Genomic DNA, 114,587 nt, shown 5'->3' on the forward strand with positions numbered 1-114,587 from the left:
GCCTTCCTGACCGCCGGCAGCCGCGGTGCCGACACCGGCAGCAGCAACGCCTGCGGTGGAGACCGCAGCACCTGCGGTGGCACCGGCCACCTTTGCGCCGGCGCCCAGCACGCCACCGATGGCCGAGGTCAGCAGACCGGCAGTGAGCAGCGTGGCCACGGCCCAGGACACAAAGCCGTGCGCGGTATCGCGGAAGTAGGTTTCATCGCCGTGGATCTGCGTCCACTTGGTGCGCAGGCGGCCAGCCAGATAGCCGCCCAGACCGGAAGCGGCCAGCGCGGTGAAGGTGAGCCACGCGACGCTGGTCCAGCCGAAGGTTTCCTTGGAAACGCCCTCGAACGACCACGGCGATACCGAGGACAGACCAAGGCCTACACCCAAGATGAGCAGGATGAGGGACAGTGCAGCGGCGGCAACGGCGCCGGCGAAAATGGCGCCCCAGGACACCGCGCTTTCGCTTGGCGTTGGCACAACGGGAGTGGCCACCACGGTGGCGATGTCAGGACCGAGTGGATCGCGCTCGGGCAGGTCGAAACGGGTACTCATGGGTTGGATGCTCCGTATCAGTGCTGCAGGTGCAGCTAGCGTCCTGAGGCTGCGCGAGCGCTTGTGAAGCTGGTGAGACCCTTGAATCACGCGCTCTTGGCGCGGCGAACAGCGTGCCAACCAAGGTTGGCACCCACCAAAGGCGGGGTGCCATGGTAGATCCACGCCATGCGTGGATGGGAAAGCGTGCCAACCAAGGTTGGCACCTACCGAGGCAGGGCTGCAGTAGATCCACGCCATGCGTGGATGTTTTTTCGCGAGCGCCGAAAGCTTGCCAACCAAGGTTGGCATCTACCAGAAGCGAAAAAAAAACGCCCCGCAATCGCGGGGCGTCTCAGCACAACCTACGCGGGGCGATCAGCCCTGGTAGTCGCGCACGTCGTGGCCGGTGTAGACCTGGCGCGGACGGCCGATCTTCATTTCCGGGTCGACCTGCTGTTCCAGCCAATGCGAGACCCAGCCGGAAGTGCGGCCCAGGGCGAACATGACGGTGAACATCTCGGTCGGGATCTGCAGCGCCTTGTAGATGATGCCGCTGTAGAAATCGACGTTCGGGTACAGCTTGCGGGCGACGAAGTACTCGTCCTGCAGCGCGGCCTGTTCCAACTTCACGGCCACGTCCAGCAGCGGATCCTGCACGCCCAGCTGCTTGAGCACCTTGCCGGTCATCTCACCGATGACCTTCGCGCGCGGATCGAAGTTCTTGTACACGCGGTGGCCGAAGCCCATCAGGCGGAAGCCGGAGGTCTTGTCCTTGGCCTTGAGCACGGCCGATTCGACGTTGTCGGCGCTGCCGATCTCTTCCAGCATCTTCAGCACGGCTTCGTTGGCACCGCCGTGGGCCGGACCCCACAGCGCGGTGACGCCAGCGGCGACCGACGCGTACGGGTTGGCACCGGTCGAACCGACCAGACGCACGGTCGAGGTCGACGCGTTCTGCTCGTGGTCGGCGTGCAGGATGAACAGCAGGTCCAGCGCCTTGACCACGTCCTGGTTCAGTTCGTACTTGCCATCGGCCGACTCGAAGGTCTGCTTCAGGAAGCGGCTGACGTAGTCCAGCGAGGTGTCCGGCTTGTTGGCCGGCAGGCCCTTGCCGTGGCGGTAGATCAGCGCCGACAGGGTCGGCACCTTGGCGATCAGGCGCACGGCAGCCTGGCGGCGCTGTTCGGCGTCGGACAGGTCCAGCGAGGCGTGGTAGATGCCCGACAGCTGCGCGATGGCGGCGGTCAGGATGGCCATCGGATGGGCATCCTTGGCGAAGCTGCCGATCAGGGTGTTGATCGACTCATCGACGTTGGCTTCGGCCGCCAGCTCGTCGGTGAAGGCCTTCAGCTGCTCGGCGCTCGGGCGCTCGCCGTTGATCAGCAGGTAGGCCACTTCGACGTAGCTCGACTTCTCCGACAGCTGCTCGATCGGGTAGCCGCGATACAGCAGCACGCCCTTGTCGCCGTCGATGTAGGTGATGGCAGACTTGCAGCTGGCCGTCGCGGTGAAACCGGAATCGTAGGTGAAATACCCCGTTTCCTTGGTCAGCTTCGCGATGTCGACGCAGTCGTTGCCGAGGGTGGGTTTGATGACGGGCAGAACGACCGACGTATCGCCGGCGTTGAGCGTGACCTGATCAAGATCGGACACTGTGTGCGCTCCTTCATGGGAAGGCGCCTGCCCAAGCGCATTGGTCAGGCACGTGAATGACGTCCTCGGCCTGTGCCGGGGATCAGGTCATTATCGCACAGCAGCATTTGCCGGGCGCTAGACAGAAGTCGTAGACGACAGGCAGCCGACACCCTGCCAGCGAGCGGCCGGGATCGGCAAACGCGTTGTCACAAGGACGCAGTGTTCCGTCCATCCAAACGCCCGTTGGGCAGGCGTCGGACAAAAACAAACGGCCGCGCAGAGCGCGGCCGTCGGTTCGAACCGGGTACGACGTATCAGCGCGCGTAGCGCTTCTGGAACTTGTCGATACGGCCCGAGGTGTCGATGACCTTGTGCTTGCCCGTGTAGAACGGATGCGAAGCCGAGGAAATTTCAACCTTCACCAGCGGGTAGTCGTTGCCGTCTTCCCACTTGATGGTTTCCTTCGTCGCCATGGTCGAGCGGGTCAGGATCTTGAAATCGGAGGTGACGTCATGGAAGACGACGTCGCGGTAGTTCGGATGGATATCGGCCTTCATGGGCTCACACCGTAAATGGGCTGGTGGTCAAGAGCGGCATTATAAGCACTGGTTGCCGCCCGGGGCAACCAGTGCGGGGGGCGAATCTCAGTCCGCGCCCAGGGCCTGGCGTACCAGGGCCTCGAAACGCCCCTGGTCGTAGGCCATCAGCAGATCACAGTTGTCCGGCTGGCCGGTCTGGCGGTTCCAGTCGACGATGGTGGCGCCACGGCTGAACGTGCCGTTCAGTTCCACATTCAGCGGCCGCGACTCGACCTGCAGCTGCCCTTCCGGGTTCAACGCCCAGGCCATGGCCAGCGCATCGGCGGTGTACCAGCGCCCGCCCTTGCTGTCTTCGGACAGGCCACGGGTCTTGCGCGAGATCAGCTCGTAGAAGCGCGCGCGATCGGAATCGGCGCCCAGCCACTGTTCGGCTTCGGTCAGCGGCAGGCCGTGGGCAACGGTGGCTTCCCAGTCCGACACCAGCAGGTGCGGGAACGCGGTGAACACCACATGCGCCGCTTCCGGATCGAAGGCGATGTTGAATTCGGCGGCGGGGGTGATGTTGCCGTGGCAGGTGACTGCGCCCCCCATCACCACGATGCGCTTGATGCGCTGGGGCAGCGTCGGGTCGAGCTTCAGCGCCAGCGCCAGGTTGGTCAGCGGGCCGAGCATCACCAGCATCAGTTCGCCGGCATGTTCGTGCGACAAACGCAGGATCGCCAGCGCGGCGTGCTCGGCGTCGGCCTGGCGGCTCGGCGGCGGCAGGTCCACGTCGCCGTAGCCATCGCGGCCATGCACGTGGGCGGCGTCAACGGACGGATGCAGCAGCGGATCGGGGCTGCCGGCGAACACCGGCACGTCGGTGCGGCCGACGATGTCGCAGAGCTTGAGGGCGTTGCGGACGGTGTACTGCAGGCCTACGTTGCCGGCGGCGATGGTCAGGGCGACCACGTCATGCCGTTCATCGGCGAAGGCCATCAGCAGGGCCAGTGCGTCGTCGACACCGGGGTCGGTATCGATCAACAGCGGGATCTTCTTGGTCATCGTTGCCGTCTTCAGATCGGCAACGAAGTGTGGACCGGGATGATGACCGTTGCAAGTATGGGGGTTCGGCAGGGCTGCGCCCTGCACCCGCAGAGGCCGGAGCAACGGCAACGGCAACGGCAAAAGCTGGCATTCCGTGGGATGGCGGGGCGGGTCCGGTTGCGGGGGACGCCGTGAATACGTCCATGTAGGCTCGGTCGCGCCATCCATGGCGCTCACGCCCCCGCAACCGGACCCACCCCGCCTTCGACAGTTCTCCGCGATCTGTCGGAATGGCATGGCCTGCTGTTGGTGGGTGTCGACCCTGCAGCTGTTGGTAGGTGTCGACCCTGCAGCTGTTGGTAGGTGTCGACCTTGGTCGACACAGTGGATCCACGCCATGCGTGGATGGATGTCGGAGGGATCGGGAAAGATGACGTAATCGGCCTGCCCTGCAGGGCCACGATGCAATTGCAGCGTTTTCGACTTTTCCAATGATTCTCATTGAAGCGATGAGGGCTGTCGTGGACATCATGAGAGGCCATCGACAACGGATGGCACGGGCTTGCAATCCCGTTTGACTGCCTTGTTGTTTACGCTTGCCTGCCGGCGTTGCGCGCGTGTTCCTGCGTGGCGTCCGGCAGGCAATCCGTCCGTGCGTTCTATGGCGGGCGGTGCGTGGGGGCTTCGCGCCCGCCGGCGTTCTTGAGGTAGTCACCGGTATTGCAACCACTCACCGTCCGCCACCCTCACCTTCGCGTGGGTGGCCTCTTGCCTTGCGCACAAGGACTGCCGACATGACCGCATCCCGCTATCCCTTCCTGTTCGCCACGCTGGGCGATGCCGCCGCCAGCATCCCCGATGAGCTGGCGCAGGCGCTGGAAACCACCCTCGCCGCCCCCGCGACCGGACCTACGGACAACGGCTTCACCCTGCTGGGTTGCCTCAAGCGCATCCGCCAGGAAGAAGGTGCCGATGGTCAGCCGTGGCCGAGCCGCTGGCATACACCTGGCCAACGTGTGGCGCTGGCCCGCATCGACCGCGCCAATGCCGGGCTGATCCTGCTGCTGGAGATGCTGCACGCCAGTGAGCGCGTGCGCGTGGACGGCGAAGAAGTGCAGCAGATAGGCGATGACATCCGCGAAGGACTGCTGCTGGCCTGCCGTGGTTTGTCCGAATACATGGGTACGCAGTTGCCGGCCGTCTAGCAAATACCAGTAGATCCACGCCATGCGTGGATAGGCTGTTGTGGAGTCGAGCCATGCTCGACTCACGCGCGCAGCGCGAACAGCAGCCGAGCATGGGCTCGGCTCTACCAGTCCGCGGCGGACGTCCTGGTCCCTGCGGGGTCAGAGCCCTTTGCTCGGCAAAGGAATCCGACCCCAACCCGTCAGGCCGAGGCGTAACGCACGGCGGTGCCGATCCAGCGCTGCACCACGCGATCTGCAAGCGCCGGTTGCTGCGCCAGCAGGCGTTCGGCCAACTCATGCACACCCGGCAACAGGCCCGCATCGCGGGCCAGATCGGCGATGCGGAAACCGGCCAGGCCGGTCTGGCGGGTGCCCAGCAGTTCGCCCGGACCGCGCAGTTCCAGGTCCTTCTCGGCGATGACGAAACCGTCGTTGGTCTCGCGCATGGTCTGCAGGCGTTCGCGCGCCATCTGCGAAAGCGGTGCCTGATACAACAGCACGCAGCGCGACACCGCCGAACCACGGCCGACGCGGCCGCGCAGCTGGTGCAGCTGGGCCAGGCCCAGGCGCTCGGCATTCTCGATCACCATCAGCGAGGCGTTGGGCACGTCCACGCCAACTTCGATCACGGTGGTGGCTACCAGCAGGTCAATGTCACCGGCCTTGAACGCGACCATCGTCGCCAGCTTCTCGGCCGCTTTCAGCCGGCCATGCACCAGCCCCACGCGAACGCCAGGCAGCAACGCCTGCAGCGATTCGTAGGTGGCCTGCGCGGGCGTGGCATCCAGCTCTTCGCTTTCTTCGATGAGCGTGCATACCCAATAGACCTGCCGCCCTTCCTGGCATGCCAGGGCGATGCGCTCGATCAGCTCGGGGCGACGATCATTGTTCAGTGCCACGGTCTGCACCGGCGTGCGGCCCGGCGGCAGCTCGTCGATGGCCGATACATCCAGGTCGGCGTACTCGGACATCGCCAGCGTGCGCGGAATCGGCGTGGCGGTCATCACCAGCTGGTGCGGCACGTTGTTGCCGCCCTTGCCCTTGTCGCGCAGCGCAAGCCGCTGGTGCACGCCGAAGCGGTGCTGCTCGTCGACGATGGCCAGGGCCAGATCCTGGAACACCACCGCTTCCTGCATCAGCGCGTGGGTACCCACCACCACCTGCGCTTCGCCGTTGGCGACCTGTTCCATTACCTTCGCGCGCGCCTTGCCGGTGACCTTGCCGGCCAGCCAGGCAATGCGCACGCCCAACGGCTCCAGCCAGCCGCGCAGGTTGTTCAGATGTTGCTCGGCCAGCAGTTCGGTGGGGGCAGCCAGTGCGACCTGCTTGCCCTGCTCCACCGCCAGCATCGCCGCCAACGCGGCCACTACTGTCTTGCCCGAGCCGACGTCGCCCTGCACCAGCCGCAGCATCGGGCTGGGGCGCGCGAGGTCTTCGCGGATCTGCTTGAACACGCGCGCCTGCGCACCGGTCAACGCGAATGGCAGCTGCTTGAGCAGCGCCTTGGCCAGCTTGCCGGGGCCGGCCAGCGGTGGCGCGTGGTGCGCCTGCAGCGCAATGCGCTGGCGACGCAGGCTGAGGTGGTGCGCCAGCAGTTCTTCCATCGCCAGCCGACGCTGCGCTGGATGGGTGCCGGCAGCGAGTGCGGCCAGGTCTGCATCCGGCGGCGGCTGATGCACAGTCAGCAGCGCGCTGCGCAGCGATGGCAGGCCGAGACCATCGAGCCAGCCGGTGGGCAGCAGTTCCAGCGTGCTTTCTTCCGGCAGGCGATCAAGCGCCTGGCCGATCAGCTTGCGCATCGTCATCGGGCCGACGCCCTCGACGGTGGGGTACACCGGATCGAGGCGGTCGCCGAGATCGGGATCGTCATTGCGCCCCAGCACCTGGTAACTGGGATGGACGATCTCTAACCCCAGATGCCCGGGCTTGGGCGTGCCGAAGCAGCGCAGGCGATTGCCGACCGCGAACTGGCCGACCTGCTGCTGGCGGAAATGGAAGAAGCGCAGCACCAGGGTGCCCTGCCCTTCATCCTCCACCGCTACCTTCAGCATCGGCCGGTAGCGCATGCCGCGCTCGACGGCGACCACCCGCACTTCCACCTGCGCCGGAATGCCGTTGCGCAGGTCTTCGATGCGGGTCAGCCGGGTGCGGTCTTCATAGCGCAGCGGCAGGTGCAGCCACAGATCCTGCAGGGTGGCCAGGCCACGCGCCTGCAGCTTGGCGGCCACGGCCGGACCGACGCCGGCGAGCATCGCAAGCGATGCTTCACCGGACGGTGCCAGTGCCGGGGTGACCGCCGCCTTGCGTGCCACGTGGCGGTCAGTCGATGACCATCACCGCGTCGACCTCGAAGTTGGCGCCCTTCGGCAGGCCGGAGACTTCGATGGTGGAACGGGCCGGGAACGGGGCCTGGAAATAGTCCTGCATCACGGCGTTGACCTTGGCGAATTCGGCCAGGTCGGTCAGGTACAGGCCCAGGCGCACGACCTTGTCCAGCGAACCGCCCGCGGCTTCGGCCACGGCCTTGAGGTTGTCGAAGGCGCGACGGGCCTGTGCTTCGACGTCACCCACGCCGACGATCTCGCCGGTGGCCGGGTCGAGCGGAATCTGGCCGGAGAAATACACGGTGTTGCCGGCGCGCACGGCCTGCGAGTACGGGCCGATGGCGGCCGGGGCCTTTTCGGTGTTGATGATCTGGCGGGACATGGGTCGCTCCGGTGCGTTGGGGGAAAACAGAGCGGTGATTGTACCGGGTGGGGGTGCATCCACGCATGGCGTGGATCTACCCCGCATGAACCGCGCGGCGGGCCGGCACGGCCGGAATCATCCACGCCGGGCGTGGATCTACTGGCGGCGAACGGCCTGCACGACCGACAGGCGGCGCAGGCGACGCATCACTTCGGCCAGGTGGTTGCGGTCGCGTACCTGGATGTTGAACGCCAGCACTGCGGCGTTGAAATCGCGGTCCAGGTAATCCACGCGCTCGATGTTGGAATGGCTCTGCGCGATCGCCGCAGCCAGCTGCGCGAGCACGCCGGTACCGTTCTCCACTTCCACCACCAGCGAGGTGTCGTAGTCGCCAGACACCGTGGTATCCCAGCCGATCAGCACCCAACGCTCCGGCGACTTGCGCAGTTCGGCCAGATTCGGGCAATCCATGCGGTGCACCACAATGCCCTTGCCGGCGGTGTGGTAGCCCATGATGTCGTCGCCCGGAATCGGCTGGCAGCAGCCGGCGAAGGTGACCACGCCGCGCTCGCTGCCATTGATCAGGATCTTTTCCTGCGAGCTGTGACGCGAATGCGCGCCGCCGCGCAGCTCGGCGTACGCCATCAGCGCCTGTGCGGCCTGGGTCGGCATCCAGTTGCCCAGCGCGACTTCTGCCAGCAGGGCCTCCAGGCGCGGGAAACGATGTTCGGCCAGGAACGCATCCAGGCGGCCCTTCGGCAGGCGCTCCAGCGAGCTGTCCATCGCCTCCAGCGCGCGGTCGAGCATGCGGTGGCCCAGCTGCACGGCATCTTCGTGCTCCAGCTGCTTGAGCTGGTGGCGGATGGCGGTGCGTGCCTTGCTGGTGACCACGAACTCCAGCCACTGCGGCTTGGGCGTGGCCGAGCGCGCGGTGATGATCTCCACCGACTGCCCGGACACCAGCTTGGTGCGCAGCGGCACCAGTTTCTTGTCCACGCGCGAAGCCACGGCCATGTTGCCGACATCGGTATGCACGGCATAGGCGAAGTCGAGCGCGGTGGAATTGCGCGGCAGGGCCAGGATCTTGCCCTTCGGCGTGAACAGGTAGACCTCGTCCGGGAACAGGTCGACCTTGACGTTGTCGAGGAACTCCAGCGAGGAACCGGCGGCACGCTGCGAATCAATCAGCTCGACGATCCAGGCGTGCGCGCGACTCTGCGCGCTGTTGGGCGAGTCACCGCCGAACTTGTAGGTCCAGTGCGCCGCCACGCCGCGCTCGGCGATCAGGTCCATCTCTTCGGTGCGGATCTGCACTTCGATCGGCGAACCATACGGGCCGAACAGCACCGTGTGCAGCGACTGGTAACCGTTGGCCTTGGGGATCGCGATGAAATCGCGGAAGCGCCCGTCCAGCGGTTTGAACGCGGCATGCACTGCGCCCAGCGAGTGGTAGCACTGCGGCACGCCGCGCACGACCAGGCGGAAGCCGAACACGTCCATCACCTGGTCGAAGGACTTGTTCTCGTCGCGCATCTTGTTGTAGATGCTCCACGGGGTCTTGATGCGGCTGACCAGGCGGTGCTCGATGCCCTCCTTGGCCAGGCGCTGCGACAGCTGCACTTCCACCTGCGCCAGCGCCTCGCGGCGCACCACCGGCTGGCTGCGGATGTGCTTTTCCAGGATGGCATGGCGCCACGGGTACAGCGCCTTGAAGCCGAGGTTCTGCAGTTCGCTCTTGACCAGGCTCATGCCCAGCCGCTGCGCGATCGGGGCGTAGATCTCCAGCGTCTCGCGGGCGATGCGGCCGCGCGCTTCGCGGCTCTGCGCGCCCAGCGTGCGCATGTTGTGCAGGCGGTCGGCCAGCTTGATCATGATCACGCGCAGGTCGCGTGACATCGCCAGCAGCATCTTGCGGAAGCTCTCGGCAGCCGCTTCCTGGCGGTCGCGGAACTTCAGCTTGTCCAGCTTGGTGACACCGTCCACCAGCTCGGCCACCGCTTCACCGAACTCGGCCGACAGCGCCTCGCGGGTCAGCGGGGTGTCTTCGATGGTGTCGTGCAGGATCGCGGCGATCAGCGCTTCCACGTCCAGGCCGAGCTCGGCCAGCACCTGGGCCACGGCCACCGGATGGGTGATGTAGGGCTCGCCCGACTTGCGCGTCTGCCCAGCGTGCGCGGAGGCGCCGACTTCCCACGCACGGCGCAGCAGCGGCAGCTGCTCGGGCGGCAGATAGTGGGCGGCGCGTTCGAGCTGGAGGACGTAATCGGGTACGGCGGCAGCGGGGACTGCGGCGACCTTGGCAGTGGGGCCTGGGTTCATGGCCAAAGCCTATGCCAGCGCGACGTTTACGGCAAACCCTGAATGCGAAACAGCCCGCACGGGGCGGGCTGTTCGGCGTATCCAGCGATGACGTTGATCGATGCGATCAATCGTCGTTCTTGGACATGTCTTCGTCGGCGACCACTTCAGCGGCGGCCCACTCCAGCGCTTCGCGCTCGGCGCGCTCACGCTCGGCCTTCTCGACTTCGTCGATCAGCGCGTTGTCGATCTTGCGGGCAGCGATCTCGCGCAGCGCCAGCACGGTCGGCTTGTCCTCGGTCTCGCTGTTGTCCAGCGTGGCCTGCACGCCATTGGCGAGCTGACGGGCGCGCTTGGAGGCCATCATCACCAGCTCGAAACGGTTGTTAACGACTTCCAGGCAATCTTCTACGGTAATGCGGGCCATACGGGCTCCCGGCGACCGGTCGGCCGCTCAGTCGAATGAGGGAAAGGGGACGGAGTGTACTGGCAGGGGCTGGACAAAATCAAGCCAACCCCCACCGGACCCTTTAGGAATCAATCAGTTGAACTCGCATCCGGGGTCAACAGGGCCTGGATCAGGCCGGCATGGCGGACCTTCTGGGCGTCCCGGCGCAGGCGGCTGGCGGTGAAGATCGCGCACAGCTCGTCCACGGCGGTGTCGAACACTTCATTGACGATGACGTAGTCGAACTCGTTGAAGTGCAGCATTTCATCGCGGGCAGCACCCAGACGCTGGGCGATGACCGCCTCGCTGTCCTGGCCGCGCTTGCGCATGCGGTCCTGCAGGGCCTGCTTGGACGGCGGCAGGATGAACACCGTCACCGTGCCCGGCACCAGCTGGCGCACCTGCTGCGCGCCCTGCCAGTCGATCTCCAGCAGCACGTCCTGGCCGGCGTTCAGCTGTGGCTCCACCGACTGCCGGGCGGTGCCCTTCCAGTCGCCATGCACCCAGGCGTGTTCGAAGAAGTCGCCGGCGGCGATCATCTCCTCGAACTTCTCCGCGCTGACGAAGTGGTAGTGCTGGCCGTTCACTTCACCCGGGCGCATGGCCCGCGAGGTGAAGGAGATCGACAGCGCGATCTGCGGGTCGCGCGCCAGGGTGGCGTTGACGATGCTGCTCTTGCCGGCGCCGGAGGGCGCGGCAACGATGTACAGCGTGCCGCGTGCGATCGCGGCCGGGGGCGTGGAAATGCTCATTCGATGTTCTGCACCTGCTCGCGGATCTGGTCGATCAGCACCTTCAGCTCGACGGCGGCATTGGACGTGCGGCTGTCCACCGACTTCGAACCGAGCGTGTTGGCCTCGCGGTTGAACTCCTGCAGCAGGAAGTCCAGGCGGCGGCCGACCGGCTCGCGCTGCTTGAGCACACGGCGGATCTCGACGATGTGGCTGGACAGGCGGTCCAGCTCCTCGTCCACGTCCAGCTTCTGCAGCCACATCACCAGTTCCTGCTCGGCGCGGCCCGGATCCACCGGATGCGGCAGGTCGGCCAGGCGGGCGGCGAGCTTGGCGCGCTGGCCGTCGCGAATGGCTGGAATCAGCGTACGGACCTCGGCGGCGATGCGCTCGATGGCATCCACGCGCTCGGCGATGGCGGTGGCCAGCGTATTGCCTTCACGCTCGCGGGCGGCGACGAAGCCGTCCAGCACCTGGTCCAGCAGCGCCAATGCTTCAACCTGCAGGGCTGCGGCATCGGTGGCCTCGCCCTGGGTGACGCCGGGCAACTGCAGCAGGTCGGTGAAGCTGACCTGCAGGTTGGGGAAATCGGAGGTCAGCCGGTGTGCCAGCTGGCCCAGCTGGCCCAGCAGCACCTCGTTGATCTGCAGGCTGGCAGCCGATTCCGGCGCGCGCAGGCGCATCACCAGATCCAGCTTGCCACGGCTCAGCCGCGCGGAAATGCGCTCGCGCAGCTGCGGTTCCAATGCGCGCAGTTCCTCGGGCAGGCGGGTGCCCACTTCCAGGAAGCGGTGGTTGACCGAGCGCAGCTCGCAGCCCAGCGTGCCCCAGGTAGTGGAACGCTCGCCGCCGGCATAGGCCGTCATGCTTCGAATCATGGATGTATCCGGTGCTTGCAAAGGGGGAATGGTACCCTAGCGGTCTCTTTTGAGCCCCTTTCCCCGCCCCGTGAAGGCCGCGGGGATGGCGGCGTACTCCCTTTCCCAACGGAACCTGCCCCATGTCCGATTTCCGCCCCAGTGGCCGTCAGCCCGATCAGCTGCGCCCGGTCGTCATCCAGCGCGGTTTCACCCGCCACGCCGAAGGTTCGGTGCTGGTCTGCTTCGGTGAAACCCGCGTGCTGTGCACGGCCAGCATCGAGAACCGGGTGCCGGGCTTCCTGCGTGGCAAGGGCGAAGGCTGGGTGACCGCCGAGTACGGCATGCTGCCGCGCGCCACCCACACCCGCAGCGACCGCGAAGCCGCACGCGGCAAGCAGGGTGGACGCACGCTGGAGATCCAGCGCCTGATCGGCCGCAGCCTGCGTGCCTGCGTGGACCGCAACGCACTGGGCGAACGCACCATCACCCTCGACTGCGACGTGCTGCAGGCCGACGGCGGCACCCGCACTGCTGCCATCACCGGCGCCTACGTGGCCCTGGTCGATGCGGTGAACGTGCTGATGAAGCGCGGTGACATCAAGCGCAACCCGATCCTCGGCGCGGTGGCGGCGGTGTCGGTCGGCGTCTACCGCGGCACCCCGGTGCTGGACCTGGATTACGCCGAAGACAGCGACTGCGACACCGACATGAACGTGGTGATGAACGATGGCGGCGGTTTCATCGAACTGCAGGGCACCGCTGAAGGCCATGCCTTCCGCCGTGACGAACTGGATGCGCTGCTGGGCCTGGCCGAAAAGGGCGTGACCGAGCTGCTGGCCGCGCAGCAGGCAGCGCTGTCGGCATGAACCGGCGCATTGCCCTGACCACCCTGGTGGTGGCCGACTACGACGAAGCCATTGCCTGGTACACCGGCAAGCTCGGCTTCCAGCTGCTGGACGACATCGACCAGGGCAGCAAGCGCTGGGTAGTGGTCGGCCCGACCGATGGCAGCGCTGCCGCCCTGCTGCTGGCCCGCGCCAGCAACGACGACCAGCGCAGCCGCATCGGCAACCAGACCGGCGGCCGCGTCGGCTTCTTCCTCAACACCGATGACTTCCGCCGCGACCACGCGGCGATGCTGGCCGCCGGTGTCGAATTCCTGGAAGAGCCGCGCGAAGAACCCTACGCCACCGTCGCGGTGTTCCGCGACCTGTACGGCAACACCTGGGACCTGTTGGAGCCCCGCTGATGAAGAAGCTTGTCCTGGCCAGCCACAACGCTGGCAAGCTGGTGGAAATGCAGGAAATCCTCGCCGACCTGCCGCTGCAGATCACTTCGGCCGCCGAACTGGGCCTGGGCGATGTGGAAGAGACCGGCCTGACCTTCGTCGAGAACGCGCTGCTGAAGGCGCGCGCCGCCTGCGAAGCAACCGGCCTGCCGGCGCTGGCCGATGATTCGGGGCTGATCGTCGACGCCCTCGGCGGTGCGCCGGGTCTGTACAGCGCGCGCTATGCGGGCCATCCGACCAATGCAGCGGCCAACAACGCCAAGCTGCTGGAAGCGATGGCCGACATCGCCGATGGCCAGCGCAGCGCCCGCTTCTATGCGGTGATCGTGCTGCTGCGGCACGCCACCGACCCGCAGCCGCTGATCTGCGAAGGCCGCTGGGAAGGACAGATCATCCGCGAACTGCGCGGGAGCAACGGCTTCGGTTACAACCCGGTGTTCCTGGATACCGCCCATGGCCTGACCGCTGCGGAGATGGAACCGGCGTTGAAGAATGCCATCAGCCATCGTGCCATCGCCCTGCAGCAGCTCAAGCAGCAGCTCGCGGCCTGGCTCTGACACCCCACCCGATCAACACAGGGAAGCCGGCCCGCGGCCGGCACTACCGATGACTGCCATGCCGCACGACCACGACCACGATCACTGCAACCACCTGCCCGGCGAGTCCTGCGACCACGACACCCCGCCACGTCTGGTGCCGCCGCCGCTGGCGCTGTACGTGCATCTGCCGTGGTGCGTGCGCAAATGCCCGTACTGCGATTTCAACTCGCACCAGGCAAAGGGCGAACTGCCCTTCGATGCCTACATCGATGCGCTGGTGCGCGACCTCGACCAGGACCTGCCGCTGGTCTGGGGCCGGGTGGTCAGCAGCGTGTTCTTCGGTGGCGGCACGCCCAGCCTGTTCCCGCCGGAAGCCATCGACCGCTTCCTGCAGCAGGCCAGCGCGCGTCTGCGCTTCGCGCCCAATGCCGAGATCACCCTGGAAACCAACCCGGGCACCGCCGAGCACGGCCGCTTCGACCGCTACCGTGCGGCCGGGGTGAACCGCCTCAGCTTCGGCATCCAGAGTTTCGATGATGCGATGCTCAAGCGCCTGGGCCGCATCCACGACAGTGGCGAGGCCGAGCGCGCGGTGAAGATGGCGCAGGACGCGGGCTACGACAATTTCAACATCGACCTGATGTACGCCCTGCCGGAGCAGACCCTGGCCGGTGCCGAGGCCGACCTGGAACGCGCGTTCGCGTTGCAGCCGACCCACATCTCGCACTACCAGCTGACCCTGGAACCGAACACCGTGTTCTTCGCGCGGCCACCGCAGGGCATCCCCGATGAAGACAATGCCTGGGACATGCAGGAACACTGCCAGGCGCTGCTGGCGCAGGCCGGTTTCGGCCAGTACGAGGTGAGTGCCTACGCCCGCCCCGGCCGGCAGAGCGCGCACAACCTGAACTACTGGCGTTTCGGTGACTACCTCGGCATTGGCGCCGGCGCACACGGCAAGATCAGTTCCGGCGCCGAGGAGCACGTGCTGCGGCGCTGGAAGCACAAGCACCCGCAGACGTTCATGGATACCGCAGGCACGGCCGCATCGTTCGGTGGCGACGAGGTGATCGCCGCTGATCGCCTGCCGTTCGAGTACATGCTCAACCTGCTGCGCCTGCACGAAGGTTTCAGCCTGCGCGACTTCGAATCGCGGACCGGCCTGGCCCGCAGCATGCTGGACGTTCCATTGGCCGAAGCGGTGCAGCGCGGTTGGCTGCTGGTGGCGGACGGGTACGTGCAACCGACCGAGCTCGGCCGGCGCTTCACCAACGATGTGGTCAGCCTGTTCCTGGAAGATTGATCTGCCTGCCGCGCGGCCATGGAAGGCCGCGCTGAATGAATCTGCGGCTAAAGTAGCGCCGTCACCGGCCGACACGGTAGATTCCAAGTTCGATACGCGGGAATCCGGATCCCCTCGCCGATGTCTGCTGTCTTCTCTCTTTCCAGTGCCGACACTGCCCGACTGGCCGCGGCCGACCTGCCGCCGCGTGTACGCGAGCTGCTGGGCGCGTTGATCGGCCTGTGCCACCAGGCCCTGACGGCACCGCTGATCCTCACCGTGGAAGCGCTGGAGCAGACCCTGCTGCATGACGCCGACCATGCCCGCAACCCGCAACAGCAGGCTGACCTGCTGGGCCAACGCGGGCAGCTGCATGCGTTCGCCGGTCACTTCAGCGACCGCATGCTCGATGCACTGGCTGATGCGCTTGCGCGGCTGCGGGAACCGGTCACCCCGGTCGTGACCGCCGCCACCCCTCCGCCATTGCCCGGCATGCTCGGGTTGACCCTGGTAGCCGAGCATGAGGTCGACCGCGACCTGCTGCTGACCGAAATGGTGCGCCGGGAAACGCTGCGTTCGGCCAACGCCTTGAACCTGCTCGGCCAGCGTCTGGGTGTTGTTGCCGGCGCGCCGGCCTTTGAAGCCGATACCCTGCCGCTTGCACCGCAGGCCCTGTGCGCGATGGTGCGCAAGCTGGCCGAACAGGATGCCCTCAGCGCCGACGTCCAGATGGCGCTGTACCGCAGTTTCGAACGGCAGGTACTGGAACGGCTGGGCAATGTGCTGGACCGTGCCAATGCGCTGCTGGCGCAGCACGGCATCCTGCCAGGCCTGGTCTACACCCCGTACCTGGCGCGTTCTTCCAGCACCCGCCGGATCATCACCCAGTCGGTCGGCAGCGGCCGCAGTGGACGCCCGTCACCGCGCGTGCCCACGCCGATGACCGGCTGGGGTGGCTCGGCACCGGCCGGCTCGTGGTGGACATTGATGCAGGACGCCTTCGCCGATGCGGCTGCGCCCGGCGCCTCGACCGGGCTGACGGTACCGGCCAGCAGCGTGCTGCATGAAATGCTGCAACGGGCGCGGCCGACCCCGCAACCAGCGGCCGATCCCGCTGCCCTGCCCAGTGCAGCGGTTGATGCCGTGCTGGCGCGCCTGCAGGGCCAGGCCAGCGCCGCCAGCGCCATGACCGATCTGCAGGCCGCCGTGGTCGCCCAGCTGCGCAGCGAACATGGCGCGCAGGCCAGCCTTGGCAGCCACGATCGTGACAATCTTGATCTGCTGCGCCTGCTGCTGCAGCAGGTACAGCAGCAGCAACGTCCGGACCCGGTGCCGGCCGCGCTGCTCGCGCGCCTGCAGGTACCACTGGCGCGCGCAGCGATGGCCGATCCCGGGTTCTTCGTTCGCGACGAACACCCGGCACGCGAACTGCTCAACCATGTCGCTGAAGCCGGCGCCAGCTGGCTCGGCGATGACGATGTCGATCCGCAGCTGCTGCAACGGCTGGCGCAGAGCGTGCAGGGCCTGCTCGGCCAGGATGCGCGCACGCCCGAGGCCTTTGCCGCCGCCAACGAAGAGATACAGCAGCACCAGCGTGCCGCCGCGCACCGCGCCGAACTGGCCGAGCGCCGTCACGTGGAAGCCGCACGCGGCAAGGAACGGCTGGAACTGGCGCGACGCCAGGCCAATGCGCAGATCGACCAGTGCTGCGACACGCAGGAACCGCCACGCTTCGTGCAGACACTGCTGCGCCAGGCCTGGGCGGACGCGTTGACGCTGACCCGCCTGCGCCACGGTGATGATTCGCCGCAATGGCAGGAGCGCCTGCAGCAGACCGAACGCATCGCTGCGATCACTGCCGAGGCCGCCAGCGAAAGCAGCGTGACCGATGCTCCGCTGGCCGCCGAGGTTGAATCGGCCCTGCTGCAGGTCGGCTACCACGCAGAGGAAGCCGCAGCCGTCGCGCGCCGCCTGTCCACACCCGGTGGCGAGGATGAAAGCACCTCACGCACCGAACTCAGCGCGCGCCTGAAGGCGCATGCGCGTCTGGGCGAACACGCAGGCGCACAGCCCTTGGCAAGCGATTCCGCACCGCGCAGCGAGGCCGAGGAGGCCTGCTACCAGCAGTTGTGCGCGCTGCCCTTCGGCAGCTGGTTCGATATCGATGACGGCGAAGGCATTCTGCGTCGCCAGCGCCTGTCCTGGTACAGCCTGCTGACTGGCCATGTGCTGTTCGTCAACGCGCGTGGGCAGAAGATCGGCGAAACCACCCTGGATGCGTTGGCCCGGCAGATGAGCGCCGGACGCGCGCAGCTGGTCACCGAAGACAAAGGCCGTCTGGTCGACCGCGCCTGGCAGGCCAGCCTGAGCGCACTGCGCACGCTCGCCGGACGTCGCCCACAGGAGCCCAACGCATGAGTACGCAACCGCCCCTTGATACCCGCCGCGCGCCGCGACGGCAGGTCTCCGACCTGGTACCGGTGACCGACCAGATGCGCGACTGCGTGGTTGGACGCCTGGGCAACGTGTCCGAGACCGGCATGCTGATGCTGGCCAGCGCCGCGCTGCGCGACGATGCGCTGTATCAGTTGCGTTTCCCGTTGCCGTTGGCCGATGGTCGCAGCGAGGTGATCGATGTCGGCGTACACCTGCTGTGGAGCGAACCGGCGCATGCGCCCGGCCAGAGCTGGGCAGGCTTCCGCTTCCTGACCCTGTCACGCGAGCATCGGCAGCAACTACGCCTGTGGATCGGCGAAGACAGCGACGAGGCACCGGTTTCGACGGGCTGAGTGCCGGTTCCGGCACAGCGGAGTGCGTCGGTATCCGGCAGAATCTAGGGCCGTTTTCCGTGTCGAGCCACCGCAATGATCCAGCAAGACCCCGGCGCCCTGTATCCCGACCACCTGGCCGTGCTGTGCCGACGCGCCGAGCAGGCGCTGGCACGCGGCGGCTTCGACCACCTGGTGGTGCCCAGCGGCACCCTGCACTACCAGGTCTTCGACGACCGTGACTACCCGTACGCGGTCAACCCGCAGTTCAAGGCCTGGCTGCCGCTGACCCGGGTGCCCAACAGCTGGATCGTGTTCACCCCGGGCAAGCGTCCGGCGGTGATCTTCCACCAGCCGTTCGACTACTGGCATGTAGTGCCGGATGCACCGAGCGGCTGGTGGGTCGAGCACTTCGACATCCACATCATCCGCACGCCCGAGGAAGCGCTGGCACTGCTGCCGTCCGACCCGGCGCGCTGCGCGATCCTGGGTGAACCGCAGAGCGCGCTGGGCGCGTATGTGCCGAACAACCCGGCGCCGGTGGTGAACTACCTGGAATGGCATCGCGGCAGCAAGACGCCCTATGAAATCGCACTGATGCGCCAGGCGCAGGTGCTGGGCGTGCGCGGCCATCGCGCAGCCGAAGCGGCGTTCCGCAATGGCGCCGACGAGTTCAGCATCCACATGGCGTACTGCCAGGCCGTGGGCCAGGACGCCACTGAACTGCCGTACGGCAACATCGTGGCCCTGAACGAACATGCGGCAGTGCTGCATTACACCGAACTGGGCCGCAAGGCACCGCAGCCGCTGCGCAGCTTCCTGATCGACGCCGGCGCCAGCGCGCATGGTTATGCCAGCGACATCACCCGCACCTACGCCGCCGCCGGCCATGACGAGTTCGCGGCAATGATCGAAGCCGTCGATGCCGCGCAGCAGACGATGTGCGCAGCGGTGCGCCCGGGCTTCGACTACAAGCAGCTGCATGTTGATGCGCATCTGTCGCTGATGGGCGTGCTGAAGGACTTCGGCGTGATCAAGGTGTCGCCGCAGACTGCGCTGGAAACCGGCGTCAGCGCCGCGTTCTTCCCGCATGGCATCGGTCACCTGATCGGCCTGCAGGTGCACGACGTGGCGGGTTTCGCTGCCAGTGACGAAGGCGGACGCATCGAGCGCCCGGCGGGTCATCCATACCTGCGCCTGACCCGCGTACTGGAACCGGGCATGGTGGTGACGATCGAGCCGGGCCTGTACTTCATCGACATGCTGTTGAACGAAGTGAAGGCTGCCGGCCATGGCGATGCGATCAACTGGGATCGCGTGGACTTCTTCCGTCCGTACGGCGGCATCCGCATCGAAGACGAAGTGCTGTGCACTGATGGCGAGGCGGACAATCTGACGCGGCCGGTGTTTGCGGCGGCGAACGGCTGAGCCCCTCGTGGTTGGTCGCGAAACGCATCGAGACTACTGAGGCGTGGCCGGGCGGGTGAGCTGCGCAGGGGACGCCGTAAATGCGTCCCTGTAGGCTCGGGCGCGCCATCCATGGCGCTTACGCCCCTGCGCAGCCCACCCGCCCGGCCACGGACAGTTTCCGTGTGCGGCCAGCCACGGAAGAAAGAAAGAAAAGCAAAAGCGGGTCGCTCGCTGCGCTCGCTCTGTGTCGACCAAGGTCGACACCTACCAACGGCCGCGCGTCCCAACAACCGCGCGTCCCAACAATCGCCGTTACCAACAGCCGCAGGAATCTGTCAGAGGTGGGGCGGTGTGGGTGGGCAGGACCGTTGGCGCCATGGATGGCGCCATCGAGCCCCCATGGATGGGTTTACGGCGTGTCCTGACTACCCACACCGCCCCGCCATCCCACGCAATGCCGCTCTGGCTTTGGCTGTTGCCTCTGCAGGTGCAGGGCTGCAAGCCCTGCCGAAACCCCTTTTACCCCGCCATCAACGCTTCGATCTCGTCGGCGCTGCGTTCCAGGCCTTCGGTCAACACCCGATGCCCGTCGTCAGTAATCAGTACGTCATCTTCGGTACGGATGCCGATGCCGCGCCAGCGCGGTTCCACCGTCGTGTCGTCCACGCCGATGTACAGCCCCGGCTCGATGGTGAAGGCCATGCCCGGCTCCAGCAGGCGCGAATCGCCGGCCAGGCGGTAGTCGCCTACGTCGTGCACATCCAGCCCGATCCAGTGCCCGGTCTTGTGCCGGTAGAAACGCTGGTACAACCCTTCGGCAAGATTCTTTTCCAGCGTGCCCTTCAACAGGCCCAGTTGCAGCAACCCCTCGGTGAGGGTCTGCACCGCCGCCAGATGGCCCATTTCGTACGCTACGCCCGGTTTGGCCTGGGCCAGTGCCGCCGCCTGCGCCGCCCCCACCAGATCATGCAGCGCGCGCTGCTCGGCGCTGAAACGACCGTTGACCGGGAACGTGCGGGTGATGTCGCTGGCATAGCCGCGATACTCGGCACCGGCATCGATCAACACCAGTTCGCCGTCGCGCGAACGCGCGTTGTTGTCGCGGTAATGCAGGATGCAGGCGTTGCGGCCGGCACCGATGATGCTGCAGTACGCAGGCACCGCGTCGTTGGCGCGGAACACCCGCTCCAGTTCGGCCTGCAGTTCGTACTCGTGGATGCCGGCCTTCGCGGCCTGCATGGCGGCACGATGTGCCAGCACGCTGATGTCGGCCGCGCGCTGCATCAACGCCACCTCGGCACCGGACTTGAACAACCGCTGCTCGTGCAGCAGATGGCCCAGTTCCAGGAACTCATGCGGCGGCTGCGCACCGTGACGCACCTGCGAACGTACGCGGTTCACCCAGCCGATCAGCTTCAGGTCGAAATCCGCATCGCGGCCGAAGTGGTAGTACACCCGCGACCGCCCTTCCAGCAGGCCCGGCAGGATGTCGTCCAGATCGGTGATCGGGTACGCATCGTCCATCGCGTACTGCGCCACGGCGCCTTCCTGGCCGGCGCGACCGCCATCCCAGGCTTCGCGCTCGGGATCGCGCTCGCGGCAGAACAGGATGGCTTCGCCGTGGCGGCGACCGGGAATCAGCACCAGTACCGCTTCCGGCTCCGGGAAGCCGGTCAGGTACTGGAAATCCGAATCCTGCCGGTACGGATAGTGGGTATCGAGGCTGCGCACCTTCTCCGATGCCGCCGGCAGCACCAGGATTGCGTCTTCGCCCGCCATATCCATCAACTGGCGCCGGCGACGCTTGTACTCGCCGGCAGCGATGCCGGTGCGCTGCTTGATATCCATCAGTTCAGGCGCTGCCGATGGCGCGCGGCCAGCACCACGTCACCGTGCAGCAGCAGCACCGCCACCCGGATGAACTCTTCGATCTCCGACAGGGCTTCGTCGTCATCGTCACCGCCGGCTTCAAAGTCCTCGCTCGATGCACGGGCCAGGCTGGCCAGGTCGTTCAGCGCCTCCTCGCCTTCTTCGGACAGGGTCGGCCGGTGGCCGCCACTGCCCAGGCCGAAGCCGCCCAGGAAAGAACGGGTCCAGCTGAACATGGCGTCCGCCTGCGCGGCCACGTCGCTGCTGTCGGTCAACAGCAGCTCGAAGGCGAAGTCACGATCTTCCAGCTGCTTGATGGTGGCCTCCAGCAACTGCGCCAGCGCACTGTCGGCAGCTACCTGCGGCAGGTTGTCGTCGGCCAGCACGCGCGCCGGCCAGTCATTGCCGGGGGCACCGCCAGCGGCCAGCCAGCCGCACAGCCCGCCATGCAGCTCGGCAGCAGTGGCGCCCAGGCCCAGTTCCTGGCTGGCGCGGGTAACGTCGTCGACGGAGGGAAGTTCGGTCATCGTGCGGCTCGTTCGGAAGGGAAACTGCGGAGCGCGCACGCGCGCGCCCGTGAGCCGGGTAGTGTAGCAATCTGTCCGCCTGCTCTCCGTAGCCGCCGGGGCCTGCTGCGACAGTGCTTGACCGCCCTGACCCGGCTTGCCTATCGTGCGGGCATGGAACCCGCCGATCCCCTTGCCCAGCTGCAGGCCTTCGCCGCCCGTGTGGAGGCGTTGCTCGACCGCAACCAGCGGCTGGCCGAGGAGAACCGCAGCCTGCGCCACCAGCAGGAACAGCTGGTGGCCGAGCGCTCGACGCTGCTGGCCAAGAACGAGCAGGCGCGTTCGCGGGTGGAAGCGATGATCACCCGGCTCAAATCCCTGGAGCAGCACACATGAGTGCCGAACCGGTCAGCGTCCGCATCCTCGACCGTGAATACACGGTCGGCGTCGGTGGCGATGAACGCGACAGCCTGATGGCGGCCGCCCGCCTGCTGGATGCGCGCATGCGCGAGATCCGTGGCAGCAACCGGATGGCCGCCGTCGACCGCATCGCGGTGCTGGCAGCGCTCAACCTGGCGCACGAGCTGCAACTGCTGCGCGACGAGAACGCCCGCCAGGCGGTTGCCCTGCAACAGACCCTGGCCGACCTGAACCGGCGTCTGGACCGGGCAATCGACAGCAGCACGTGAGAAAGGCGCGGAATGCGCCTTCTCTTTTCTGAATTGGCACGCACTGTTGCCGACGAACGGCCTATCCAGATCACCCGCGGTAGCTATAATGGCCACGCGTTCTCTGCGGTACTCGACGGCATGTGCAAACATTCGCCTTGTCCCTTAAGAACGACACCGGGAGCGCGACAGCGCCGGGAGTGCAGGTCCGCCTTGCAGCGGGAAGCCCGATGGTTCTCCAGCGTTCCCACTTGAGCCCCCGGGTTCAAGGTCGTTTCGCATGCATCGACATTGCGGAGAATGCAATATTCCAGCAAGGGCGGCGTCTTCGGACGTCGCCCTTGTTCTTTCCGGCACAATGACGGCTGATCCTTGCCGCACGCTGCCATGACCGACCCGCGACAGGCCCTGCGCCACGACCTGCGGCAACGCCGCCGCGACCTTTCCGCCCCCGCCCGTATTGCCGCTGCCGAATCGCTGGCCGATGCACTGCTGACGTTGCCGTTCGCCCCGCACGAAGGCGCCGTGGCCGGCTACTGGGCGCTGGATGGCGAGATCGCCCTGCACCGCTGGCAGCTGCAGCTGCCCGGCACGCTGCGTTACTGCCTGCCGGTACTGCACGGCGACGTGTTGCGCTTCGCGCCTTGGCGCCCCGGCCAACCGCTGACCAGCAACCGTTACGGCATCCCCGAACCGGACATCGCCATCGAAGACACGCTGGAACCCGCGCAGATGGCCCTGGTGGTGACGCCGCTGGTGGGCTTCGACGCACAGTGCCGGCGGCTGGGAATGGGAGGCGGCTGGTATGATCGCAGCTTCGCCTTCCGCCATGATCGGCCGGCGCCACCCTGGCTGGTCGGCGCGGCATTCTCGGTGCAGCAGGTCGAGTCCTTGCCGGTAGCGTCCTGGGACGTGCCGGTGGATGCGATCTGCACTGAAGCCGGCACCCTGCTCCCTTCCGCTGCCCCCGTGAACGCATGACCGCCCGCAAGCGCTACTGGCTGATGAAGTCCGAACCGGACGCCTTTTCCATCGATGACCTGGCCAAGGTCAAGGTTGAACCCTGGAACGGCGTGCGCAACTACCAGGCGCGCAATTTCATGCGCGACGGCATGCAGGTCGGCGACGGCATCCTGTTCTACCACTCCAATACCAAGGTGCCCGGCATCGTCGGCCTGGCCACGGTGGCCAGCGCGGCCTATCCGGATGACACCCAGTTCGATCCGAAATCCGACTACCACGACCCCAAGAGCACGCGCGAGAACCCGCGCTGGATGCTGGTGGACGTGGCCTTCGACCGCAAGCTGAAGCAGGTGATCGCGCTGGACGAGATCAAGCTGCACGCCGAGGAACTCGGCGAAGGCTTCCCGCTGGTTGCCAAGGGCAACCGCCTGTCGGTGTTCCCGGTGACCGCCGCGCAGTGGAAGCTGCTGCTGTCGCTGGAAAAGAAATCCTGATTCCCTGCCTGAGAGCTCCCCGCAATGTCTGAAGCCAAGCGCCTGGCCGCCGAAAAGGCCATCGAGTACGTCGAAGACGGCATGATCGTCGGTGTCGGTACCGGTTCCACCGTCGCCTATTTCATCGATGCGCTGGCCCGCATCCAGCATCGCATCAAGGGTGCGGTGTCCAGTTCCGAGCAGAGCACCGCGCGCCTGAAGCAGCATGGCATCGAGGTGATCGAGCTGAACCACACCGGCACCCTGTCGCTGTACGTGGATGGCGCCGACGAGTGCGATGCCAACAAGTGCCTGATCAAGGGCGGTGGCGCTGCGCTGACCCGCGAGAAGATCATCGCCGAGGCCAGCGAGCGCTTCGTCTGCATTGTCGACCCGAGCAAGCAGGTACCGGTGCTCGGCAGGTTCCCGCTGCCGGTGGAAGTGATCCCGATGGCACGCAGCCTGGTCGCCCGCCAGATCCGCGACATGACCGGCGGCCAGCCGACCTGGCGCGAAGGCGTGGTGACCGACAACGGCAACCAGATCCTGGACATCCACAACCTGCAGATCACCGACCCGGAAAAGCTGGAGCGCGAGCTCAACCAGTTGCCGGGCGTGGTCTGTGTCGGCCTGTTCGCGCGCCGCCGTGCCGATGTGGTGATCGTCGGCGGTGAGCCGCCGATCGTGCTCTGATCCTTTCGAAGGACCCTACGATGTCGTTGCTGCGCTCCCTGTTGATGCTTCCGCTGCTGGCCCTGACCGGCTGCGCCACCGATGCCGCCCGCCACTGGGTGGAACTGGGCGGCGCACGCTATGACGTTGAACTGGCCACCAACGATGAAACCCGTGCGCGTGGGCTGATGTTCCGCGACCAGATGGCCGAGGACCACGGCATGCTGTTCGTGCATGACCGCGAGGAAATGCAGGCGTACTGGATGAAGAACACCAAGATCGCGCTGGACATCCTGTACTTCGACAGCGAGCGGCGGCTGGTGAGCCAGCAGCGCGACGTGCCGCCGTGCTCGGCCGGCGACATGTGCCCGCCCTACCCCAGCGGTGGCCCGGCACGCTTCGTGCTGGAGCTCAATGCCGGCCAGGCGGAGAAGCTCAAGCTGAAGGATGGGACCGAGCTGACCTTCGGCCCGGGCATCGAGAAATAAAGGTTCGGCCGGGCTGCGCCCGGCCCCCGCCGAATCGACATCAAATGCAACATCTGGGCGACCGAGGGATGGCGGGGCGATGTGGGCTTGCAGGACACGCCGTAAACCCATCCCTGGGGGCTCGTAGGCGCCATCCATGGCGCCTGCGGTCCTGCAAGCCCACACCGCCCCACCTCTGACAGTTTCCCGCTGCTGTTGGTGGGTGTCGACCTGGGTCGACACGGTAGATCCACGCCATGCGTGGATGGAAGGACGATGACGTGATGAATTCACGCCGCACTGCTTGAAACCGCCCACGATTGCCGCCAGTCTGTGGACATGCAGGACCGGATCACACTCCCCGACTGGGATGCACTGGCCGCCTTCGACGACGAGGCGCTGCCACTGCTGCCGACCGCGCTGCTGATCGCGCGCGATGAATATCCCGATCTGCAGCCGTCGACCTACGATGCGCTGGTGCAGAGCCACGTCGAGCACCTGCGCGCCGAGGTGGACAGCATCGAGCACAGCCCGCTGAAGATGGCCGCCATCAACCGGCATCTGTTCGATGAGCTGGGTTACAGCGGCGACCACCAGGAGTACTACGACCCGCGCAACAGCTACCTCAACCAGGTCTTCGAGCGCCGTCTGGGCAATCCGATCTCGCTGGCGCTGGTGCAGATGGAAGTGGCGCGACGGCTGGGCATTCCGCTGGACGGGGTGTCATTTCCCGGTCATTTCCTGGTGCGCCTGCCGGTCGACGATGGCGTGCTGGTGATGGACCCGTTCAATGGTGGCCGCCCGCTGGACGTGGACGAACTGCGCGAACGCGCCAAGTCGCACCTGGGCGGGCAGATGCCCGACGACCAGGTGCTGGCGCAGATCCTCGATCCTGCACCGAGCCGCGCGATCCTGATCCGCATGCTGCGCAACCTGCATGGGGTCTATGCCGAGGCCAGCGAGTGGGATCGTGCCGCGCGCAGTGCCGACCGCCTGCTCAAGCTCGCCCCCGAACAGGACGATGCCCTGCGTGATCGCGGCCTGGCCTATCTGCAGCTGGACTACCTGGCCGGGGCCCGCACCGACCTGGGCCTGTACCTGAAGCGCAACCCCGAGGCCAGCGACGCGCAATGGCTGCGCGAGAAGCTGATCGACCTGGGCGGGCCGGTACCGCGGCTGCATTGAGGTTGTCCGGTGTGCGGTCCAACGGCCCGCACCCACCGGTAGCGCCAGGCCATGCCCGGCGGCGACTGCGCTCAGTCGATCTCGACCATCTCGAAATCGTCCTTGGTCACGCCGCAATCCGGGCATGTCCAGGTCTCGGGGATGTCTTCCCAGCGCGTTCCCGGAGCGATGCCCTCTTCCGGCAGCCCATCCGCTTCGCGGTACAGGAATCCGCAGACCACGCACATCCAGGTACGCAGGGTGGTGGGGGTGGCTTCGCTCATCGGATAATCAGGGCTGGATTCACGGGCCGCCATTGTCCCATCGCGGTCCACTCACCGGTAGCCATCGATGACCTCTGCTTCCCCGACGCCCCGCGGCGTCTACCTGATCACCCCGGATGAACCCGATACCGCCCGCCTGCTGGCGCGCACCGCGCCGCTGCTGGCTGCCGGCGCCACCTGGCTGCAGTACCGCAACAAGACCGCCAGCGATGCCCTGCGGCGGGAACAGGCCACGGCCCTGCAGGCCTTGTGCGCAGCCCATGGCGTGCCGCTGATCGTCAACGACGACCCGGCGCTGGCCCAGGCCATCGGCGCGGCCGGCGTGCACCTGGGCGGCACCGACGGTGACATCGGCGCCGCGCGCAGCCTGCTCGGCCCCGACGCCATCATCGGCGCGTCCTGCTACGACCAGCTGGCCAATGCCGAGCGTGCCGTGGCCGAGGGTGCCAGCTACGTGGCCTTCGGCGCGTTCTTCCCCACCACCACCAAGGTCACCAGCAGCCGCGCCCATGTTGACCTGCTGCGGCAAAGCGCCGCACTGGGCGTGCCGCGGGTGGCGATTGGCGGCCTGAGCCCGGACAATGTCGGTCCCATCATCGATGCCGGCGCCGATCTGCTGGCCGTGGTCAGCGGCATCTACGCCGCGCAGGACCCGGTCGCGACCCAGCGCGCCTACCTCGCCCGTTTCGATACGCCGCAGTAATCCCCAGGAAACCCCATGAACCACGACCAGTCCCACGCCCTGTTCTCCCGCGCCCAGGAACTGCTGCCCGGCGGCGTCAACTCACCGGTGCGCGCGTTCAAGTCGGTCGGCGGTGAACCCTTCTTCGTCGAGCGCGCCGACGGCGCCTACCTGTACGACGTCGACGGCAACCGCTACATCGACTACGTGGGTTCGTGGGGCCCGATGATCGTCGGCCACAACCACACCGCCGTGCGCCAGGCAGTGAAGAAGGCGATCGACAACGGCCTGTCCTTCGGTGCGCCGTGCGCAGCGGAAGTGACCATGGCCGAGACCATCACCCGGCTGGTGCCGTCGTGCGAGATGGTGCGCATGGTGAACTCCGGTACCGAGGCTACCCTGTCGGCGATCCGCCTGGCGCGCGGTGCCACCGGCCGCAACTGCATCGTCAAGTTCGAAGGCTGCTACCACGGCCACGGCGACTCGTTCCTGGTCAAGGCCGGCAGCGGCATGCTGACCCTGGGCGTGCCGACCTCGCCCGGCGTACCGGCCGGCCTGAGCGAACTGACCCTGACCCTGCCCTACAACGACTTCGAAGCGGCCACCGCTCTGTTCGAGGCACGCGGCAGCGAGATCGCCGGCCTGATCATCGAACCGGTGGTGGGCAACGCCAACTGCATTCCGCCGCGCGAAGGCTACCTGCAGCACCTGCGTGCGCTGTGCACGCAGTACGGCGCCCTGCTGATCTTCGACGAAGTGATGACCGGTTTCCGCGTTGCCCTTGGCGGTGCGCAGGAGTACTACGGCATCACCCCGGACCTGACCACCTTCGGCAAGATCATCGGCGGCGGCATGCCGGTGGGCGCCTACGGCGGCCGTCGCGAACTGATGCAGCAGATCGCCCCGGCCGGCCCGATCTACCAGGCCGGTACGCTCAGCGGCAATCCGGTGGCGATGGCCGCCGGCCTGGCCATGCTGGAGCTGATCCAGCAGCCGGGTTTCCACGACGATCTGAGCGCGCGCGCCGCACACCTGTGTGCGGGCCTGGAAGCGGCCGCCGCCGATGCGGGCGTAGCGGTGACCACCACCCAGGTGGGCGCTATGTTCGGGCTGTTCTTCACCAGCGAAAAGGTGGAGACCTATGCCCAGGCCACGGCCTGCGACATCCCGGCATTCAACCGCTTCTTCCACGCGATGCTGGACCAGGGCGTGTTCCTGGCACCGTCGGCGTACGAGGCCGGCTTCCTGTCCAGCGCTCACGATGATGCGGTAATCGAGGCCACGCTGGCAGCGGCGCGCGTGGCGTTCAAGGCGGCCAAGGGCTGAGCCCCGCCGTGGTGGGTGCCGACCTTGGTCGGCACTTCCATCCACGCGTGGCGTGGATCTACTGATCACGGTGCTTCCATCCACGCATGGCGTGGATCTGCTACCAGAAGTAGAGCCACGCCATGCGTGGCTGCTGCGCACTCAACCGAAGACGAACTTGCCCTTCATCATCGCGAAGTGGCCGGGGAACGAGCAGAAGAAGGTGTAATCGCCGCCCTTCTGCATGCCCTTCGTGGAGAAACGCACGCGGGCGGTCTCGCCACCGCCGATCACCTTGGTGTGGGCCAGGACACGCTTGTCGGCCTTCGGCAGGTAGCTGTCGGCCAAGGTCATGCGCATGCCCGCGATCGCCACCGGCTGGTAGTCGGCGGTGCGGGTCAACACCCAGTTGTGGCCCATCGCGGTGGCGGCCAGCCTGCCGGTGTGGCGCAGGGTCAGGTCAACTTCGCTGCAATCGGCAGCCACTTTGATCTCGCGGCTGCTGAAACTCATCTGGTCGGTACTGTCGATGCTGACCGCACATACGCGCGCCATCGCCGACGGCGCCAGCATCAACGCGCCCAGTCCCACCGCTACCATCCAAGCCTTCATCATCACGTCTCCTGCAGGTTCGATGGCCATTCTAGGCAGCGGCCTGCCGGCCCGGCTGCGACCGTGTGTCGCAGTTATGGTCCAGGGTTTGCGCTGGGATGCGGCAATGGCATGCTCGCCCGATGCGGATCGACCTTCTCCTGCTCGATGTCGACGGCGTGCTGGTGCACTACCAGCGCGCACAGCGCGTGCTGCATCTGGCACAGGCGCTGGATGTGCCGACCGCGCACGTGCAGGCCGCACTGTATGACAGCGGGCTCGAAGCGGCGCACGACAGCGGCACGCTGGATGGCGGGCGCTATCTGGCCAAGCTTGGCGAACTGCTCGGTGTGCCCGTGGATGTGGGGGCCTGGATCGCTGCCCGGCATGCCGCCAGCCAGCCACAGCAAGCCGTGCTGGAGCGACTGCAGGCACTGCAGGTGCCGATCGCGGTGCTGACCAACAACGGTGCGTTGATGGCACAGGCGCTGCCGACGCTGCTGCCGCAGCTGTTTCCTGCATTGCAGGATCGCGTGTTCTGCAGCGCTGATTTCGGCCTGCGCAAACCTGCGCCGGAGGTGTTCCTGCGCACGCTCGCAGCCCTCCGCGTGGCACCGGGGCACACACTGTTCGTCGATGACCTGTTCGCCAACGTGCGCGGTGCGCGCGCGGCGGGCCTGCACGCGGAAACCGTGCACGACGGACGTGGACTGGGGAAGGTACTGAAGCGCTACCGGGTGCGGTAGCGCCGGGCCATGCCCGGCGAGCGCAGCGGAAAAGAGACGCCGGGCACGGCCCGGCGCTACCCTGGTGACAGATCAGCGTGCTGCGACGAACGCGGCAATCGCCGCGCGCAGGCGCTTCAGGCCTTCGGCCACTTCTTCGTCGGTGATGTTCAACGACGGCACGAAGCGCAGCACGTCCGGGCCCGCCTGCAGGGTCAACAAGCCCTGTTCGGCGGCGTGGTCGAGGATGGCGCCAGCCTGGCCAGCAAACTCCTTGCTCAGCACCGCACCCAGCATCAGGCCGCGACCGCGCACCTCGCTGAACACCTTGAACTCGTCATTGATGCGGGCGAAGCCATCGCGCAGTGCCTTCGACTGGCGACTGACATTGGCCGCGATCTCGGCCGAAGCCAGCTTGCGCAGCGCCACGCGGGCGACCGCCGCGGCCAACGGATTGCCGCCGAAGGTGGTGCCGTGGGCACCGAACTGCATGGTCTCGGCCACCTTCGGGCCGGCCAGCATCGCACCAATCGGGAAACCACCACCCAGCGCCTTGGCCAGGGTCACCATGTCCGGCACCACGTCGTCCTGCCAGTGCGCGAACAAGGTACCGGTACGGCCCATGCCGGCCTGGATCTCGTCCAGCACCAGCAGTGCGTTGTGCTGGTCACACAGCTCGCGCACGCGCTTGAGGAAACCGGACTTGGCCGGCATCACCCCGCCCTCGCCCTGGATCGGCTCCAGCATCACCGCCGCCACGTCGCCAGCCGCCATCGCCGTTTCCAGCTGCACCTCATCGTTGAAGTCGATGTAGCGGAAGCCACCGGGCAGCGGCTCGTAGCCCTCCTGGTATTTCGGCTGCGCGGTGGCGGTCACCGCGCCCATGGTGCGGCCATGGAAGCTGCCACGGAAGGTGATGATGACGCGCTTGTCGGCCGGACGGCCCTGGCTGGAGGCCCACTTGCGGACCATCTTGATCGCCACTTCATTGGCTTCGGCGCCGGAATTGCACAGGAACACACGCTCGGCGAAGCGGCTGGCCTTCACCAGTTCCTCGGCAAGGTGCAGCGGCGGCGCGCTGTAGAACACGTTGCTGGTGTGCCACAGCTTGCCGGCCTGTTCGACCAGTGCGGCAACCAGGTCCGGATCGTTGTGGCCCAGGCCGCACACGGCGATGCCGGCGGCCAGGTCGATGAACTCACGGCCCTGGCTGTCCCACACGCGGGCGCCCTGGCCTCGCTCCAGCACCACCTGGCGGGGCTTGTACACCGGCAGGTAGTAGTGCGACAGGGAGATCAGCGGATCGGTAGCGGCGGTCATGGCAGTCGGCAGGGTTCAGGAACGCCCATTCTCGCGCCGGAACCCGTGCGGCACAATGCACGCATGCGACCGTTTTCCGCCCCCCAGCTGAACCCCGCCACCGAGACCGGCTGGCGCCGCCGATGGTTCGACATCATCTATCGCCACGACAGCCGGCCCTCGCGCAATTTCGACCTGCTGCTGGTGTACGCGATCATCGCCAGCGTGCTGGTGGTGATGTTCGACAGCGTGCAGCGTTTCCACATCGCCCACGCCGACTGGCTGTACGTGCTGGAATGGGGCTTCACCATCCTGTTCACCGCCGAATACGTGCTGCGCCTGGCGGTAGTGAAGCGCCCGCTGCGCTATGCGGTGAGCATCTGGGGCATCATCGACCTGGCCTCGATCCTGCCGACCTATCTGTCGCTGTTCATTCCCGGTGCGCAGAGCCTGCTGGTGGTGCGCGCACTGCGCATCCTGCGTGTGTTCCGCATCCTCAAGCTGACCCGCTACATCGAAGAAAGCGGCGTGCTGATGCAGTCGCTGTGGCGCAGCCGGCGCAAGATCCTGCTGTTCCTGTTCACGGTGGTCACCATCACGATCATCGCCGGCACCCTGATGTACGTGATCGAGGGGCCGAACCATGGCTTCACCAGCATCCCCAGCAGCATGTACTGGGCGGTGGTGACGATGGCCACGGTCGGCTTCGGCGACATCGTGCCGCAGACCGTGCTCGGCCGCTTTGTCACCTCGGTGCTGATCCTGATCGGTTACAGCATCATCGCCGTGCCCACCGGCATCTACACCGCCGAGCTGGCCAGCACCATGCGCGATGCCGAACTGGCCGCGCGCCGTGATGCCCGTGGCTGCCCGCACTGCGGGCTGGAAGGCCACGAGCCCGATGCGCGGCACTGCCGCAAGTGTGGCGGACCGTTGCCGGATACGTTCAGCCACTGACGATGATGCCGGCCAGCGGCCGGCACTACCAATGCCTGCGACAGCAGACCCACGCCATGCGTGGATGCAACATCCTGCATCCACGCACGGAAAGACAATCCACCGGCTCAGTTCATACGGTTGCTGGTGGTCACCAGATCGTTGTAGGCCGCCACGACCTTTGACTGCGCTCCGTCCGGTGCAGTGAGCATGCTGCCCTTCGCCTCGAGATCATCCTGAAGCTCACGCGCAGTGAACGGCTTGCCCGATGCCAACCGGTCGATACGACGTCCGGCATCGCGCACCAGCACATCGGCCGATCGCTGCACATGCGCCCACATCGGGTTGTTCTTGCCTACGCCGGCACTCTGCATTTCGGCCAGCATTGCCTGGTAGGCGGCCAACTGCCGACGGGCCTCGGCCAGCTCCGGTTCGTCGCCCTGCAGGGCCATCACCAACTGCTTGCCGTCACCGATCATGCGCAGGTGGTAGTACGCCAGTGAACGACCTTCTTCCGCTTCGATCTGCTTGAGCTGCGCGGTACGGCGCTCTTGTTCATTCTTCTCCAGCGCCGCATCCAGCACTTCGCTGGCCTTGAAGAAATCGGCATACGCCTGCATCAGGGGGGCATGCTGGGTACGCATCCCTTCGCCGCTGTCGCGCCGATACTCCTCGCGGGTGAAATAGCCATCAGCGCCTTCAATCAACGCATACAAGGACTGGAACGCCTTCTGGTACTGCCGCATCGGCTCATCCAGCGGAGTGGCCGGCGTGCTGGCCAATGCATCGGTCAGCGCTTGGCCACAGTACTCGACACGATGCGACAGCACCTTGCCCGGCGAGCGCGGCTGCGCTTCCTTGCCCGTTGGGCCCGCTTCGGGATCCCTGATCCAGGCGGTGTAGGTCTGGAAGCCCTCGTGGATGGGTTGTTCGACGCCGTTGTAGCACTCGATGTAGGCGTTGATCTTCTGCAGACCGGGATCGGCCACCGACAGTCCTGTCGATCCGTTGCAGCCAGAGAGGGCGGCGGCAGTGCCAAGCACAAGCAGAGAAAGTACACGCGCGGAAGAATTCAAATCGGTTCCTTGCAGATATGAGACGCCGCATATTCTCGCGCGCAGCGGCACAGCCCGCATACACGGGTCCCCGCGCCATTGAGGCGACGGGGCACCCCATCCTTCATGTCGCAATCAGCCTGCTCGAATGCGACAGAAGCTGCGTGCAGCACGCCGGGTCATTGGCGATTGCTCTGGAACACCAGTGCGTTGTAGATGTGCAGAAGGCGGCCGGCCGAGCCGCTCGGGGCCATCGACGGCGACGCAAGCATCCTCTGCTCGAAGTCGGTGTAGGGAACCTTGCCGCTGACCCGCTGCAGGCGCTCCTTGCCTTCGCGGCGGAAGTTCTCGGCCTCGCGTTCGAAGCTGTTCCAGTCCAGCTTGCCCGGCTCCTGGTCGGCGACCTTGGCATGCGCTTCGTCGGAAATGCGGTTGAAGGCATCCAAGCGCTCCCGCGCCCTGGCCACGTCGAAGTCGTCCTCGCCCATCATGTCCATGATCGCTTTCGCTTCCAGCATCATCGCCAGGCGGTAGTACTCGCGTGTGCGTCCTTCAGCCTGCTCCAGCGTCTTGAGCTGTTCGCGCTGGGCAGCGTCGTTCTGGCGCTCCAGTTCGGCGTTGAATGTTTCACTGGCAACCACGAAATCCTTGAAGGCGGTCATCAACGGCGCGTGCAGCTGCTTGCCCTTGGCAAACCTGTCGTCTTCGTAGTCCTGACGCTCGTAGTAGTCGTGGGCTTCCTTGCTGATCGGCACCAGTGCCTTCATCGCCTGTTGGTACTGACCTGCAGCGGCGTCGAGATCGGCAAGCGCCGGCTTGGCGGCGATCGCTTCGGACACGGGGGCGTCGCATTGCTTCATGTCGTAATCGCTGATCTCGAACGGTCCGTACACGTTCGTCTCGCGACCGCTCGGGCCGGCGTCCACGTCCTTGATCCAGCGCGTATAGGACTGGATGCTGCCGTGCGTTTTCGAATCAAGCGCGTTGAAGCAGCCGATGTAGGCGTTGAGCTTCGCGGTCAACTGCTGCTGGGCGTCGGCCGGCGCCGCGCTGGCCTCCGGCTTTGCGGAAGAACCCGCGCCGCCGGCGGCTGTGGGCGTCTTGTCGCCGCAGGCGGCCAGGATCAACGACAACGAAGCGGCCAGCGCCGCAACCAGCGCCGCAATGGAAAGAGTGCGTGACATGGGCTCACATCCCTGTTGGAAACGATTACAGCCGCGCATTCTAGCGCAGCGGGCCGAGGCTGACAGCGACCGCCCCGCTCCCGCAAACCAAGATCAATCCAGGAACAGATCCGGCAGCAGCGGACGTGACGGATCCACCGCATATCCTGATAGATCGGTCACGCCGGCTTCGGCCAGCACTTCGTCATCGATCAGGAAACGACCGTGGAAACCGGCCGCCTCGCGCACCAGCACCGCATGTGCGGCATCGGCCATGATCTGCGGTGTACGGCAGCCGCCGACGTCCACGCCGGGAATCATGTTGATCGCATCGGTGGCAATGACCGTGCGCGGCCACAGCGCATTGACCGCCACGCCCTGCGGGCCGAACTCGGCGGCCAGGCCGAGGGTGACAAAGCTCATGCCCATTTTCGCCAGCGTGTAGCCGGTATGCGCGCCCCACCACTTGGGATCGAGGCTCGGCGGCGGTGCGAGGGTCAGGATGTGCGGGTTCGGCGCCTGCAGCAGGTACGGCAGGCAGGCCTGCGCGCACAGGAAACTGCCGCGCGAATTGACCTGCTGCATCAGGTCGAAGCGCTTCATCGGCGTGTCCAGGGTGCCGCGCAACCAGATGGCGCTGGCGTTGTTGATCAGGATGTCGATGCCACCGAAGGTGTCCACGGCGGCAGCAACGGCTGCCTGCACCTGGTCTTCTTCGCGGATGTCGCACTTCAGCGCCAGGCCCTGGCCACCGGCTGCGGTGACGGCCTCGGCGGCGCTGTGGATGGTGCCCGGCAGCTTCGGATTGGGCACCGACGACTTGGCGGCAATGGCGACGTTGGCGCCATCGCGCGCGGCGCGCAATGCGATCGCCAGGCCGATGCCACGCGAGGCACCGGTGATGAAAAGGGTTTTGCCCTGCAGACTGCCCACGTTCCACACTCCAGCGTATGCAATGAGCCGCTAGTATGCCGCGCCGACGCGGAGTTCACCGCACGTTGACGATACTGGCGGCCCGGTCACTGCACGAGGTCCATGCCATGCGCTGTTCCCGCCTGTTGTTGCCTGCCCTGGGCCTGGCCCTGCTCACTGCCTGCCAGGGCCGTTCGCCTGAACCCGGCAGCGCGCCGGCCAAGGATGACGCCGCCAGCGTCGACAAGGCGGCCGGTGATGGCAAGCTGCGCTGGAGCGAGGCCGTTGTCTGGGATGGTGACCTCAACGCCTGCCGCCAGGGCGACAGCGCGGCCACCCGTGATTGCCTTCGCGATGCGCTGCGCGCCGGCGGGGCGAGTGCCGATGCGGTCACCGCCGCCGAACAGCTTTCCACCGGTGGCGAACTGGCCTACGTGACCGCCTGGCATGAACATGACGGCCTGGGCGTGGCCACCGTCGAATACCCGTTCCGCGCCAACACCAATGAAGGCACGCGCCTGGTCGATGCCGGAGGCAAGCGTATCGACGTGGATGCAGTGCAGCTGGACGACACGCTGCGCGCCGATCCCGGCGTGCAGGAGGTGCTGAAGGCGAACCCGCAGGCCACGCCGTTCGCGCCGGCGCAGGCCGCAGGTACTGCAGCACTGGATGGAGGTGGCATCCGCCTGCTGTACCGCACGCCGCTGCGCGATTGCCATGCGTGCCCGGATGTGGGGCAGCTGCAGATCGGCTATGACTTCGACGGCAAGCGCAACTTCATCGGCCAGCAGGTGGTACCGGTGACGCCGTAGCAGTTCGCCGCGCCATTCGGTAAAGCGCATCCACGCATGGCGTCGATCTACCGATACCCGCGCACCTGCTTACTGAGCAGGTGCGGCGCGATCCAGCGATGTACCGGCGCGACCGGCAGCATGTACAGGCGACCGAACGCGTTGTGGGTGTGCACCACCGTCGCTATTTCCAGCGCGTCGCCATGCCACTGCAGCGCCAGCTGCACGCGCAGATGGCGGTCGTCGTCTTCCAGCACGATGGCATCTTCGCCCAGCGCCTGCAGGGTGAAGATGCCGAGCCGTTGCCCGGGCTGAGGATCGACCGTCTGCTGCACCGCGCGCAGTGAGCCGAGATCCTTCATGCGCAGCAGCCGCATGCCACAGTTGCGCAGGCCCATCAGCCCGTCGAACCAGCCCGGCACCGCCGCTGCCATATCGCGGTAGGCCTGCAGCGCCGAACGCCCGTTGCGCGGCGCCGCCTCTTGGCAGGCATGGACGAAATCGGCACCCGGCAGTTGCGAATGCAGCACGCTACCTTCGCTCAGCAGCGCGCTCATGGCTTAGGGCCCTGCCCTTCGTTGTCTTCCCAATGCAGGATGCGGCGGGTGACGAAGCGGTAGACCGGCTTGCCGGTGGCGAACCAGAGGTCGCGCACCCACGAGGTGCGCTTGAGCACGCGCTTCTCCACCGGCGTCAGCGACGCGCGGCAGTACATGCGCTTGTGCTTGAGCAGGTGGCGCAGGTCTTCGCGCGCCAGCAAGCGCATCCAGCGCGAGCGCGGGTCGCCGATCACCGCCAGCTGGAAGTCGATCAGCGCCGGACGACCGTCCTCGGTCACCAGCCAGTTGGCTTCCTTGGCCAGGTCGTTGTGGGCCACACCACGTCGATGCAGCTGCTGCAGCAGGCGGCGCGCGGCGCGGAACCAGGCCACATCACCGCGCGGCGGGCGCTGGTACATCGCATCGCCGGCCATGAAGCTGCGGTCCAGGTTGCGGCCATTCCAGTCCAGCAGTTGCGGCACGTCGGCCATGCCGTGGATGTGCTTCAGCGCGCGCGCTTCGCGCCGCGCCAGCCACCACGCAGGCAGCCGCAGCCACAGCGGCGTGGCCCCCAGATCGCGGCGCACGAAGGGGCCTTCCGGGCCCTGCACGAGGAGGATCCGGCCAAAGCTGTCGGCCTTCAGTGCATGCGTTGGCGCGTCGTTGGATACAGGCATGGCGACATTCTAGGCGATGGCGATGGTTGCAAACGGTCACCAAGCGGCTGGGAACCAGTCACCTTCACGCCTCTATAATCGGGAAATGGACTCTTCATGGATCGACGCCACCCTCGCGTGGATTGCCGCTCATCCCGTGTTGGCGGGTGCGGTCATCTTTCTGATCGCCTTCTGCGATGCGGTCATCATTCTTGGCGCCATCGTGCCAGCGCTGCCGTTGCTGTTCGCCGTCGGCGTGTTCATCGGCCTGGGCCAGATCTCCGGGCCGTATGCAGTTGCGGCTGCGGCGCTGGGTGCGTTCGCCGGTGATGGCATCAGCTACTGGATAGGCCGGCGCTGGGGCGATCGCCTGCGCGGCGTCTGGCCGTTCAGCCGCTACCCGCAGCTGCTCGACCGGGGCGAGAACCTGTTCCGCCGCAATGCATTCAAGAGCATCCTGATTGCCCGCTATGTCGGCGCGATCCGGCCATTCGTGCCCGCCATTGCCGGCATGATGAAGATGCCCGCCAGCCGTTACGTACAGGCCAGTGGCATCGCCAGTATTTCCTGGGCTGTGCTGTTCCTGGCCCCGGGCTGGATCCTCGGCGAAGCCTATGACGCCGTTGCTGCTGTTGCCGGGCGGCTGGTCGTGGTGGCGGGCCTGCTGGCGGTGATTCTCAGCCTGGTCTGGGCCATCGTGCTGTACGGGTATCGCTGGTCGGCCGCGCGCATGGACAACTGGCTGGCCCGACTGCTCGACTGGTCCAACCGGCACCCGACACTCGGTCGCTACACCGTCGGCGTGCTCGACCCGAAGCGCCGCGAGTCGGTACCGCTGGCGATGCTGGCGCTGATGCTGCTGCTGTTGGGCTGGGGCTGGTTCGCCCTGTTGACCGTGGTAGTCGCCCACGGCGAGCCCCTGGCGGTGGATCTGCTGGTGCACCAGGCGATGCTGGCGCTGCGCAATCCGCTGGCCGACTACCCGATGGCCGCCCTGGCCTCGTTGGGCGCATGGCAGGTGCTGCTGCCGGCAACCGCTGCGGCAATGGGCTACCTGGTCTGGCGCCGGCGCTGGATGGCGGCTGCACATTGGTTGGCCGCATTGGCCTTCGGCCTGGCCCTGACCAAACTGCTCGGCGCCACCGTCGATGTGGTGCGCCCGATCGATGCCAGCAGCGGCTTCGGCTTCCCGTCGGTGTCAGTGACCATGGCCACCATCACCTTCGGCTTCTTCGCGGTGCTGATCGCCCGCGAAATGCCCGGCCGCACCCGCGTCTGGCCGTACCTGGTATCGGGCATCGTGGTCAGCCTGATCGGCTTCTCGCGCTTGTACCTGGGCGCGCACTGGCTGAGTGACGTCATCGGCGGCATGTTGTTCGGCACGTTCTGGCTGCTGGTGCTGGGCATCGCCTACCGTCGCCGCTTCAACCGCTCGTTCTGGGTCAAGCCGGTGGCCTGGCTGTTCTACGGCGTCTTCGCGGTGGCGGCGATGTGGTACGCGCCGCGCAACATCGCCATAAAGCTGGAGCGCTTCGAGCCGACACTTCCGGCGCCGCTGGCGATGGACGCGCAGGCCTGGTGGCAGCACGACTGGGCGAAGCTGCCGGCACGCCGCAACGAATTCGACGATGACCAGCGCTGGCCGCTTGACGTGCAGGTGGCTGGCCCGTTGGCGCCGCTGCAGGCGCAGCTGGAAGCGCGCGGCTGGCAGGTGCAGGCCCAGGCCGGCTGGCAGGAAGCGCTGCTGATGCTGGACAAGAACACCGGCGCCGATGAACTGCCGGTGCTGCCGGCAACACTGGATACGCGCGTCGAAGCGCTGCTGATGGTGCGCCAGGGCGCGCAGGCCGATGAGCGCTACGTGCTGCGCCTGTGGCAGGCACCAGCGCAGCTGCAGCCGGGCGACACGCCGTTGTGGCTGGGCAGCGCGCAGACCCTGCGCTACGAGCGTCACTTCCAGTGGATCGGCATGTGGCACCCGGTGCGCGGGATCGATCCGGCGTTGAACGCGGTGAAGGAAGCGGTGCAGGCGCTGCCTCAGCAGGAAGCCGTGCACCCGGAGACCGGCCTGCCGGTACTGCGGTTCAAGACCACCGCGCCCTGATGGATCCGCCGGGCATGGCCCGGCGCTACCGCCTCCGTTCTGGTAGTCGCCAACCTTGGTTGGCGCTTTCGGGCAAAGGCTGCCAACCAAGGTTGGCATCTACCGGTTCCGGGTTGGTTGGCATCTACCGGTTCCGCTTTGGTTGGCGGCTGCCGGTCTCGGCGTTCCGTCGTTACGGCATCCAGCCCAGCAGCTGCTGCAGGCGCTGGTGCGGGTCGTCCAGCTGCAGCAGCTGCAGGCGCTGCTGCTCGCTCAGCGGCAGCAGCTCGGCCAGCCGCCAGCTGACCCAGCTGGCCTGGTCCATCAAGGCCGGCGTGGCCGGTGCGAATGCCGTGCCCGCCTGCTCGATGATGTGGTCCAGTACCGTCGCCAGCAGCGCATGCTGCGGACGCAGTTCGTCATCGGGATCCTCATCGCACCAGCGCACATCGGCCACCACCAACCCGTTGTCGCGCACGCGCGTGCGCTCGACATGGAAACGGCGGGTGCCGCGCAATCGCAGCTGCAGCACGCCATCGGCGCCGACGTCGAAATCCTCGATCTTCACCTGCACGCCGAAGGCGGCCGGCGTTGCCGGCGCTCCGACTTCGTGCCCTTCGAGGATCAGGCAGACACCAAACCCTTCGCCGCTGCGGCCGGTTTCGCGGACCAGATCCAGGTAGCGCGGCTCGAAGACGCGCAGGCCGATGGCCGCTCCCGGAAGCAGCGTCGTATGCAGCGGGAACAGCGGCAGCGAACCCTCGCCGCTCATCGTGCCTGCAGTCCTGCCAGGAAGCGGCGCGGTGCGCCGTCGAAGCCGCCGTTGGACATGAACACCACATGGTCGCCGCTGCGCACATCGGTCTGCAGCTGCGCCAACAGCGCGTCGGTATCGGCCACCGCGTGCGCCTCACCGCGCACCGCGGCGATCACTGCGGCCGCATCCCAGGCCAGCTCCGGGCGGTGCAGGAACACCACCTCATCGGCGAGTGCCAACGACGGTGCCAGCGCTTGTGCGTGGGCCCCGAGCCGCATCGAATTGCTGCGCGGCTCCATCGCCACCACGATGCGCGCATCACCGACCCTGGCACGCAGGCCTTCGAGGGTGGTCGCAATCGCGGTCGGGTGATGGGCGAAGTCGTCGTAGACGGTGATGCCATCGTGGTTGCCGATCACTTCCATGCGCCGCTTGACGCTGCGGAAGCGCGCCAGCGCCGGGATCACCTCGGCCGGCGCGACACCCACTGCATGTGCAGCGGCCAGTGCGGCCAGGCCATTGAGCACGTTGTGCCGGCCCAGCAGCGACCAGTGCACATCGCCCAGTGCCTGCCCGCGATGATGGACGCGGAACGCGCTGCCATCGGCGGCCAGCAGCTCGGCATGCCATTCCAGCGACGGATCGAAGCCGAAGCGTTCGACCGGGGTCCAGCAGCCCATCGCCAGCACTTCAGCCAGGTGCGCGTCTTCGCCGTTGACGATCAGGCGGCCGCGCGCCGGCACGGTACGCACCAGGTGGTGGAACTGGCGCTGGATCGCCGCCACGTCGGGGAAGATGTCGGCGTGGTCGTATTCGAGGTTGTTGAGGATCGCCACCAGCGGCCGGTAGTGCACGAACTTGCTGCGCTTGTCGAAGAACGCGGTGTCGTACTCGTCGGCTTCGACGACGAATTCGCGGCCCTGGCCCAACCGGGCAGACACGCCGAAGTCCTCGGCCACGCCGCCGATCAGGAAGCCGGGGGAGCGACCGGCATTCTCCAGCAGCCAGGTCAGGATGGTGGTGGTGGTGGTCTTGCCATGGGTGCCGGCCACGGCCAGGGTGTCGCGTCCCGGCAGGACCTGCTCGGACAGCCACTGGGCGCCGGAAATGTAGCGCTGGCCGGCATCCAGCACAGCTTCCACGGCCGGATTGCCGCGCGACAGCGCGTTGCCGATCACCACCTGCCCGGTGCCCTGCGGCACGCTGTCGGCGCGGTAGCCCTGATCCAGGGTGATGCCCAGCTGCTCGAGCTGGGTCGACATCGGCGGATAGATGGCCTGGTCGCTGCCACTGACCGTATGGCCCAGTTCCCGCGCCAGGGCGGCCACGCCACCCATGAAGGTGCCGGCGATTGCAAGGATATGTACGCTGCTCATGACCGGGGATTGTGACCGATCACGGCTGTATAGGGCCATTGTCGGCAACAGGGTAAGAGAACCCCTACAGTCACTGTGAGAAAACTCCAATCGCATGTCAGGGAATTCCCGATAGCGATGTTCTGTGAACCCGGACACAATTCAGGATGCCAGCCGCAGTACCCGAACCGGTCCTACTCCCCAAGAGGCCATCCCCAAGGGAGCTCATGCTGTGGGGGCCCTGAGCAAGCCCTTTGCTGGCACCTATGCAACGAAACAGGCCTGATCCTCGCGGATCAGGCCTGTTTTTTTTGCGCCAGCGGCGGCCGGCATCGACCGCCCGAACGGGTCAGCGCTTGATCGCCGCCAGGATGCGGGCTTCGATCTCGTCCAGTTCGCCGACGCCATCGACGCGCGCCAGGGTGCCACGGCCAGCGTAGAAGTCGACCACCGGAGCGGTCTGCTCGGTGTAGACCTGCAGGCGCTTGCGCACCGATTCCGGATTGTCGTCGGCGCGGCCCTGTTCCTGCGCACGGCCAGCGATACGCTCGACCAGCAGTTCGGTGGCCACATCCAGCTGCACCACGGCATCGAGCGGCTGGCCAATCTCGGCCAGCATGCCGTCCAGCGCGTTGGCCTGGGCCACATTGCGCGGATAGCCGTCAAGGATGAAGCCCTTGGCGACATCGGCCTGGGCCAGGCGCGACTTCAGCATGCCCAGCAGGATCTCATCGGACACCAGGTTGCCGGCATCCATCACCGACTTGGCCTGCTTGCCCAGCTCGGAGCCGGCGGCGATTTCCGCGCGCAGCATGTCGCCGGTGGAAATGTGGGCGATCTCGAGCTTTTCCTTCAGGCGCGTCGCCTGTGTCCCCTTGCCCGAACCGGGCGGTCCCAACAGAACCAATCGCATTGACCTGACTCCAACGTGTTGAAAATAAAGAAGGTTCGCGTCCCGGACGGTCCGGTATCGCTGCACCGCAATAGCGCCACTTTAGCGCATCCGGGTAATGTCCCTGCAATGTCCCCTCCCCCGAGCAGGTAGAAGCATGCGCAATGGCACCCTCCTTTACGCCCAGTCCGGCGGCGTCACCGCCGTCATCAACGCCACGGCCGCAGCGGTGATCGAACAGGCCCGCGCCAAGGGAATCAAGGTCCTGGCCGCGCGCAACGGCATCCTTGGCGCCCTGCGCGAGGAGCTGATCGACACCAGCAAGGAGAGTGCTGCGGCCATCCGTGCCCTTGCCCACACCCCCGGCGGCGCGTTCGGCTCGTGCCGGGTCAAGCTGAAATCACTGGAGGCCGACCGTGCCCGTTACGACCGCCTGCTGGAGGTCCTGCGCGCCCACGACGTGCGCTGGTTCCTCTACAACGGCGGCAACGACTCGGCGGACACCGCCCTGAAGGTATCGCAGCTGGCAAAAAGCTCCGGTTACGACCTGACCTGCATCGGCGTGCCCAAGACCATCGACAACGACCTGGCGGTGACCGACACCTGCCCCGGCTTCGGCTCGGCGGCCAAGTACACGGCCGTGTCCGTGCGCGAAGCGGCGTTGGACGTGGCGGCCATGGCCGAGACCTCCACCCGCGTCTTCATCTACGAGGCGATGGGCCGCCACGCCGGTTGGTTGGCTGCGGCCGCTGGCCTGGCCGGCACCGGTGAGGACGACGCCCCGCACATCATCCTGCTGCCCGAGCGCGCCTATGACGAGGCCGCGTTCCTGGCCAAGGTCAAGGCCGTGGTGGCGCGCGTGGGCTACTGCGTGGTGGTGGCGTCGGAAGGCATCGCCACCGCCGATGGCCGCTTCGTCGCCGACGCCGGCGGCGGCAAGGACTCCTTCGGCCATTCGCAGCTGGGCGGCGTGGCCGCGCATCTGGCCGGGCGGGTCAAGGACCAGCTGGGGCTGAAGGTGCACTGGGCCCTGCCCGACTACCTGCAGCGATCGGCCCGCCACCTGGCCAGCAAAACCGACTGGGAACAGGCCCAGGCGGTAGGCAAGGCCGCGGTGCAGCTGGCGCTGAAGGGCCAGAACGGGGTGATGCCGGTGATCGTGCGCAGCAGCGATGCGCCGTATCGCTGGAAGATCGAAGCCGCACCGCTGTCGAAGATCGCCAACCATGAAAAGAAGATGCCGGCCAGCTTCATCCGCCGCGATGGATTCGGCATCACGGCCAAGGCGCGCGCCTACCTGCAGCCGTTGATCAAGGGCGAAGCACCGTTGCCCTACGGTAGCGATGGCCTGCCGAAGTACGTGACGCTGAAGAACGTCGCGGTGAAGCAGAAGCTGCCAGCGTTCGAAGGCTGACCCATAAAGGGATTGATCAAGGGGTTGCCGGCCAGCGGCCGGCACTCCCCGGGTCTCCCCTCCCGTAGATCCACGTCATGCGTGGATGCAAGGCTTCAGTTGCAGGCCTTGCCTTCCATCTGCAGCTGCGCGGCGAACATCGTCACCTGCGGGATCTTGCCGGCGGCGGCCTGCTTCTTGGCTTCTTCCAGATAGATGCGCGACTGGCCCTGCCCATCCAGCGCCTGCGCGTTGTTCACCGGCAGACGCCACACGCGCACCACCGCCTGCTGCGCCGGGCAGGCCGCATTCGGAACCCGGATCACATCATTGAGCTTCCAGCCCTTGTCGGCGCTCGGTTGTGCCTTGGCGTAGTCGACAAAGCGGGCGCGCGGCTGGCACTGCTCGCTGGTGCGCACCGCCGAGAAACGATAGGGCTGCGCGGCCTGGCCGGTGAAAGCGCCTTCCAGGCGCGCACAGGCCTCGGGAATCTGCCGCAGCGTATGCACCGCGCCGACCGCCTGCGGTGCACCGACCGCGCGCTGCAGTTCGGGTGCTTCCGCCGCGAAGGCAGGCAGGGCCGGGGCCAGAACGGCAAGCATCAACAGGGACAGGCGCATGGGGATTCTCCGACAGGACTGCGCGCAGGCTTGCAGAGGTTGGCTTAACGGGGTGCAAAGGCGCATCCATCGAGCAGCCGCTGCGCTCGCCGGGCGCGGCTAGTCGAGCATGGCTCGACTCTACAACTAGCCGGACGCATACTGCGAACACCAGGGAATGCTGAACACCGCCATACGTCGGACGACCACCAAGGTCGGTACGGGTTGGTTCCAGGCTGCAGCCCGTCGTCCCCCTCGTGGTGCAGTTCATCGCCACTGGATGCTTGTCCATCCATTCTGCGGAGGGGTCTAATGCTGGAACGTCACGGGCTGTCATTGGCGCTGGGCTGCGCCATTCTCGCGATCCTGTACGGAATCGTCTCGGCGCGCTGGATCCTGCGCCAACCCACCGGCAATGAACGCATGGTCGCCATCGCCACGGCCATCCAGGAAGGCGCGCGCGCCTACCTCAACCGCCAGTACCTGACCATCGGCATCGCCGGCGTGGTGCTGTTCGTGCTGGTCGGCATCTTCCTGAGCTGGTACACCGCGATCGGCTTCGCGGTCGGTGCGGTGCTGTCCGGCGCAGCGGGCTACATCGGCATGAACGTGTCGGTGCGCGCCAACGTACGCACCGCAGAGGCCGCGCGCCATGGCATCAGTGCGGCGATGGACGTTGCGTTCCGCGGCGGTGCGATCACCGGCATGCTGGTGGTCGGCCTGGGCCTGCTTGGCGTGGCCGGCTACTACGCACTGCTGCTGCGGCTGGGCCTGCCGATGGACCAGGCACTGCATGCACTGGTCGGCTTGGCCTTCGGCTCATCGCTGATCTCGATCTTCGCGCGTCTGGGCGGCGGCATCTTCACCAAGGGGGCCGATGTCGGCGCCGACCTGGTCGGCAAGGTCGAAGCGGGCATTCCCGAGGACGACCCGCGCAACCCGGCGGTGATCGCCGACAACGTCGGTGACAACGTCGGCGACTGCGCCGGCATGGCCGCCGATCTGTTCGAGACCTACGCTGTCACCGTGATCGCCACCATGCTGCTGGGCAGCCTGATGCTGGCCGAAGCCGGTGCCAATGCGGTGCTGTATCCGCTGGTGCTGGGCGGTGTTTCGATCATCGCTTCGATCATCGGCGCGCTGTTCGTGAAGGTGAAGCCCGGTGGCTCGATCATGGGAGCGCTGTACAAGGGCGTGATCGTCTCCGGTGTGCTGGCAGCGATCGCGTTCTATCCGATCACCACAGGTCTCATGGCAGACAACGTGCATGGCCCTGTCGCGCTCTACGGCTGTGCATTGATCGGCCTGGTGTTGACCGGCCTGATCGTATGGATCACCGAGTACTACACGGGCACCCAGTACAAGCCGGTGCAGCACGTGGCGCAGGCTTCGACCACCGGCCACGGCACCAACATCATCGCCGGCCTCGGCATCTCGATGAAGTCCACGGCGCTGCCGGTGATCGCCGTCTGCGTGGCGATCTGGGGCGCGCACGCGCTGGCCGGGTTGTACGGCATCGCCATCGCCGCCACCGCGATGCTGTCGATGGCGGGCATGATCGTCGCACTCGATGCCTACGGGCCGATCACCGACAACGCCGGTGGCATCGCCGAGATGGCCGAACTGCCCTCGGAGATCCGCGACATCACCGATCCGCTCGATGCGGTGGGCAACACCACCAAGGCGGTCACCAAGGGCTATGCCATCGGCTCGGCAGCACTGGCCGCGCTGGTGTTGTTCGCCGACTACACGCACAACCTGCAGGCGGCCAATCCCGGTCAGGAGTTCCGCTTCGACCTCAGCGACCACACGGTGATCATCGGTCTGCTGATCGGCGGCCTGATTCCCTACCTGTTCGGCGCGATGGCGATGGAAGCGGTCGGTCGCGCGGCCGGCGCGGTGGTGGTGGAAGTGCGGCGGCAGTTCCGCGAGATTCCCGGCATCATGCAGGGCACCGCCAAGCCGCAGTACGACAGGGCGGTGGACATGCTGACCCGCTCGGCGATCCGCGAAATGATCGTGCCGTCGCTGCTGCCGGTCGCCGTGCCGGTGGTGGTCGGCCTGCTGCTGGGACCACGCGCGCTCGGCGGGCTGCTGATCGGCACGATCGTCACCGGGCTGTTCGTGGCCATTTCGATGACCACCGGCGGCGGTGCCTGGGACAACGCCAAGAAGTACATCGAGGATGGCCACTTCGGCGGCAAGGGCAGCGAGGCGCACAAGGCGGCAGTGACCGGCGACACCGTGGGTGATCCGTACAAGGACACCGCCGGCCCGGCGATCAACCCGCTGATCAAGATCATCAACATCGTGGCGCTGTTGCTGGTGCCGTTGCTGTAGATCCACGCCATGCGTGGATGGCCGCCCCCGCCGCCGATCACCGTCCGCGCAGATAGAACGCCACTGGCACCATCACTTCCACCGGGTCGCCGGCCACATCGGCCGGCGGCACCGGCACCGGGCTGGCCCGCTGCACGGTGTCCAGTGTCTCCTGATCGAGCAGTGCGAAGCCGCTGCTGCGCTCGATGCGCGGCGCCGACACGCGGCCGTCGCGGGCAACCGCAAAGCGCACATAGGCCACGCCCTGCTGGCGCAACCGTTCGGACTGGCGTGGATAACGCCGATGCTGTTGCAGGTGTCCCAGCAGCAACCCCTGCCAGGTGGCGTTGGCACTGCTGCGTTCGCCAGCGGTGGTGCGCGGTGCAGCGTAACGTGCTGCTGCCTGTGCAGGAACGTCCGGCGGCGCCAGCGTGCGATCGACGTTGGCGTCCGCAGCGTCCTCTGTCGGCTTCGCAGCTGGCTCGAGCGGGGCCGCGAGTTCCCCTTGTGGCAGCGCCGGCGCTTTGATCTGTTCGTGTTGCTTCGGCACGGTCACGCGCCGCTGCTGCTCCTGCTGCAACGGTCCGGCGGGCAGCGCGCGCGGCGGTACCGGCGGCGCCTGGGCGGCGGGAGCCAATTCCAGCATCAAGGCGGCAGGAGGTGCCACTGCTACGACCGGCGGCGTGCGCGACGTCCACCACCACAGCGTAACGATCAGCACCGCATGTGCCATCAGCACGATCGCCAGGCTGGCTGCCCAGCGCTGCAGCCCGCTCATCGAGCGCCCTGCTCCAACCCGACCAGGGCGACCTTCAGGTAACCGGCACTGCGCAGCGCATCCAGCGTCGCCATCAGGTCTCCATAGGAGACGCGCTGATCGGCACGCAGATAGAGACGCTGCGACGTATCGCCATGCGTTGCCGAGCGCAGCGCAGTGGCGAGGCCATCGCGCACCACCGGCGCCTCGCCCACCCGCAGCGACAGGTCGGCCTGCACGGTCACATACACCGGCGCATTTTCTGTCGGCGTCGCCTGTGCGCTGCTGGCGGGGAGCTGCACGGGCACCGACACCGTAGCCAACGGCGCGGCCACCATGAAGATGATCAACAGCACCAGCATCACGTCGATGAAGGGCGTGACATTGATCTCGTGGGCTTCTTCCGGGGTGTCATCGCGTCCGGATGCGGTCCTGATCGCCATGGCGTACCTCAGTTGACCGCGCGCAACGTGCCTGCCGGCGCACGGCGTGCAGCCCGATCCAGATCACGCGACACCAGCTGCTGCACAGCTGCGGACAGATCGCCCAGCAGGCCACGCAGGCCCGCCAGCACCCGGGTGAAGTGGTTGTAGACCAGTACCGCCGGGATCGCTGCGACCAGACCGAGCGCGGTAGCCAGCAGCGCCTCGGCAATGCCTGGCGCAACCACGGCCAGATTGGTGGTGTTGCTGTGGGCGATGCCAATGAAGCTGTTCATGATGCCCCACACGGTGCCGAACAGGCCCACGAAGGGCGCCACTGCGCCAATGCTGGCAAGCACGCCGATGCCACGACGCTGGTTGCGTGCGGACTCCAGTTCCAGACGCTCCAGTCGTGACGCCACCCGCTCCTTGATCCCCTCACGATGATCAAGTTCCTGCGACAGATGCAGCTCGGTGCGCGCAGCATCCAGCATGGCGACGGCGATGCTCTGCTGCAGTGCCGGCTCGCCGCCTGCGACCGGCAGGCTGGGTGCCGACAGCAGCAGGCTTCGCGCGAGGCGCAAGGCGCGCGCCTGCCGTGCCAGTTCCCAGCCCTTGGCCAGCAGCACGGTCCAGGTGGCCAGCGAGGCTACAGCCAGGGCAATCATCACGCCCTTCACCACCACATCGGCAGCCAGGTACATGCCCCAGGGGGTCAGTGCGGGGGCGGCCATGGGCGCCAGATCAGCAGGCAGCATCGTCAGAGGTTCCATTGGAATCGGAAGAGGAGGCGCGACGGCGGGCAGCGCGCGGATCGGCGGCATCGTCCACGCCCACCAGCGGCGAAAGATCGAAACGTGGCGCCGGTCGACTCAGGACATAGCCGGCACTGACCGCAAAGAACAGGCCAACGCCCAGCAGCAGGCGCCAGGACGGGTGTGCGCCCCAGCAGAACATCGCAAATCCCACCGCCATGCCCGCGCTGGCAAACGCCTTGCCCTTGCGCGATACCGCGCCCTGCTCACGCCACAGGCGCAGCGACGGGCCGTAGCGCGGATGGGAAAGCAGCCGCTGCTCGAACCTGGGTGAACTGCGCGCGAAGCAGCCCACCGCCAGGATCAGGAAGATGGTGGTCGGCATGACTGGCAGCAGCGCGCCGATCACCCCCAGCGCGACCATCAGCCAGCCGAGCGCGAACCAGAGCCAGCGCATCAATCGCGCGCCAGCGCGCAGTGCAGGGACATCAGGAAAACTCCACTTCGACATGGCCGTGTACGCTGCGGAACGCGGCATCGGCGGCATCGATCACTTCCTGCTCCTGCGCCGGCGACAGCACCACTGCATCCAGTGCAGCAGTGAACCCGCGCCAGTGCCGCGCGGCCCCATCAGGATGTGCCGCCAGGTGGCGCGCACCGAAATCACGATCCAGGCCAAGCGCAGCCGCCATCTTGTAGAGCACGGTGCCACCCAGGTTGGAGCCTTCAGCAACATACAACCAGCCCAACGCAGTCGGCAGCGGCAGGTCATTCCCGAGTGCGATGATGTCCTCGCCCGGCAGCGCCTGCTCCAGGTCCTGCAGGTCGCTGCGTACCTGCTGCAGGCGGCGACGTTCAGCCAGGTCCGGCAGCAATGCGTCCAGCGCAGGGCTGGCGTACAACGCGTCGATGCTGCGGTGGAAGCGGTACTGCACGCGCAGGAAGCGAGCGAAATTGCTGCGGTCGGCAAAGATGTCGCCGGCCATGATGCGCTTGTCGAGGGCGCCATGGCTGTCGCGGGTGGCGGCCTTCAGCCGCACGCTGCGGCTGTCTTCGAGGGATGTCTGAACGGTCATCGGGAGTGCCAGGGAAAGCGTCCCCCTGTAGACGATCCCGGCGAGGGTTCCCCCAACCCTGCTTGCGTCGATAATGCAGGTTCCTTTCCATTGCCAGGACCCCACCGATGATCACCACCGAACCGCGCATGACCAACCTGTTCCTGCAGCTGGGTCTGGATGCCAGTGCCGTGGGCATTGCCAGGTTCATCGCCGACCACCAGCTGGCCGCCGGTGTGGAAGTAGCCGATGCCCCTTACTGGAACGATGCCCAGCGCCAGTTCCTGGCCGAATCGCTGCAGGCTGATGCAGCCTGGACCACCGTGGTCGACGAACTGAACGAAGCGCTGCACGAAGCGGCGGTGAAGGCGGCGACCGGGCTGTAATCGCCGGGTGGTAGCGCCGGCATGAACCGGCGCTACCGTTGTGTTGCGGGTGATCCGCCGGGCATGGCCCGACGCTACCGGTGGATCCACGCCATGCGTGGATGGTTGATCAATACCGCCAGGTAAAGGCCAATCGCGCGGTCCGGCCCGGAGCCGGCATCACGCCCAGGGCCAACGGGTCCAGGTAGTAGCGGTCGGTCACGTTGTCCACGTTCGCTTCCACCGACAGCTGGTCGTTGAAACTCCAGCTCGCGAACAGATCCACCAGCGTGGTCGGCCGGTACAGCTGCTGGATCGCCGACAACCCGACGTTCCACTCCTTGTCCAGCTTGCTGATCGGGCCGGCGTTGTGGACCACGCGGGTGCCGAAGGTCAGCCGCTCGTCGAACAGGCGCGAGCCCAGGGTCAGGTTGACCATGTAGCGCGGCGGGTTCTGGGTGTTGCTGTAGGAGCCTTCGAAGCCACCGTCCACGCAGTCCGGCGTGCCGATCAGTTCCTCGATCCTGCGCTGGACGCCGTACGCACGGCGTTCGGCGGCGATGTCCGGCGCGCAGGTCTTGGCCTTGAAGTAGTAGTGCGCCGACAGATCGGCAAACACCTTGCCGCTGTCATAGCTGGACTGGAACTCCATGCCCGACACCTTGAAGCGGTCGACGTTGCGGATCAGACCGGCCGACAACGTGCGGTAGTCGCGGGTGATCAGGTCATCGATGCGGGTATCGAAGTACGCCAGCTTCAGCGCCAAGCGGTCACCGGCAGTGAACAGGTCGTGCTGGATGGTACTGGCGCCCAGTTCCCAGCTGTGCGCGCGCTCGGGCTTGAGTTCGTCCACCGGCTTGGCCGCAGTGAACAGGCCGAGCGTGGTCTCGAACAGGCTCGGCAGCTTGGTGCCTTCGGCGTACTTCAGGTAGACCATGCTGTCTTCGCTGAAACGGAAGGCCACGCTGGCGGTCGGCGAGAACGCGCTGTCACGGCGGCGGATCGGCTGCGACCAGGTCCAGCTCACCGGCACTTTCAGATCCTCTGCAGCATCGGCGTCATAGAAATTCCAGCCACCGATGTCGCCGACGGTGCCCTTCTTGTACGGCGAGGCCAGCAGCGACTCCTGGGTGAAGTTGCCGTTCGCGTCGGGATACCAGTTCAGCAGCGCGATGCGCTTGGCCCGCCACGACGGCAGCTTGGGATTGCCATTGAGCAGCTCGGTGTAGCGGTACTGGCCCTGCACTTCATATCCGTCCGGCGTGGCCAGGCGGTTGCGGTCATGCACGTCCACGCGGTTCCAGCGCCCGCCCAGCAGCATCTCCCAGTGTTCGTCCGGCGCCCACTTCAACGACGCCACCGCGCTGTATTCCTTGCGCTCGGCATTGCGCAGAAATCGGTTGTTGACCAGGTCGTCGTGCATGATCGGGCCGGAGCTGCCCGGGGCGATGTCTTCATCACTGTAGGACAGGCCGTAGTCGAGGGTGAAGCGGCCGGCACTGCTGTCGAACACCGAGGTATTGCTGGCGTCCAGACCGAAGCGCTTCTGCCGCAACGGGTTGCGGTAGGCATCCTTGTAGCCGGGGTTGCCGCTGAAGCTGGGCGCGTCGTACCACTCGGTACGGCGGTCGAAGTACCACGGGGTGATGCCGGTCAGGCTGTTGTACATCACGCTGTCGGCATCGGTGTACCACGCGTTGACGCGCAGGTCGATCAGCTCGCTGTCCGGGTTGAACCGGTAGCGCAGGCTGTAGCTGTCCATGTCGACATGGCCCGGGTCCCACTGCGGTACGCGGTCGCGGTCGACGCGGATGATCTGCGAGGCCATGATCTCGCCAGCGGTGCCTTCATAGCGCCGATAGCCCGCTTCCAGCGTCTGCGCGTCGTCGATGCGCCAGGTGCCCTTGAGCAGGGTCGATTTCGAACGCGAGGACGTGTTGAACACTTCGGTGCGCGGCGGGTTCAGCGGGGCCAGGGTGCGACGGGTCTGCGGGAAATCGTCGTAGCCCTTGCTGCCGGAGAAGTAATTGCCGTTGTCGCGGTACGCATAGGCGGCCACCAGGTCGAAGCGATCCCAGTGCCCGGCAGCGGCCACGTTGAAGAACTGGCTGCCGGTGGCGCTGCGATCGCTGCGCGGCGCGGCCTCGTAGCCGGGCAGGTTGTTGGCGCTGCCGTTGGCCAGTCCCCCGCGCACGCGTACGCCGACATCGCGCCCCTCGCGCAGCACGTCATCGACATTCAGCGTTTCCATTTCGACCACGCCACCGATACCGCCGGAGGCATTGGCCTGCAGGCTCGGGCCCTTGGTGATGGTCAGCCGCGAGATCAGGTCGGGGTCGAGGTAGGTGCGCTGCGACTGGCCGGCATAACCACGGTAGGTGTCCATGCTGGACTGGCCACCGTCGATGATGACCGGCACCCGGCTCTGGCCCTGGATGCCGCGGATGTTGACGTCGAAGCCATTGCCCACACGGGGATCGCCCGCAGTGACACCGGCCACGCCCTTGACGATGTCGCCGTTGGAGGTGCCGCGGAACCGCTCCAGTGCGACGCGGCCGATGCTGGTGGTCGAACCCACGCTGCGGTAGCTGTCGAGCAGGCGTGCTTCATCGCTGACCGCGCCGCCCTGCACCCGGTCTCCGGCCACGCTGAGGGTATCGGTGACGATCACACCGCCCGTCTGGCCCGCCGCAGCGACCTCCAGCGTCACCGCATCGGCGCTTACCCGGCGCACGCTCAGGCCGCTGCCGCGCAGCAGACGTGCGAGGGCCTCGTCGGCTGACAGCGTGCCGCTGACCGGTTGCGAGATCACGCCCTTGGCCAGCGTGCTCGGATAGACCACCTGCACACCGGACTGCCGCATGTAGGCGCGCAGTGCATCGTCCAGCGGTTGGTCGGGAATATCGAAGTGCTGTACCGCAGCCGGGCCAGCGGTGCTGGACTGCGCCATCACGGTGGGGGTGGCGGTTGCCAGGCCGGCGGCCAGCAGCGCGATGCACAGACGGGACGGGCGCGGTGAGCGGCCCGGGCGGCGGAATTCGTACATGGGGGAACCTGTCAGAGGAGCGTGGCCGCGGGCGCGGCATCATCCGCGCATGCGCGGACCCAACGACGTACGTGGCGGCGGCGGGTACGTTCGTGGATGAGACGCATGGCGGCGCGCGATCCCCAAGACGGATGCGCTGCAGCCGCTGCATCCGCGGATGGCGTGGCGTTACCGGTGGACGATTGCCACACCCAGTGGCAGGCGGGTGACCTGCAGGCCCGCGGTGGCCGCCAGCGCGTCCAGTGCCTGCTCCGGATGATCGACGCGCAGCGCCGCGCTGACGGCTGGAAGCGCTTGGAGATTGCCGCGCACGAACGTCGGCCCTGCGCGATAGCGACCGACCTCGTGCACGGCATCGATCACGCTGGCCTGCTCCAGCAGCAGCTCGCCCTGTCGCCAGGCACCGACGCTGTCTGCGGCAACGTCGGTCAGGCGCTGCACGCTTCGATGCTCGCCATAGCCCGCACGTTGCCCCACCTGCAGATAGGTCCAGCCGCCATCAACCGGACTGGCCACGCGTACGCGGCCCTGTCCGACTTCGGCCTCCACCCCGGCGGCAACGTGGGCGACCGTGAATGCGGTGGAGATGTCTTCCACCACACCGTTGCCAGCCGCGACGCTGAAGCGCCTCTGCGCATCAGGCGCCACGTAGAACCAGGCACGGCCACGCAGCAGTTCAATGCGACGACGCTGGTCATCGAAGTGCACGGCAATCGCACTGTCGGCATCGAGCACGGCACGGCTGCCATCGGGCAGATGCACATCCTGCACGCGGTGGTCGCTGCGATGATCCGCCTGCAGGCGCAGCCAGGTATCGGGCCAGACCACCAGCATTGCCAGCGCAGCGGCGGTGGCCATGGCCCAACGCAGCCGCCGCGGGCGACGCGCAGCCTGCCGGCGTTCGATGGCGACCGGACGCGGCCCCACACTGCGCCACAGCATGCGCTCATGCTCGAATGAACGCCGATTCGCAGGCTCGGCCAGCCAGCGCTCGAACGCATCCATGCGCGCGTCGCTGACGTCGCCGGACGCCAGGCACACGATCCAGTCCCTGGCCTGTTCGGCCACGGCATCATCGGCGGTGCTGCGGGGTGTCGGGGGCGGGCTCATCGGCTGGCGGGGGACACGATCAGAGGTGGGCGGAAGGACTAGACCGCATGGGCGGCCTGCGAATCAAGACGCACGGCGGGTGTGCGGCCCCAAGCCGGATCGTTCATCGACCGCTGCGTGCCCAGGCAAGCCGCTGCAGCGCAGTGCGTACGTGGTTCTCCACCGTGGTCACCGACACCCCGAGGCGTCGGGCGATGTCGGCCTGGGTCAGGCCCTGCAGGCGATTGAGATGGAAGATGGTACGCGTCGGCTCGGGCAGGTGGCCGGCGGCATCGAGCACGCGCTGCAACTCATCCTGCGCCATCACCTGCTCCTCCGTGGAGATCTGCTCGTCCTCCTGCCACAGGTAGTGCTCGGCCAGCAGGCGGTTGCGCCGCGTCGATTCGCGGCCATGGTCGGTGGCGAGGTTGATGGCCAGTCGATAGAGATAGGCGCGCGGATTGTCGATGCTCTGGCTGTTGTCGACACCGCGCGCCTTGAACCAGACCGCCTGGATCACGTCTTCCGCCCCGCTCTCGCCACCGAGAATGCGCTGCACGCGCCGCAGCAGTGCCGATCGTTCGCGGATCAGCAGTTCGGTCAGGGTGACGGCGTTGGAGGACATGCGCGGCGACGGGACAGACGGGGGCGGCGCGCATGCTACTCCGTTAATGCGAATAAATCACGTTTGCATTCGCGAGCCACTGCATCAGAGACAGTCTGTCAGGCCGTCATAGACGCTCGTGGTCGTGCCGGGCAACGGGGCATCAATCGCCTCATGCCCGGAAGCCTGCCAGACCTGGAGCAGCTCCTCCAGCCGGGTTGCAGGCGCCAGCGGCAGCGTGCAGGCGTAGGTGCCATGGTCGACATCGATCCGGCCGTCCTTCTGCACCCAGGTTTCGCTGCCAGCGAAGGTCCAGACGCAGCTGCCGACCACGCCTGTCGCGCGCTCCACCGAGCAGCGCAGGCGCATGGCCCACAGGTTGTAGTACTGCCCCTCGCAGAACGTGTCGCCACAGATATCATCGAACCCGCGCACCAGCATCCGCTCGGCAGCGAGGAAGCGCCCCCGGCCGGTCGCGGGATCGGGATAGTCACGGGCGTCCACGAACACCGGCGCCGCCTGCGCGGTTCCGGCCAGCAGCAGAGCACAGAGCAGCCATCGTCCCGGGAAAGCACGCATCAGGCGCCCCTCCTCTGCAGGCAATCAGGCAGCACCTCGAACAGACCATGATCGAGCCCGGGCAGCGGCGCCATCAGGCCGTCCGGCGCCTCCAGCGAGGCAAAGAAGGCTTCAACCGGCACCCCGGGCTGCATCTCCACCGGGCAGGTCCAGTGGCCGTTGTCGACCTGTACCTGCCCTGTATCGGGGTGCACCGCCAGTTCGCTGGCCGCCAGCACCCAGACGCAGCGCTGCACCGTTCCCCGGTGGGCCAGCACGGCGCAGCGGAACTCCAGCACCCGGTAGTTGCTGTAATCGCCTTCGCAGAAGGTATCGGCGCACAGACGGTCGAATGCCTGGGCAAGCGCGCCCTCCAGCGCGTAGGCCCTGTCCCAGAAGGCCTCCTGGGTCGGATGGTTGATCAGGTCAACATGTGTCCCGCGCGCCAGCGCGGTCAGCGGGACAAGCAGCAGCAGAACGCCGCAGCGCCAACGGTTCCAGTTCATTGCAGGTCTCCTCGGTTCGGGATTCCAGCCTGCTCCGGTCGCCGGCCCGTCCCCATCGGGATACCCCGTCCTGACCGGTCATCGGCCACCGCGACGGCCCGTCAGCGCCCTACCCTGCACAGCGACCGGCAAAGGCATAAAATGGAGAGCTATCCGTCTACATCCCCCACCTGGAGCACACCATGGGTCTGGAACTCGTCTCGCCCGGCAAGAACCCGCCGGAAGAAATCAACGTCATCATCGAAATCCCGAAGGATTCCGAGCCGGTGAAGTACGAAGTGGACAAGGAAACCGGCGCGATCTTCGTCGACCGCATCCTGTCGACCCCGATGCGCTACCCCTGCAACTACGGCTACGTGCCGAGCACCCTGTGCGGCGACGGCGATCCGGCCGACGTGCTGGTGGTGCTGCCGCTGCCGCTGGTCCCGGGTTCGGTGGTGCGTTGCCGTCCGGTCGGCGTGCTGAAGATGAGCGATGAGGCAGGCAGCGACGAGAAGATCCTGGCCGTGCCGGTCACCAAGGTGTTCGGCGGCTACGCGCACGTGGAAGACATCGAGCAGGTGTCCAGCCACTGGCTGGAGCGCATCGGCCACTTCTTCGAGCACTACAAGGACCTGGAGAAGGGCAAGTGGGTCAAGCTGGACGGTTGGGGCGGCGCGGCTGAGGCCAAGCAGATCCTGATCGAGGCGCACCAGCGCCACCTCGACAGCAAGGCCTGAGACTGAACAGCATTGCTCCGGCGCACGGCGTCGGAGCGATGCGGGTCACGTTTCATGACGGCGGCACATCACCTTTGCCGCCGTATTAGGTAAATTGCGTCACTTCACACGTCTTCGACATCGACCGTCGAGACAGCCAGGGGAATGTGTCGTGCGTATTCTGCTTGTTGGGGATACAGCCAGCCTGCCGGCTGAGCTGACCGAATTCATTGCCGATCTTGGGGAAGACTGGCAGCCGTTGACCGCCACCGATGGCCATACCGCGATGACCGCGGTCGCCACCCAGGGCGTGGACGCGGTGATCGTCTGCCCGCAGTTGCCAGATCTCAACGCGACCACGCTGCTGGGACAGATCCGCACCTTGCGCCCGGAGACCATCCGCATCGCACTTGTCGATGCACAGCATGGCAACCGGCCGCCGCCGGCGCGCCTGATCGGTGTCGCCCATCGCTTCCTGCCCTTGCCGTTGGCACCGGAAGTGCTGCTGGAAGCATTGACCAGCCTGGAAGAGCTGCGCGAAGTGCTGGACAGCCCGCGCCTGCGCGATGCCATCGGCCGCATCGAGAAGCTGCCCTCGCCGCCGCATCTGTACCTGAGCCTGACCCAGGCACTGGAACATGACGACGACGCCGACAGCGCCGATGTCGCCAAGCTGGTCGCCGCCGACCCTGCAATCGCAGCAAAGGTGCTGCAGCTTTCCAATTCGGCGTTCTTCAGCCAAGGTCGCACCATCGCCGACCTGCGCACAGCCGTGACCCGGCTGGGCCTGGCCACGCTGCGCGATCTGGTACTGGCCAGTGAAGTGTTCTCCGCGCCGACCTTGTCCGGCGCCGAACGCAACTCGCTGCAGCAGCGTGCCTTGATGGCCTCGCGATTGGCCGCACGCCTGCTGCCCGACTCCAGCGCCGAACTCGGTGCCACCGCCGCACTGCTGGCCGACATCGGCCTGCTGCTGCCGGGCGTGCGCAACGAACGCAGCGAACCCGAACTGGCGGACGACGACCGTCCCGGCCATGCCGAAGCCGGCGCCTATCTGCTGGGCCTGTGGGGCCTGCCGATGCCGATCATCGAGGCGGTGGCGTTCCATCTGCAGCCGCAGCGCGCCAACACCCGCAGCTTCTGGGTGACCGGTGCGGTGCACGTGGCACTGGCACTGGTCAACGGCGATCCGGTGGATGAGGAGTATCTGCAGCGCGCCGGTGTGCTGAACAAGCTGCCGCAGTGGCGCGAGCACGCCAACAGCCTGATGGGGCTGGTGCCCAGCGACGCCTGAGGCGTAGCGGCAGGCGGGTGCGCAGGGAATGAAAGGCAGGCCGGGTGGCCTGCCTTTTTTCGTGGTGCCGTTGTGCCGGAACGTTCATCCACGCATGGCGTGGATCTACCCAGTCGGTGCAGCGCTCAAACAAGAAGGGCGGACCTTGCGGCCCGCCCTCCTCTTTCTGCTGTCACGCTTCGATGGATCAGAAGCGCTGGGTGTACTTCATGTAGTAGTAACGACCGATGTCGAAGCCACCGTAGTACGAGAAGCTCGAGTTCGGCTGGCTGTACATGACCGGGCCTTCGTGGTTGAACACGTTGTTGGCACCGACCGAGACCGTAGCCTGCCACGGCAGGGTGTAACGCACCTGCACATCGTGGAAGGTGTTCGAACCAACCTTGCGGGTCGGCTGGCCCAGGGTGTAGGACGAGCTGAAGTCAGGCAGGTTGCACTCGGTGTCGTAGGAGCACGGCTCCTTCATGCTCGAGTAGTAACGCACCGCCCAGTTCACGCCCAGGTTGCCCAGGCTCCAATCGACATTCAGGTTCGAACGGACGCGGAAGTTCGCACCCCAGTCGCCGGTTGCCCAGCTGGTGTGCTGCTCGACCGGGGTCTCGGCTTCGTTGTCGCGCTTGTACTCGAGGTAATCGACGTAGGTGGTCTTCCAGTCAACCACGATCTTGCCGAAGGAGAACTCCGGCAGGCGGTACTTGATGCCCAGGTCGTAACCTGCGGTTTCCTGGTAACCACCGTTGATCAGGGTGCGGGTAACGTCGACCACCTGGTTGACGGTGCGGCCTTCGGTACCGCGGCTGAAGCGGTCACACGCCGACGCCACGCCCAGCACGTAGCACTGGTTGAGGATCGAGGTCACCGACTCGGCGGCGATCACGTTGTCGATGCGGATCTTCCACCAGTCCAGGCTGACGTCCAGGCCCTGCACGAAGTTCGGGCTGTAGACCAGGCCAGCAGTCCAGGTCTTGGAGGTTTCCGGCTGCAGTTCCGGGTTGGAACCCGACTCGAAGGCGCTGTAGGACTGGGTGCCCGGGCCGGTCGACTGTGCGCCGCCCGAGGTGATCTGGCGGAAGTTCGCCGGAACGCCACGTGCACCGCAGGCCGCGGCAACCGACGGGTTGCGCGAGGCCGAACCGAAGCTGCTGTCGCACGGATCGGTGTAGGCGTCGAAGGTCTGCGAGGTGCCGCCGTACATGTTGGCGATGTTCGGCGCGCGGAAGCCCGTCGAATAGGTCGCACGCACCAGCAGGTCGTCGATCGGCTTCCACTTCATGCCGAACTTGCTGTTGATGGTGTCGCCGAAGGTGTTGTAGTCCGAATAGCGACCGGCCATGTCGAGCGACAGTTCCTTGGCGAACGGCATGTCAGCCAGCACCGGAACATTCAGTTCGACGTAGAACTCGTCGAGCTTGTAGCTGCCCTTGGTCGGCGCGCCGGCCAGGTCGGTGCTCAGGCCCGACTGCAGCAGTGCATCCGGGTTGTACTCACCGCTTTCCTGACGGTGCTCGTAACCGGCAGCGATGGCCAGGTCACCGGCCGGCAGCGTGAACAGCGAACCGGAGATGTTGGCGCTGTAAGCCTTGGTGGTGTTGGTGTAGGTGTCGTGGCTCGGCAGGAACAGATAGGCCTGCAGTGCCGGGTCAGCCAGCGAACCATTGCCGGTGGAGCCGTACGGTGCGAGCGGGTTCCACGGGGTGCAACCTGCGATCACCTTGCCCGGGGTACCGCAACGGGCAACGTCGCCGTCCATGAAGGACGGGCCGACGGCGTTCTGCACGTTCGGGATGAACAGGTTGCCGGTGCCGGTCTTGACGCCCTTGTTCTGGTTGTAGACGTAACCCACGTCCCAATCCCAGAACTTGTCAGCGAACTCGAACGAACCTTCCAGGCCGGCCGAGAAGCGGAAGGTTTCCTGCTCGGATTCGGTCTGGCGCGGGAACTCGGAGGTGCGACGGATGAAGTTCGCGTCCTTGCCCAGCGGGTTGTAGATGCTGTCGCCCGACAGCGGGGTGCCGTAGACCTCGGACTGGTACGGGTAGCCGGCAATCTGCGAAGTCGCGGTGCGCTTGGTGTACAGCACGTTCGCGGTAGCGCGGATGTTGTCGGTCAGATCGTAGTTGCCGTTGGCGAACACCGAGCGACGGGTCAACTTGTTCTGCAGCCACATTTCCTGGCTGGCATTGGTGTAATCGCCGGTGCCGAATTCGCGGAAGTCGCCCATGCCGTTGCCGGCACCGGTATTGGCGCGGGTGTACCAGATATCGTCGTTGGCGTTCTGCGGGGTGCCCATGTCGTCGATCAGCACGCCATGGTTGGACGCAGGCGACCAGCCATTGGCATCGTCGTCGGTGGGGAACGGATGGAAGCGACCGTTCGGGTAGCGGCTGAAGGAGCGATCCTTGGCCTTGACCTCGTCTTCCTTGCTGTACTCGGCGCCGAAGGTGATCGAACCACGCTCACCGGTCTGGCCGTAAACGAAGTTGTAGACCTGCTTCTGGCCGTCGCCCTGGCCGTACTGGCCACCGTAGACGCTGGCTTCCAGGCCGTCGAAATTCTTGCGGGTGATGATGTTGACCACGCCGGCGATGGCGTCGGAACCATAGATGGCCGAGGCGCCATCGGTCAGCACTTCGATGCGCTCCACGACCGAGGTCGGGATCGAGGCCAGATCGGTGTAACCACCGGTGCTGGTGCCCATGCGCTTGCCGTCCAGCAGCACCAGGGTGCGCTCCGGGCCGAGGTTGCGCAGGTCGACGTACTGGCCGCCGACTTCTTCGCCCGAGGACAGGGCATCGGCGCGGCTGATCGCCGGCGAACCGGTCGCCGACAGGTTCTGCACGATGTCGGCAACGCTGGTGAAGCCCTGCTTTTCAATGTCGGCGCGCTGCAGCGCGATCACCGGCTGCGCGGTTTCCATGCTTGCCTGGCGGATGCGCGAACCGGTGACCGAAATGCGGTCCAGGTCGGTCGTGCCGCCGGCAGCTGCGTCCTGCGCCGAAGCGAAGGACGGTGCCAAGGCAAGCGCAATGCCGGCCGGCAACAAGCCGAGCCGCACTGCAGGAATACGAACGTTCATCAATCTCTCCAAGGTACGTGTTAGTAGCGTGTTAAAACGCCGTAGCACGTTACGATTGCGTTGCAGCGCTGTATTTGCGCGACACAACCGGAGACTTTGCGGAGTGTGGCGGAAGCTGTCCGTCGTTCTCGCGGAAGCGCGAAGCGGACTGCCCATATCGAGCGCGGAAGGCGCGCGCGAAGCTGCAGCAGTTGTCGAAACCGCTGGCAGCAGCGACTTCACCGACCATCATGTCGGTGTCGCGCAGCAGATCGGCCGCGCGCTCAAGGCGCAACCGTGCCGAAAGCGACTGCGGGCTTTCCTCGTACAGGCTCTGGAACGTCTTGGAGAGATACCAGCTGGAGAAGTTGGTCAGCTCTGCCAGTTCGCCGATGCGCACCACACGGTGGCTGTTGCCTTCCAGATACAGGCGCGCGCGTTGCATGCGACCGAACACCTGGCGCTTGCGACTGCGCGAGCGGCCGGGGCAACGCTGCACGTTGTCTGCCAGGCTGCGCTGCAGACCGGCCAGATGCAGCAGCAGCGGACGCAGCGCCTGCGCCGGCTGCCCGCTGGCGAGGGCGTCACGCCACAGGCGCAGTGCCACGCGTGCATCGGCCCGGTTCATCAGGCCGCGGCCGGCGTACAGGCCGCAGTCGGCCATTTCGGTCAGCACACGCAGTGCTTCGACGTTCAGGTTCATGCCCACGCACAAGCCGTTGCGTCCGGCCTGGACCAGCGGCCTGGACTCCTTCTCGAACGCGATCCACTCGCCCTGGCGAAGGCGGAACCGCCCTTCCTTGGCTTCCACCCACGAGGTACCGCGCACCTGCATCCAGACACTGAAGCTGATGCCGGCGGTCTGCAGGCTGCCGAGGCGGGCAACGCCCATGCAGGTCGGCGCGACATCGTCGATCGACTTGTCCAGGGAGAGGGTTTGGCCACGATCGGCCAGCGAGAGTTGACGCATAGGGGCACCACGGATTTGCCAAGTACAGGCCTCCGTTTTGCCAAATCAGGCGGCAGCGCGTCAGGAAAGACTGCCGAGATCGCCACGAATTCGCGGCGAGATCGTCACGAAGAAGTTACGAAGGCCCTTTTTCGTTCAAGATCAACAATTTGGAGAATGCAGGGAACAGCGCTGGCGGTTGTTCGGGCAGTCGCATCACGCCGATGTCGGCACCATCGCTGATGGCCAGGGCCAGGTACAGGCTGTTTCCGTCGGCACTGGCGCTGAGTCCATTGCCCGCGCTCAGGCGCTGCGCGTCCAGGCAGCGCTCCGCTTCCTCGCGTCCGGACTGGATACGGACAAGGGTCGTGCCGCAGCTGGCACTGCTGCCGAGGTAGTCGATGCTGCCATTGCCGGCCACGGTCCAGGTCCGGTAGCGCCAACGGCTGGGCCGGTCCTCGCTGATCTGCTGCACGCTGGCCGGGGTCAATGCCGCGTCCACCGACCACAGCCCGCCGGCTGCCAGCCGGGTGAACAGCACACGCCCGGTACTGCGGTCGAAACGCGCCTGCGACACGCCTTCCAGGCTGGCCAAGCGCCGCCATGGCTGCGCGCTGCGGTCGAACAGGCTCAACCGGGTGTGCTGGTCGGCATCACGTTCAACCACCAGCAGCTGCTCCGCGTCTGCACCGTACAACGCCTGCAAGGGCTGCTCTGCGGGAACCGGAAGGCGATGCAGCTGCTCATCGCGCGGTGCGATCTCGTAGACCACGGCTTCGCCATGCTCATCGCGGCCCACCACCAGCAGATGCCGGCTGTCGGCCGACCAGTCGGGTGCCTGCCGTGCTTCCGGCTTCAACCCTTCGATCGGCCGCAGCGACTCCGGCCGCTGCATGTCGGCCCACCACAACGCGAAGCTGCCGGAGCGATCGGAACTGAACACCAGTTGCCGTCCATCCGGCGCCACCATCGGCTGCCCATCGCGGCCACTGGAGGCAAACAGACGCTCGCCTGCACCTCCCTGCGCCGGCATCCTGAACACGCCGAACTGCGCGCGCCGATGCACGAACGCCAGCATGTCGCCGCGGCGGGAGACCGCCGGCCACTGCGCATCGTCGAGCCCGGCGTCGCGCAGCGTGCGGCGCTCGACGTCGAGGTAGTACAGGCGCGCTTCGCTGTCCACGCGGCGACCGAACACGATATGTCGACCGTCGCCCAGCCATGCCCAACCGCGCAGCTCGGCCGATTCGGTCGTCAACTGCTCGGGCGTGCCGCCGCTGGCAGGCATCCGCCACAGGTCGCCCAGCTGAGGGTTGCGGACAAACACCAGCCATTTGCCATCCGGGGAATAGCGCGGGGCGTAATCGAAATCATCTTCGTCGACAGCGTAATCCAGCGCACGCCATTGGCCGGTGGCCAGATCGAGCACGCGGATGCCGCGATGGGCATAGCGACCGACCATGCTGCCGAAGACCAGGCCGCGGCCATCGGGTGTCCAGTCGAAACTGAGCAGCTCGGTGCCGTCGCAGCGTGTGGCCTGGCGCACGGCGCCGCCAGTGGCACTGGCGATCAATACCTGGCAGCTGTCATCGGCACCAAAGCGGGCGAAGGCGATTTCGCGGCCATCCGGCGACCAGTTCGGGAAACGGTCGCTGGCACCTGCCGGCGGTGAAAGCAGCTGGCGTGCGGGCGCGTTGCCGGAGGTCTGCACCTTGATGGCGTTGCCGCCCTTGCCGTCGTCGTTGGCGCCTTCGTAGGCAACCTGCGATCCGTCAGGCGAAAGTGTGGGATAGGTCTCAAAACCGGCCGTGGCGGTAATCAATCGATACGGTCGTTCAGGGCTTCCGATCACCCGCGTGCCGTTCTCCACTGCCGCGTCCACCGGAGAGTTCACCGGCGCCGGGCGGCGCAGCAGCAGCACGCTCAACACCACCAGTGCCAGCAGCATCACCACGCCCAGCGCCAGCAGCAGGCGACGGCGGAGGCGCCGCCAGCGACGACTGCCGCGTTCAACCACGGGCGCGCCGACGGGGGCGACGGCATCCGGCGCAGGTGGCGGCGGTACAGACGATTCCTCGGCAGCAGCGATCGCATCGGTTTCGTGGTCTGCCAGCGGCTGCACCGGCACAAGCAAGCGGTAGCCGGTCTTGGCGATGGTCTCGATGTACGCCTGGCCGTTGTCGTCGTCGACGCTGAACGCCTTGCGCAGCTGGGTAACTGCCTGGGTCAGCACATCGTTGGTCGGCAGCGTGTCCGGCCACACTTCGGCGAACAGCTCGTCACGGGTCACCACCCGCCCGGGCTGCCGCATCAACATGCGCAGCACGCCCAGCGACTTGGGCGTCAAACGGCGTGTACGGCGGGCACCGGCGACTTCGACCTCACGCGAGGACAAAGTAACGATGCACTCGCCGACGCGGACGCGGTCGGATTCAGGCGACTGGATTTCGCTGTTGATCATTCGTTGCTATGGGGTTGAAACAGGCCGCAAACACTGTTCACCATCGATCCCTTCCCATCCTTGGCACAGCAAGAAGCCAGATTCCGCACAAAGCATCGGCGCATACCGCAAAAAAAACGAAGCCTCCGGATATTAGCCTATGCGAGTTACCTCGCCTATCGCGTGGTCGACATCAGGCTCTCTCTCGCCGACGCATTCACATAATAAGCATCATCATTCGCGCCCTTTCGGGCGCGATATTTTTATCTGGCGTTCATTTTCAGAAGCGTTTCAGCATGGTCAGGCCGACCAGCCGCGAAACCACCAGCGCGACATACATGACGCCGGAAAACTGCTCCAGCATGACCAGCGCGCGGGCCTGCGGATGCAGTGGCACGACATCACTCAGCCCAACGCCTGACAATAAGCTGAAGCTCAGATAAAGCAGCTCCATCCACGTGCGCTGCGGCCCACCACTGGCGCCCTGGAAACTGCCCGGATACCACTGCTGACATACCGCAAAGGTAAAAGCGAATGCCCACGCCAACAACGTGAACGTGGCGCCGGCCGCAAACAGTTCGTCGCGGGTCACCTTGTGGTCCTGCAGCATGTAGGCGATCAGCGCACCCGCGGTATAGAAATACAGCAGGCTTTCCAGCAGCTGTGCGGTGATGCCCAGTGCCGGCCGGTCGAGCAGTGCCGCAGAGAGGGAAAACACCACCGCCGGGATGGCCAGCACCAACGCCAGCCAGGTTCCCAGCGGGCTGCGCTGCACCACCCACAGGGCCAGGCCGAGCACGGCCATGCCGAACACGCCTACGGCCGCGCGCCCGGCAGCGGTTTCGTCCAGCGCCGGGTACAGCAGTACCGACAGCAGCTGCGCCCCGAGCAGCCAGGCAGAGGGATGACGGCGGGCGATGGCCAGCCAGCGGGTGGTCACGGCAATGGGCATGGTTCCTTATCCCCAGGGAACGATGGGCCGAGGATAGCCGCATGTCCGTGAGATGGGTGATGGGATGACGCCGGGCATGACCCGGCGCTGCCCCTCTGCGATCAGCCCTGCTGGTACACCTCGGCGCCGGCTGCACGGAACTGCTCGGACTTCTCCTGCATGCCCTTCTCGGCGTATTCGCGCACGTCCTGGGTGATCTTCATCGAGCAGAAGTGCGGGCCGCACATCGAACAGAAATGTGCCAGCTTGTGCGCGTCCTTGGGCAGCGTCTCGTCGTGGAATTCCTTGGCCTTCTCCGGGTCCAGACCGAGGTGGAACTGGTCGTCCCAGCGGAACTCGAATCGCGCCTTGCTCAATGCGTTGTCACGCACCTGCGCACCGGGGTGGCCCTTGGCGAGATCGGCCGCGTGCGCGGCGATGCGATAGGCCATGATGCCGTCGCGCACGTCCTGACGGTTTGGCAGGCCCAGATGCTCCTTCGGCGTGACATAGCAGAGCATGGCGGTACCGAACCAACCGATCATCGCCGCGCCGATGGCACTGGTGATGTGGTCATAGCCCGGCGCGATGTCGGTGGTCAGCGGGCCAAGCGTGTAGAACGGTGCCTCGCCGCACTCGCGCAGCTGCTTGTCCATGTTCTCCTTGATCAGCTGCATCGGCACATGGCCGGGGCCTTCGATCATGGTCTGCACGTCGTGCTTCCAGGCGATCTTCGTCAACTCACCCAGCGTTTCCAGCTCGCCGAACTGCGCCGCATCGTTGGCATCGGCAATGCAGCCCGGGCGCAGGCCATCGCCCAGCGAGAAGGTCACGTCATAGGCCTTCATGATTTCGCAGATGTCTTCGAAATGCGTGTAAAGGAAGTTTTCCTTGTGGTGGGCCAGGCACCACTTGGCCATGATCGAACCGCCGCGGCTGACGATGCCGGTAACGCGCTTGGCGGTGAGTGGCACGTAGCGCAGCAGCACGCCGGCATGGATGGTGAAGTAGTCCACGCCCTGTTCGGCCTGTTCGATCAGGGTGTCGCGGAAGATCTCCCAGGTCAGCGCTTCGGCGCGGCCGTCGACCTTCTCCAGCGCCTGGTAGATCGGCACCGTACCGATCGCCACCGGCGAGTTGCGGATGATCCACTCGCGCGTTTCGTGGATGTGCTTGCCGGTGGACAGGTCCATCACCGTGTCACCGCCCCAGCGGATCGCCCACACCAGCTTTTCCACTTCCTCGGCAATACCCGAGGACACCGCGCTGTTGCCGATGTTGGCGTTGATCTTGGTGAGGAAGTTGCGGCCGATGATCATCGGCTCGCTTTCCGGGTGATTGATGTTGTTGGGCAGCACCGCACGGCCGCGGGCGATTTCCTCGCGCACGAATTCCGGGGTGATGATGTGCTGGATCGATGCGCCGAAGGATTCACCGGGATGCTGCTGCAGCAGTGCGGCATCACGGATCGCCTCCAGCCGCTGGTTCTCGCGGATGGCGACGAATTCCATTTCCGGGGTGATGATGCCGCGGCGCGCATAGTGCATCTGGGTGACGTTGGCACCAGCACGCGCGCGGCGTGGCAGGCTGCGCGCGGGGAAGCGCACCGGATCCAGCTTGGGATCGTGCTCACGCGCGCGGCCGAACGAAGAGCTGAGGCCGTCAAGCTGTTCGGTGTCGTTGCGCTCCTCCACCCAGCCGCGACGCAGTGCCGGCAGACCGGCAGACAGGTCGATGCGCACGTCCGGATCGGTGTACGGGCCGGAGGTGTCGTAGACGGTGACCGGTGCGTTCTCTTCGCCACCGAACACGGTGGGCGTGCGGGTCAGCGCGATCTCGCGCATCGGCACCTGCAGGTCCGCGCGCGAGCCGGGCACGTGGATCTTGCGCGAGCCGGGTATGGGCCGGGTCACGGACTCGGAGAGTTGCTGGGCCTGTTGCTGCAGGGCAGAGAGCTGTGCGTTCATCGGGCATCGTCCAGGAAGGTCAGGGACGAAGCGGCGGCGCACTGCACCCACGCCCGGACAGCACCAAGGCAGTCCTTGGGCGGGGTCGGGGCACGGCTGCATTGCAAAGCTTCCCTACGCCGGTATGAGCCGGATCAGGTTCCAAGGGACTATCTCAACCGTGGCCACAAGGCCGCGGTACCCCCGCTTCTTGGTGCGCATTAGAACATAGAAACCACTCGGCCTCCTGGCCGTACACCCACGCCTGGCGTGGATCTACTACACCCGCGTTAACAGAACCGTGACGTCGCATTCAGTAACGTGCACGCGCGCCGCACCGCCGCAAGCGGTGCTTTCCCTGCCGCCATCGCGGCGTCTGTCCGGTGCGCGCACGCTGTCGCCGGCCCACTCCCTGCAAGCTTTTGCTCGCTCCCCTCAATCCCTTGATCGGAGAAGCTCCTTCATGGTGTTTCGCATTTCCATCGCACTGGTACTTGCCCTGGTGCTGCTGGCCGGCCTCGCGCCTGGCCCCTTCAATACCGTCGTGCAGGCGGCGCTGGCCGATGTCATCCGCAGCGTCGGTTGGCTGTACCTGCTGGTCGTATTCCTGGCACTGGTATTCCTGATGTACCTGGCGTTCGGCCGCTTCGGCAACCTGCGCATCGGTGGCGAAGACGCCGAGCCCGAGTTTTCGCGCGCCAGCTGGATGTCGATGCTGTTCGCTGCCGGCATGGGCATCGGCCTGGTGTTCTGGGGAGCTGCCGAACCGATCTCGCACTTCACCAAGCCACCGGAAGGCCTGGCAGCACAGAGCATGGATGCTGCGCGTGCGTCGATGCGCTATGCGTTCTTCCATTGGGGCCTGCATCCGTGGGCGATCTACGCGCTGATCGGTCTGGCGATGGCCTGGTTCCAGTTCAACCGCAATGGACGCGGACTGGTCAGCGATATGCTGCAGCCGATCATCGGCCGCCACCACCGCGGTTGGATCGGCCGCGTCGTCAACATCGCGGCGGTGGTTGCCACGGCGATCGGCGTGGCGACGACGCTCGGCTTCGGCACCATCCAGATCGCTGCGGGTGTGGAGCGCGTGTTCGGCCTGCAGGCTACGGTGCCGGTGCAGATGACCATCATCGCCATTGCCTTCGTGCTGTACATGGCCTCCACCGCCAGCGGCGTGGAGCGCGGCGTGAAGTGGCTGTCCAACTTCAACCTGGCGCTGGCGGCGTTGCTGGCCGCGACCGTACTGGTGCTGGGACCGACCGGATTCATCTTCGATACGTTCACCACCACGCTGGGTTCCTACCTCAACCAACTGGTGACCATGAGCCTGCGCATGTCGCCGTTCTCCGGCAGCACCTGGGTGGCCGACTGGACGATCTTCTACTGGGCCTGGTGGATTTCCTGGGCACCGTTCGTGGGCTCGTTCATCGCACGCATCTCGCGCGGCCGCAGCGTGCGCGAGTTCGTGATCGGCGTGGTGCTGGCACCGACGCTGCTGGGCTTCTTCTGGTTCGCGGTTTTCGGCGGCACCGCGCTGTGGGCACAGATCTTCGGCCACGCCGACCTGGTGCAGGCGCTGGGCAATGGCTACGAGACGGTGTTGTTCACCCTGTTCGACAGCCTGCCGGCATCGCTGATGCTGTCGGCGGTGGCGTTGGTGCTGTTGATGATCTTCTTCGTGACCTCGGCCGATTCGGCGGTACTGGTATTGGCCAGCATGTCCACCGACGAAGCCGGCGATCCGCCGCTGAAGCGCAAACTGGCGTGGGGCATCGCGGTCGCGTTGATCGCGGCGGCATTGCTGTTGGCGGGTGGGCTGGATGCGCTGCAGGGAATGATCACGATCGCAGCGTTGCCATTCGCTCTGCTGATGGTGCTGGTGATGGTGTCGCTGTACCGGGTGCTGGACCAGGAGTACACGCGCGAGCGCCGGCAGACGCAGCGCCAGCGACGCATGATCGATGCGTGGATCGCACGTGAGATGGCGGCGCAGGAAGAGACCCAGGCGGAGGCGGCGCGGGCGCAGGATTCGGATTGAGGGTGTTTTGCAGCCTGCGGCTGCACCGCTTTTTTTTCAAGCAACGGCAAGTGCAACTTCAAAAGCCAAAGCGGCTCTGGGTTACTGCTGGCTGGGCGAGGCGGTGTGGGTGGGCAGGACACGCCGTAAACCCATCCCTGGGGGCTCGATGGCGCCATCCATGGCGCCAACGGTCCTGCCCACCCACACCGCCCCACCCCCGACAGTTTCCCGCGGCCGGTAGGTGTCGACCTTGGTCGACACAATCTATCCACGCCATGCGTGGATGAGGTGTATCGGAAAACAAGAAGCACGCAGCTGTTGCCTTTGCCTTTGCTCTTCTTCTTTCTATTCCGTGGCTGACGCGCACGGAAACTTTCGGGGGGCGTGCGGGTGGGGGTGGCGGGGGTATCCGCGCCATGGATGGCGCGGCTAAGCCTACAGGGACGTATTCACGGCGTCCCCCGACACTCCCACCCGCACGCCCCAGCGCATGAACCTGCTCTGGCGATCAGCCGCGAGGGGGCTGAGCCCGGCGGCCGGGAAACCTCAATACCCCGCCGCCTGCCCATCCTTGCGACTCTCCGACGCGCCGTAATACACGCCCGTGTCCGGATCACGCAGGATCGCCTGGTAGCCGCCGTACGGACCATCGGCAAACACCACGCGGTGCCCCTTGCGCATCAGCGCACGCACTGTCTCGTACGGGAACCCGGTTTCCAGATTGACCTCACCGCCATCGGTCATCGCCGTCGCCTGTCCGGTCGGTTCGGTCGAGCCCTCGTGCTGGATACGCGGCGCATCGCCGGCTTCCTGCAGGTTCATGCCGAAGTCCACCAGGTTCATCACGATCTGCGCGTGTCCCTGTGGCTGCATCGCGCCGCCCATCACGCCGAAGCTTGCATAGGGCTTGCCGCCCTTGGTGATGAAGGCCGGAATGATGGTCTGGAAGGGGCGCTTGCCCGGTGCGTAGCCATTGGGATGGTTCTTCTGCAGCACGAACATCTCGCCGCGATCCTGCAGGATGAAGCCAAGCCCCGGCGGCGCCATGCCGCTGCCCATGCCGCGGTAGTTGGACTGGATCAGCGACACCATCATGCCGTCGGCGTCGGCCACGGTCATGTAGATCGTGTCGCCCTCTTCCAGCTGCTTCGGCGTACCCGGCTGTACTTCCTTCAGCGCCTTGTCCATCGAGATCAGCGCGCGGCGCTGCGAGGCGTACTCCTTGGAAATCAGCTTCTGTACCGGTGCCGGCTGGAAGGCCATATCGGCGTAGAAGCGCGCACGGTCGGCGAAAGCGAGCTTCTTTGCTTCCACGAACAGGTGCACGTGCTCGGGCGAGCCGAACGGAATCTTCGAGAAGTCGTAGCCTTCCAGCACGTTGAGGATCTGCAGCGCGGCGATACCCTGGCTGTTCGGCGGCAGCTCCCACACGTCATAGCCGCGGTAGTTGCTGCTGACCGGCTCAACCCACTCGCCATGATGGTCGGCCATGTCCTGGTAGCTCAGGTAGCCGCCATTGTTCTTGAAGTAATCGCCGATGGTGTGGGCGATGTCGCCCTTGTAGAAGGCATCACGCCCCCCGTCGGCAATCTTCTGCAGGGTGTCCGCCAGATTCGGGTTCTTCCACATCTCACCCTTGCGCGGGGCGTGGCCGTCGATGGTGAACTGTTCCTTGAAACCCGGATACTGCGACAGCTTCGGCACCGAGCGATCCCAGTAATAGGCAATCACTTCGGCCACCGGGTGCCCTTCGCGCGCATAGCGGATGGCGGGGGCCAGGTTGTCGGCCATCGGCTTGCGGCCGAACCGGTCGTGCAACGCGAACCAGCCATCCACCGCGCCCGGTACCGATACCGGCAGCGGACCGGTGGCCGGGATCTCCTTCAGGCCACGACGCTGGAACTCGGCCAGGGTGAGCGACTTCGGCGAGCGGCCGGAGCCGTTGTAGCCGTAGAGCTTCTGCGTCTTCGGGTCCCACACGATGGCGAACAGGTCGCCGCCGACGCCATTGCCGGTGGGTTCCATCAGGCCCAGCGCTGCGTTGGCCGCAATGGCGGCATCGACCGCCGAGCCACCACCCTTCATCACGTCCAGCGCGATCTGGGTGGCCAGCGGCTGCGAGGTGGCGGCCATCGCATGCGGGGCGATCACCTCCGAACGGGTGGCGAAGGTGTGGCCGGTAATGCGGTCGGCAGCCTGGGACAGCACGGGCACGGCAGCCAGCACGGCAGCCACCAGCAGGGAACGGGCAAGGCGTCGGGACACGGTCGGGTTCCGAATGGAAGGGTGGTAACCGATCTTCGCTGCTACGGCGATCAGGGGCCATCGGGCATAGGTCATGGACGGCCGCCCTTCGGTGGCTGCGGATCTTGGTCCGCACCCAGCAAGACAGAATCATCCGGAATCCGCGCAAAAAACCCGTTGAAAAGAGTGAATTCGGGTTCACCGAAACACTTTCAGCGGCAACCATCCTTGTGCCACAAGCGATTGCACTGCATGCAGTGGAAACTGACAGGAATATCGCTGCGAGGGTTGACAGCGCCGAAACGGCTGTGGTTTTCTCGATCACATGTTGCATCACAACACGCCACCCCGAACCCACATTGAAGCCGCCGATACCGGCGCCGCCTCGCTGCGTTCGATTCTTGTGCTCGTACTTATTACCCAACCAACAGGTGCGGGACGAGCCAGCGTGTAAGCAGCAAATACACCGGAACTCTTCAAAACCCGCACCCGCCCAGGTGCGGGTTTTTTCATTTCAGGACCTGGTTTCAGACGCAACCACCATGACCAACGCCCATCGCACAACCCAAGCCCGCTGCACCACGAATCCTCGTGGTGGCAGTACCTGTGCGACGCGCGGCGCTGCCCTCCCCGCTTTTCCCTGACCGGCCGGTACGTCGATTCGACTGCCGGCCGTCTTTTTTCTTCCCACCCGCAAGGAACCTCCCCCATGAGCACCAACGAACTGCCCCAGACCAAGATCGCCGTCATCGGCTACGGCAGCCAGGGCCGCGCACACGCGCTGAACCTGCGTGAATCCGGCTTCGATGTGGTGGTAGGCCTGCGCCCGGGCGGCCCCACCGAGGTCAAGGCGCAGGCCGATGGCTTCACCGTGAAGGCACCGGCTGATGCGGTGAAGGATGCCGACCTGGTTGCGGTGCTGACCCCGGACATGGTGCAGAAGAAGCTGTACGAGGACGTGCTGGCACCGAACATGAAGCAGGGCGCGGTGCTGCTGTTCGCGCATGGTCTGAACGTGCACTTCGACATGATCAAGCCGCGCGACGACCTGGACGTGGTGCTGGTCGCACCGAAGGGCCCGGGTGCGCTGGTCCGTCGCGAATATGAAATCGGCCGCGGTGTGCCGTGCATCTGGGCGGTCTACCAGGACAAGAGCGGCAAGGCTGCCGAGTACGCACTTGCCTATGCCGGCGGCCTGGGTGGCGCACGTGCCAACCTGATCCAGACCACCTTCAAGGAAGAAACCGAAACCGATCTGTTCGGTGAGCAGGCGGTGCTGTGCGGCGGCGCTTCGGCGCTGGTGCAGGCGGGCTTCGAGACCCTGGTTGAAGCCGGTTACCAGCCGGAAATCGCTTATTACGAAGTGCTGCACGAACTGAAGCTGATCGTCGACTTGTTCTACGAAGGCGGCATCTCGCGCATGTTGGAGTTCATCTCCGAGACCGCGCAGTACGGCGACTACGTCAGCGGCCCGCGGGTGATCGACGCCGGTACCAAGGAGCGCATGAAGGAAGTGCTGAAGGACATCCAGGACGGCACCTTCACCAAGAACTGGGTGGCCGAGTACGAAGCGGGCCTGCCGAACTACAACAGGTTCAAGCAGGCCGACCTGGAGCATCCGATCGAGAAGGTAGGCAAGGAACTGCGCGCCAAGATGGTCTGGTTGCAAGGTCAAGCCGCGTAACAACGCGGCACCCCCACCCGCTCTGCAAGGTTCCCCCATGAACTCTCCCACACACCGCAGCGCGCCGCCCAACGGCGCGCGCTGGCTGACCCAGGCGCTGGAGGCCGAGGGTGTCCGTACGCTGTTCGGCTACCCGGGCGGCACCATCATGCCGTTCTACGACGCGCTGGTGGATTCGTCGCTGAAGCACATCCTGGTGCGCCATGAGCAGGGCGCGGCGCTGGCCGCCAACGGCTTTGCGCGCGCCAGTGGCCAAGTTGGCGTCTGCGTGGCGACCTCCGGGCCGGGCGCGTCGAACCTGGTCACCGGCATCGCCGATGCGATGCTCGATTCGGTGCCGATGGTCTGCATCACCGGTCAGGTGGCCACGCCGCTGCTGGGCACCGATGCGTTCCAGGAACTGGATGTGTTCGGCTTGACCATGCCGATCGTCAAGCACAGCTGGCTGGTGCGCAGCGTCGATGATCTGCCGCGCGTGGTGGCCGATGCCTTCCGCATCGCCCGCGAGGGCCGTCCCGGACCGGTGCTGATCGACCTGCCCAAGGATGTGCAGCTGGCCGATGCCAGCCACCTGCCGGCGCATGTGCCGGCCAGCGTCGAACCGCCGCCGGCCGCCGCCGACGCCGCCATCGCCGAAGCCATCGCCGCATTGGCCGCGGCCGAAAAGCCGGTGGTCTATGCCGGTGGTGGCATTGCCCTGGGCGATGCCGTGCAGGACCTGCGCGCGTTCGTCGAAGCCAGCGCCATTCCCACGGTGATGACCCTGCGTGGGCTGGGCGCGCTGCCTCCCCAGCACCCGCAGTCGCTGGGCATGCTGGGCATGCATGGCACCCGTGCAGCGAACATGGCCGTGCAGGAGAGCGACCTGCTGCTGGTGCTGGGTGCGCGGTTCGACGATCGGGCAACCGGCAAGCTGGCCGAGTTCGCGCCGTTCGCCCGCGTGGTGCACATCGATGCCGATGCGTACGAGATCTCCAAGCTGCGCAGCGCCGATGTCGCCGTGCCCGGCAACGTCGGCCACGCCATCCGCGCCCTGCGTGCGGCCTTCCCCTCCCCCAAGGCCCACCAGGACGCATGGCGCAAGCGCTGCGCACAGCATCGCGATCGCTTCGCCGCACGCTACGACGCACCGGGCCAGCACATCTACGCCCCGGCGCTGCTGAAGCGCCTGAGCGAGCTGGCACCGTCCGATACGGTGATCGCCTGCGACGTCGGCCAGCACCAGATGTGGGTGGCGCAGCACTGCCGCTTCAATCATCCGCGCAACCACCTGACCAGCGGTGCGCTGGGCACGATGGGCTTCGGCCTGCCGGCGGCGATGGGCGCGCAGTTCGCCTGCCCTGAGCGCACCGTGGTACTGGTGTCCGGCGATGGCAGCTTCATGATGAACGTGCAGGAGCTGGCGACCATCGCCCGCTGCCGCCTGCCGGTGAAGATCATCCTGTTGGACAACAGTTCGCTGGGCATGGTGCGGCAGTGGCAGGAGCTGTTCTTCGCCGAGCGTTACAGCGAGATCGACCTGTCCGACAACCCGGACTTCGTGGCCCTGGCCAAGGTGTTCGGCATCGCGGCGACGCGCATCGATGCGCGCGATGACGTCGAAGGTGGCCTGGCCGCACTGCTGGCCGAGCCCGGCCCGGCCCTGCTGCACGTGGCCATCGATGCACGCGCGAACGTGTGGCCGCTGGTGCCGCCCAATACCGCCAACAGCACCATGCTGGAAAGCAACCCTGCACATGCACGCCAGGAGATCCCCAATGCAATACCGGCTTGACCTGGTGCTGCAACCGGCCGAGGGCGCGCTGCTGCGCGTGATCGGCATGGCCGAACGCCGCGGTTTCGCACCGCGCGCGATCACCGGTGCGCCGGTGGCCGCCGACGATGGCCGTTGGCACCTGCAACTGGTGGTGGACAGCCAGCGCCCGCCGGAAACACTGTGCCGGCAGATGGAAAAGATCTACGACTGTGTTTCGGTGCAGATGACCGCACTGGAAGGAGTATCCGCATGAACGCCCGTACCGTATGCAACACGGTGCCGGTACGGAGGCGTCTTCTTCGCCGCCCGTGCCCGCAGGCGCTGGTCGGCAACACCCTGCTGGTGGCCCATGCCGGCCGCTGATGCCAGCACGGAAAGCGATGTCGGCGACGTAACCGTTGCCGACGTACTGGCTGCGCAGGCCCGCCTGCGCCGCTTTCTGCCGCCCACGCCGCTGCATCATGCCGAGCGCTTTGGCACCTGGCTGAAGCTGGAGAACCTGCAGCGCACCGGTTCGTACAAGGTGCGCGGCGCGCTGAATGCCCTGCTGGCCGCCCGCGAACGTGGCGATACCCGGCCGGTGATCTGCGCCTCGGCCGGCAATCACGCGCAGGGCGTCGCCTGGGCCGCCTATCGCCTGGATGTGCCGGCCATTGCCGTGATGCCGCATGGCGCACCGGCCACCAAGATCGCTGGCGTCGCCCATTGGGGCGCGACGGTACGCCAGCATGGCAACAGTTATGACGAGGCCTACGCGTTCGCTGTCGAGCTGGCGCAGCGCCACGGATACCGCTTCCTGTCTGCGTTCGATGATGCCGACGTCATCGCCGGTCAGGGCACCGTCGGCATCGAGCTGGCCGCGCATGCGCCGGACGTGGTGATCGTACCGATCGGCGGTGGCGGCCTGGCCTCCGGTGTCGCCCTGGCGCTGAAGTCGCAGGGTGTGCGCATCGTCGGCGCGCAGGTCGAAGGTGTCGATTCGATGGCCCGCGCGATCCGCGGCGACGTGCGCGAGATCAATCCTGTGCCGTCGCTGGCCGATGGCGTGCGGGTGAAGATTCCCGGCTTCCTGACCCGCCGCCTGTGCACCTCGCTGCTGGACGATGTGGTGATCGTGCGCGAAGCCGAACTGCGCGAGACCCTGGTGCGGCTGGCACTGGAAGAACACATCATCGCCGAGGGCGCCGGTGCGCTGGCACTGGCCGCCGGGCGTCGCGTCGCCGGCCGCCGCAAGTGCGCGGTCGTCTCCGGCGGCAACATCGATGCCGGCGTGCTCGCCGGCCTGCTCACCGATATCCGTCCGCGTCCGCCGCGCAAACCGCGCCGACGCCGGGCAGAAACTCCGCGTTCGCCCGCCAAGGCGACCGCCACCGCTTTCCCAACGCCTTCCCCTTCCCCCCTGCAAGCCGTCGCACCCGCTGTCGAGGAGATTTCCCTGTGACCACCATCGAACGAATTACCACCCCGCGCATCCGCATCTTCGACACCACCCTGCGTGACGGCGAGCAGTCCCCCGGCTGCAGCATGAGCCCGCCGCAGAAGCTGGTGATGGCGCGTGCGCTGGACGAACTGGGCGTGGACATCATCGAGACCGGCTTCCCGGCCAGCTCGCAGTCCGACCGTGAAGCGATGGCCCTGATCGGCCGCGAACTGCGCCGCCCGAGCCTGAGCCTGGCGGTGCTGTCGCGCTGCCTGCAGGCGGACATCGAGACCTCGGCGCGTGCGCTGGAAGCGGCGGCCAACCCGCGCCTGCATGTGTTCCTGTCAACCAGCCCGCTGCACCGTGAGCACAAGCTGCGGATGACGCGTGAGCAGGTACTGGAATCGGTACACAGGCACGTAGCGCTGGCCCGCTCCTACATCGATGACGTGGAGTTCTCCGCTGAGGACGCCACCCGTACCGAGCTGGATTACCTGATCGAGGTCTCGCGCGTGGCGATCGCTGCCGGCGCCACCACCATCAACCTGCCCGACACCGTCGGCTTCACCACGCCGGAAGAAATCCGCACGATGTTCCAGCAGGTCATCGCGGGCGTCGCCGATGTGCCGAACGCGGGCAACGTGATCTTCAGCGCGCACTGCCACAACGACCTGGGCCTGGCCGTGGCCAACTCACTGGCCGCCATCGAAGGTGGCGCGCGCCAGGTCGAATGCACCGTCAACGGCATCGGTGAACGCGCCGGCAACTGTTCGCTGGAAGAAATCGCGATGGTGTTGAAGGTGCGCCAGGCCTTCTACGAGCAGGACACCGCCATCGACACCCCTCGTATCGTCGGTACTTCGCAGCTGCTGCAGCGCCTGGTCGGCATGCCGGTACAGCGCAACAAGGCCATCGTCGGCGCCAATGCCTTCGCCCATGAATCGGGCATCCACCAGCACGGCATGCTGCGCCATCGCGGCACCTACGAAATCATGCGTCCGGAAGACGTGGGCTGGGAGAACTCGCAGATGGTGCTGGGCCGCCACAGTGGCCGCGCCGCCGTCGAAGCGCGCCTGCGCGCACTGGGCTTCTGGCTGGAAGAAGACGAGCTGAAGCTGGTGTTCGAGCAGTTCAAGGGCCTGTGCGAGCAGCAGCGTGTGGTCACCGACGCCGACCTGCAGACACTGATGCAGGGCGGCTCCAACGCACAGGGCTACCGCCTGGCCTCGATGACCATCAGCGATGTCGGCAGCCGCGCCAATGCGCTGGTCGAACTGTCCGACCCGGACGGCAACCGCGTGGCCGAGACCGCACAGGGCGATGGCCCGGTCGATGCCCTGTTCGGCGCCCTGTCTGCCGCCACCGGCGTGCAGCTGATGCTGGACAGCTACCACGTGCACAGCGTCGGCATCGGCGCCGATGCGCGCGGCGAAGCCAATCTGAGCGTGCGTCACGAGGGCGTCGAGTACGACGGCACCGGCACCAGCAAGGACATCATCGAAGCCTCCGCGCTGGCCTGGCTGGACGTAGCCAACCGCCTGCTGCGCCAGCGCCAGGCCAACGCCGGCGTCAGCACTGAAGCACCTGCCACCGCCACCGCCTGAGGAATCCAAGATGAGCGCCTTCGACACCGCAACCGCCACCAGCAGCGCTGGCCAGCAGTGGAATGCCCAGGACTATGCGATCGATGCCGGCTTCGTGCCGACCCTCGGTGGCGCCGTAGCGCGCCTGCTCGACGCGCGGGCCGGCGAGCGCATCCTCGACCTGGGCTGTGGCGATGGCGTGCTCACCACCGAACTGGCCCTCAGCGGCGCACACCTGCAGGGCGTCGATGCTTCACCGGAAATGGTGATCGCCGCCCGTGCACGGGGTGTCGATGCGCAGGTGATGGACGGCCACGCCCTGACCTTCGACGGCGCGTTCGATGCGGTGTTCAGCAACGCAGCGCTGCATTGGATGCCCAACCCGGATCGCGTGCTGGAAGGCGTGCGCCGCGCCCTGCGCCCCGGCGGCCGCTTCGTCGCCGAGTTCGGTGGCCATGGCAACGTGGCCACGATCGTTGCCGCCGTGCAGGCCGCGCGCGTCGCCCATGGCCACGGTGCCAGCGCATTCCAGTGGTACTTCCCCAGCGCCGATGCCTACGCCGAACGCCTGCGCCAGCATGGCTTCCAGGTGCAGCTGATCGAATGCCTGCCACGCCCGACCGCGCTGCCGACCGGCGTTGCCGGCTGGCTGCGGGTGTTCGCCGCACCGCTGCTGGACGACCTGCCGGCCGACGCGCGCGCCACCGTGCGCGATGCCGCCGCCGCCCTGCTGGCCGATCTGCCGCGCAACGCCGCTGGCCAGCCGCTGGCCGACTACGTGCGCCTGCGCGTGCTCGCGCGTCGGCGCTGACCTGACCCTGTTACTTTCTCTTAGATGTCCGCTACTTCGTACTCCTGCCAGGCAAACGCATGACTTCCGCACCCCGCACCCTGTACGACAAACTGTGGGACGCCCACGTGGTGGTTCCAGAAACCGACAGCGCGCCCGCCGTGCTGTATATCGACCTGCACCTGATTCATGAGGTGACCTCGCCGCAGGCCTTCACCGAGCTGCGCGAACGCGGCCTGAAGCCGCGCCGTCCGGATCGGACCAAGGCGACGATGGACCATTCCACGCCGACCCTGCCAGCCGCCGCCGACGGTACGCTGCCCTACGCCAGCGCTGCCTCCGAAGCGCAGGTCGCCATGCTGGCGCGCAACTGCGCCGAGCACGACATCGAGCTGTTCGACATGGCCTCGGACAATCGCGGCATCGTCCACGTGATCGCCCCGGAACAGGGCTTCACCCAGCCCGGCATGACCATCGTCTGCGGCGACAGCCACACCTCCACCCATGGCGCATTCGGGTCGCTGGCCTTCGGCATCGGCACCAGCGAAGTCGGCCATGTGCTGGCCACGCAGTGCCTGCTGCAGCGCAAGGCGAAGACCTTCGCGATCACCGTCGATGGCCATCTGGCACCCGGCGTCGGCGCCAAGGACGTGGTGCTGCACATCATCGGCGTGATCGGCGTCAATGGCGGCACCGGTCACGTGATCGAGTTCCGCGGCAGCACCATCGAAGCGATGGACATGGAACAGCGCATGACCCTGTGCAACATGTCGATCGAAGCCGGTGCACGCGCCGGCATGGTCGCTCCCGACCAGGTGACGTTCGACTTCGTTGCCAATACCCCACGTGGCCCCAAAGGCGCCGACTTCGACGCCGCCGTGGCCCGCTGGACGCAGCTGCGCAGCGATGAAGGCGCGCGCTTCGACAGCGAGGTGCGCATCGATGCTGCCGACATCCGCCCGACCCTGACCTGGGGCACCCACCCCGGCACCGCCATCGCGGTGGACGCGCCGATCCCGGCGGCCAACGATGCCGCCGCGCAGAAGGGCCTGGATTACATGCACTTCCAGGCGGGGCAGACGCTGGCCGGCACGCCGGTGGACGTGGTCTTCGTCGGTTCCTGCACCAATGGCCGCCTGAGCGACATGCGCGAAGTGGCGCAGGTGCTGCGCGGTCGTCGCATCGCCGAGCGCGTGCGCATGCTGGTGGTGCCCGGCTCGGAAATCGTCAAGCGCCAGGCCGAAGCCGAGGGCATCCACGAGATCGTGCGCGCGGCCGGTGCCGAGTGGCGCGAGCCGGGTTGTTCGATGTGCATCGCCATGAATGGCGATCTGGTCGCCCCCGGCCAACTGGCGGTCAGCACCAGCAACCGCAATTTCGAAGGCCGCCAGGGCCCGGGCTCGCGCACCCTGCTGGCCTCGCCGATGAGTGCCGCCTGGGCCGCCGTGCAGGGCCACGTTGCCGATGCCCGTGAACTGTTCGCACAGGAGGTGGCCTGATGAGCGGCTTCCGTACCCTGCGTTCGGCCAGCGTGGTGCTGCGCCAGACCAATATCGATACCGACCAGATCATTCCGGCGCGGTTCCTGTCCACCACCGAGCGCGCCGGCTTGGGCCGCAACGCGTTCAACGACTGGCGCTGGCAGGCCGATGGCTCCCCGGTGGCCGACTTCGCCTTCAACCAGCCGCACAACGCCGGCCGCAGCATCCTGCTGGCCGGGCGCAACTTCGGCTGCGGCTCATCGCGCGAGCATGCACCCTGGGCGCTGACCGACCTCGGCCTGCGCGCCATCGTCAGCAGCGAGATCGCCGACATCTTCCGCGGCAACTCGCTGAAGAACGGCCTGCTGCCGATCGTGCTGGACGAAGCCGACGTGCAGGTGCTGATGCAGCGCCCGGACGATGAACTGACCATCGACGTGGCCGCGCGCGAGCTGCGCACGCCCGATGGCCGCGTCTACTCCTTCCCGTTGGACGGCTTCTCGCAGACCTGTCTGCTGGAAGGCGTCGATCAGCTGGGTTATCTGTTGGGCCGTGTCCCTGAAATCGAACGTTACGAGAGTGAACATGCACGCTGAGATTGTTGTCCTGCCCGGTGATGGCATCGGCCCGGAAGTGGCCGCCGCTGCGGTCGCCGTCCTGAAAGCCGTGGCCGAACGCTTCAACCACACCTTCACCTTCAGCGAGCACGACATCGGTGGCATCGCCATCGGCCATCACGGCGAACCGCTGCCTGCCTCGACCCTGGCCGCCTGCCAGGCCGCCAACGCGGTGCTGCTGGGCGCGGTGGGTGGCCCGAAGTGGTCCGACCCTAACGCCAAGGTGCGCCCGGAACAGGGCCTGCTGGCGATCCGCAAGGCGCTGGGGCTGTATGCCAACCTGCGTCCGGTGCGCACGCACGAAGCCGCACTGCACGCCTCGCCGATCAAGGCCGAGCTGCTGCAGGGCGTGGACTTCGTGGTGGTGCGCGAGCTGACCGGTGGCATCTACTTCGGCGACAAGACCCGCGATGCCGACAGCGCCAGCGATCTGTGCCGCTACACCGTGGCCGAGATCGAGCGCGTGCTGCGCAGTGCCTTCCGGCTGGCCCAGCAACGTCGCGGCAAGGTCACCTCGGTGGACAAGGCCAACGTGCTGGAAACCTCGCGCCTGTGGCGTGACGTGGCCGCGCGCATCGGCCGCGAGGAATTCCCGGACGTCGCGCTGGAACACCAGCTGGTCGATTCGATGGCCATGCACCTGCTGGCCAAGCCGCGCGAGTACGACGTGATCGTGACCGAGAACATGTTCGGCGACATCCTCACCGACGAAGCGTCGATGCTGGCCGGTTCGCTGGGCCTGCTGCCATCGGCCTCGCTGGGCGAGCCGGGAGCGGTCGGCATCTACGAACCGATCCACGGTTCGGCACCGGACATCGCCGGCAAGGGCATCGCCAACCCGTACGCGACGATCTTCAGTGCGGCGATGCTGCTGCGCCATTCGCTGGGGCTGGACGCCGAAGCCGCAGCGGTGGAAGCGGCGGTGCACGCGGTGCTGGACGATGGCGTGTTCACTGCGGATCTGGCGGCGAAGGGTTCGGCAGTGAGTACTGCGGCGGCGACCGACGCGGTGCTGACCAAGCTGGGATGAAGCACGCGGGTGCCGGGACATGCCCGGCACCCTTTGCATGTCCATCGGTAGCGGCGAGCCCTACCCCGCCTGCTGCTGGTTGCCCGGCACGAGATCCGCTCAGCGCGATGTGCTGCGCGCATAATCGCTGGCGCAACCGGCAACAACGCGGCCTTCGTTGGTGCGCATCACGATGTGCTGTGGGATCCAACTGCCACCGCTGAAGGCAACCGGCGGCAACGGGCGCTGCCACGCATCCTTGCCGACCGTATGCGAGGTGTCCATGCCCGCCTGGGATAGCACTGGCGCAACCGCAACACCACCAAGATCCGCGCCGAAGAAGCCACCGAACGCCAGCGCAATCGTGTGCGTGGAAACGCCGTAGGCCTGGATGGGCGCCTGCAATCCGATCAGCAGCAGGTGCAGATCATCATCACCGACGCTGTAGTTCACCTCGTTGACCGAACGGACATCCTGGGGCCATTCGAACTGCGGCTGTTCGGAAAGCCGCTGCCAGAACGCCTGCAACCGACGCATGCTGCCTTCATCGGCGCGGCAGTGAATGGCATCCTGCAGGTCCTGGATTTCAACAGCCGGCAGCTGACGCACCGCTGCCCTGTTACCGTTCGTGGAAGGAGCACAGCCCAGTCGATAGCCGTCGCCCGCACTACGTACGATGATCGGTGTGGTGGGCGTCGACCACAGCTCGAACGGCTCCTGCAGCGTGCTCGACTGCAGCCGCAAACCGTGCGCAGCGACGATACGATCGCGCTGTGCGGGGTCCAGCGCAATCGAGAACCCGAACGCATCAGCGAACAGCCGCGGCACTTCGACACCGTGGACGGTCATCGACTGTGGCGGAGTGATGACGGTCACCCGGTGATCGTCATCCTCACCTTCCTGCTCGAATCGCCAGTCGCGCAGGTACGGCAGTCGTTCGGCAGCGTCGGCGTAGCGTGCCGCGCGCAGGCGGCTGACGACGGCCTGCTGGACGTCCGCGCTCGCGCCGCACTCAAGTACGTCCCGCAGGTCATGCTGGAACAGCAGAGCATCGGCGTCTGCCGTCTGCGCAATGGCAGAGCCGCTGCATGCGACCAGCAGCAGCGCCGAAGCGCAGGTCGTACGGAAGAACATGGCAGGCGCTCCGGCCCTGGAACTGGCCGCTATTGTGCCCGTGAACGCCCTGAAGCTGTCCACTTGGGGACCAACAACAGATCCACGCCATGCGTGGATGAAGCCAGGAGCATCCACGCATGGCGTGGATCTACGGCACGAACTCAAGCCTCGCGTGTCTCTACTTTGTGGTGTAACCACCATTGACCAGGATGGTCTGCCCGGTCATCCACCAGCCGTCGGTCACCAGGAAGCGGATCCACGGCACGATGTCGGCGATGTCGGTCAGACCGGTACGGGTGAACGCCGACAGCGCCGCGGCGGTCTTGTGATACGCCTGCGCATCGGCACTCTCGGCCGGATAGAAGAACGGCGTATCCATCGGCCCGGGACCGATCGCGGTCACCGAAATCCCACGCTCGCCAAATTCCTTCGATGCTGCGCGGGTGAAGTGTTCCACCGGCGCCTTGGTGCCGGCGTAGCTGGAATAGAACGGCGTGAACGCGCCGAGCAGTGAAGTGACCAGCGTGCAGATGCGGCCGCCGTCGTTGACATGGCGTCCGGCTTCCTTGAGGAAGAAGAACGCCGTCTTCGCGTTGACCGCGCTCATCTGGTCGTACTCCGCTTCGCTGATCTCCAGCATCGGCTTCTTCAGCACTTTGCCGACGGTGTTGATGGCGATGTCAGGGCGACCGACGGCGGCAACCGCGTCGGCGAACAGGCGCTCCATCGCCGCGGCCGAGGTCAGATCGGCCTGCAACGCCATGGCCTTTGCACCTGCGGCCTGCACGGCTGCAACGGTCGCCTCGGCATCGGCCTGGGTGGCGGCGCTGTTGTAGTGGATGACGATGGCCTTGGCGCCCTGCTCGGCGAAGTCGCGGGCGATCAGCCCGCCGAGGTTCTTGGCACCGCCGGCGATCAGCACGGTCTTGCCCTGGATACGGTGGTCGGTCATGGCATCGGTCCCGGTAAGGGGCTGCCGGACTGGCAACCCTGTGCTGACGACGATATCGTGCAGAAATCGCGGATAAAGCCCGCAACATTGACTTAACTTTCCAGAGTGGGCGAACAATGGACCGGATCGAGCGTTTCCGCATCTTTGCCCGGGTGGTGGAGTGCACCAGCTTCACCCGCGCCGCCGATCAGCTCGGTCTGCCCCGCTCCACCGTCTCGGCGGCCGTGGCGGAACTCGAGCAGCGTCTGGGCACACGCCTGCTGCAGCGCTCCACCCGCAGGGTTTCCACCACCCACGATGGCGACACCTTCTACGTGCGCTGCCTGCGCCTGATCGCCGAAATGGAAGATGCCGAGTCGCTGTTCCGCCAGGACGATGCAGAGCCGAAGGGCCTGTTGAAGATCGATGTGCCCAGCCGGATCGGTCGCCGCATCATCGCCCCGGCCCTGCCCGACTTCTTCGCACGGCATCCGCAGGTCGAGCTGGACCTGGGCATGACCGACCGCGCGGTAAACCTGATCGAGGACGGCTGCGATGCGGTGCTGAGGGTGGGCCAGCTGGGTGACTCCAGCCTGGTGGCCCGCACGCTGGGCCAGCTGGACTTCGTCAACGTTGCCGCGCCTGCGTACCTGCACGAGCACGGCGTACCGCAGCATCCTGCCGACCTGCAGCAGCACCGCGCGGTGAACTACGCATCGCCGACCACGGCGCGGGTGGAGCCCTGGGAATGGCAGGACGGCGCGCAGCTGCGCACGCTGCCGATGACCGGCTGGGTGCGGGTGAACAGCGCCGAGGCATCGATTGCCTGCTGCGTCGCGGGGCTGGGACTGCTGCAGATTCCGCGCTACGACGTGCAGGCCGAACTGCACTCCGGTGCACTGGTGGAAGTGATGCCGCAGCACGTCGCGCAGCCGTTGCCGGTGACCCTGTTGCTGCCGCATCGGCAGCATCGTGCGCAACGTGTGCAGGTGTTTCTGGACTGGCTGGAGCCGCTGCTGCGTGAGCGACTGCAGTTGCAGGGGTGATCGGCCGGGCGGCTGCCCGGCGCCCGCAGAGGCGACTGCAACTGCAACAGCCAGAGCGGCTCTGGGTTGTTGCTTGGTTGGCGGGGAGGAGGCAGATGGCGGGACACGCCGCAAGTACGTCCCTGTAGGCTCGGCCACGGCATCCATGCCGTGGACGGTCCCGCCATCTGCCCCCCTCCCCGCCTCCGATCATTTCCCGGTGACGGCCGGTGGATCCACACCATGCGTGGATGAGGTGTATCGGAAAACACGAAGGGGTCGGATCCGTTTTCCAATGGAAAACGGATCCGACCCCAACCATCAGCACGCGGCTGTTGCTGTTGCTGTTGCTTTTCGCTCTTCTTCTTTCTCTTCCTGCGGTGGAGGCCGCAGGAAACTGTAAGGGGCCGGGTGGGTGGGCTGGGCGGGGGTGTCAGCCGCATGGATGCGGCTGCCAAGCCTACAAGGACGTACTTTCGGCGTCCCCCGAACAGCCCACCCACCCGGCCCAAACAAGCGATCCCGCTTCTGAACCACCCCCGCAGAGGGGGCTCAGCCCGGTGGCCGGGAAACCCGGGGCATCACGCCCCGGATTCGTCCGGCTTGACCCGGAACCACGCCGCATACAGCGCCGGCAGGAACACCAGCGTCAGCACCGTGCCCACGATCAATCCACCCATGATCGAAATCGCCATCGAGCCGTAGAACGCACTGCGCGACAGCGGAATCATTGCCAGCACCGCGGCCAGCGCGGTCAGCACGATCGGGCGGAAACGCCGCACTGTCGCATCGATGATCGAATGCCAGCGGTCATGCCCGGCATCGATGTCCTGCTGGATCTGGTCGATCAGGATCACTGAATTACGCATGATCATGCCCGCCAGCGCGATGGTGCCCAGCAGTGCCACGAAGCCGAACGGCGCGCGGAACAGCAGCAGGAACAACGTCGCACCGATGATGCCCAGCGGCGCGGTCACCAGCACCATCGCCGCACGCGAGAAGCTGCGCAGCTGCAGCATCAGCAACGTGGCCACCACGATCAGGAACAGCGGCATGCCGGCCTTGATCGAGTTCTGGCCGCGAGCCGAATCCTCCACCGAGCCGCCGGTTTCCAGCAGGTAGCCGCTGGGCAGCTCGGCACGGATGCCATCCAGCGTCGGCACGATCTGCTGCACCACATCCAGCGGCTGCATGCCATCACTGATGTCGGCACGCACGGTCACCGTCGGCAGGCGGTTGCGGTGCCAGATGATGCCGTCCTCGAACGCGTATTCCAGCCGCGCGACCTGCGACAGCGTCACCGCAGTGCCACTGCCGGTCGGAATCGCCAGGCTGCCGAGCAGGTCCAGCTGCGCGCGCTCGTTGTCCGGGCCACGCAGCAACATCTCGATCTGGCGATTGCCTTCGCGATAGGTGCTCACGCTCATGCCCGACAACGAGCTGCTGAGGAACTGGCTGACCTGGGCACTGCTGACACCCAGCGCGCGTGCGCGGTCCTGGTCGATCACCAGCCGCACCACCTTGCTCGGCTCGCTCCAGTCCAGGTTCACGTTCATCACGTGCGGGTTCTCGCGCACCTTGGCCTCGACCCTGCGCGCAATCGCCTGTACCTGTGCGATGTGCTCGCCGGACACGCGCATCTGCACCGGATAGCCGACCGGCGGCCCATTCTCCAGGCGCGTCACGCGCATCTGCACATCGGGGAACTGCTTTATCACTTCCTTCAGCATCCAGTCGCGGGTCGATTCGCGGGCCTTCGCGTCTTCGGTAAGCACCACGAACTGGGCGAAGTTGGTGGCCGGCAGCTGCTGGTCCAGCGGCAGGTAGAAGCGCGGCGAACCGGTACCGACGTAGGCCACGTAGTTGCTGATGCCTTCGCGGCCCTTCAACAGCTTCTCCAGCTTGTCGGCCTGTGCCTGGGTCGCGGCCAGCGACGCACCTTCGGCCAGCTCGATGTCCACCATCAGTTCCGGACGGGTCGAATCGGGGAAGAACTGCTGCGGCACGAAGCGGAACAGCATCAGCGAACCGATGAACAGCGCGATGGTCGCGCCGATCACCCACCAGCGATGGCGCAGGCAGGTATCCAGGAAGGCCCGGAAACGGGTGTAGAACGGCCGCTGGTACGGATCATGATCGTGCGCATGCTCCTTCGGTGCGATCCAGCGCGCCAAGGCCGGATGGCGGTCGGCCCACTGCAGGCGCTTGGCGCGCCAGCGGCCGGCCAGACTGTCCGGCTTGGGCAGCTGCGGATTGAACAGGTCCGGCAGCATCTTGTCGCCCAGGTACGGGATGAACAGCACTGCCGCGATCCACGACACCACCAGCGCGATGGTCACCACCTGGAACAGTGAGCGGGTGTATTCACCGGTGCTCGATGCGGCAGTGGCGATGGGCAGGAAGCCGGCAGCAGTGATCAGGGTGCCGGTCAACATCGGGAAGGCGGTGGATTCCCAGGCGAAACTGGCCGCGCGCAGGCGGTCGTAGCCCTGCTCCATCTTGGTGGCCATCATCTCCACCGCGATGATCGCATCGTCCACCAGCAGGCCCAGTGCCAGCACCAGCGCACCCAGCGAAATCTTGTGCAGGCCGATATCGAAGTAGTGCATGACGAAGAAGGTCATCGCCAGCACCAGCGGAATGGTCACGCCCACCACCAGGCCAGTACGCAGGCCCAGAGAGAAGAAGCTGACCAGCAGCACGATCACCACCGCCTCGGTGAGCACCTGCACGAACTCGCCCACCGACTCTTCCACCGCATGTGGCTGGTCGGACACCTTGCGCAGCTGCATGCCGGCCGGCAGGGTCTTCTGCAGGCGTTCGAACTCGGCATCCAGGGTGGCGCCGAGCTTGAGGATGTCACCGCCGTCCTTCATCGCCACCGCCAGGCCGATTGCATCCTGGCCCATGAAGCGCATCTTCGGCGAAGAGGGGTCGGCAAAGCCGCGCTTGACCTCGGCGATGTCGCCCAGGTGCAGCGTGCGTTCGCCGGCCTGGATCGGGAATCTGCGGATGTCCTCGATCGAATCGAACTGCCCGGTCACGCGCAGCTGCACGCGGTCAGTCGGGGTTTCGAAGAAGCTGGTGGCGCTGACCGCATTCTGGTCGGCCAATGCCTGCTGCACCTGCTGCAGCGATACGCCCAGCGTGGCCAGCTTGGTGTTGGACAGCTCGATCCACACCTTCTCGTCCTGCAGGCCGACCAGGTCGATCTTGCCGACGTCGGGCACGCGCTGCAGCTCCAGCTGGATGCGGTCGGCATAGTCGCGCATCACGGCGTAGTCGAAGCCTTCGCCGGTCAACGCATAGATGTTGCCGAACGTGTCGCCGAACTCATCGTTGTAGAAAGGCCCGACGATTTCCCTCGGCAGCGTCGCGCGGATATCGCCCACGCGCTTGCGCACCTGGTACCACAGGTCCGGGATCTGCTTGGAGCGCAGACTGTCGCGCGCCATGAAGATCACCTGCGATTCGCCCGGGCGCGAGTACGAGCGGATGAACTCGTACTCGCCGGTGTTCATCAGTGCTTTTTCGATCGGCTCGGTCACCTGCCGCGAGACCTGCTCGGCGGTGGCGCCCGGCCACATCGTGCGTACCACCATCGCCTTGAAGGTGAACGGCGGATCTTCGGACTGGCCCAGGTGCTTGTACGACCAGGCACCGATGACGGCGAACGCCAGCATCGCGAACAACACCAGCGCACGGTTGCCCAGCGCCCATTCGGAGAGATTGAAGCGGCGCACGGGTCAGTGCCCCTTGCCTGCGGCCGGCGCCGGCGTGGCGGCCGACGGTGCCAGCACCGGGCGGTTCTGGCGATCGACCGGCGTCACCACCTGCCCTTCGCGCAGCAGATGTCCGCCGGCAGCGACCACCCAGTCCGCCGCGCCCACGCCGGACACGACCGGCACGGCCTGCGCGCCATAGGCACCGACCTGCACGGGAGTTGCCTTCAGCGCACCATTGGACGGATTGACCACCCACACGCTGGCCTTGCCATCACTGCCGCGCAGTACGGCCGCCAGCGGCAGCTGCAACGCACCGCTGCGCCCGGCGGTGGCGAACACCCGCGCACTCTGGCCCAGTTCCACTTCGCTCAGCGCTTCCGGCGCCAGGCTGACCCGGGTGGCATAGGTGCGGGCCTGTGCATCGGCGGCCGGTGCGATCTCGCGCAGGGTGCCCGGCAGCAGCTGGCCCGGGCGGTTCCACAGTTCCACCTGTACCGACTGGCCGACCTTGTAGTCGCGGATGTTGCTTTCCGGCAGCGCGATCAGCACCTCACGGCCACCGTCGGCGGCCAGGGTGAACACCGTCTGCCCCGCGCTCACGACCTGCCCGGCTTCGGCCTGGCGGCTGGCGATCACGCCATCGGCGGGCGCGCGCAGCTGCGCGTACTCGGCCTGGTTGCGAGCCACGGCAAGATTGGCCCGGGCGGCATTGGCCTGGCCTTGTGCGGCCTTGAACGCCGCCGTCTGCTGGTCCAGTGCCGAGCGGCTCACCAGCTGGTCTTCGGCCAGCTTGGCGTAGCGCTTCTGGTCATCGCGGGCGCGCACCAGGTCTGCTTCCGCCGCCGCCAGCTGCGCCTGCGACGCCGCCGCCTGCGAGGCGTAGTCGGCCGCATCCAGCTCGGCCAGCAGCTGGCCCTTCTTCACCCGCTCGCCGGCGTCGACGTGACGCTTGACCAGATTGCCGCCAACCCGGAACGACAGGGGACTTTCCTGGCGGGCACGCACCTCGCCGGGGTAGGCGGCCGCGGCTTGCCCATCCTGCGTGGTGGGATGCACCACCAGCACCGGGATGGCCGCCACCGGCTCGGCAGCCTGCTTGCCGCACGCTGCCAACACCACGACCAGTACGCCTACGCCCAACCAACGCATGTTTTTCATGAGGTACAGGACCTGAAAAGAAATCCGGGGGGAACGCGCCGGCAACATACTGTTGCAACGCGGACATTAGTGAACCAGCCGGTATAGTATAAATATCGAACCGCTTGGTCTAGTATTAGCGGGATGAGTTCTCCCACTTCCCGAAAGCCGTCGGCCAAGCCCGCTGCCAAGGCTGCCGGTCCCGGGCGCCCCAAGGACCTGGGTAAGCGCGCGGCGATACTCGAGGCAGCCAAGACACTGTTCATCGAACAGGGCTACAGCGGCGTGAGCATGGACAGCATCGCGGCCCAGGCCGGCGTCTCGAAGCTGACCGTATACAGCCATTTCGGCGACAAAGAGACCCTGTTCTCCGAAGCTGTGCAGTCCAAGTGCATCGAGATGCTGCCCGACGCGCTGTTCGTGGCCGACGTCGAAGGCCCCCTGCGCGACCAGTTGCTGGGCATCGGCATGGCGTTCTTCGAGATGATCACCTCCGACGCGGCCCTGTCGATCCAGCGGGTGATGATGGCCCCGGAGACCGACGAGCGCCTGCGCGAACTGTTCTGGCAGGCCGGCCCGCAACGCACCTGCGAGGCGCTGGCCGACTTCATGCGCTTGCGTGCCGAGCGCGGTGAACTGGACATCCCCGACTGCTACATCGCCGGCCAGCAGTTCCTGACCCTGGTGAAGGGCGAAGTGCACATGCATATGATGTGCGGCATGCCACTGTCACCCGTCGAGACCGATGCTGCGCTCCACGTGGCCGCCAGCGTGGATTTCTTCCTGCGCGCCTACGCCCCGCGAGAGGCCGGAACCGCTGGATAACCAAAACTGAACGAACCGGAGGTCGCGATGACTTCCGGCACTGCGACCCCGGCCACCCCGCAGCAGATGCTCTGGGCGCGCCGCCGGCCTCCGGCACCGGTAAAATGGCCGGCCCACTGCGCTGGATTTGAACCTCATGACGATTGATTACGCCCACGCCCGCGAACTGATGGTGGAACAGCAGATCCGTCCCTGGGACGTGCTGGACATCAAGGTGCTCGACGTCCTGGCCCGCCTGCCGCGCGAGGCCTTCGTCGCCGACGCGCACCGGGCGCTGGCCTATGCCGATGTCGAACTGCCGATCGGCAACGGCCAGAAGATGATGAAGCCGGTCATCGAGGGCCGTACCCTGCAGGCACTGGATCTGCAGCCGGGTGACGAAGTGCTGGAAATCGGCACCGGCAGCGGTTTCCTGTCGGCCTGCATCGGCGCACTCGCGCGCGACGTGCTGAGCCTGGAAATCGATCCGGAACTGGCCGCCGCTGCGCGCGCCCGCCTGGATGCCACCGGCCTGGGCACCAACGTGCGCGTGGAAGTGGCCGATGGCCTGGCCTGGCAGACCGAACGCCGCTTCGACGTGATCTGTGTCACTGGCGCCGTTGACGTGGTGCCGTCACAGTTCGCTTCGTGGTTGCGTCCGGGTGGTCGTCTGTATGTCATCCAGGGCCGTTCGCCGGCCATGGAAGCGCTGTTGGTGAAGGCCGATGGCAGCACCGAGTCGCTGTTCGAGACCGATATCGATTACCTGCGTGGTGCCGCCCCGGCCCCCCAGTTCCACCTCTGAGTCCAAGGAAGCCGCAATGATCCGCCGATCCCTCGCTGTTGCGCTGGCCACTGCCCTGCTGCCGTTGTCCGCCCATGCCGCCGACCTGCTGCAGGTCTATGAAATGGCGCGCAATGGCGACCCGCAGCTGTCCGCCGCCGAATCCACCCGGCTGTACGACAAGGAAGGCGCCGTGCAGGCGCGCGCTGCCCTGCTGCCGCAGATCAATGGCCGGGCCCAGTTGAACCGTTCGCGCAGCGAGCCGAATGCCGACGCCAACTCCGGCTCGTTCACCAGCAAAAGCCGTAACTACACGGTCGATGGCACCCAGACGCTGTTCAACTGGACGCAGATCAACAACCTGCGTTCGCAGCGCGAGCTGAGCAAGGCGGCGGATTTCACCCTCGACTCGGCCAACGACAATCTGATCGTCCGCACCTCGGCGGCCTACTTCAACGTGCTGGTGGCGATCGAATCGCTGAACGCCGCACAGACCAACGAAGCAGCCGCGAAGAAGCAGTTCGACTTCGCCGACAAGCGCCTGGAAGTGGGCCTGGCGCCGATCACCGACGTGCACGAAGCACGCGCCCAGTACGACCAGGCGCGCGCCAACACGATCGTTGCGCAGAACACCCTGGCCGACAACTACCAGGCCCTGACCGAACTGACCGGCCAGCCGGTGATGAACCTGAAGGGCCTGCCGGCCGATTTCCGTCCGGAAGTGCCGGCCAACCGCGGCAACCTGGACCAGCTGGTGCAGCAGGCGACCACGCAGAACCCGGCGCTGAAGGCGCAGGAGCTGAAGGTCGGTGCCGCCGAAGCCGGCGTGCAGGCAGCCCGTGGTGGCCACTATCCGACCCTGTCGCTGGGCGGCAGCTGGGGCAAGAGCGCGACCTGGGGCGACAGCGTCGGCGCCGGTTCGCTCTCACCCGATGCACGCACCAACAGCATCGGCCTGACCCTGAGCGTGCCGATCTTCTCTGGCGGCGCCACCCAGTCCGGCGTGCGCCAGGCCCTGGCCCAGCGTGATATCGCCCAGGATGGTTTCGAGCAGCAGAAGCGCGCGCTGGACCGCAACACGCGCAATGCCTACCAGACCCTGGTACAGGGCATCAGCGAAGTGGAAGCCCGCCGTCTGGCCGTGGTTTCCGCACAGAGCGCCTACGACGCTTCGCAGGTCGGCCTGGAAGTGGGTACCCGCACGGTGCTGGACGTGATCCAGAACCAGCGCATCCTGTTCTCCGCACAGCTGGATTACGCGCAGGCCCGCTACAACTTCCTGCAGAACCGCCTGCTGCTGAGCCAGGCCGTGGGTGGTCTGGATGTCGCCGAACTGCAGGACATCAACCGTCTGCTGACCCAGGACGCGGGCAACCCGTCCACGACGACGAACTGAGTCGGCGGCACCGGTCTGATCGAAAAGCCACCCGTGAGGGTGGCTTTTTTATTGATTGCAGATGGCTGCCGCCGCGAATGGTGCTAGCGCGAACGCCCCGCATGTCGACGTATCAGGGCGCCTGCCAGCACGACCGCCAGCACCATCAGCACCGGTACGAACAAGCGGGACATGACTGCCGGCAACAGACACAGTGCGGTCGCTACAGGTGCGAGCAGCATCGGGATGAACCGCCGTTCGCCAGCCGCCGCCCGCGCCAGCCATTGGCTGCGGGCAACGCCGAGGCATACGGCGGCCAGTACCAGCAGGCCGGCAGGCCCCGGCAGCTGTGGAAGCCAGCCCTCCGGCATCGACAACGCCAACGTCGCCGCCAGCATGGTCAGCGCAATCGTCACCCGCAGATGCGCATCGGTGCGCACGTCGCCGGGTTCCGGCGGCCAGACCTCCACCCCCAACCGCGCGGCCAACAGCAGCGATACCAACTGCAGTGCCGCCAGCCCCGCGCCGCCCGCCAACGGCAACAGTGGCAGCAACCATTGCAGCTGCGGCACACCCTGCAATGCCACCGACAGCGGTCGCGTGCTGGCCAGCGCAGAAAATTCGACCAGGCCGGACTGCAGCGCAGCCAATACCATCAGCCACAGCATCGCCATCAGCACTGCCGCGCCGGCGGCTCTGGAAACCTGCGAACGAGGGTGCGGCACCCCGCCGGCAAACCCTGCCAGCAAGCCTGCACCGAGCAGCACACCGAGCAATGCCACGCCAGCTGCAAGCACGCCGCCCAGCCCGAAGCGATAGGGCGCGGTAGCCGATGGCAGCCATGGAATCCAATTCGCGTAGTGCACATGGCGTGCTGCCAGCAACAACAGCAGCAGGCCAACGCCCAGCTTCACTGTCAGCAGTGCACTGGCCAACAGCAGCACGCGCGGCGTCCGCAGCACTGCAGTGGCGGCCCCCAGCAGCAACACCATGATCGAAGCCGCCAGCGGCAATGTCACCCATTGCGCGGGAGCCGCATCGATGACCTCAGCGGCTGCATACAGATGGCGCGCCATCGATTGCGCCAGGCCTGCGGTGGTCGCCGTCAGTTCCAGCAGCAGGGCGATCACCAGTACATCCGCGAACAGCTTGCCCCAGGCGGCACGCAGCAGAGCATGCAGACCTGAAGGATTCGGTAGACGCCGCATTGCCATACGAAGGCAATACAGCATCGGCACCGCACCCAGAGCCGCCAGCAACAGACTGAGAACAATGGCGGGCCCCGCCTGCGCCGCCGTGTGCTGGCCGACCAGGGCGACAACGCTGCCCCCCAACAGCAGGGTCAGCGCCACCACCAGCAGATGGTCGGTGCCCAGCCCCCCGGTCTTCTCGCTGGGCTGCTGCGCGCTTCCGTTGTCGCCAATCATTCAAAGCTCCCTTGATGTCGCCCAAGCGTGGTCGACAACAGGCTGGCAGCCTGACGCGGTAGGCGGAATCGGAATCAGCACCGTAGCCACGATGATGTGACAGCCTGCACGCCGCGAGCGGTGGGAGCGGTCCGGCTACGACACTTTCAACGCCATCAAGCAGGCTTGATGCAGGCGATCACGACAGAGCCAAGGCCGGGTTTGCCTTGAGACCCCTGATGGCGACTGGCAGGGTCTCAGGCCAGCGGTGGCGGCAGGTGCGGAGCCACCAACTGCAGGGTCCGCTGCAGCGCGCCGCGCCCATTGCTGACCAGTGTGCAACCGGCGCGGGCCATGTCCTCGCGCGCCTGCGCGTCGTCGAGCAGGTGCAGCAGCAGATCGCCCACCGCCTGCGCGTCCTCGCCGATCAGCAGTGCGCCGGCTTCACGCATGCGCCGCGAGATCTCGGCGAAGTTGTGCAGGTGCGGGCCGGTCACCGCTGCAGTGCCCATTGCCGCAGGCTCCAGCAGGTTGTGGCCGCCGATGGCCTGCAGGCTGCCACCGACGAAGGCAACCTGGGCGCAGCCGTAGAACGGCATCAGTTCACCCAGCGTGTCGATGACGAAGACATCGCTGCCGGCCCCTGGCCACTGCTGTGCGCGCCGCGTCGCCACGCTCCAGCCCTGCTCGCGGGCCAGCGCTTCCACCTTTGGGAAGCGCTCGGGATGCCGCGGCGCCCACAGCAGCAGCAGGTCCGGATGCTGCTGGCGCAGACGGCGGTGCAGGTCGATCACCGCCTGCTCTTCGCCATCATGCGTGCTGGCCGCGATCCATACCGGGCGCGTGGCCGGTACATGGGCATGGAACTGTTCGATGAAGGGCTGCACGTCCGGCGTGGCGATGTCGAACTTCAGGTTGCCCAGCGCCTGCACCTGTTCCGGCGCCGCGCCCAGCTGCACGAAGCGTGCGGCGTCATCCTGCGATTGTGCGGCCACGCAGGTGACCGTGCGCAGCGCACGCCGGATCAGTGCTGCCAGCACCCGGTAGCCACGCAGCGATCGGGCCGACAGGCGTGCATTGAGGATGTAGACCGGAATGCGACGGTCGCGGCAGCCGAACAGCATGTTCGGCCACAGCTCGGTTTCCAGGATCAGCGCCAGGCTGGGCTGGAAGTGGCCGAGGAAGCGGTTGACGCTGCCCGGCACGTCGTACGGCAGGTACACGTGGTCGAGCGCATCGCCCCACAGCGCACGCACCCGTTCCGAGCCGGTCGGGGTGATGGTGGTGATGACCCAGCGGATGTCGGGCCGCTGCTCGCGCAGCGCATTGACCAGCGGTGCAGCGGCGTTGACCTCGCCCACCGAGACCGCATGCAGCCAGACCCGTGGCTGGCCGCTCGGCTGCGGATAGGACGCATAGCGTTCATCCCAGCGCCGGAAGTATTCACGGACCCGGAAGCCGCGCCAGACCAGGTGGTACACGGTGATCGGCAGCAGGAGGTACAGCACGGCCGAGTACAGGCCACGCAGGATCCATTCGACAGGGTCTTTACGCATGCGGCAAGGATACGGGAGCCCCCCGGGAAAGACACGCGGCCGGGTTGGTAGAATGGCGGCATGTCCGATGCCACCACCGCCGTCCGTCCGTCGCTGCGTGATCCACGCAACTGGCCGATGTTTGCCGTCATGTTCACTGCCTTCGGGATCGCCCGGCTGCCGTGGATGCTGCAGCGCGCGCTCGGCCGCGGGGTCGGCTCGATCGCCTGGCGCCTGGCCGGCAGCCGCCGCCATGCCGCCGAGGTCAACCTCAAGCTGTGCTTCCCCGAGAAGGACGAGGCCTGGCGCAAGCGCCTGGTGCGCGACAGCTTCGATGCACTGGGCGTGGGCATCTTCGAATGCGCGCGCTCCTGGTGGGGCAGCATCGACAGCATCCGCCCGCAGGTGCACATCGAAGGGCTGGAACACCTCAAGCAGATGCAGGCCGAAGGCCGCGGCGTGCTGCTGGTCTCGGGCCACTTCATGACCCTGGAGATGTGCGGCCGCCTGCTGTGCGACCACGTCGACCTGTCCGGCATGTACCGCAAGCACAAGAACCCGGTGTACGAGTGGGCGGTGAAGTTCGGCCGCCTGCGCTACGCCAAGGCGATGTACGCCAACGAGGACATCCGCGCGACGGTGCGCCACCTGAAGAAGGGCGGCTTCCTCTGGTACGCACCCGACCAGGACATGCGCGGCAAGGACACCGTGTTCGTGCCGTTCTTCGGCCACACCGCATCCACCATCACCGCAACCCACCAGCTGGCGCGGATGACCGGTTGCGCGGTCATCCCCTACTTCCATCGCCGCGAAGGCGGGAAGTACTTCCTGAAGATCGGTGCACCGCTGGAGAACTTCCCCAGCGAAGATGTCGAAGCCGATACCGCTCGGGTGAACCAGGCCATCGAACAGATGGTGCGCGAGGCACCGGACCAGTACCTGTGGATCCACCGCCGCTTCAAGCGCCAGCCCGGTGGGCGGAGCGATTTCTACAAGTGATATGACGGGCGGTCGGGAACGCCCCATCCACGCCATGCGTGGATGCTCTCCGTTCCGATGCCGGAATCTACAACGGCCAACGACACCAGGCGTGGGGGTATTCCCCCAACTCGCCGGCCAGTCCAGCCCGCACCGGATTGGCCAGGAGGTACATCGCCTTTTCATGAAGGGATTCATCGGTGCGTAGCGCATGGTCGTGGTAGCCGTGCTGCCACAGCGGTCCTTTCCGTCCCAGTTGCCGGTTCAGCAGCCGACTGCTGCGTGATTTGAGCACGGCCATGCACTGGGCCGGCGTTCCCTTCTGCAGTTCCATCAACCAGTGCAGGTGGTCGGGCATCACCACCCAGGCGAGGCTGTGGCTGAAACCATTGCGTTCGATGAAACGCAGGGTATCGACCAGGACCGCCACGTTGGCGGCATCGGCAAACAAGGGCGCACGGCCGTGGGTCGCCGTGGTCAGTGAGTACACGTTGCCGGATCGGGAATAGCGACCGTAACGGAGTCTGGAGCTTGCCATGGGCACAGACTGCGGGTTGCGCGACCCTGCGTGCATTGGCGGACCACCTCGCGGCAGGTCGGGAAAAGCCGCGACGACGGCCAATGTTCATGGGAAAGCCCATCCACGCATGGCGTGGATCTACTGATCGGTATCTCCGGTAGATCCACGCCATGCGTGGATACGGCGCTACGCGGCGCGCGGCAGATCGTCCGGTTCGCGCGCCAGCAACGTGCCGACGAACAGCGCGGCCAGCAGCACGGTCAGGCCGCCCCAGAACGCGGAATAGAACGCCAGGTGGGTATTGAGCGGGAACACGGTAACCGCCAATGCCAGCATCGCCGGCCGTGCACGCTCGCGCGCCGCTGCCGGGGCGAAGCGCCATGCACGCCATGCCTGCGCCACCGCCGCCAGCCACAGCAACAGACCCAGCACACCGGTTTCGGCAAGGATTTCCAGCACGATCTGGTGGGCGTGCAGCGCCGGCATCGTGCCCCACACCGCCGGCCCTTCATCCGCAACGCAATGGGGATAGGCATCGCGGAAGCCACGTGCACCGACACCATTGATCGGATGCGCTTCGATCATGCAGGCCGCCGCGCTCCAGATGCGGGTACGACCGGACAGTGCCTGTTCGACCCCGTCCTCGCCACCGCCCCAGGCCATTGCCGTGCGCGCCACACGCTCCCGCAGCTGCGGCACGCTGGCCGTCAGTACGCCCGCCGAGAGAACCCCCACCAGCGCGAGCAGGCCCAACCGCTTCCACCCCAGTTGGCGCACGCCGCTGTAGACAACCACCAGGCCGAAGGTGATCCATGAGGCACGGGAGCCGGCCAGCAACAGCACCACGCCCACCGCAGCAGCGGCCAGCAACCAGCCCGCATTGCCGAAACGGCGCGCCACCGGCAACAACAGGAACGGCGAAAGGCTGGCCAGCACCTGGCCGAATTTCAGGTTGCATGGCCCAAGCGCCCCGCTGAGACGATCAGCCAGCGCGGCTTCATCGGCCGGGCACAACGCGTGGCCGCTGATGGCCAGCTTGAGCTGCTGCAGCGACCAGAACCAGGGGCTGGTGCCTGCCAGTGCCTGCACCAGCGCATCGAGCGTCCACAGCCCGGTGATCACCGCCAGTCCACCCAGGGTCAAGCGCCGCCGCTGCGGGGTGGCCACGGCGATCGCCACCAGCCACATGAAGGGCAGGTAGCGCAGCCCGGCCGCCGCTTTGGTCCAAGACGCCGACGGGTCGACGGCATCGAACGCCGAGAACGCCTGCGGCAACCAGTAGCCAAGGAAAAGAATCGAAGTCAGCGCCCACGCTGCCGGGTTCAGCAGATGCGGTCGATGCTGCACCCGGCGGATGACCATGCGTGCCGCGGCGTACAACGCTCCCAGGCCCAGCACCGTTTCGGCGATGCCTGGCAGCGGCCACAACGCGACGTAGGCCAGCACCCACCAGGGTGCCCAGCGGCCAGCGCGCTCGTCGCGCAGGGGCGGCGTGGCGTCAGCCAGCGAGGTCGGCATAAAGGCGGAGGGTATCGCGCTGCATGGCCTGCAGGGTAAACGGGATACGGCCCGGCAGCGATGGCGGCTGGGCCAGCAGGGCCAGCGCACGTTCACCCAGCAGCTGCGCATTGCCCAGCGGCACGGCACCACTGGGCTGCAGCTGCTGCAGCAGTTCGCCGACCCCACCATGGTTCCAACCCAGCACTGGCCTGCCGACCGACAACGCTTCGACCACGGTGCGACCGAAGGCCTCCGGCTTGTCAGACAGCTGCAGTACCAGATCGCTGGCCGCGTACGCCTGGGCGATGCGCGCGGTCGGCGTGCTGATGTGCACGGCCCCGGTCACGCCAAGCATATCTGCCTGCCTGCGCAGCTCTGCCACATAGGCTTCGCGGCCAGGCTCGTCGGTGCCCAGCATCCACAGCTGCGCCGGCACGCCCGCTGCACGGACATCGGCCAGCAACTGCAGCGCGTGGGCGTGGCCTTTCAGCCGGGTGCCGCGACCGGGCAGCAGCAACAGCGGTCCATCGACCTGGGCCAGCCAGGGATAGTCCGCCGCCAGCGCCAGCCGGGGCCGTCGATCGGCGCGTGCCACACGCGGGAACTGGCTGACATCCACCCCACGCGGGATCACCTGCAGCCTGTCGCGGGCCACCGTGGGGTAATGCGTGTGCACGTAGTCGCGCACGCTGTTGGATACACAGATCACGCGTTCGCCGCTGGTCATCACCGCGCTGTAGCGGCCGGGCGAATTCAGCCCATGCACGGTAGTGACCCAATGCGGGCGCTGCGCCGGCTGCATCGCACGGATCGCATACAGCCCCAGCCACGCCGGCAGGCGCGAACGGGCGTGGACAATGTCGGCGCCCACTTCGGTGAACAAGCGACGCAGCGTGGGCAGATGGCGCAGCGTCAGCAGCGACTTGCGGCCGATATCCAGGGTCAGATGCTCGGCACCGCTGTCGAGCAGCGGCTGCACCAGGCGACCGCCGGCCGACACCACCAGCGCGCGATGGCCGGCAGCGACCAGGGCCGCGGCGATTTCAAGGGTCGAGCGCTCGACGCCACCGGAGTGCAGCGCCGGCAGCAACTGCACCACGGTCAATCGGCGCATCGAGGGGGCGGCCGCTTAGTCGGCCAGCACGAACACGGCACCGCAGTAAGCACACTGCGCTTGCCCGTTGGGTTCGTCTTCGATGGGCAGGTACACCCGCGGATGCGAGTTCCACAGCGCCATTTCCGGAGTCGGGCAGCTCAGCGGCAGATCGCTGCGGTGCACGGTGTAGCGCTTTTCAGCGTTGGCGGGCGCGGTGGCGGTATGGCTCATGGCGAATGTCGATGAACGGATTGCGAGGCCTGCGATTCTAGCATCTGGGCCCGGCAAACACCGTGCGCGGCGTGGCCGCTGCGCGCGGCGGCCAGCTTTACCCCACGCCCTGGTCCCGCCATGCAACCGCCCTGCCCGCTCCCCGGCGACGGCGCCGAGCCACGGCGGCAGGAAATCCCCAAGCGCACCAGCCAGTTCCGTGCAGAACCGGTCTTCGTCCGAATTTCCCGCATTTGGATCGAACTAAATGGCACTTGTCAGGGCCCCGCCGGCTGTTGCAGCATCGGGTCCGATCCATTCCTGACCCGATCGCATGGCCCGCCCCCCACCGGACCTGCATCGCCTCCCGACTGCCCCGTGGCGGGCGGGGCGATGCTGTCCGTGGTGTTCGCCGATGCGGGTTCTGCCTGCCGCCTGCCCTACCGGGAGACCCTGCATGACCCTGTCCGACCCACGCCGCGCCCTGCTTCCGCTCGCCCTGGCCCTGGCCTGTGCGACTACTGCGACACCGGTGCTGGCGCAAGGGCTGCAGACCTCCTTCGAGCCGGGCGAGCCGGCACCGGCCAGATCCGCTGGCGCGCTGTCCGTTGACGTCGGCAGCGGCCCTGGCGCGCCGTACGCGGCCAAGCGCAACGTCGGCTACAGCGGCCTGCATGCGTTGCACTACAGCGCCAATGGCGGCCAGGCACGCCGCGAACTGTTCAAGACCGATGTGCCCATCGAGACCGACACCACGTTGTCCTGGCTGGTACTGCCGGAGATCGTCGGCAAGGACACCGTGGCCTCCACCTATGTGTCGCTGGACCTGCTGCTGGACGATGGCAGCCGCGTATCCGCCAGCGGCGCGCGCGACCAGCACGGCGTGGCGCTGGGCGCACAGGCGCAGGGCGATTCGAAGACGCTGTATCCGCAGCAGTGGGCGCGCAAGGCGGTACGCCTTGGCGATGTGCCCGCGTTGAAGGGCCGCCGCGTGATCGGCATCGAGCTCGAGGTGGCCAGCGCCGATGGCGCGCCCGTGTCGGGCTGGATCGACGACGTACGCCTGGACGTGCAGCCACGACAGGCACCGCAGCGTGTCTCCGACTGGGTGTTGACCACGCGCGGAACCCAGGCCAATGGCACTTTCTCACGCGGCAACAACTTCCCGGCCACCGCTGTACCGCACGGCTTCAACTTCTGGACGCCGGTGACCGATGCCGGCGCACTGAACTGGCTATACCGCTGGAACGAGCAGAACAATGCGAAGAACCGGCCGCAGCTGCAGGCGCTTGCCCTGAGCCACCAGCCCAGCCCGTGGATGGGCGACCGACAGACCTTCCAGGTGATGCCCTCCACCACGCGCGGTGTGCCTGAGGCTGATCGCAGCAAGCGGGCACTGCCCTTCGACCGCGCACAGGAAAGCGCACGCCCGTATCGGTACGACGTGCGCTTCGACAACGGCATCGCCGCATCCATCGCCCCCACCGACCATGCCGCGCTGTTCCGCTTCGATTTCCCCGCAGGTGGCGACGCCAACCTGCTGTTCGACAACGTCGATGCGCGCGGTGGGCTGACCCTCGACGCCGCCACGCAGACGTTGTCCGGCCACACCGATACCCGCAGCGGCCTGTCCAACGGCGCCACCCGCATGTATGTGGTGGCCAGCTTCGACAAGCCGTGGCGCAGCAGCGGCCAGATCGGTACCGGCCGCCCGACCGGCTACATCAAGTTCGACGCAGGCAGCGAGCGCCGGGTGACGATGCGCATCGCCACCTCGCTGATCTCCATCGAGCAGGCACGCCACAACCTGGCGCTGGAAATCGCCGCAGCCGATACGCTGGAAAGCGTGGCCGGGCGTGCACAGGATGCGTGGGACGCGCGCCTGGCCCGCTTCGACATCGGCAACGCCAGCGACGACCAGAAGACCACGCTGTACTCCAGCCTGTACCGGCTGTACCTGTACCCCAATTCCGGCCACGAGAATGCGGGCACCGCCGCCGCTCCGGATTGGCGCTATGCAAGCCAGGCCAGCGCCGCCGATGACAACACCGATGGCAGCGCAACGCGCAGCTTCGCACCGGTGCGCGACGGCAAGGTCTTCGTCAACAACGGCTTCTGGGACACGTTCCGCACCACCTGGCCGGCGTATGCGCTGTTCACCCCGGATGATGCCGGGCAGCTGGTACAGGGCTTCATCGAGCAGTACCGCGCCGGTGGCTGGATCGCGCGCTGGTCCTCGCCCGGCTACGCGGACCTGATGGTCGGCACCAGTTCGGATGTGGCCTTCGCCGATGCATGGCTGAAGGGCATCGGTGGCTTCGATCCCGAAGAGGCCTATGCCGCAGCGCTGAAGAACGCCACCGTGGTGCCGCCGGACCGCCATGTCGGCCGCAAGGGCATGGACCGCTCAACGTTCCGCGGCTATGCCAGCGCCGACGTGCACGAGGGCATGTCGTGGACGATGGAAGGGGCGCTCAATGATTTCGGCATCGCCAACATGGCCGAAGCGCTGGCCAAGCGCGCGACGACATCGTCCGCGCGCGAACGCTACACCACCGAAGCCGACTACTTCCGCTACCGCGCCACCAGCTACGCGACGATGTTCGATCCGGCCGCCGGCTTCTTCCAGGGCCGCAAGCCCGATGGCAGCTGGCGCCTGCAGGCCAAGGATTACGATCCGCGCGTGTGGGGCCACGACTACACCGAATCCAATGGCTGGACATTCGCCTTCACCGCCGCGCACGATGGCGAAGGCCTGGCCGCGCTGTACGGTGGCCGCGACAAGCTGGCCGCCAAGCTCGACACCTTCTTCGCCACGCCGGAAACCGCCGACGCCGCGTTCGCCGGCTCCTACGGCGGCACCATCCACGAGATGACCGAAGCGCGCGATGTGCGCATGGGCATGTACGCGCACAGCAACCAGCCGGCACACCACATCCCGTGGATGTACCTGTATGCCGGACAACCGTGGAAGACCCAGCAGCATGTGCGCGAAATCCTGTCGCGGCTGTATGTCGGCAGCGAGATCGGCCAGGGCTATCCGGGCGACGAGGACAACGGCGAGACCTCGGCGTGGTACGTGCTGGCCTCGCTGGGCCTGTATCCGCTGCGGATGGGCGCGCCGGAATACGCGATTGGTTCGCCGGCGTTCCAGCATGCGCGCGTGGAGTTGCAGGGCGGTGCGGTATTGACCGTCAATGCGCCGCAGAATTCGCGTGAGAACGTGTACGTGCAGTCGCTGAAGATCAACGGCAAGCCGTGGACGAAGACCTGGGTGCCGCACGAGGTGATCGCCAAGGGTGCGACCCTGGACTTCGTGATGGGCCCGCAGCCGTCGCGCTGGGGCAGCGGCGTGGATGATGTGCCGCGCTCGCTGACCGCGCGTGGCCGGCGACCGCAACTGCTGCACGACCTTCTGGGCGGCGGCGCGCAGGCAACGCTGGCCGACGGTCGCGCCCTGCCCGCGCTGGTGGACGACGATGCCACGACGGCGGTGCCGCTGGGTGGTGGCGCGACCATCGCGCTGAGCCATGTGGGCGATGGCGTACCGACGATGTACACGCTGACCAGCGGTGATGGTGCTATCCGCGGCGGCGAGTGGACGCTGGAAGCACGTACCGGCAATGGGCGTTGGGTAACGCTGGACCAGCGCCGCGGAGAAGAGTTCACCTCGGCCCGGCAGACCCGCCCGTTCCGTATCGCTTCGCCCTCACGCTACGCCGAGTACCGTCTGCGCCTGGCTGCGCCGGGGCGCCTGCAGCTGGCCGAGATCGAACTGTTGGCGCCCTCCCCCCTACAATGACGTCCATGCGCCTACGTTTCCTCCCCCTCGCTCTTGCCGCCCTTGTATCTCCAAGTCTCAGCCAGGCACAGCCGCAGACCCAGGCCTTCGATGGCCAGGTCAGCCGTGACGGGGTAACGCTGTATTACCAGGACGCTGCCGGTGCGCTGGCCGCGCCGGTGCGCAAGCGCATCATCGATACGTTCTACTTCGCCTACCTGCGCGAGCGTGCGGACTTCCGCCCGGCCGCGCCGAACGAAGTGCGCATCGTGATCGATCCGGCGTACACCGGCGTCGCCTTCGTCGGCGACAAGGACAAGGCCAGCACCATCACCATCAATCCGGGCTGGCTGGCCCAGCACCCGGATGACATCGATCTGGTGACCCACGAAGCAATGCACATCGTGCAGGGCTACCCCAGCTACGGCGACAAGCGCGTGCCGGGCTGGCTGGTGGAGGGCATCGCCGACTACGCGCGCGATCGCTACGGCATGAACAACGCCGCTGCGGGCTGGGCGTTGCCGGACAAGCTGAGCCAGGGCCAGACGGTGGAAAGTGGCTATCGGGTAACCGGTGCTTTCCTGAAGTGGGCCGAAGCGGCACACCCGGGACTGGTGCTGGCACTGGACAAGGATCTGCGCGACGGGCGCTATGCACCCGCGCTGTGGCAGAAGCACACCGGCAAGACCCTGCCGGCGCTGTGGACGGAGTACGCCAAGCCGCGTTCCCCGGCCCCTGCACCGCCGCCCGCCCGACGCGCGAAGCGGCGATAAGCCCGACGTTGCCGGGGCGATGCCCCGGCGGCCTTCAACGCGAATGCACGAAGCCGGCGTACAGCGCGAACAGCTGCTGGAAATACCGCTTGCTCACTCGACTGCGCATGACACTGCTCCGCCCATGGAAAGTTGGTCGGGCCCAGGGTGGGAAGGCCGGTCCGGTCCCTTCCCACGGCCAGGCCGCGTGGGCGTATTGGGCCGCAGTGGCGTTGCAGGGAAATGACCGCCGGGCTGCAATTCATCGGGTAGCGCCGGGCCATGCCCGGCGGAATGCGAGAAGCGCCGCGCTGCGCGCTCGCCGGGCATGGCCCGGCGCTACCCGATCCGGTTTCCGCCGGGCGCAAACAGAAACGCGCCCCGAAGGGCGCGTTTCTGCAGATCGCAGCGGAACGAAGGCTTATGCCTTCTTTTCCGCTTCGATCTGTTTGCGGATCTGCGCATCGACGGCGGCAATCGCGGTCATGTTCAGGATCCGGCGCGAGGTCGCGCTGGTGGTCAGGATGTGCACCGGCTTGTTGACGCCCATCAGGATCGGGCCGATCGCCACGCCATCAGTGAACACGCGCACCAGGTTGTAGGCGATGTTGGCCGCTTCCAGGTTCGGCAGCACGAACAGGTTGGCACGGCCCTGCAGGGTCGAGCCCGGCAGCAGCTTCTGGCGCAGGGCTTCATCCCATGCGGTGTCGCCCTGCATTTCGCCGTCCACGTTCAGACGCGGGTTGCGCTTGAGCAGCAGCTCGCGCACCTGGCGCATCTTCAGCGCATCCTTCGAATCGTGGCTGCCGAAGTTGGAGTGCGACAGCAGTGCCACCTTCGGCTCGACACCGAACAGCTTCATGCGGTACGCCGCCTGCAGGGTCGCTTCGCACAGCTGCTCGGCGGTCGGGTCTTCCTGCACGTGGGTGTCGACGAAGAAGAACACGCCCTGCTGGTTGATCACGCCGGTCATCGCCGAGGTCGAGGTGACCTTCGATTCCAGTGGCAGCACGCTGCGCACGTAACCCAGCTTCTTGTGGAAGCGGCCGACGATGCCGGTCAGCATCGCATCGGCTTCGCCACGGGCCACCATCACCGCGGCGATCAGGGTCGGCCGCGAACGCATCAGGTTCTTGGCCGCGGCCACGGTGACGCCACGACGGCCGGTCAGGCCGTGGTAGTACTGCCAGTATTCGTTGAAGCGCGGGTCGTCATTGATGTTGGTGACTTCAATGTTCTCGCCGATCTTCAGGCGCAGGCCGAGGCGTTCGATGCGCGATTCGATCACTTCCGGGCGACCGATCAGGATCGGGTGTGCCAGGCCGTCGTCGACCACGTTCTGCACCGCCTGCAGCACCACTTCCTCTTCGCCTTCGGCATACACCACGCGCTGCTTGTCGCTGCGCGCGCGGTCGTAGACCGGCTTCATCATCAGGCTGGTGCGGTAGACGAACTGCGACAGCTTCTGCCGGTAGGCTTCCATGTCGGCGATCGGACGGGCGGCCACGCCCGAATCCATCGCGGCCTGGGCCACGGCAGCCGAGAGCTCCACCAGCAGGCGGCGGTCGAACGGACGCGGAATCAGGTACTCGCGGCCGAAGCTCGGGGTCTCGCCGCCATAGGCCGAGCCCATGTCGGTGGCGGCGCGACGGGCCAGCGCGGCGATAGCACGCACGCAGGCGATCTTCATTTCCTCGTTGATCGCGGTCGCGCCGACGTCCAGCGCACCGCGGAACAGGTACGGGAAGCACAGCACGTTGTTGACCTGGTTCGGGTAGTCCGAACGGCCGGTACCGATGATCGCGTCCGGACGCGCAGCGCGCACCAGTTCCGGCATGATTTCCGGGGTCGGGTTGGCCAGCGCGAAGATCACCGGATCCGGCGCCATCGTCTTGACCATCTCGGCGGTCAGGATGCCCGGCGCCGACAGGCCCAGGAAGATGTCCGCGCCGTCGACGATCTCGGCCAGGGTGCGCTTGTCGGTGTCGCGCGCATAGCGCAGCTTTTCCGGGTCCAGGTCGGTACGGCCGGTGTGGATCACGCCCTCGCGGTCGAAGGCCAGGATGTTCTCCGGCTTCAGGCCCAGCTGCACCAGCATGTTCACGCAGGAAATGCCGGCCGCGCCCATGCCCGTGGTCGCCAGCTTCACTTCTTCGATCTTCTTGCCGGTGATCGCCATGGCGTTCAGCACTGCGGCACCGACGATGATCGCCGTGCCGTGCTGGTCGTCATGGAACACCGGGATCTTCATGCGCTCGCGCAGCTTGCGCTCGACGATGAAGCACTCCGGTGCCTTGATGTCTTCCAGGTTGATGCCGCCGAAGGTCGGCTCCAGCGAGGCGATGATGTCGACCAGCTTGTCCGGGTCGTTCTCGTCCACTTCGATGTCGAACACATCGATGCCGGCGAACTTCTGGAACAGCACGCCCTTGCCTTCCATCACCGGCTTGCCGGCCAGTGCGCCGATGTTGCCCAGGCCCAGCACCGCGGTGCCGTTGGAGATCACCGCCACCAGGTTGCCGCGGGCAGTCAGCTCGCTGGCCTGCTGCGGATCGGCCTTGATCGCTTCACAGGCGTACGCCACGCCCGGCGAATACGCCAGCGACAGGTCGCGCTGGGTCAGCATGGGCTTGGTAGCGGAAACCTTGATCTTGCCGGGCGGAGACATCCGGTGGTAATCGAGGGCGGCCTGTTTGAAATCTTCGTTGGACATCGATGTGGGTTACATGAATGGGCAGAAGGGACAGGGGATCATACCCCCGTTGGAGCGGTCGGACCTGTCGCTATGCTGTCGCAGTGATGCTGCGACCGCACAATTCCATGGCGTATGCGACGTTATCAGAGCACAGCTTCGGCGCTGGCGATGACAGCCGTGGGACGCCTTGAAACGCTGCGGGGCCGTGCCACTGTCGTGACCGGCCCCGCAGTACCACACACCCGGATCAGCCCTTGGCGGGCAGCGCCTCGGTCATTGCCAGCGGCACGGCATCGACCGGCGGCGGCAGTTCGCTTTCGCGACCATCCAGCGCCAGCTTCAGACGGTCGCGGTCCAGCGCGCCTTCCCAGCGCGACACCACCACCGTGGCCACCGCGTTGCCGATGAAGTTGGTCAGCGAGCGGCATTCGCTCATGAAGCGGTCCACGCCCAGGATCAGCGCCATGCCGGCCACCGGCACTTCCGGCACCACCGCCAGGGTGGCGGCCAGGGTGATGAAGCCGGCACCGGTGACGCCGGCCGCGCCCTTGGAGCTGAGCATCGCCACCAGCAGCAGCGCGATCTGGTGGCCCAGGGTCAGTTCGGTGTTGGTGGCCTGGGCGATGAACAGCGCGGCCAGGGTCATGTAGATGTTGGTGCCGTCCAGGTTGAACGAGTAGCCAGTGGGGACCACCAGGCCGACCACCGACTTGCTGCAGCCGGCACGCTCCATCTTCTCCATCAGCGACGGCAGCGCCGACTCCGACGACGAGGTGCCCAGCACCAGCAGCAGCTCGGCCTTCAGGTAACGGGCCAGCTTGAACACCGAGAAGCCGCACAGGCGGCAGACCACGCCCAGGATCACCGCAACGAACAGGAAGGCGGTGAGGTAGAACGAGCCGACCAGCCAGGCCAGGTTGACCAGCGAGCCGACGCCGTACTTGCCGATGGTGAAGGCGATGGCACCGAAGGCACCGATCGGCGCGGCCTTCATCAGGATGTGCACCAGCTTGAACACCGGGGCGACCAGCGCTTCCAGGAAGTTCTGGATCGGCTTGCCCTTCTCGCCCACCGAGGCCAGCGCGATGCCGAACAGCACCGCCACGAACAGCACCTGCAGGATGTTGCCGTCAACGAAGGCGCTGAGCAGCGTCTTCGGGATGATGTCCATCAGGAAGCCGACCAGGGTCAGGTCGTGCGACTTCTCGACGTAGCTGTGCACCGCGGTCTGGTCCAGCTCGGCCGGGTTGATGTTCATGCCGGCGCCGGGCTGCACGACGTGCGCCACGATCATGCCGACGATCAGCGCCAGCGTGGAGAAGAACAGGAAGTACGCCATCGCCTTGGCGAACACCCGGCCCACCGTACGCAGATGGGTCATGCCGGCGATGCCGGTGACGATGGTCAGGAAGATGACCGGCGCGATGATCATCTTCACCAGGTTGATGAAGGCATCGCCGAGCGGCTTCATCTTCTCGCCGATCAGCGGCTCGTAGTGGCCGAGGACAGCGCCCAGGACGATCGCCACGATCACCTGGAAATACAGCTGGCGGTAGAGCGGCAACGGCTTGCTGGGCACCGGTGCAGCGGTCGGGATGTGCATGGCGGACTCCGGAAGGGGCGTTTTCAGGCACGTACGGCCCCGGAAGTGCACGGGAACCGTTACCGTGGAAACTGATCGCACGCCCCTGGACTGCAGGCGCGGGGTGCGACCAATGGACGCCTTTGTACGCGCCACGCACCGCCGCGCAGATAACCTATTGGTACTAGCCCCCCGGTTCAGGTGGCTGCGCTGCCTACACTGGCGCCGCACCGCTGATCGCGGGGATGCCGGTGGCCCGACCTGAACGGCCGGGCGCGTCATTGCGAAAGTTCCGGCCATTGCGGCCGTTGTTGTCCTGTCCACACGCATTCTGAGAGAGCCGCACCACCCATGCGCCCGATTCCCACTTTGCTGGCCCTTTCCCTGGCCGCCCTCCCCGCCTTCGCATCCGCTGCGGATTTCGACAACTGGCCGACCAAGTACGCCTTCGGCGACGGCACCGAACTGGCCGCTACCGCCAACATCGCCTACGACTACAACAACTTCTCGTCCGCCAGCGGCATCGAGGATGACGACGCGGTGCGCCGCAAGGAATTCGGCGCGACCCTGAAAAAGAAGGGCGTGTACGACGCGATGGTCTACTACGATTTCCAGGCCGATACCTGGCTGGACGTGTTCGTGCGCTTCGAGAGCAAGGCGTTCTTCGGCCGCGATGTCGGCCGCTTCCGCTTCGGCTACATGAAGACCCCGGTCGGCCTGGATGCGAACACCTCCTCGCGCGCCGGCAGCTTCCTGGAAACCGCGCTGCCCGTGCAGGCGTTCTACGCAGGCCGCCGCACCGGCGTGGAATGGGTGCTGGAACGTCCGCAGTACCTGCTGCAGGCCGGCGCCTATGGCGGCAAGGACCTGCAGGGCGACAACCCCGGCACCACCCAGGCGGTGCGTGCGGTGTGGACGCCGGTAAAGGCACCGGGCGATGTGATCCACCTGGGCCTGGCCTATTCGCAGGAAAACCCGCGCGGTTACCACGATGGCCGCGACATGCATCATGAAGCCAGCGCGCGCCTGCGCGCCCGCCCGGAAGCCGGGCTGACCGACATCCGCCTCGTCGATTCGGGCGCGCTGGTCACCGCCGACCAGATCCGCCGCACCGGCCTGGAAGGTATCTGGATCCGCGGTCCGTTCTCGCTGCAGGCCGAAGCGCTGCAGGCGACGGTCACCCGCAATGATGGCAAGCCCGACTACACCGGCCACGGCCAGTACGCGATGGCCAGCTGGGTGCTGACCGGCGAATCGCGCCCGTACAACGCCGGCGCCGTTGCCAACATCAAGCCGGCACACGACTACGGCGCGGTGGAACTGGTGGCCCGCTACAGCCGCCTGGACCTGGACGACGGCAGCATCCTCGGCGGCCGCCAGCATGACCTGACCCTGGGCGCGAACTGGTACCTGACCAGCCACTTCAAGTTCCAGGCCAACTACGTGAAGGTCGATGCCAGCCGTCGCGGTGTGCACAGCACCCCGGAGATCTTCGAACTTCGCGCGCAGATGCACTTCTGATCCCTTCCACGTGTCAGATCCCGGCGGGCGTGTACATCGCGCCCGCCGGCCCTGCGTAGACTGCCGCCATGTACTGGCTCAGCCGCCACCGCCTGCAGTTGCTGACCGTTCTGGTGATGGTCACCGGCACCGTGCTGTGCGCGGTCGCCGCCGGCCACTACGCCTGGCGTCGCGCCCTCGGCACGGAAAGCGCACAGGTGCAGCGCCAGCTGCAGCTGTATGGCCAGGGGCTGCAACAGCGCATCGACCGGTTCGGCACCCTGCCACAGGTGATGGCGCTGGACCCGGACCTGCTGCATGCATTGCAGGTGCCGCCCTCGCCCGCCGAGCGGCAACGCCTGAACCTGAAACTGCAGCGCGCCAACCAGGTGACCCGCACCTCGACGCTGACCCTGGTCGGCCGCGATGGCGTGGCCGTGGCCGCCAGCAACTGGGACCAGCCGACCAGCAACGTCGGCGAGGATTACAGCTACCGCCCCTACTACCAGCAAGCGCTGGCCCATGGCCGTGGCCGTTTCTACGGCATCGGCATGACCACCGGCGTGCCCGGTTATTTCATGTCCGAGGCCATCCTGGACGCCGACAGCCAGCGCATCGGCGTGATCGTGATCAAGATCGAGCTGTCCGCGCTGGAACAGGAGTGGTTGAACAGCCCGGACGTGGTGCTGACCAGCGACAACCACGACGTGGTGTTCCTCGCCAACCGCGATGCCTGGCGCTACCGCCTGCTGCGCCCGCTCGGCGCGGAGGAACGCAACGAGATGCGCGCGGCGCGGCAGTATGCCGATCGCTCGCTGCAACCGCTGCGCGTGCGCACCGAAGATGTGCTGGCCGATGGCGGTCGCATGGTCCGCCTGCTCGACCCGCCACTGCCGCAGGCAATGCTGTGGCAGACCCTGGCGCTGCCCGACGAAGACTGGAGCCTGCACTTGCTGCACGACGCCAGCGCGGCCACCAGCGCGGGCCGAGGCGCGGCCGTGGCCGGCGCCGCCGCATGGCTGGCACTGGGTTTCCTGGTGTTGTTCGTGCAGCAACGGCGTCGCCTGTCCAAGCATCGCCAGCGCAGCCGGCGCGAGCTGGAAACCCTGCTCAAGCAGCACGCGCAGGAGCTGCGCACCGCCCAGGACGGCCTGCTGGAAGCGGCCACCGATGCCGACGTCGGCTTGAGCCGCAGCCTCGAGCATCTGCCGCAGGGCGTGGTGGTGATCGACAAGGAACAGCGTCTGGTGGCATGGAACTCGCGCTATCTGGAGCTGTTCCGCTTCCCGGCCGGGCTGGTGCGGGTGGGCCGCCCGATCGAGGAACTGTTCCGTTTCAACGCACGTCGTGGCCTGCTGGGCCCCGGCCCGATCGACGAGGCCATCGAACGCCGCCTGACCCATCTGCGCAGCGGTCGCCCGCACATGCGCGAGAGCGAGAAGGACGACGGCACGGTGCTGGAGATCCGCGGCAACCCGCTGCCTGATGGTGGCTTCGTCACCAGCTACGCCGACATCACCAGCTACAAGAACGCCGCGCGTGAACTTCGCTCGCTGGCCGATGCGCTGGAACACCGCGTGGCCGAGCGCACCCAGGATCTGGACGAAGCCCGCCGCGAGGCCGAACAGGCCAACCGTTACAAGACCCGCTTCGTCGCCTCGGCGGTGCACGACCTGCTGCAGCCGTTGAATGCCGCGCGCATGTTCGTGTCGGTGCTGCGCGGCAAGCTCAGTGACCCCGCACAGCAGCAGACCAGCGACCATATCGATGCCGCACTGGCGGCACAGGATGCGATTCTCAACAGCCTGCTGGATATCTCTCGGCTGGAATCGGGATCGTTGCAGGTCCGCGTGCGCGCTTTTGCGCTTTCGCCTTTACTGGAAACCCTGGCGCGCGAGTTCGGCATCGCCGCACAGAGCCGCGGTCTGCAGCTTGACTGGGTTGACACTCACGCGGTTGTGGTCAGCGACGAAGCGCTGCTGCGGCGCATCCTGCAGAATTTCCTGTCCAATGCGCTGCGCTACACGCCGCGTGGGCGCGTGTTGATCGGTTGTCGGCGCACCGGCGACCAGCTGCGCATCGAGGTGCATGACCAGGGGCCGGGCATTCCGGAAAGCCTGCAGGGCGAAATTTTCGAAGAATTCCGCCGCTTGAATGACGGCGTGGAGCAGGAACGTGGCGCCGGCCTGGGCCTTGCCATCGTCGAGCGCATCGGTCGCCTGCTCGGCCACCGCATCAGCCTGCGTTCTACGCTGGGCAAGGGCAGCGTATTCGCCGTCAGCGTGGCACTCGGACGCGCCGACGAGGTGATTGCACCGCCGGCAGCGCCGGTCATCGCGACCGAACCGTCCGATGACAGCCCGCTGCGGCAATGTCGGGTATGGAGCATCGATGATGACCCGCACGTCTGCGCGGCGACCCGTGCCCTGCTGGAACGCTGGGGCTGCCATGTGGAACTTGCCGACGGCCCGCAGGGCGCGCTGGAAATCGCCAGCGCGTTGAACGTGCCGCAGCTGTTGCTGCTGGACGTGCGCATGGGGCAGTGGCACGGACCGGACCTGTATGAAGCGCTGTGCACGCTGTGGCAGGCGCGGCCGCCAGTGATCCTGGTGACTGCCGAGCGCGATGATGCGCTGAAGGCGCATGCTGCCGAGAACGGTTGGGGCTTCCTGCTCAAGCCGGTGCGGCCACCGGCGCTGCGTGCATTGATGACGCAGTTGCTGTTGCGGCATCGCGGGTAACGCTGTCGCACCACGCGCGGACCATCGGCCGCTCTTTGAGAGGAGGCTGAAAAGCGACCCACCCATGGATAGAGGATGGGCATGGTCTGAACAGCAGACGAGCCATTGCCCTACTTACCACCGTTGCTGAAGATCAGAAAATTGCATGACCGGGCCAATCGGCCAGCCAGACCAGAGGCATTGATCGTGCCCGTTTCTCCCGTACATCCTGCATTTACAAGATATTCCAGCCCGATCGTGGCGACGCTCTTCGGCCTTTGCTGCAGCGGATGCATCGATGGCAAATCACCGAAAGCAGACGGGAATCAACAGGGAACTACAGAAGAAAGCAGCATCGGCCAGCGTCATCCAGACACGCCCGACTCAGCCAACCCGCGTTGCCGCACATTGTCGAATCAGGGCATTTCGGCGTCGAGCGAGAATCGTACGGAACGCACATCCGAGTACCTTCTGGTCGAGTCTGGATTCATGGCAAACAGGGGCATCTCAAGCCAGACGGCTGAAGACCTTCTGCGGTCGAGTCGTAGTACCCATGATGCAATCGACCGCATGACCATCGACGCAGCATCCAGCCCTGATGCGCAGGACCTGGCCAGGCACTATCGATCGTCTCTCTTGCGCGCAATGGATCAGAACACCGTTCTAGAGCGCCTTGCGTGCGGCCTGAGCATATGCATTGGCATCGCTCGAGCCCGAAGCAATGCCGATCACGAGGCATGGGGCCAGAGGCTGGCGTCAGACCGATCGTCTCCCACATACGGCTACGTCGAAACATCCGAGGGTCTGGGCGCGGAATACGAGAACAGATTCATGTTCTCTACCGATCCGGAACTGAATTCGATCAGCGGAAACTGATCGAGGAAGCGGAACAGAATCAACAACGACCTGGTACACGAGTCAATTCAATGACCTGCCGCGATCAGCCATCCATCCCAGCGCGCGCATCACCTTCGGGCTCCAGCGCCTTCACCAACACTGCCGCTTGGGTGCGGCTGTGGCATTCGAGCTTCTTCAGGATCGCGGTCACGTGCACCTTCACCGTGTTCTCGGCCAACCCCAGCTCATAGGCAATCTGCTTGTTGAGCAGCCCGTCGGCCAGGCACAGCAGCACGCGGAACTGCTGCGGCGTCAGCTGCGCCAGGCGGCTGGCCAGCAGCGCGTCGGCCTCGGAGCGCTCGGCCGCCATCGCCGGGAACCACAGGCCCCCATCGAGTACCGCCGCCACTGCTTCACCGATGGTTTCGGCAGGCGCGGACTTGGGAATGAAACCGGCTGCGCCGAACTGCTGGGCGCGGCGGATCACCCGCGGATGATCGTTGGAGGACAGGATCACCACCGGAATGTCCGGGTGCGAACCGCGCACGTGCAGCAGCGCGGAGAACCCATGTGCACCGGGCATGGTCAGGTCCAGCAGTACCAGATCCACATCGGGCTGTGCATCCAGCGCCGCAGCCAGTGCTTCGGCGCTGGCGACCTCGCGCACCTGCGCCAGCGGCAGGCTCTGCCGCAATGACTGCACCACCGCCGAACGCAGCAGCGGGTGGTCGTCGGCGATCAGGATGGTGTATTCGCTCATGCAGCCATTGTACGGGCAGCAAACGGCCTACGCCGGGCATTGGCCGGCGCTGCCAGGGCATCAGCGCCCTGCCGGCTCCACGCTGCTGCGCCAGGCATCGAGGAACTGCCGCCGCTTCAGCGCGTCCAGGTACACCAACAGCCCCGGGCCGAGCTGGATCGGGCGACGGCTGCGGCCGGGCGCTTCGTCGCCGCCTGCATCGCCGCGCACGATCGGCATCAGCCGCGCCTCGCGCGCGAGCACCTGCTGGCCTCGTGGCGACAGCAGGTAGTCGAGGAAGCGTCGCGCTTCCTGCGGGTGCGCTCCGGTGCGCGGAATCACCGCGGTACGCAGCACCACCAGCGTGTAGTCCTCCGGCTCGACGATGGCCAGCGGTGCGCCCGCGTCGATACGCGC

General features: G+C 66.4%; 100 protein-coding genes, 1 other RNA gene and 1 riboswitch (2 of these 102 cut by a window edge). Of the genes, 47 read left to right on the forward strand and 54 right to left on the reverse strand.

Features of this window, described 5'->3' with window-relative positions; all coding sequences use genetic code 11:
- From QP457_RS17545 to QP457_RS17560, 4 genes are all read right to left on the reverse strand, one after another.
- Nucleotides 1-546: the beginning of a hypothetical protein gene (locus QP457_RS17545; protein ID WP_205405171.1), read on the reverse strand. It extends 549 nt beyond the left edge of the window; only the first 546 of its 1,095 coding nucleotides appear in the window; it begins with the start codon at nt 544-546; its stop codon lies off the left edge, out of view.
- Between the two features lie 357 nt (nt 547-903).
- Complete coding sequence (locus QP457_RS17550; RefSeq protein ID WP_205405172.1) at nt 904-2,181, reverse strand: citrate synthase; 1,278 nt, start codon at nt 2,179-2,181, stop codon at nt 904-906.
- Nucleotides 2,182-2,477: 296 nt separating this feature from the next.
- Complete coding sequence (locus QP457_RS17555) at nt 2,478-2,720, reverse strand: type B 50S ribosomal protein L31 (RefSeq protein ID WP_010484049.1); 243 nt, start codon at nt 2,718-2,720, stop codon at nt 2,478-2,480.
- 87 nt (nt 2,721-2,807) lie between these two features.
- Nucleotides 2,808-3,746, reverse strand: a complete 939-nt coding sequence (locus QP457_RS17560) for a nucleoside hydrolase (protein ID WP_205405173.1) — start codon at nt 3,744-3,746, stop codon at nt 2,808-2,810.
- A 776-nt stretch (nt 3,747-4,522) separates the two neighbouring features.
- On the opposite strand from QP457_RS17560, the gene QP457_RS17565 reads away from it, so the two are divergent.
- Nucleotides 4,523-4,933 (forward strand): hypothetical protein, encoded by a 411-nt coding sequence (locus QP457_RS17565; RefSeq protein WP_205405174.1) that lies wholly within the window; start codon nt 4,523-4,525, stop codon nt 4,931-4,933.
- Between the two features lie 182 nt (nt 4,934-5,115).
- Here QP457_RS17565 and recG read toward each other — a convergent pair whose 3' ends face one another.
- The 6 genes from recG to QP457_RS17595 all read right to left on the reverse strand — a co-directional run bounded on the left by recG (nt 5,116) and on the right by QP457_RS17595 (nt 11,958).
- Nucleotides 5,116-7,227, reverse strand: coding sequence for an ATP-dependent DNA helicase RecG (gene recG / locus QP457_RS17570; protein ID WP_099820814.1), 2,112 nt, complete (start codon nt 7,225-7,227; stop codon nt 5,116-5,118).
- Between the two features lie 7 nt (nt 7,228-7,234).
- The gene (locus tag QP457_RS17575) at nt 7,235-7,621 is read right to left on the reverse strand and encodes a RidA family protein (protein ID WP_205405175.1); all 387 of its coding nucleotides are present in this window, start codon (nt 7,619-7,621) and stop codon (nt 7,235-7,237) included.
- Between the two features lie 138 nt (nt 7,622-7,759).
- Entirely contained in the window at nt 7,760-9,922 is a 2,163-nt protein-coding gene (locus QP457_RS17580) for a bifunctional (p)ppGpp synthetase/guanosine-3',5'-bis(diphosphate) 3'-pyrophosphohydrolase (RefSeq protein ID WP_025874213.1), read from the reverse strand.
- A gap of 106 nt (nt 9,923-10,028) precedes the next feature.
- Nucleotides 10,029-10,328, reverse strand: coding sequence for a DNA-directed RNA polymerase subunit omega (rpoZ, locus tag QP457_RS17585; RefSeq protein WP_005410877.1), 300 nt, complete (start codon nt 10,326-10,328; stop codon nt 10,029-10,031).
- 110 nt (nt 10,329-10,438) lie between these two features.
- Nucleotides 10,439-11,101: a guanylate kinase gene (gmk, locus tag QP457_RS17590; protein WP_033831917.1), complete on the reverse strand. Its 663-nt coding sequence runs from the start codon at nt 11,099-11,101 to the stop codon at nt 10,439-10,441.
- Nucleotides 11,098-11,958, reverse strand: a complete 861-nt coding sequence (locus QP457_RS17595; RefSeq protein WP_205405176.1) for a YicC/YloC family endoribonuclease — start codon at nt 11,956-11,958, stop codon at nt 11,098-11,100. The genes gmk and QP457_RS17595 overlap by 4 nt, the downstream gene beginning before the upstream one ends.
- Before the next feature lie 122 nt (nt 11,959-12,080).
- Here QP457_RS17595 and rph point away from each other — a divergent pair, with 122 nt between their 5' ends.
- From rph to pepQ, 7 genes are all read left to right on the forward strand, one after another.
- Nucleotides 12,081-12,806, forward strand: coding sequence for a ribonuclease PH (gene rph / locus QP457_RS17600; RefSeq protein WP_025874210.1), 726 nt, complete (start codon nt 12,081-12,083; stop codon nt 12,804-12,806).
- Entirely contained in the window at nt 12,803-13,189 is a 387-nt protein-coding gene (locus QP457_RS17605; protein ID WP_180165836.1) for a VOC family protein, read from the forward strand. Before rph ends, QP457_RS17605 begins: the two co-directional genes overlap by 4 nt.
- Nucleotides 13,189-13,785, forward strand: coding sequence for an RdgB/HAM1 family non-canonical purine NTP pyrophosphatase (gene rdgB, locus QP457_RS17610; RefSeq protein ID WP_180165838.1), 597 nt, complete (start codon nt 13,189-13,191; stop codon nt 13,783-13,785). The genes QP457_RS17605 and rdgB overlap by 1 nt, the downstream gene beginning before the upstream one ends.
- 58 nt (nt 13,786-13,843) lie before the next feature.
- On the forward strand, nt 13,844-15,070 hold the full coding sequence (gene hemW, locus QP457_RS17615) for a radical SAM family heme chaperone HemW (RefSeq protein ID WP_240196531.1): 1,227 nt from the start codon (nt 13,844-13,846) through the stop codon (nt 15,068-15,070).
- Nucleotides 15,071-15,190: 120 nt separating this feature from the next.
- A complete protein-coding gene (locus QP457_RS17620; RefSeq protein ID WP_205405177.1) occupies nt 15,191-17,467 on the forward strand; it encodes a DUF1631 family protein in 2,277 nt (758 codons plus the stop codon).
- A complete protein-coding gene (locus QP457_RS17625) occupies nt 17,464-17,838 on the forward strand; it encodes a PilZ domain-containing protein (protein ID WP_180165841.1) in 375 nt (124 codons plus the stop codon). Before QP457_RS17620 ends, QP457_RS17625 begins: the two co-directional genes overlap by 4 nt.
- Nucleotides 17,839-17,913: 75 nt before the next feature.
- Complete coding sequence (pepQ, locus tag QP457_RS17630; RefSeq protein WP_205405178.1) at nt 17,914-19,245, forward strand: Xaa-Pro dipeptidase; 1,332 nt, start codon at nt 17,914-17,916, stop codon at nt 19,243-19,245.
- A 501-nt stretch (nt 19,246-19,746) separates the two neighbouring features.
- On the opposite strand, the gene QP457_RS17635 is transcribed toward pepQ, so the two are convergent.
- Complete coding sequence (locus QP457_RS17635) at nt 19,747-21,075, reverse strand: aminopeptidase P N-terminal domain-containing protein (protein ID WP_205405179.1); 1,329 nt, start codon at nt 21,073-21,075, stop codon at nt 19,747-19,749.
- Nucleotides 21,075-21,623 carry a YecA family protein gene (locus QP457_RS17640; RefSeq protein ID WP_089236676.1) on the reverse strand — a complete coding sequence of 183 codons (549 nt, stop codon included), beginning with the start codon at nt 21,621-21,623 and terminating at the stop codon, nt 21,075-21,077. Before QP457_RS17640 ends, QP457_RS17635 begins: the two co-directional genes overlap by 1 nt.
- 153 nt (nt 21,624-21,776) lie before the next feature.
- Between QP457_RS17640 and QP457_RS17645 the strand changes: the two genes are divergently transcribed.
- The 8 genes from QP457_RS17645 (at nt 21,777) to QP457_RS17680 (ending at nt 26,030) form a co-directional block, all read left to right on the forward strand.
- Nucleotides 21,777-21,998 (forward strand): TIGR02449 family protein, encoded by a 222-nt coding sequence (locus tag QP457_RS17645; RefSeq protein ID WP_025874200.1) that lies wholly within the window; start codon nt 21,777-21,779, stop codon nt 21,996-21,998.
- Complete coding sequence (locus QP457_RS17650; RefSeq protein WP_025874199.1) at nt 21,995-22,291, forward strand: cell division protein ZapA; 297 nt, start codon at nt 21,995-21,997, stop codon at nt 22,289-22,291. Before QP457_RS17645 ends, QP457_RS17650 begins: the two co-directional genes overlap by 4 nt.
- A 97-nt stretch (nt 22,292-22,388) precedes the next feature.
- Nucleotides 22,389-22,574, forward strand: a non-coding RNA gene (gene ssrS, locus QP457_RS17655) — 6S RNA.
- A gap of 83 nt (nt 22,575-22,657) precedes the next feature.
- A complete protein-coding gene (locus QP457_RS17660) occupies nt 22,658-23,251 on the forward strand; it encodes a 5-formyltetrahydrofolate cyclo-ligase (protein ID WP_205405180.1) in 594 nt (197 codons plus the stop codon).
- Nucleotides 23,248-23,727: an EVE domain-containing protein gene (locus QP457_RS17665; protein ID WP_025874197.1), complete on the forward strand. Its 480-nt coding sequence runs from the start codon at nt 23,248-23,250 to the stop codon at nt 23,725-23,727. The genes QP457_RS17660 and QP457_RS17665 overlap by 4 nt, the downstream gene beginning before the upstream one ends.
- A gap of 24 nt (nt 23,728-23,751) precedes the next feature.
- Nucleotides 23,752-24,399, forward strand: a complete 648-nt coding sequence (rpiA, locus tag QP457_RS17670; protein WP_099820806.1) for a ribose-5-phosphate isomerase RpiA — start codon at nt 23,752-23,754, stop codon at nt 24,397-24,399.
- Nucleotides 24,400-24,419: 20 nt separating this feature from the next.
- Entirely contained in the window at nt 24,420-24,866 is a 447-nt protein-coding gene (locus QP457_RS17675) for a DUF192 domain-containing protein (RefSeq protein ID WP_180165848.1), read from the forward strand.
- Between the two features lie 318 nt (nt 24,867-25,184).
- Nucleotides 25,185-26,030, forward strand: coding sequence for a SirB1 family protein (locus QP457_RS17680; protein WP_180165850.1), 846 nt, complete (start codon nt 25,185-25,187; stop codon nt 26,028-26,030).
- Between the two features lie 71 nt (nt 26,031-26,101).
- Here the strand turns inward: QP457_RS17680 and QP457_RS17685 are convergent, their stop codons facing one another.
- A complete protein-coding gene (locus QP457_RS17685; protein ID WP_025874193.1) occupies nt 26,102-26,326 on the reverse strand; it encodes a rubredoxin in 225 nt (74 codons plus the stop codon).
- 34 nt (nt 26,327-26,360) lie between these two features.
- Here QP457_RS17685 and thiE point away from each other — a divergent pair, with 34 nt between their 5' ends.
- Together thiE and hemL are read left to right on the forward strand one after the other, a co-directional pair.
- A complete protein-coding gene (gene thiE, locus QP457_RS17690; RefSeq protein WP_205405181.1) occupies nt 26,361-26,996 on the forward strand; it encodes a thiamine phosphate synthase in 636 nt (211 codons plus the stop codon).
- 15 nt (nt 26,997-27,011) lie between these two features.
- A complete protein-coding gene (hemL, locus tag QP457_RS17695; protein ID WP_205405182.1) occupies nt 27,012-28,301 on the forward strand; it encodes a glutamate-1-semialdehyde 2,1-aminomutase in 1,290 nt (429 codons plus the stop codon).
- Between the two features lie 141 nt (nt 28,302-28,442).
- Here hemL and azu read toward each other — a convergent pair whose 3' ends face one another.
- Nucleotides 28,443-28,892 carry an azurin gene (azu, locus tag QP457_RS17700; RefSeq protein WP_191078550.1) on the reverse strand — a complete coding sequence of 150 codons (450 nt, stop codon included), beginning with the start codon at nt 28,890-28,892 and terminating at the stop codon, nt 28,443-28,445.
- A 122-nt stretch (nt 28,893-29,014) separates the two neighbouring features.
- Here azu and QP457_RS17705 point away from each other — a divergent pair, with 122 nt between their 5' ends.
- A complete protein-coding gene (locus tag QP457_RS17705; protein ID WP_205407009.1) occupies nt 29,015-29,617 on the forward strand; it encodes an HAD-IA family hydrolase in 603 nt (200 codons plus the stop codon).
- A gap of 72 nt (nt 29,618-29,689) precedes the next feature.
- Here QP457_RS17705 and QP457_RS17710 read toward each other — a convergent pair whose 3' ends face one another.
- Nucleotides 29,690-30,916 carry an acetylornithine transaminase gene (locus QP457_RS17710; RefSeq protein WP_088101212.1) on the reverse strand — a complete coding sequence of 409 codons (1,227 nt, stop codon included), beginning with the start codon at nt 30,914-30,916 and terminating at the stop codon, nt 29,690-29,692.
- Between the two features lie 63 nt (nt 30,917-30,979).
- On the opposite strand from QP457_RS17710, the gene QP457_RS17715 reads away from it, so the two are divergent.
- Nucleotides 30,980-31,852 (forward strand): ion transporter, encoded by an 873-nt coding sequence (locus QP457_RS17715; protein ID WP_089238093.1) that lies wholly within the window; start codon nt 30,980-30,982, stop codon nt 31,850-31,852.
- A 107-nt stretch (nt 31,853-31,959) separates the two neighbouring features.
- Here QP457_RS17715 and QP457_RS17720 read toward each other — a convergent pair whose 3' ends face one another.
- The 3 genes from QP457_RS17720 to QP457_RS17730 form a co-directional block, all read right to left on the reverse strand.
- Complete coding sequence (locus QP457_RS17720) at nt 31,960-32,907, reverse strand: YiiG family protein (RefSeq protein ID WP_205405184.1); 948 nt, start codon at nt 32,905-32,907, stop codon at nt 31,960-31,962.
- A 158-nt stretch (nt 32,908-33,065) separates the two neighbouring features.
- Nucleotides 33,066-34,070: a YiiG family protein gene (locus QP457_RS17725; RefSeq protein ID WP_205405185.1), complete on the reverse strand. Its 1,005-nt coding sequence runs from the start codon at nt 34,068-34,070 to the stop codon at nt 33,066-33,068.
- 93 nt (nt 34,071-34,163) lie between these two features.
- Entirely contained in the window at nt 34,164-34,982 is an 819-nt protein-coding gene (locus QP457_RS17730; RefSeq protein WP_205405186.1) for an NAD(P)-dependent oxidoreductase, read from the reverse strand.
- Nucleotides 34,983-35,089: 107 nt separating this feature from the next.
- On the opposite strand from QP457_RS17730, the gene QP457_RS17735 reads away from it, so the two are divergent.
- Nucleotides 35,090-35,773: a hypothetical protein gene (locus QP457_RS17735; RefSeq protein ID WP_205405187.1), complete on the forward strand. Its 684-nt coding sequence runs from the start codon at nt 35,090-35,092 to the stop codon at nt 35,771-35,773.
- Between the two features lie 47 nt (nt 35,774-35,820).
- Here the strand turns inward: QP457_RS17735 and QP457_RS17740 are convergent, their stop codons facing one another.
- Together QP457_RS17740 and QP457_RS17745 are read right to left on the reverse strand one after the other, a co-directional pair.
- Entirely contained in the window at nt 35,821-36,309 is a 489-nt protein-coding gene (locus tag QP457_RS17740; RefSeq protein WP_205405188.1) for a DUF2867 domain-containing protein, read from the reverse strand.
- Nucleotides 36,306-36,968, reverse strand: a complete 663-nt coding sequence (locus QP457_RS17745) for a serine/threonine-protein kinase (protein WP_191078547.1) — start codon at nt 36,966-36,968, stop codon at nt 36,306-36,308. Before QP457_RS17745 ends, QP457_RS17740 begins: the two co-directional genes overlap by 4 nt.
- An 85-nt stretch (nt 36,969-37,053) precedes the next feature.
- On the opposite strand from QP457_RS17745, the gene QP457_RS17750 reads away from it, so the two are divergent.
- Complete coding sequence (locus QP457_RS17750; RefSeq protein WP_180165870.1) at nt 37,054-39,051, forward strand: bifunctional DedA family/phosphatase PAP2 family protein; 1,998 nt, start codon at nt 37,054-37,056, stop codon at nt 39,049-39,051.
- Between the two features lie 172 nt (nt 39,052-39,223).
- Here the strand turns inward: QP457_RS17750 and QP457_RS17755 are convergent, their stop codons facing one another.
- The 3 genes from QP457_RS17755 to QP457_RS17765 form a co-directional block, all read right to left on the reverse strand.
- On the reverse strand, nt 39,224-39,802 hold the full coding sequence (locus tag QP457_RS17755; protein WP_099821613.1) for an LON peptidase substrate-binding domain-containing protein: 579 nt from the start codon (nt 39,800-39,802) through the stop codon (nt 39,224-39,226).
- Entirely contained in the window at nt 39,799-41,163 is a 1,365-nt protein-coding gene (gene mpl, locus QP457_RS17760) for a UDP-N-acetylmuramate:L-alanyl-gamma-D-glutamyl-meso-diaminopimelate ligase (protein WP_180165880.1), read from the reverse strand. The genes QP457_RS17755 and mpl overlap by 4 nt, the downstream gene beginning before the upstream one ends.
- A gap of 328 nt (nt 41,164-41,491) precedes the next feature.
- Nucleotides 41,492-42,055, reverse strand: a complete 564-nt coding sequence (locus tag QP457_RS17765; RefSeq protein WP_025874177.1) for an adenylate kinase — start codon at nt 42,053-42,055, stop codon at nt 41,492-41,494.
- Between the two features lie 136 nt (nt 42,056-42,191).
- Here QP457_RS17765 and QP457_RS17770 point away from each other — a divergent pair, with 136 nt between their 5' ends.
- Nucleotides 42,192-43,448, forward strand: a complete 1,257-nt coding sequence (locus tag QP457_RS17770) for a 6-phosphofructokinase (protein ID WP_025874176.1) — start codon at nt 42,192-42,194, stop codon at nt 43,446-43,448.
- A 95-nt stretch (nt 43,449-43,543) separates the two neighbouring features.
- Here the strand turns inward: QP457_RS17770 and QP457_RS17775 are convergent, their stop codons facing one another.
- Nucleotides 43,544-44,047, reverse strand: coding sequence for a hypothetical protein (locus tag QP457_RS17775; RefSeq protein ID WP_180165884.1), 504 nt, complete (start codon nt 44,045-44,047; stop codon nt 43,544-43,546).
- Between the two features lie 291 nt (nt 44,048-44,338).
- Between QP457_RS17775 and QP457_RS17780 the strand changes: the two genes are divergently transcribed.
- Nucleotides 44,339-46,366 (forward strand): sodium-translocating pyrophosphatase, encoded by a 2,028-nt coding sequence (locus tag QP457_RS17780; RefSeq protein WP_205405189.1) that lies wholly within the window; start codon nt 44,339-44,341, stop codon nt 46,364-46,366.
- Between the two features lie 37 nt (nt 46,367-46,403).
- On the opposite strand, the gene QP457_RS17785 is transcribed toward QP457_RS17780, so the two are convergent.
- The 5 genes from QP457_RS17785 to QP457_RS17805 are packed head-to-tail and all read right to left on the reverse strand — an operon-like array spanning nt 46,404 to nt 49,355.
- Nucleotides 46,404-47,123 carry an energy transducer TonB gene (locus QP457_RS17785; protein WP_205405190.1) on the reverse strand — a complete coding sequence of 240 codons (720 nt, stop codon included), beginning with the start codon at nt 47,121-47,123 and terminating at the stop codon, nt 46,404-46,406.
- Nucleotides 47,120-47,545 (reverse strand): TonB system transport protein ExbD, encoded by a 426-nt coding sequence (exbD, locus tag QP457_RS17790; protein ID WP_100553475.1) that lies wholly within the window; start codon nt 47,543-47,545, stop codon nt 47,120-47,122. The genes QP457_RS17785 and exbD overlap by 4 nt, the downstream gene beginning before the upstream one ends.
- An 8-nt stretch (nt 47,546-47,553) precedes the next feature.
- Nucleotides 47,554-48,282: a tonB-system energizer ExbB gene (exbB, locus tag QP457_RS17795; RefSeq protein WP_100553476.1), complete on the reverse strand. Its 729-nt coding sequence runs from the start codon at nt 48,280-48,282 to the stop codon at nt 47,554-47,556.
- Nucleotides 48,269-48,736 (reverse strand): YbaN family protein, encoded by a 468-nt coding sequence (locus QP457_RS17800; protein ID WP_100553477.1) that lies wholly within the window; start codon nt 48,734-48,736, stop codon nt 48,269-48,271. The genes exbB and QP457_RS17800 overlap by 14 nt, the downstream gene beginning before the upstream one ends.
- A 31-nt stretch (nt 48,737-48,767) precedes the next feature.
- A complete protein-coding gene (locus tag QP457_RS17805) occupies nt 48,768-49,355 on the reverse strand; it encodes a biliverdin-producing heme oxygenase (RefSeq protein WP_205405191.1) in 588 nt (195 codons plus the stop codon).
- 107 nt (nt 49,356-49,462) lie between these two features.
- Between QP457_RS17805 and QP457_RS17810 the strand changes: the two genes are divergently transcribed.
- The gene (locus QP457_RS17810; RefSeq protein WP_205405192.1) at nt 49,463-49,720 is read left to right on the forward strand and encodes a DUF2789 domain-containing protein; all 258 of its coding nucleotides are present in this window, start codon (nt 49,463-49,465) and stop codon (nt 49,718-49,720) included.
- A 109-nt stretch (nt 49,721-49,829) separates the two neighbouring features.
- Here the strand turns inward: QP457_RS17810 and QP457_RS17815 are convergent, their stop codons facing one another.
- From QP457_RS17815 to QP457_RS17835, 5 genes are all read right to left on the reverse strand, one after another.
- Complete coding sequence (locus QP457_RS17815) at nt 49,830-52,745, reverse strand: TonB-dependent receptor (protein WP_205405193.1); 2,916 nt, start codon at nt 52,743-52,745, stop codon at nt 49,830-49,832.
- Between the two features lie 168 nt (nt 52,746-52,913).
- Nucleotides 52,914-53,855, reverse strand: a complete 942-nt coding sequence (locus QP457_RS17820; protein WP_205405194.1) for a FecR domain-containing protein — start codon at nt 53,853-53,855, stop codon at nt 52,914-52,916.
- Between the two features lie 103 nt (nt 53,856-53,958).
- Nucleotides 53,959-54,459: an RNA polymerase sigma factor gene (locus QP457_RS17825; RefSeq protein WP_180165900.1), complete on the reverse strand. Its 501-nt coding sequence runs from the start codon at nt 54,457-54,459 to the stop codon at nt 53,959-53,961.
- Between the two features lie 84 nt (nt 54,460-54,543).
- Nucleotides 54,544-55,017 (reverse strand): hypothetical protein, encoded by a 474-nt coding sequence (locus tag QP457_RS17830; RefSeq protein WP_205405195.1) that lies wholly within the window; start codon nt 55,015-55,017, stop codon nt 54,544-54,546.
- On the reverse strand, nt 55,017-55,502 hold the full coding sequence (locus QP457_RS17835) for a hypothetical protein (RefSeq protein WP_205405196.1): 486 nt from the start codon (nt 55,500-55,502) through the stop codon (nt 55,017-55,019). The genes QP457_RS17830 and QP457_RS17835 overlap by 1 nt, the downstream gene beginning before the upstream one ends.
- 182 nt (nt 55,503-55,684) lie before the next feature.
- On the opposite strand from QP457_RS17835, the gene ppa reads away from it, so the two are divergent.
- Together ppa and QP457_RS17845 are read left to right on the forward strand one after the other, a co-directional pair.
- A complete protein-coding gene (gene ppa / locus QP457_RS17840; RefSeq protein WP_025874161.1) occupies nt 55,685-56,221 on the forward strand; it encodes an inorganic diphosphatase in 537 nt (178 codons plus the stop codon).
- Nucleotides 56,222-56,372: 151 nt separating this feature from the next.
- Nucleotides 56,373-57,494, forward strand: a complete 1,122-nt coding sequence (locus tag QP457_RS17845) for an HDOD domain-containing protein (protein ID WP_180165905.1) — start codon at nt 56,373-56,375, stop codon at nt 57,492-57,494.
- A gap of 187 nt (nt 57,495-57,681) precedes the next feature.
- Here QP457_RS17845 and QP457_RS17850 read toward each other — a convergent pair whose 3' ends face one another.
- The 5 genes from QP457_RS17850 to thiC all read right to left on the reverse strand — a co-directional run bounded on the left by QP457_RS17850 (nt 57,682) and on the right by thiC (nt 66,836).
- A complete protein-coding gene (locus tag QP457_RS17850) occupies nt 57,682-60,570 on the reverse strand; it encodes a TonB-dependent receptor (protein WP_205405197.1) in 2,889 nt (962 codons plus the stop codon).
- Between the two features lie 49 nt (nt 60,571-60,619).
- Entirely contained in the window at nt 60,620-61,519 is a 900-nt protein-coding gene (locus tag QP457_RS17855) for a helix-turn-helix transcriptional regulator (protein ID WP_100553484.1), read from the reverse strand.
- Between the two features lie 115 nt (nt 61,520-61,634).
- Entirely contained in the window at nt 61,635-63,959 is a 2,325-nt protein-coding gene (locus QP457_RS17860; RefSeq protein WP_205405198.1) for a winged helix-turn-helix domain-containing protein, read from the reverse strand.
- A gap of 259 nt (nt 63,960-64,218) precedes the next feature.
- The gene (locus tag QP457_RS17865) at nt 64,219-64,890 is read right to left on the reverse strand and encodes an ion channel (RefSeq protein WP_099821631.1); all 672 of its coding nucleotides are present in this window, start codon (nt 64,888-64,890) and stop codon (nt 64,219-64,221) included.
- 101 nt (nt 64,891-64,991) lie between these two features.
- On the reverse strand, nt 64,992-66,836 hold the full coding sequence (thiC, locus tag QP457_RS17870) for a phosphomethylpyrimidine synthase ThiC (protein ID WP_180165912.1): 1,845 nt from the start codon (nt 66,834-66,836) through the stop codon (nt 64,992-64,994).
- Between the two features lie 93 nt (nt 66,837-66,929).
- Nucleotides 66,930-67,031, reverse strand: a riboswitch (TPP riboswitch).
- 247 nt (nt 67,032-67,278) lie between these two features.
- Between thiC and QP457_RS17875 the strand changes: the two genes are divergently transcribed.
- Nucleotides 67,279-68,856: a BCCT family transporter gene (locus QP457_RS17875; protein ID WP_205405199.1), complete on the forward strand. Its 1,578-nt coding sequence runs from the start codon at nt 67,279-67,281 to the stop codon at nt 68,854-68,856.
- A 528-nt stretch (nt 68,857-69,384) separates the two neighbouring features.
- Here the strand turns inward: QP457_RS17875 and ggt are convergent.
- Nucleotides 69,385-71,103, reverse strand: coding sequence for a gamma-glutamyltransferase (ggt, locus tag QP457_RS17880; protein WP_205406455.1), 1,719 nt, complete (start codon nt 71,101-71,103; stop codon nt 69,385-69,387).
- Nucleotides 71,104-71,791: 688 nt separating this feature from the next.
- On the opposite strand from ggt, the gene ilvC reads away from it, so the two are divergent.
- The 9 genes from ilvC to leuB all read left to right on the forward strand — a co-directional run bounded on the left by ilvC (nt 71,792) and on the right by leuB (nt 81,443).
- Nucleotides 71,792-72,766 (forward strand): ketol-acid reductoisomerase, encoded by a 975-nt coding sequence (gene ilvC, locus QP457_RS17885; RefSeq protein WP_099821015.1) that lies wholly within the window; start codon nt 71,792-71,794, stop codon nt 72,764-72,766.
- Between the two features lie 37 nt (nt 72,767-72,803).
- Complete coding sequence (ilvG, locus tag QP457_RS17890; RefSeq protein WP_180165918.1) at nt 72,804-74,540, forward strand: acetolactate synthase 2 catalytic subunit; 1,737 nt, start codon at nt 72,804-72,806, stop codon at nt 74,538-74,540.
- A complete protein-coding gene (locus tag QP457_RS17895) occupies nt 74,524-74,775 on the forward strand; it encodes an ACT domain-containing protein (protein WP_089236730.1) in 252 nt (83 codons plus the stop codon). The genes ilvG and QP457_RS17895 overlap by 17 nt, the downstream gene beginning before the upstream one ends.
- Before the next feature lie 96 nt (nt 74,776-74,871).
- Nucleotides 74,872-75,963, forward strand: coding sequence for a threonine dehydratase (locus QP457_RS17900; protein WP_191078530.1), 1,092 nt, complete (start codon nt 74,872-74,874; stop codon nt 75,961-75,963).
- Entirely contained in the window at nt 75,960-77,546 is a 1,587-nt protein-coding gene (locus tag QP457_RS17905; protein ID WP_205406456.1) for a 2-isopropylmalate synthase, read from the forward strand. Before QP457_RS17900 ends, QP457_RS17905 begins: the two co-directional genes overlap by 4 nt.
- Before the next feature lie 10 nt (nt 77,547-77,556).
- Nucleotides 77,557-78,336 carry a class I SAM-dependent methyltransferase gene (locus QP457_RS17910; RefSeq protein WP_180165924.1) on the forward strand — a complete coding sequence of 260 codons (780 nt, stop codon included), beginning with the start codon at nt 77,557-77,559 and terminating at the stop codon, nt 78,334-78,336.
- Between the two features lie 59 nt (nt 78,337-78,395).
- Nucleotides 78,396-79,814 carry a 3-isopropylmalate dehydratase large subunit gene (gene leuC / locus QP457_RS17915; RefSeq protein WP_205406457.1) on the forward strand — a complete coding sequence of 473 codons (1,419 nt, stop codon included), beginning with the start codon at nt 78,396-78,398 and terminating at the stop codon, nt 79,812-79,814.
- A complete protein-coding gene (gene leuD / locus QP457_RS17920; RefSeq protein WP_100462694.1) occupies nt 79,814-80,392 on the forward strand; it encodes a 3-isopropylmalate dehydratase small subunit in 579 nt (192 codons plus the stop codon). Before leuC ends, leuD begins: the two co-directional genes overlap by 1 nt.
- Nucleotides 80,382-81,443 (forward strand): 3-isopropylmalate dehydrogenase, encoded by a 1,062-nt coding sequence (gene leuB, locus QP457_RS17925; RefSeq protein ID WP_205406458.1) that lies wholly within the window; start codon nt 80,382-80,384, stop codon nt 81,441-81,443. Before leuD ends, leuB begins: the two co-directional genes overlap by 11 nt.
- Nucleotides 81,444-81,542: 99 nt before the next feature.
- On the opposite strand, the gene QP457_RS17930 is transcribed toward leuB, so the two are convergent.
- Nucleotides 81,543-82,673, reverse strand: a complete 1,131-nt coding sequence (locus QP457_RS17930) for a hypothetical protein (protein WP_205406459.1) — start codon at nt 82,671-82,673, stop codon at nt 81,543-81,545.
- 43 nt (nt 82,674-82,716) lie between these two features.
- On the reverse strand, nt 82,717-83,490 hold the full coding sequence (locus QP457_RS17935) for an SDR family oxidoreductase (RefSeq protein ID WP_205406460.1): 774 nt from the start codon (nt 83,488-83,490) through the stop codon (nt 82,717-82,719).
- Nucleotides 83,491-83,606: 116 nt separating this feature from the next.
- Between QP457_RS17935 and QP457_RS17940 the strand changes: the two genes are divergently transcribed.
- On the forward strand, nt 83,607-84,515 hold the full coding sequence (locus tag QP457_RS17940; RefSeq protein ID WP_205406461.1) for a LysR family transcriptional regulator: 909 nt from the start codon (nt 83,607-83,609) through the stop codon (nt 84,513-84,515).
- Nucleotides 84,516-85,075: 560 nt separating this feature from the next.
- On the opposite strand, the gene QP457_RS17945 is transcribed toward QP457_RS17940, so the two are convergent.
- Both QP457_RS17945 and QP457_RS17950 read right to left on the reverse strand, forming a co-directional pair.
- A complete protein-coding gene (locus tag QP457_RS17945) occupies nt 85,076-88,237 on the reverse strand; it encodes an efflux RND transporter permease subunit (RefSeq protein ID WP_205406186.1) in 3,162 nt (1,053 codons plus the stop codon).
- Nucleotides 88,238-88,240: 3 nt separating this feature from the next.
- Entirely contained in the window at nt 88,241-89,377 is a 1,137-nt protein-coding gene (locus QP457_RS17950; protein WP_100553499.1) for an efflux RND transporter periplasmic adaptor subunit, read from the reverse strand.
- Nucleotides 89,378-89,500: 123 nt separating this feature from the next.
- On the opposite strand from QP457_RS17950, the gene QP457_RS17955 reads away from it, so the two are divergent.
- The 3 genes from QP457_RS17955 (at nt 89,501) to QP457_RS17965 (ending at nt 92,340) form a co-directional block, all read left to right on the forward strand.
- Complete coding sequence (locus QP457_RS17955) at nt 89,501-90,181, forward strand: TetR/AcrR family transcriptional regulator (RefSeq protein WP_100553500.1); 681 nt, start codon at nt 89,501-89,503, stop codon at nt 90,179-90,181.
- A 136-nt stretch (nt 90,182-90,317) separates the two neighbouring features.
- A complete protein-coding gene (locus tag QP457_RS17960; protein ID WP_032975442.1) occupies nt 90,318-90,965 on the forward strand; it encodes a protein-L-isoaspartate O-methyltransferase in 648 nt (215 codons plus the stop codon).
- Between the two features lie 16 nt (nt 90,966-90,981).
- Entirely contained in the window at nt 90,982-92,340 is a 1,359-nt protein-coding gene (locus QP457_RS17965; RefSeq protein WP_180165937.1) for a TolC family outer membrane protein, read from the forward strand.
- Nucleotides 92,341-92,423: 83 nt separating this feature from the next.
- On the opposite strand, the gene QP457_RS17970 is transcribed toward QP457_RS17965, so the two are convergent.
- A complete protein-coding gene (locus QP457_RS17970) occupies nt 92,424-93,746 on the reverse strand; it encodes an amino acid transporter (protein WP_240196693.1) in 1,323 nt (440 codons plus the stop codon).
- A gap of 236 nt (nt 93,747-93,982) precedes the next feature.
- Complete coding sequence (gene waaA / locus QP457_RS17975; RefSeq protein WP_100553503.1) at nt 93,983-95,281, reverse strand: lipid IV(A) 3-deoxy-D-manno-octulosonic acid transferase; 1,299 nt, start codon at nt 95,279-95,281, stop codon at nt 93,983-93,985.
- Between the two features lie 60 nt (nt 95,282-95,341).
- Between waaA and QP457_RS17980 the strand changes: the two genes are divergently transcribed.
- A complete protein-coding gene (locus tag QP457_RS17980; protein ID WP_089236760.1) occupies nt 95,342-96,259 on the forward strand; it encodes an LpxL/LpxP family Kdo(2)-lipid IV(A) lauroyl/palmitoleoyl acyltransferase in 918 nt (305 codons plus the stop codon).
- A gap of 67 nt (nt 96,260-96,326) precedes the next feature.
- Here the strand turns inward: QP457_RS17980 and QP457_RS17985 are convergent, their stop codons facing one another.
- From QP457_RS17985 to QP457_RS18000, 4 genes are all read right to left on the reverse strand, one after another.
- Nucleotides 96,327-96,776: a transposase gene (locus tag QP457_RS17985; protein WP_205406187.1), complete on the reverse strand. Its 450-nt coding sequence runs from the start codon at nt 96,774-96,776 to the stop codon at nt 96,327-96,329.
- 168 nt (nt 96,777-96,944) lie between these two features.
- Nucleotides 96,945-98,276 carry an O-antigen ligase family protein gene (locus QP457_RS17990; RefSeq protein ID WP_205406188.1) on the reverse strand — a complete coding sequence of 444 codons (1,332 nt, stop codon included), beginning with the start codon at nt 98,274-98,276 and terminating at the stop codon, nt 96,945-96,947.
- Complete coding sequence (locus tag QP457_RS17995; protein ID WP_100553506.1) at nt 98,257-99,372, reverse strand: glycosyltransferase; 1,116 nt, start codon at nt 99,370-99,372, stop codon at nt 98,257-98,259. Before QP457_RS17995 ends, QP457_RS17990 begins: the two co-directional genes overlap by 20 nt.
- Nucleotides 99,373-99,387: 15 nt before the next feature.
- Nucleotides 99,388-99,585: a zinc-finger domain-containing protein gene (locus QP457_RS18000; RefSeq protein ID WP_025874129.1), complete on the reverse strand. Its 198-nt coding sequence runs from the start codon at nt 99,583-99,585 to the stop codon at nt 99,388-99,390.
- Nucleotides 99,586-100,021: 436 nt separating this feature from the next.
- Between QP457_RS18000 and QP457_RS18005 the strand changes: the two genes are divergently transcribed.
- Nucleotides 100,022-103,366, forward strand: coding sequence for a GH92 family glycosyl hydrolase (locus tag QP457_RS18005; protein ID WP_205406189.1), 3,345 nt, complete (start codon nt 100,022-100,024; stop codon nt 103,364-103,366).
- On the forward strand, nt 103,363-104,118 hold the full coding sequence (locus tag QP457_RS18010) for a basic secretory protein-like protein (RefSeq protein WP_205406190.1): 756 nt from the start codon (nt 103,363-103,365) through the stop codon (nt 104,116-104,118). Before QP457_RS18005 ends, QP457_RS18010 begins: the two co-directional genes overlap by 4 nt.
- A 400-nt stretch (nt 104,119-104,518) precedes the next feature.
- On the opposite strand, the gene QP457_RS18015 is transcribed toward QP457_RS18010, so the two are convergent.
- Together QP457_RS18015 and QP457_RS18020 are read right to left on the reverse strand one after the other, a co-directional pair.
- Nucleotides 104,519-106,810 (reverse strand): NADP-dependent malic enzyme, encoded by a 2,292-nt coding sequence (locus tag QP457_RS18015; protein WP_025874126.1) that lies wholly within the window; start codon nt 106,808-106,810, stop codon nt 104,519-104,521.
- 229 nt (nt 106,811-107,039) lie between these two features.
- A complete protein-coding gene (locus tag QP457_RS18020; protein WP_099820994.1) occupies nt 107,040-108,395 on the reverse strand; it encodes a dicarboxylate/amino acid:cation symporter in 1,356 nt (451 codons plus the stop codon).
- A 330-nt stretch (nt 108,396-108,725) separates the two neighbouring features.
- On the opposite strand from QP457_RS18020, the gene QP457_RS18025 reads away from it, so the two are divergent.
- From QP457_RS18025 to QP457_RS18035, 3 genes are all read left to right on the forward strand, one after another.
- Nucleotides 108,726-109,895, forward strand: a complete 1,170-nt coding sequence (locus QP457_RS18025; RefSeq protein WP_205406191.1) for a porin — start codon at nt 108,726-108,728, stop codon at nt 109,893-109,895.
- Between the two features lie 68 nt (nt 109,896-109,963).
- Nucleotides 109,964-112,615, forward strand: coding sequence for a PAS-domain containing protein (locus QP457_RS18030; RefSeq protein WP_205406192.1), 2,652 nt, complete (start codon nt 109,964-109,966; stop codon nt 112,613-112,615).
- Between the two features lie 123 nt (nt 112,616-112,738).
- Entirely contained in the window at nt 112,739-113,470 is a 732-nt protein-coding gene (locus QP457_RS18035) for a hypothetical protein (protein ID WP_286040799.1), read from the forward strand.
- A 64-nt stretch (nt 113,471-113,534) separates the two neighbouring features.
- Here QP457_RS18035 and QP457_RS18040 read toward each other — a convergent pair whose 3' ends face one another.
- A complete protein-coding gene (locus QP457_RS18040; protein ID WP_089236778.1) occupies nt 113,535-114,191 on the reverse strand; it encodes a response regulator transcription factor in 657 nt (218 codons plus the stop codon).
- A gap of 60 nt (nt 114,192-114,251) precedes the next feature.
- On the reverse strand, nt 114,252-114,587 hold the 3' portion of the coding sequence (locus QP457_RS18045) for an ABC transporter substrate-binding protein (protein ID WP_205406194.1). 720 nt of this gene lie beyond the right edge of the window; only the last 336 of its 1,056 coding nucleotides appear in the window; its start codon lies off the right edge, out of view; the stop codon is at nt 114,252-114,254.

The organism is Stenotrophomonas sp. As-7, assembly GCF_030291015.1.
GTDB classification, from domain to species: Bacteria; Pseudomonadota; Gammaproteobacteria; order Xanthomonadales; family Xanthomonadaceae; genus Stenotrophomonas; species Stenotrophomonas lactitubi.

What these genes read in the sequence shown, in the direction of transcription:
- QP457_RS17555 (WP_010484049.1), bottom strand. Translation starts at nt 2,720, where the DNA reads ATGAAGGCCGATATCCATCCGAACTACCGCGACGTCGTCTTCCATGAC.
- QP457_RS17560 (WP_205405173.1), bottom strand. Translation starts at nt 3,746, where the DNA reads ATGACCAAGAAGATCCCGCTGTTGATCGATACCGACCCCGGTGTCGAC.
- QP457_RS17565 (WP_205405174.1), top strand. Translation starts at nt 4,523, where the DNA reads ATGACCGCATCCCGCTATCCCTTCCTGTTCGCCACGCTGGGCGATGCC.
- QP457_RS17575 (WP_205405175.1), bottom strand. Translation starts at nt 7,621, where the DNA reads ATGTCCCGCCAGATCATCAACACCGAAAAGGCCCCGGCCGCCATCGGC.
- QP457_RS17580 (WP_025874213.1), bottom strand. Translation starts at nt 9,922, where the DNA reads ATGAACCCAGGCCCCACTGCCAAGGTCGCCGCAGTCCCCGCTGCCGCC.
- rpoZ (WP_005410877.1), bottom strand. Translation starts at nt 10,328, where the DNA reads ATGGCCCGCATTACCGTAGAAGATTGCCTGGAAGTCGTTAACAACCGT.
- gmk (WP_033831917.1), bottom strand. Translation starts at nt 11,101, where the DNA reads ATGAGCATTTCCACGCCCCCGGCCGCGATCGCACGCGGCACGCTGTAC.
- QP457_RS17595 (WP_205405176.1), bottom strand. Translation starts at nt 11,958, where the DNA reads ATGATTCGAAGCATGACGGCCTATGCCGGCGGCGAGCGTTCCACTACC.
- rph (WP_025874210.1), top strand. Translation starts at nt 12,081, where the DNA reads ATGTCCGATTTCCGCCCCAGTGGCCGTCAGCCCGATCAGCTGCGCCCG.
- QP457_RS17605 (WP_180165836.1), top strand. Translation starts at nt 12,803, where the DNA reads ATGAACCGGCGCATTGCCCTGACCACCCTGGTGGTGGCCGACTACGAC.
- rdgB (WP_180165838.1), top strand. Translation starts at nt 13,189, where the DNA reads ATGAAGAAGCTTGTCCTGGCCAGCCACAACGCTGGCAAGCTGGTGGAA.
- hemW (WP_240196531.1), top strand. Translation starts at nt 13,844, where the DNA reads ATGCCGCACGACCACGACCACGATCACTGCAACCACCTGCCCGGCGAG.
- QP457_RS17620 (WP_205405177.1), top strand. Translation starts at nt 15,191, where the DNA reads ATGTCTGCTGTCTTCTCTCTTTCCAGTGCCGACACTGCCCGACTGGCC.
- QP457_RS17625 (WP_180165841.1), top strand. Translation starts at nt 17,464, where the DNA reads ATGAGTACGCAACCGCCCCTTGATACCCGCCGCGCGCCGCGACGGCAG.
- pepQ (WP_205405178.1), top strand. Translation starts at nt 17,914, where the DNA reads ATGATCCAGCAAGACCCCGGCGCCCTGTATCCCGACCACCTGGCCGTG.
- QP457_RS17635 (WP_205405179.1), bottom strand. Translation starts at nt 21,075, where the DNA reads ATGGATATCAAGCAGCGCACCGGCATCGCTGCCGGCGAGTACAAGCGT.
- QP457_RS17640 (WP_089236676.1), bottom strand. Translation starts at nt 21,623, where the DNA reads ATGACCGAACTTCCCTCCGTCGACGACGTTACCCGCGCCAGCCAGGAA.
- QP457_RS17645 (WP_025874200.1), top strand. Translation starts at nt 21,777, where the DNA reads ATGGAACCCGCCGATCCCCTTGCCCAGCTGCAGGCCTTCGCCGCCCGT.
- QP457_RS17650 (WP_025874199.1), top strand. Translation starts at nt 21,995, where the DNA reads ATGAGTGCCGAACCGGTCAGCGTCCGCATCCTCGACCGTGAATACACG.
- QP457_RS17660 (WP_205405180.1), top strand. Translation starts at nt 22,658, where the DNA reads ATGACCGACCCGCGACAGGCCCTGCGCCACGACCTGCGGCAACGCCGC.
- QP457_RS17665 (WP_025874197.1), top strand. Translation starts at nt 23,248, where the DNA reads ATGACCGCCCGCAAGCGCTACTGGCTGATGAAGTCCGAACCGGACGCC.
- rpiA (WP_099820806.1), top strand. Translation starts at nt 23,752, where the DNA reads ATGTCTGAAGCCAAGCGCCTGGCCGCCGAAAAGGCCATCGAGTACGTC.
- QP457_RS17675 (WP_180165848.1), top strand. Translation starts at nt 24,420, where the DNA reads ATGTCGTTGCTGCGCTCCCTGTTGATGCTTCCGCTGCTGGCCCTGACC.
- QP457_RS17680 (WP_180165850.1), top strand. Translation starts at nt 25,185, where the DNA reads ATGCAGGACCGGATCACACTCCCCGACTGGGATGCACTGGCCGCCTTC.
- QP457_RS17685 (WP_025874193.1), bottom strand. Translation starts at nt 26,326, where the DNA reads ATGGCGGCCCGTGAATCCAGCCCTGATTATCCGATGAGCGAAGCCACC.
- thiE (WP_205405181.1), top strand. Translation starts at nt 26,361, where the DNA reads ATGACCTCTGCTTCCCCGACGCCCCGCGGCGTCTACCTGATCACCCCG.
- hemL (WP_205405182.1), top strand. Translation starts at nt 27,012, where the DNA reads ATGAACCACGACCAGTCCCACGCCCTGTTCTCCCGCGCCCAGGAACTG.
- azu (WP_191078550.1), bottom strand. Translation starts at nt 28,892, where the DNA reads ATGAAGGCTTGGATGGTAGCGGTGGGACTGGGCGCGTTGATGCTGGCG.
- QP457_RS17705 (WP_205407009.1), top strand. Translation starts at nt 29,015, where the DNA reads ATGCGGATCGACCTTCTCCTGCTCGATGTCGACGGCGTGCTGGTGCAC.
- QP457_RS17710 (WP_088101212.1), bottom strand. Translation starts at nt 30,916, where the DNA reads ATGACCGCCGCTACCGATCCGCTGATCTCCCTGTCGCACTACTACCTG.
- QP457_RS17715 (WP_089238093.1), top strand. Translation starts at nt 30,980, where the DNA reads ATGCGACCGTTTTCCGCCCCCCAGCTGAACCCCGCCACCGAGACCGGC.
- QP457_RS17725 (WP_205405185.1), bottom strand. Translation starts at nt 34,070, where the DNA reads ATGTCACGCACTCTTTCCATTGCGGCGCTGGTTGCGGCGCTGGCCGCT.
- QP457_RS17735 (WP_205405187.1), top strand. Translation starts at nt 35,090, where the DNA reads ATGCGCTGTTCCCGCCTGTTGTTGCCTGCCCTGGGCCTGGCCCTGCTC.
- QP457_RS17740 (WP_205405188.1), bottom strand. Translation starts at nt 36,309, where the DNA reads ATGAGCGCGCTGCTGAGCGAAGGTAGCGTGCTGCATTCGCAACTGCCG.
- QP457_RS17745 (WP_191078547.1), bottom strand. Translation starts at nt 36,968, where the DNA reads ATGCCTGTATCCAACGACGCGCCAACGCATGCACTGAAGGCCGACAGC.
- QP457_RS17750 (WP_180165870.1), top strand. Translation starts at nt 37,054, where the DNA reads ATGGACTCTTCATGGATCGACGCCACCCTCGCGTGGATTGCCGCTCAT.
- QP457_RS17755 (WP_099821613.1), bottom strand. Translation starts at nt 39,802, where the DNA reads ATGAGCGGCGAGGGTTCGCTGCCGCTGTTCCCGCTGCATACGACGCTG.
- mpl (WP_180165880.1), bottom strand. Translation starts at nt 41,163, where the DNA reads ATGAGCAGCGTACATATCCTTGCAATCGCCGGCACCTTCATGGGTGGC.
- QP457_RS17765 (WP_025874177.1), bottom strand. Translation starts at nt 42,055, where the DNA reads ATGCGATTGGTTCTGTTGGGACCGCCCGGTTCGGGCAAGGGGACACAG.
- QP457_RS17770 (WP_025874176.1), top strand. Translation starts at nt 42,192, where the DNA reads ATGCGCAATGGCACCCTCCTTTACGCCCAGTCCGGCGGCGTCACCGCC.
- QP457_RS17775 (WP_180165884.1), bottom strand. Translation starts at nt 44,047, where the DNA reads ATGCGCCTGTCCCTGTTGATGCTTGCCGTTCTGGCCCCGGCCCTGCCT.
- QP457_RS17780 (WP_205405189.1), top strand. Translation starts at nt 44,339, where the DNA reads ATGCTGGAACGTCACGGGCTGTCATTGGCGCTGGGCTGCGCCATTCTC.
- QP457_RS17785 (WP_205405190.1), bottom strand. Translation starts at nt 47,123, where the DNA reads ATGAGCGGGCTGCAGCGCTGGGCAGCCAGCCTGGCGATCGTGCTGATG.
- exbD (WP_100553475.1), bottom strand. Translation starts at nt 47,545, where the DNA reads ATGGCGATCAGGACCGCATCCGGACGCGATGACACCCCGGAAGAAGCC.
- exbB (WP_100553476.1), bottom strand. Translation starts at nt 48,282, where the DNA reads ATGCTGCCTGCTGATCTGGCGCCCATGGCCGCCCCCGCACTGACCCCC.
- QP457_RS17800 (WP_100553477.1), bottom strand. Translation starts at nt 48,736, where the DNA reads ATGCGCTGGCTCTGGTTCGCGCTCGGCTGGCTGATGGTCGCGCTGGGG.
- QP457_RS17805 (WP_205405191.1), bottom strand. Translation starts at nt 49,355, where the DNA reads ATGACCGTTCAGACATCCCTCGAAGACAGCCGCAGCGTGCGGCTGAAG.
- QP457_RS17810 (WP_205405192.1), top strand. Translation starts at nt 49,463, where the DNA reads ATGATCACCACCGAACCGCGCATGACCAACCTGTTCCTGCAGCTGGGT.
- QP457_RS17815 (WP_205405193.1), bottom strand. Translation starts at nt 52,745, where the DNA reads ATGTACGAATTCCGCCGCCCGGGCCGCTCACCGCGCCCGTCCCGTCTG.
- QP457_RS17820 (WP_205405194.1), bottom strand. Translation starts at nt 53,855, where the DNA reads ATGAGCCCGCCCCCGACACCCCGCAGCACCGCCGATGATGCCGTGGCC.
- QP457_RS17825 (WP_180165900.1), bottom strand. Translation starts at nt 54,459, where the DNA reads ATGTCCTCCAACGCCGTCACCCTGACCGAACTGCTGATCCGCGAACGA.
- QP457_RS17830 (WP_205405195.1), bottom strand. Translation starts at nt 55,017, where the DNA reads ATGCGTGCTTTCCCGGGACGATGGCTGCTCTGTGCTCTGCTGCTGGCC.
- QP457_RS17835 (WP_205405196.1), bottom strand. Translation starts at nt 55,502, where the DNA reads ATGAACTGGAACCGTTGGCGCTGCGGCGTTCTGCTGCTGCTTGTCCCG.
- ppa (WP_025874161.1), top strand. Translation starts at nt 55,685, where the DNA reads ATGGGTCTGGAACTCGTCTCGCCCGGCAAGAACCCGCCGGAAGAAATC.
- QP457_RS17850 (WP_205405197.1), bottom strand. Translation starts at nt 60,570, where the DNA reads ATGAACGTTCGTATTCCTGCAGTGCGGCTCGGCTTGTTGCCGGCCGGC.
- QP457_RS17855 (WP_100553484.1), bottom strand. Translation starts at nt 61,519, where the DNA reads ATGCGTCAACTCTCGCTGGCCGATCGTGGCCAAACCCTCTCCCTGGAC.
- QP457_RS17860 (WP_205405198.1), bottom strand. Translation starts at nt 63,959, where the DNA reads ATGATCAACAGCGAAATCCAGTCGCCTGAATCCGACCGCGTCCGCGTC.
- QP457_RS17865 (WP_099821631.1), bottom strand. Translation starts at nt 64,890, where the DNA reads ATGCCCATTGCCGTGACCACCCGCTGGCTGGCCATCGCCCGCCGTCAT.
- thiC (WP_180165912.1), bottom strand. Translation starts at nt 66,836, where the DNA reads ATGAACGCACAGCTCTCTGCCCTGCAGCAACAGGCCCAGCAACTCTCC.
- QP457_RS17875 (WP_205405199.1), top strand. Translation starts at nt 67,279, where the DNA reads ATGGTGTTTCGCATTTCCATCGCACTGGTACTTGCCCTGGTGCTGCTG.
- ilvC (WP_099821015.1), top strand. Translation starts at nt 71,792, where the DNA reads ATGAGCACCAACGAACTGCCCCAGACCAAGATCGCCGTCATCGGCTAC.
- ilvG (WP_180165918.1), top strand. Translation starts at nt 72,804, where the DNA reads ATGAACTCTCCCACACACCGCAGCGCGCCGCCCAACGGCGCGCGCTGG.
- QP457_RS17895 (WP_089236730.1), top strand. Translation starts at nt 74,524, where the DNA reads ATGCAATACCGGCTTGACCTGGTGCTGCAACCGGCCGAGGGCGCGCTG.
- QP457_RS17900 (WP_191078530.1), top strand. Translation starts at nt 74,872, where the DNA reads ATGCCGGCCGCTGATGCCAGCACGGAAAGCGATGTCGGCGACGTAACC.
- QP457_RS17910 (WP_180165924.1), top strand. Translation starts at nt 77,557, where the DNA reads ATGAGCGCCTTCGACACCGCAACCGCCACCAGCAGCGCTGGCCAGCAG.
- leuC (WP_205406457.1), top strand. Translation starts at nt 78,396, where the DNA reads ATGACTTCCGCACCCCGCACCCTGTACGACAAACTGTGGGACGCCCAC.
- leuD (WP_100462694.1), top strand. Translation starts at nt 79,814, where the DNA reads ATGAGCGGCTTCCGTACCCTGCGTTCGGCCAGCGTGGTGCTGCGCCAG.
- leuB (WP_205406458.1), top strand. Translation starts at nt 80,382, where the DNA reads ATGCACGCTGAGATTGTTGTCCTGCCCGGTGATGGCATCGGCCCGGAA.
- QP457_RS17935 (WP_205406460.1), bottom strand. Translation starts at nt 83,490, where the DNA reads ATGACCGACCACCGTATCCAGGGCAAGACCGTGCTGATCGCCGGCGGT.
- QP457_RS17940 (WP_205406461.1), top strand. Translation starts at nt 83,607, where the DNA reads ATGGACCGGATCGAGCGTTTCCGCATCTTTGCCCGGGTGGTGGAGTGC.
- QP457_RS17950 (WP_100553499.1), bottom strand. Translation starts at nt 89,377, where the DNA reads ATGAAAAACATGCGTTGGTTGGGCGTAGGCGTACTGGTCGTGGTGTTG.
- QP457_RS17955 (WP_100553500.1), top strand. Translation starts at nt 89,501, where the DNA reads ATGAGTTCTCCCACTTCCCGAAAGCCGTCGGCCAAGCCCGCTGCCAAG.
- QP457_RS17960 (WP_032975442.1), top strand. Translation starts at nt 90,318, where the DNA reads ATGACGATTGATTACGCCCACGCCCGCGAACTGATGGTGGAACAGCAG.
- QP457_RS17965 (WP_180165937.1), top strand. Translation starts at nt 90,982, where the DNA reads ATGATCCGCCGATCCCTCGCTGTTGCGCTGGCCACTGCCCTGCTGCCG.
- QP457_RS17970 (WP_240196693.1), bottom strand. Translation starts at nt 93,746, where the DNA reads ATGATTGGCGACAACGGAAGCGCGCAGCAGCCCAGCGAGAAGACCGGG.
- waaA (WP_100553503.1), bottom strand. Translation starts at nt 95,281, where the DNA reads ATGCGTAAAGACCCTGTCGAATGGATCCTGCGTGGCCTGTACTCGGCC.
- QP457_RS17980 (WP_089236760.1), top strand. Translation starts at nt 95,342, where the DNA reads ATGTCCGATGCCACCACCGCCGTCCGTCCGTCGCTGCGTGATCCACGC.
- QP457_RS17985 (WP_205406187.1), bottom strand. Translation starts at nt 96,776, where the DNA reads ATGGCAAGCTCCAGACTCCGTTACGGTCGCTATTCCCGATCCGGCAAC.
- QP457_RS17990 (WP_205406188.1), bottom strand. Translation starts at nt 98,276, where the DNA reads ATGCCGACCTCGCTGGCTGACGCCACGCCGCCCCTGCGCGACGAGCGC.
- QP457_RS17995 (WP_100553506.1), bottom strand. Translation starts at nt 99,372, where the DNA reads ATGCGCCGATTGACCGTGGTGCAGTTGCTGCCGGCGCTGCACTCCGGT.
- QP457_RS18000 (WP_025874129.1), bottom strand. Translation starts at nt 99,585, where the DNA reads ATGAGCCATACCGCCACCGCGCCCGCCAACGCTGAAAAGCGCTACACC.
- QP457_RS18005 (WP_205406189.1), top strand. Translation starts at nt 100,022, where the DNA reads ATGACCCTGTCCGACCCACGCCGCGCCCTGCTTCCGCTCGCCCTGGCC.
- QP457_RS18010 (WP_205406190.1), top strand. Translation starts at nt 103,363, where the DNA reads ATGACGTCCATGCGCCTACGTTTCCTCCCCCTCGCTCTTGCCGCCCTT.
- QP457_RS18015 (WP_025874126.1), bottom strand. Translation starts at nt 106,810, where the DNA reads ATGTCCAACGAAGATTTCAAACAGGCCGCCCTCGATTACCACCGGATG.
- QP457_RS18020 (WP_099820994.1), bottom strand. Translation starts at nt 108,395, where the DNA reads ATGCACATCCCGACCGCTGCACCGGTGCCCAGCAAGCCGTTGCCGCTC.
- QP457_RS18025 (WP_205406191.1), top strand. Translation starts at nt 108,726, where the DNA reads ATGCGCCCGATTCCCACTTTGCTGGCCCTTTCCCTGGCCGCCCTCCCC.
- QP457_RS18030 (WP_205406192.1), top strand. Translation starts at nt 109,964, where the DNA reads ATGTACTGGCTCAGCCGCCACCGCCTGCAGTTGCTGACCGTTCTGGTG.
- QP457_RS18040 (WP_089236778.1), bottom strand. Translation starts at nt 114,191, where the DNA reads ATGAGCGAATACACCATCCTGATCGCCGACGACCACCCGCTGCTGCGT.